General features: G+C 43.1%; 89 protein-coding genes, 3 tRNA genes, 1 rRNA gene, 3 pseudogenes and 1 riboswitch (1 of these 97 running past the window's edge). Of the genes and pseudogenes, 33 read left to right on the forward strand and 63 right to left on the reverse strand.

Annotated elements, in window-relative coordinates:
* Positions 1 to 89: ribosomal RNA gene (locus tag ACGF5R_RS01100) — 16S ribosomal RNA — on the reverse strand; the annotation flags it as partial.
* A 499-nt stretch (positions 90 to 588) separates the two neighbouring features.
* Positions 589 to 1,155 (reverse strand): D-glycero-beta-D-manno-heptose 1,7-bisphosphate 7-phosphatase, encoded by a 567-nt coding sequence (gene gmhB, locus ACGF5R_RS01105; protein WP_112879168.1) that lies wholly within the window; start codon positions 1,153 to 1,155, stop codon positions 589 to 591.
* 195 nt (positions 1,156 to 1,350) lie between these two features.
* On the opposite strand from gmhB, the gene metN reads away from it, so the two are divergent.
* The 6 genes from metN to proS all read left to right on the forward strand — a co-directional run bounded on the left by metN (position 1,351) and on the right by proS (position 6,998).
* Positions 1,351 to 2,382, forward strand: coding sequence for a methionine ABC transporter ATP-binding protein MetN (metN, locus tag ACGF5R_RS01110; RefSeq protein ID WP_262981335.1), 1,032 nt, complete (start codon positions 1,351 to 1,353; stop codon positions 2,380 to 2,382).
* Entirely contained in the window at positions 2,375 to 3,028 is a 654-nt protein-coding gene (locus ACGF5R_RS01115) for a methionine ABC transporter permease MetI (protein ID WP_112879164.1), read from the forward strand. The genes metN and ACGF5R_RS01115 overlap by 8 nt, the downstream gene beginning before the upstream one ends.
* A 65-nt stretch (positions 3,029 to 3,093) precedes the next feature.
* A complete protein-coding gene (locus ACGF5R_RS01120) occupies positions 3,094 to 3,909 on the forward strand; it encodes a MetQ/NlpA family lipoprotein (RefSeq protein ID WP_262981336.1) in 816 nt (271 codons plus the stop codon).
* Positions 3,910 to 4,051: 142 nt separating this feature from the next.
* Positions 4,052 to 4,450, forward strand: coding sequence for an Rcs stress response system protein RcsF (rcsF, locus tag ACGF5R_RS01125; RefSeq protein ID WP_112879162.1), 399 nt, complete (start codon positions 4,052 to 4,054; stop codon positions 4,448 to 4,450).
* Positions 4,447 to 5,154: a tRNA (N6-threonylcarbamoyladenosine(37)-N6)-methyltransferase TrmO gene (gene tsaA, locus ACGF5R_RS01130; RefSeq protein WP_112879161.1), complete on the forward strand. Its 708-nt coding sequence runs from the start codon at positions 4,447 to 4,449 to the stop codon at positions 5,152 to 5,154. Before rcsF ends, tsaA begins: the two co-directional genes overlap by 4 nt.
* Positions 5,155 to 5,279: 125 nt before the next feature.
* Entirely contained in the window at positions 5,280 to 6,998 is a 1,719-nt protein-coding gene (gene proS / locus ACGF5R_RS01135) for a proline--tRNA ligase (protein WP_387689309.1), read from the forward strand.
* Between the two features lie 107 nt (positions 6,999 to 7,105).
* Here the strand turns inward: proS and nlpE are convergent, their stop codons facing one another.
* Positions 7,106 to 7,771, reverse strand: coding sequence for an envelope stress response activation lipoprotein NlpE (nlpE, locus tag ACGF5R_RS01140; RefSeq protein WP_112879159.1), 666 nt, complete (start codon positions 7,769 to 7,771; stop codon positions 7,106 to 7,108).
* A 334-nt stretch (positions 7,772 to 8,105) separates the two neighbouring features.
* Between nlpE and rof the strand changes: the two genes are divergently transcribed.
* On the forward strand, positions 8,106 to 8,372 hold the full coding sequence (rof, locus tag ACGF5R_RS01145; RefSeq protein ID WP_112879158.1) for a Rho-binding antiterminator: 267 nt from the start codon (positions 8,106 to 8,108) through the stop codon (positions 8,370 to 8,372).
* A 32-nt stretch (positions 8,373 to 8,404) separates the two neighbouring features.
* On the opposite strand, the gene tilS is transcribed toward rof, so the two are convergent.
* From tilS to rpsB, 18 genes are all read right to left on the reverse strand, one after another.
* Positions 8,405 to 9,733 carry a tRNA lysidine(34) synthetase TilS gene (tilS, locus tag ACGF5R_RS01150; RefSeq protein WP_387689312.1) on the reverse strand — a complete coding sequence of 443 codons (1,329 nt, stop codon included), beginning with the start codon at positions 9,731 to 9,733 and terminating at the stop codon, positions 8,405 to 8,407.
* Positions 9,734 to 9,947: 214 nt separating this feature from the next.
* On the reverse strand, positions 9,948 to 10,907 hold the full coding sequence (accA, locus tag ACGF5R_RS01155; RefSeq protein ID WP_387689315.1) for an acetyl-CoA carboxylase carboxyl transferase subunit alpha: 960 nt from the start codon (positions 10,905 to 10,907) through the stop codon (positions 9,948 to 9,950).
* 13 nt (positions 10,908 to 10,920) lie between these two features.
* Positions 10,921 to 14,403 (reverse strand): DNA polymerase III subunit alpha, encoded by a 3,483-nt coding sequence (gene dnaE, locus ACGF5R_RS01160; protein ID WP_112879155.1) that lies wholly within the window; start codon positions 14,401 to 14,403, stop codon positions 10,921 to 10,923.
* A 53-nt stretch (positions 14,404 to 14,456) separates the two neighbouring features.
* Positions 14,457 to 15,050, reverse strand: a complete 594-nt coding sequence (gene rnhB / locus ACGF5R_RS01165) for a ribonuclease HII (protein ID WP_112879154.1) — start codon at positions 15,048 to 15,050, stop codon at positions 14,457 to 14,459.
* Positions 15,047 to 16,231, reverse strand: coding sequence for a lipid-A-disaccharide synthase (lpxB, locus tag ACGF5R_RS01170; RefSeq protein ID WP_112879153.1), 1,185 nt, complete (start codon positions 16,229 to 16,231; stop codon positions 15,047 to 15,049). Before lpxB ends, rnhB begins: the two co-directional genes overlap by 4 nt.
* A 4-nt stretch (positions 16,232 to 16,235) precedes the next feature.
* Positions 16,236 to 17,024 carry an acyl-ACP--UDP-N-acetylglucosamine O-acyltransferase gene (lpxA, locus tag ACGF5R_RS01175; protein ID WP_112879152.1) on the reverse strand — a complete coding sequence of 263 codons (789 nt, stop codon included), beginning with the start codon at positions 17,022 to 17,024 and terminating at the stop codon, positions 16,236 to 16,238.
* Between the two features lie 3 nt (positions 17,025 to 17,027).
* On the reverse strand, positions 17,028 to 17,480 hold the full coding sequence (fabZ, locus tag ACGF5R_RS01180; RefSeq protein ID WP_011145059.1) for a 3-hydroxyacyl-ACP dehydratase FabZ: 453 nt from the start codon (positions 17,478 to 17,480) through the stop codon (positions 17,028 to 17,030).
* A gap of 148 nt (positions 17,481 to 17,628) precedes the next feature.
* On the reverse strand, positions 17,629 to 18,657 hold the full coding sequence (gene lpxD / locus ACGF5R_RS01185; protein ID WP_112879151.1) for a UDP-3-O-(3-hydroxymyristoyl)glucosamine N-acyltransferase: 1,029 nt from the start codon (positions 18,655 to 18,657) through the stop codon (positions 17,629 to 17,631).
* Between the two features lie 3 nt (positions 18,658 to 18,660).
* Positions 18,661 to 19,158 carry a molecular chaperone Skp gene (gene skp / locus ACGF5R_RS01190; protein ID WP_112879150.1) on the reverse strand — a complete coding sequence of 166 codons (498 nt, stop codon included), beginning with the start codon at positions 19,156 to 19,158 and terminating at the stop codon, positions 18,661 to 18,663.
* 111 nt (positions 19,159 to 19,269) lie between these two features.
* The gene (gene bamA / locus ACGF5R_RS01195) at positions 19,270 to 21,663 is read right to left on the reverse strand and encodes an outer membrane protein assembly factor BamA (RefSeq protein WP_262981339.1); all 2,394 of its coding nucleotides are present in this window, start codon (positions 21,661 to 21,663) and stop codon (positions 19,270 to 19,272) included.
* A 34-nt stretch (positions 21,664 to 21,697) separates the two neighbouring features.
* Complete coding sequence (gene rseP / locus ACGF5R_RS01200; RefSeq protein WP_387689320.1) at positions 21,698 to 23,053, reverse strand: sigma E protease regulator RseP; 1,356 nt, start codon at positions 23,051 to 23,053, stop codon at positions 21,698 to 21,700.
* 28 nt (positions 23,054 to 23,081) lie between these two features.
* Positions 23,082 to 23,930 carry a phosphatidate cytidylyltransferase gene (cdsA, locus tag ACGF5R_RS01205; protein WP_387689323.1) on the reverse strand — a complete coding sequence of 283 codons (849 nt, stop codon included), beginning with the start codon at positions 23,928 to 23,930 and terminating at the stop codon, positions 23,082 to 23,084.
* Positions 23,931 to 23,939: 9 nt separating this feature from the next.
* On the reverse strand, positions 23,940 to 24,635 hold the full coding sequence (ispU, locus tag ACGF5R_RS01210; RefSeq protein ID WP_228900898.1) for a (2E,6E)-farnesyl-diphosphate-specific ditrans,polycis-undecaprenyl-diphosphate synthase: 696 nt from the start codon (positions 24,633 to 24,635) through the stop codon (positions 23,940 to 23,942).
* A gap of 283 nt (positions 24,636 to 24,918) precedes the next feature.
* Complete coding sequence (gene ispC / locus ACGF5R_RS01215; protein ID WP_112879146.1) at positions 24,919 to 26,115, reverse strand: 1-deoxy-D-xylulose-5-phosphate reductoisomerase; 1,197 nt, start codon at positions 26,113 to 26,115, stop codon at positions 24,919 to 24,921.
* 142 nt (positions 26,116 to 26,257) lie between these two features.
* Positions 26,258 to 26,815, reverse strand: a complete 558-nt coding sequence (gene frr / locus ACGF5R_RS01220) for a ribosome recycling factor (RefSeq protein ID WP_112879145.1) — start codon at positions 26,813 to 26,815, stop codon at positions 26,258 to 26,260.
* A gap of 118 nt (positions 26,816 to 26,933) precedes the next feature.
* Positions 26,934 to 27,662: a UMP kinase gene (gene pyrH / locus ACGF5R_RS01225; RefSeq protein ID WP_112879144.1), complete on the reverse strand. Its 729-nt coding sequence runs from the start codon at positions 27,660 to 27,662 to the stop codon at positions 26,934 to 26,936.
* 153 nt (positions 27,663 to 27,815) lie between these two features.
* Complete coding sequence (tsf, locus tag ACGF5R_RS01230; RefSeq protein ID WP_387689326.1) at positions 27,816 to 28,673, reverse strand: translation elongation factor Ts; 858 nt, start codon at positions 28,671 to 28,673, stop codon at positions 27,816 to 27,818.
* A 150-nt stretch (positions 28,674 to 28,823) separates the two neighbouring features.
* Positions 28,824 to 29,549 (reverse strand): 30S ribosomal protein S2, encoded by a 726-nt coding sequence (gene rpsB / locus ACGF5R_RS01235; RefSeq protein ID WP_112879142.1) that lies wholly within the window; start codon positions 29,547 to 29,549, stop codon positions 28,824 to 28,826.
* Positions 29,550 to 29,980: 431 nt separating this feature from the next.
* On the opposite strand from rpsB, the gene map reads away from it, so the two are divergent.
* From map to ACGF5R_RS01255, 4 genes are all read left to right on the forward strand, one after another.
* Positions 29,981 to 30,778 (forward strand): type I methionyl aminopeptidase, encoded by a 798-nt coding sequence (gene map, locus ACGF5R_RS01240; RefSeq protein WP_387689329.1) that lies wholly within the window; start codon positions 29,981 to 29,983, stop codon positions 30,776 to 30,778.
* A gap of 135 nt (positions 30,779 to 30,913) precedes the next feature.
* Positions 30,914 to 33,562: a bifunctional uridylyltransferase/uridylyl-removing protein GlnD gene (glnD, locus tag ACGF5R_RS01245; protein WP_387689332.1), complete on the forward strand. Its 2,649-nt coding sequence runs from the start codon at positions 30,914 to 30,916 to the stop codon at positions 33,560 to 33,562.
* A gap of 47 nt (positions 33,563 to 33,609) precedes the next feature.
* Positions 33,610 to 34,434, forward strand: coding sequence for a 2,3,4,5-tetrahydropyridine-2,6-dicarboxylate N-succinyltransferase (dapD, locus tag ACGF5R_RS01250; protein ID WP_387689335.1), 825 nt, complete (start codon positions 33,610 to 33,612; stop codon positions 34,432 to 34,434).
* Positions 34,435 to 34,648: 214 nt separating this feature from the next.
* Positions 34,649 to 35,035: a DUF3461 family protein gene (locus ACGF5R_RS01255; RefSeq protein WP_011145044.1), complete on the forward strand. Its 387-nt coding sequence runs from the start codon at positions 34,649 to 34,651 to the stop codon at positions 35,033 to 35,035.
* 57 nt (positions 35,036 to 35,092) lie between these two features.
* Here ACGF5R_RS01255 and ACGF5R_RS01260 read toward each other — a convergent pair whose 3' ends face one another.
* Positions 35,093 to 35,542: a flavodoxin gene (locus tag ACGF5R_RS01260; protein ID WP_112879138.1), complete on the reverse strand. Its 450-nt coding sequence runs from the start codon at positions 35,540 to 35,542 to the stop codon at positions 35,093 to 35,095.
* Positions 35,543 to 36,086: 544 nt separating this feature from the next.
* Here ACGF5R_RS01260 and ACGF5R_RS01265 point away from each other — a divergent pair.
* Entirely contained in the window at positions 36,087 to 37,283 is a 1,197-nt protein-coding gene (locus ACGF5R_RS01265; RefSeq protein WP_387689338.1) for a hypothetical protein, read from the forward strand.
* Between the two features lie 486 nt (positions 37,284 to 37,769).
* On the opposite strand, the gene ACGF5R_RS01270 is transcribed toward ACGF5R_RS01265, so the two are convergent.
* From ACGF5R_RS01270 to syd, 6 genes are all read right to left on the reverse strand, one after another.
* Entirely contained in the window at positions 37,770 to 38,981 is a 1,212-nt protein-coding gene (locus tag ACGF5R_RS01270; protein ID WP_205068667.1) for an MFS transporter, read from the reverse strand.
* A 23-nt stretch (positions 38,982 to 39,004) separates the two neighbouring features.
* Complete coding sequence (murI, locus tag ACGF5R_RS01275; RefSeq protein WP_387689341.1) at positions 39,005 to 39,865, reverse strand: glutamate racemase; 861 nt, start codon at positions 39,863 to 39,865, stop codon at positions 39,005 to 39,007.
* Positions 39,866 to 39,874: 9 nt separating this feature from the next.
* Complete coding sequence (locus ACGF5R_RS01280; RefSeq protein ID WP_387689344.1) at positions 39,875 to 40,846, reverse strand: hypothetical protein; 972 nt, start codon at positions 40,844 to 40,846, stop codon at positions 39,875 to 39,877.
* A 782-nt stretch (positions 40,847 to 41,628) separates the two neighbouring features.
* The gene (gene truC, locus ACGF5R_RS01285) at positions 41,629 to 42,375 is read right to left on the reverse strand and encodes a tRNA pseudouridine(65) synthase TruC (protein WP_387689347.1); all 747 of its coding nucleotides are present in this window, start codon (positions 42,373 to 42,375) and stop codon (positions 41,629 to 41,631) included.
* Position 42,376: 1 nt separating this feature from the next.
* Positions 42,377 to 42,709: a YqcC family protein gene (locus ACGF5R_RS01290; protein ID WP_112876506.1), complete on the reverse strand. Its 333-nt coding sequence runs from the start codon at positions 42,707 to 42,709 to the stop codon at positions 42,377 to 42,379.
* Between the two features lie 522 nt (positions 42,710 to 43,231).
* Complete coding sequence (gene syd, locus ACGF5R_RS01295) at positions 43,232 to 43,786, reverse strand: SecY-interacting protein (RefSeq protein WP_387689349.1); 555 nt, start codon at positions 43,784 to 43,786, stop codon at positions 43,232 to 43,234.
* A gap of 163 nt (positions 43,787 to 43,949) precedes the next feature.
* Here syd and queF point away from each other — a divergent pair, with 163 nt between their 5' ends.
* The 3 genes from queF to xni all read left to right on the forward strand — a co-directional run bounded on the left by queF (position 43,950) and on the right by xni (position 47,110).
* Positions 43,950 to 44,798, forward strand: a complete 849-nt coding sequence (gene queF, locus ACGF5R_RS01300; protein WP_387689352.1) for an NADPH-dependent 7-cyano-7-deazaguanine reductase QueF — start codon at positions 43,950 to 43,952, stop codon at positions 44,796 to 44,798.
* A 122-nt stretch (positions 44,799 to 44,920) separates the two neighbouring features.
* Positions 44,921 to 46,288: a nucleotide 5'-monophosphate nucleosidase PpnN gene (gene ppnN / locus ACGF5R_RS01305; protein ID WP_387689355.1), complete on the forward strand. Its 1,368-nt coding sequence runs from the start codon at positions 44,921 to 44,923 to the stop codon at positions 46,286 to 46,288.
* A gap of 63 nt (positions 46,289 to 46,351) precedes the next feature.
* Positions 46,352 to 47,110 (forward strand): flap endonuclease Xni, encoded by a 759-nt coding sequence (gene xni, locus ACGF5R_RS01310; RefSeq protein ID WP_262981353.1) that lies wholly within the window; start codon positions 46,352 to 46,354, stop codon positions 47,108 to 47,110.
* On the opposite strand, the gene ACGF5R_RS01315 is transcribed toward xni, so the two are convergent.
* The 8 genes from ACGF5R_RS01315 to ACGF5R_RS01350 form a co-directional block, all read right to left on the reverse strand.
* Positions 47,107 to 48,480 (reverse strand): TolC family outer membrane protein, encoded by a 1,374-nt coding sequence (locus tag ACGF5R_RS01315; RefSeq protein ID WP_112876501.1) that lies wholly within the window; start codon positions 48,478 to 48,480, stop codon positions 47,107 to 47,109. The genes xni and ACGF5R_RS01315 overlap by 4 nt on opposite strands.
* Before the next feature lie 2 nt (positions 48,481 to 48,482).
* Positions 48,483 to 49,811, reverse strand: coding sequence for an HlyD family type I secretion periplasmic adaptor subunit (locus tag ACGF5R_RS01320; RefSeq protein WP_387689359.1), 1,329 nt, complete (start codon positions 49,809 to 49,811; stop codon positions 48,483 to 48,485).
* A 66-nt stretch (positions 49,812 to 49,877) separates the two neighbouring features.
* Entirely contained in the window at positions 49,878 to 51,608 is a 1,731-nt protein-coding gene (locus ACGF5R_RS01325; protein WP_112876499.1) for a type I secretion system permease/ATPase, read from the reverse strand.
* 60 nt (positions 51,609 to 51,668) lie between these two features.
* A complete protein-coding gene (locus ACGF5R_RS01330; RefSeq protein WP_192880980.1) occupies positions 51,669 to 52,073 on the reverse strand; it encodes a protease inhibitor Inh/omp19 family protein in 405 nt (134 codons plus the stop codon).
* A gap of 53 nt (positions 52,074 to 52,126) precedes the next feature.
* Positions 52,127 to 53,581 (reverse strand): serralysin, encoded by a 1,455-nt coding sequence (prtA, locus tag ACGF5R_RS01335; protein ID WP_275658140.1) that lies wholly within the window; start codon positions 53,579 to 53,581, stop codon positions 52,127 to 52,129.
* Positions 53,582 to 54,857: 1,276 nt separating this feature from the next.
* Positions 54,858 to 55,958 carry a 23S rRNA (cytidine(2498)-2'-O)-methyltransferase RlmM gene (gene rlmM / locus ACGF5R_RS01340; protein WP_112876497.1) on the reverse strand — a complete coding sequence of 367 codons (1,101 nt, stop codon included), beginning with the start codon at positions 55,956 to 55,958 and terminating at the stop codon, positions 54,858 to 54,860.
* The gene (locus ACGF5R_RS01345) at positions 55,951 to 56,346 is read right to left on the reverse strand and encodes a DUF423 domain-containing protein (protein WP_112876496.1); all 396 of its coding nucleotides are present in this window, start codon (positions 56,344 to 56,346) and stop codon (positions 55,951 to 55,953) included. The genes rlmM and ACGF5R_RS01345 overlap by 8 nt, the downstream gene beginning before the upstream one ends.
* 175 nt (positions 56,347 to 56,521) lie before the next feature.
* A complete protein-coding gene (locus ACGF5R_RS01350) occupies positions 56,522 to 57,442 on the reverse strand; it encodes a transcriptional regulator GcvA (RefSeq protein WP_112876495.1) in 921 nt (306 codons plus the stop codon).
* A gap of 427 nt (positions 57,443 to 57,869) precedes the next feature.
* Here ACGF5R_RS01350 and csdA point away from each other — a divergent pair, with 427 nt between their 5' ends.
* Together csdA and csdE are read left to right on the forward strand one after the other, a co-directional pair.
* Complete coding sequence (gene csdA, locus ACGF5R_RS01355) at positions 57,870 to 59,108, forward strand: cysteine desulfurase CsdA (RefSeq protein ID WP_387689362.1); 1,239 nt, start codon at positions 57,870 to 57,872, stop codon at positions 59,106 to 59,108.
* A gap of 19 nt (positions 59,109 to 59,127) precedes the next feature.
* Entirely contained in the window at positions 59,128 to 59,637 is a 510-nt protein-coding gene (gene csdE / locus ACGF5R_RS01360) for a cysteine desulfurase sulfur acceptor subunit CsdE (protein ID WP_112876519.1), read from the forward strand.
* Positions 59,638 to 59,703: 66 nt separating this feature from the next.
* Here the strand turns inward: csdE and tcdA are convergent, their stop codons facing one another.
* Complete coding sequence (gene tcdA, locus ACGF5R_RS01365) at positions 59,704 to 60,516, reverse strand: tRNA cyclic N6-threonylcarbamoyladenosine(37) synthase TcdA (RefSeq protein WP_112876494.1); 813 nt, start codon at positions 60,514 to 60,516, stop codon at positions 59,704 to 59,706.
* A gap of 48 nt (positions 60,517 to 60,564) precedes the next feature.
* Positions 60,565 to 61,662, reverse strand: coding sequence for a murein transglycosylase A (gene mltA / locus ACGF5R_RS01370; protein ID WP_387689365.1), 1,098 nt, complete (start codon positions 61,660 to 61,662; stop codon positions 60,565 to 60,567).
* A 223-nt stretch (positions 61,663 to 61,885) separates the two neighbouring features.
* On the opposite strand from mltA, the gene ACGF5R_RS01375 reads away from it, so the two are divergent.
* From ACGF5R_RS01375 to ACGF5R_RS01390, 4 genes are all read left to right on the forward strand, one after another.
* Positions 61,886 to 61,962: transfer RNA gene (locus ACGF5R_RS01375), tRNA-Met, on the forward strand.
* 90 nt (positions 61,963 to 62,052) lie between these two features.
* Positions 62,053 to 62,129 (forward strand) — tRNA-Met (locus ACGF5R_RS01380).
* A gap of 29 nt (positions 62,130 to 62,158) precedes the next feature.
* Positions 62,159 to 62,235, forward strand: a tRNA-Met gene (locus tag ACGF5R_RS01385).
* Positions 62,236 to 62,393: 158 nt separating this feature from the next.
* Positions 62,394 to 62,621 (forward strand): hypothetical protein, encoded by a 228-nt coding sequence (locus tag ACGF5R_RS01390; protein ID WP_370446040.1) that lies wholly within the window; start codon positions 62,394 to 62,396, stop codon positions 62,619 to 62,621.
* 145 nt (positions 62,622 to 62,766) lie between these two features.
* On the opposite strand, the gene amiC is transcribed toward ACGF5R_RS01390, so the two are convergent.
* Positions 62,767 to 64,011, reverse strand: a complete 1,245-nt coding sequence (gene amiC / locus ACGF5R_RS01395) for an N-acetylmuramoyl-L-alanine amidase AmiC (RefSeq protein ID WP_112876492.1) — start codon at positions 64,009 to 64,011, stop codon at positions 62,767 to 62,769.
* A gap of 243 nt (positions 64,012 to 64,254) precedes the next feature.
* On the opposite strand from amiC, the gene argA reads away from it, so the two are divergent.
* Entirely contained in the window at positions 64,255 to 65,589 is a 1,335-nt protein-coding gene (gene argA, locus ACGF5R_RS01400) for an amino-acid N-acetyltransferase (RefSeq protein ID WP_262981348.1), read from the forward strand.
* Between the two features lie 27 nt (positions 65,590 to 65,616).
* Positions 65,617 to 65,766: pseudogene (locus ACGF5R_RS01405) on the forward strand (IS200/IS605 family transposase); the annotation flags it as partial.
* 161 nt (positions 65,767 to 65,927) lie between these two features.
* Here the strand turns inward: ACGF5R_RS01405 and ACGF5R_RS01410 are convergent.
* From ACGF5R_RS01410 to rppH, 23 genes and pseudogenes are all read right to left on the reverse strand, one after another.
* A pseudogene (locus tag ACGF5R_RS01410) lies at positions 65,928 to 72,178 on the reverse strand (S8 family serine peptidase).
* A 25-nt stretch (positions 72,179 to 72,203) separates the two neighbouring features.
* Positions 72,204 to 72,734: a DUF5625 family protein gene (locus ACGF5R_RS01415; protein ID WP_262981486.1), complete on the reverse strand. Its 531-nt coding sequence runs from the start codon at positions 72,732 to 72,734 to the stop codon at positions 72,204 to 72,206.
* 58 nt (positions 72,735 to 72,792) lie between these two features.
* Positions 72,793 to 73,314, reverse strand: a pseudogene (locus tag ACGF5R_RS01420) (DUF5625 family protein).
* 58 nt (positions 73,315 to 73,372) lie between these two features.
* Positions 73,373 to 73,894 (reverse strand): DUF5625 family protein, encoded by a 522-nt coding sequence (locus ACGF5R_RS01425; RefSeq protein ID WP_387689369.1) that lies wholly within the window; start codon positions 73,892 to 73,894, stop codon positions 73,373 to 73,375.
* Between the two features lie 58 nt (positions 73,895 to 73,952).
* The gene (locus ACGF5R_RS01430) at positions 73,953 to 74,261 is read right to left on the reverse strand and encodes a DUF5625 family protein (protein WP_315903398.1); all 309 of its coding nucleotides are present in this window, start codon (positions 74,259 to 74,261) and stop codon (positions 73,953 to 73,955) included.
* Positions 74,158 to 74,472, reverse strand: coding sequence for a DUF5625 family protein (locus ACGF5R_RS01435; protein ID WP_387689372.1), 315 nt, complete (start codon positions 74,470 to 74,472; stop codon positions 74,158 to 74,160). The genes ACGF5R_RS01430 and ACGF5R_RS01435 overlap by 104 nt, the downstream gene beginning before the upstream one ends.
* A 151-nt stretch (positions 74,473 to 74,623) precedes the next feature.
* On the reverse strand, positions 74,624 to 75,142 hold the full coding sequence (locus ACGF5R_RS01440; protein ID WP_112876485.1) for a DUF5625 family protein: 519 nt from the start codon (positions 75,140 to 75,142) through the stop codon (positions 74,624 to 74,626).
* A 48-nt stretch (positions 75,143 to 75,190) separates the two neighbouring features.
* Positions 75,191 to 75,712, reverse strand: coding sequence for a DUF5625 family protein (locus ACGF5R_RS01445; protein ID WP_112876484.1), 522 nt, complete (start codon positions 75,710 to 75,712; stop codon positions 75,191 to 75,193).
* Between the two features lie 131 nt (positions 75,713 to 75,843).
* Entirely contained in the window at positions 75,844 to 77,259 is a 1,416-nt protein-coding gene (locus tag ACGF5R_RS01450; RefSeq protein WP_387689375.1) for an HlyD family type I secretion periplasmic adaptor subunit, read from the reverse strand.
* Positions 77,260 to 77,400: 141 nt separating this feature from the next.
* Entirely contained in the window at positions 77,401 to 79,551 is a 2,151-nt protein-coding gene (locus ACGF5R_RS01455; protein ID WP_387689378.1) for a type I secretion system permease/ATPase, read from the reverse strand.
* 714 nt (positions 79,552 to 80,265) lie between these two features.
* Entirely contained in the window at positions 80,266 to 82,119 is a 1,854-nt protein-coding gene (gene recD, locus ACGF5R_RS01460; RefSeq protein ID WP_387689381.1) for an exodeoxyribonuclease V subunit alpha, read from the reverse strand.
* Positions 82,119 to 85,724, reverse strand: a complete 3,606-nt coding sequence (gene recB / locus ACGF5R_RS01465; protein WP_387689537.1) for an exodeoxyribonuclease V subunit beta — start codon at positions 85,722 to 85,724, stop codon at positions 82,119 to 82,121. Before recB ends, recD begins: the two co-directional genes overlap by 1 nt.
* Entirely contained in the window at positions 85,724 to 88,627 is a 2,904-nt protein-coding gene (ptrA, locus tag ACGF5R_RS01470; RefSeq protein ID WP_387689383.1) for a pitrilysin, read from the reverse strand. Before ptrA ends, recB begins: the two co-directional genes overlap by 1 nt.
* 15 nt (positions 88,628 to 88,642) lie before the next feature.
* Positions 88,643 to 92,032, reverse strand: coding sequence for an exodeoxyribonuclease V subunit gamma (gene recC / locus ACGF5R_RS01475; RefSeq protein ID WP_262981493.1), 3,390 nt, complete (start codon positions 92,030 to 92,032; stop codon positions 88,643 to 88,645).
* Positions 92,025 to 92,396: a prepilin-type N-terminal cleavage/methylation domain-containing protein gene (locus ACGF5R_RS01480; protein WP_112876477.1), complete on the reverse strand. Its 372-nt coding sequence runs from the start codon at positions 92,394 to 92,396 to the stop codon at positions 92,025 to 92,027. The genes recC and ACGF5R_RS01480 overlap by 8 nt, the downstream gene beginning before the upstream one ends.
* On the reverse strand, positions 92,393 to 92,860 hold the full coding sequence (locus tag ACGF5R_RS01485; RefSeq protein ID WP_112876476.1) for a YgdB family protein: 468 nt from the start codon (positions 92,858 to 92,860) through the stop codon (positions 92,393 to 92,395). The genes ACGF5R_RS01480 and ACGF5R_RS01485 overlap by 4 nt, the downstream gene beginning before the upstream one ends.
* Before the next feature lie 5 nt (positions 92,861 to 92,865).
* The gene (locus ACGF5R_RS01490) at positions 92,866 to 93,453 is read right to left on the reverse strand and encodes a prepilin peptidase-dependent protein (protein WP_112876475.1); all 588 of its coding nucleotides are present in this window, start codon (positions 93,451 to 93,453) and stop codon (positions 92,866 to 92,868) included.
* 42 nt (positions 93,454 to 93,495) lie between these two features.
* Positions 93,496 to 94,011 carry a prepilin peptidase-dependent protein gene (locus tag ACGF5R_RS01495; RefSeq protein WP_112876474.1) on the reverse strand — a complete coding sequence of 172 codons (516 nt, stop codon included), beginning with the start codon at positions 94,009 to 94,011 and terminating at the stop codon, positions 93,496 to 93,498.
* Positions 94,012 to 94,369: 358 nt separating this feature from the next.
* Positions 94,370 to 94,492, reverse strand: a complete 123-nt coding sequence (locus ACGF5R_RS01500; protein WP_255566856.1) for a hypothetical protein — start codon at positions 94,490 to 94,492, stop codon at positions 94,370 to 94,372.
* Between the two features lie 196 nt (positions 94,493 to 94,688).
* Entirely contained in the window at positions 94,689 to 95,483 is a 795-nt protein-coding gene (thyA, locus tag ACGF5R_RS01505; RefSeq protein ID WP_112876473.1) for a thymidylate synthase, read from the reverse strand.
* A complete protein-coding gene (gene lgt / locus ACGF5R_RS01510) occupies positions 95,480 to 96,355 on the reverse strand; it encodes a prolipoprotein diacylglyceryl transferase (RefSeq protein WP_112876472.1) in 876 nt (291 codons plus the stop codon). The genes thyA and lgt overlap by 4 nt, the downstream gene beginning before the upstream one ends.
* Before the next feature lie 75 nt (positions 96,356 to 96,430).
* Positions 96,431 to 98,677, reverse strand: a complete 2,247-nt coding sequence (gene ptsP / locus ACGF5R_RS01515) for a phosphoenolpyruvate--protein phosphotransferase (protein WP_112876471.1) — start codon at positions 98,675 to 98,677, stop codon at positions 96,431 to 96,433.
* Between the two features lie 9 nt (positions 98,678 to 98,686).
* Complete coding sequence (rppH, locus tag ACGF5R_RS01520; RefSeq protein ID WP_112876470.1) at positions 98,687 to 99,217, reverse strand: RNA pyrophosphohydrolase; 531 nt, start codon at positions 99,215 to 99,217, stop codon at positions 98,687 to 98,689.
* 113 nt (positions 99,218 to 99,330) lie between these two features.
* Positions 99,331 to 99,435: riboswitch (TPP riboswitch) on the forward strand.
* A 72-nt stretch (positions 99,436 to 99,507) separates the two neighbouring features.
* Here rppH and thiB point away from each other — a divergent pair.
* The 7 genes from thiB to rluA all read left to right on the forward strand — a co-directional run bounded on the left by thiB (position 99,508) and on the right by rluA (position 110,194).
* The gene (thiB, locus tag ACGF5R_RS01525) at positions 99,508 to 100,521 is read left to right on the forward strand and encodes a thiamine ABC transporter substrate binding subunit (RefSeq protein ID WP_387689388.1); all 1,014 of its coding nucleotides are present in this window, start codon (positions 99,508 to 99,510) and stop codon (positions 100,519 to 100,521) included.
* Positions 100,497 to 102,107, forward strand: coding sequence for a thiamine/thiamine pyrophosphate ABC transporter permease ThiP (gene thiP / locus ACGF5R_RS01530; RefSeq protein WP_387689390.1), 1,611 nt, complete (start codon positions 100,497 to 100,499; stop codon positions 102,105 to 102,107). The genes thiB and thiP overlap by 25 nt, the downstream gene beginning before the upstream one ends.
* The gene (gene thiQ / locus ACGF5R_RS01535) at positions 102,094 to 102,801 is read left to right on the forward strand and encodes a thiamine ABC transporter ATP-binding protein ThiQ (RefSeq protein ID WP_112876467.1); all 708 of its coding nucleotides are present in this window, start codon (positions 102,094 to 102,096) and stop codon (positions 102,799 to 102,801) included. The genes thiP and thiQ overlap by 14 nt, the downstream gene beginning before the upstream one ends.
* 43 nt (positions 102,802 to 102,844) lie before the next feature.
* The gene (locus ACGF5R_RS01540; RefSeq protein WP_112876466.1) at positions 102,845 to 103,315 is read left to right on the forward strand and encodes a hypothetical protein; all 471 of its coding nucleotides are present in this window, start codon (positions 102,845 to 102,847) and stop codon (positions 103,313 to 103,315) included.
* Positions 103,316 to 103,992: 677 nt separating this feature from the next.
* The gene (locus tag ACGF5R_RS01545; protein WP_387689393.1) at positions 103,993 to 106,341 is read left to right on the forward strand and encodes a DNA polymerase II; all 2,349 of its coding nucleotides are present in this window, start codon (positions 103,993 to 103,995) and stop codon (positions 106,339 to 106,341) included.
* A 195-nt stretch (positions 106,342 to 106,536) separates the two neighbouring features.
* Positions 106,537 to 109,449 carry an RNA polymerase-associated protein RapA gene (rapA, locus tag ACGF5R_RS01550; protein WP_262980986.1) on the forward strand — a complete coding sequence of 971 codons (2,913 nt, stop codon included), beginning with the start codon at positions 106,537 to 106,539 and terminating at the stop codon, positions 109,447 to 109,449.
* A 94-nt stretch (positions 109,450 to 109,543) separates the two neighbouring features.
* The gene (gene rluA / locus ACGF5R_RS01555; RefSeq protein ID WP_112876462.1) at positions 109,544 to 110,194 is read left to right on the forward strand and encodes a bifunctional tRNA pseudouridine(32) synthase/23S rRNA pseudouridine(746) synthase RluA; all 651 of its coding nucleotides are present in this window, start codon (positions 109,544 to 109,546) and stop codon (positions 110,192 to 110,194) included.
* A 236-nt stretch (positions 110,195 to 110,430) separates the two neighbouring features.
* Here rluA and djlA read toward each other — a convergent pair whose 3' ends face one another.
* Positions 110,431 to 111,252 carry a co-chaperone DjlA gene (djlA, locus tag ACGF5R_RS01560; protein WP_112876460.1) on the reverse strand — a complete coding sequence of 274 codons (822 nt, stop codon included), beginning with the start codon at positions 111,250 to 111,252 and terminating at the stop codon, positions 110,431 to 110,433.
* A 184-nt stretch (positions 111,253 to 111,436) separates the two neighbouring features.
* On the opposite strand from djlA, the gene lptD reads away from it, so the two are divergent.
* The 3 genes from lptD to pdxA form a co-directional block, all read left to right on the forward strand.
* The gene (gene lptD, locus ACGF5R_RS01565) at positions 111,437 to 113,761 is read left to right on the forward strand and encodes an LPS assembly protein LptD (protein ID WP_112876459.1); all 2,325 of its coding nucleotides are present in this window, start codon (positions 111,437 to 111,439) and stop codon (positions 113,759 to 113,761) included.
* Positions 113,762 to 113,840: 79 nt separating this feature from the next.
* Positions 113,841 to 115,142, forward strand: a complete 1,302-nt coding sequence (gene surA, locus ACGF5R_RS01570; protein WP_112876517.1) for a peptidylprolyl isomerase SurA — start codon at positions 113,841 to 113,843, stop codon at positions 115,140 to 115,142.
* Positions 115,120 to 115,343: the start of a 4-hydroxythreonine-4-phosphate dehydrogenase PdxA gene (gene pdxA / locus ACGF5R_RS01575; RefSeq protein WP_112876458.1), read on the forward strand. 796 nt of this gene lie beyond the right edge of the window; only the first 224 of its 1,020 coding nucleotides appear in the window; the start codon lies at positions 115,120 to 115,122; the stop codon falls past the right edge of the window. The genes surA and pdxA overlap by 23 nt, the downstream gene beginning before the upstream one ends.

Raw genomic sequence — 115,343 nt, forward strand, 5'->3', positions numbered from 1 at the left:
GCGCAAGCGCTTTCCTGTTACCGCCCGACTTGCATGTGTTAGGCCTGCCGCCAGCGTTCAATCTGAGCCATGATCAAACTCTTCAATTCAAAGCTTGATGCTCAAAGAATTCACTGCGTAACGCTCTTTTGTTTGGCTAACTTTGTCGGCTTCACTGCGCTACACCTCGCCGTACTGAAGTACTGTCTCGGTGTTGCTCGCTGGCCTTCGCGTTATCCTGCCAAAATAACGTTACTAAATTATTTCGTAATGAATTAACTGTTGTTCACTCTTCAAGACTTTAAAACGTATTTTTTTGTGATACGGTCTTGTGAGTGCCCACACAGATTGTCTGATTAATTGTTAAAGAGCAGGCTGAATTAAAAAATGATATTCTCGTTCAGCCGGGCTGCGTATACTACGCTTTTCGCCCGCAGAGTCAAGCGCTTATTATCGCTTCCTCTGCCCGACCTCACAATGTTTATCAGCGTTGTGTCGGTCAGTGGTGGCGCATTATAGGGCGTTCTTTGGCGCTGGCAAGCGTTTATTTGAAAAAAACTTTTATTTGCGGATTTTTTCAACAAAATGATGATATAAAGAACAAAAAACCTATTTTTTGATGCCTTTAATTGCTTTAGGTAAGTCTGCAAGACTATTTATTATCAAATTAGCCGCTTGTTCAGCTTCAGTGTTAACGGGTTTACCTGTACGAACTAATACCTTAGTGCCAATTTTTGCCAGCGTCGCGACTTGCATATCTTCGAGTTTGTCACCAATCATAAAAGAAGCTGTCATATCGATACCAAGCTCCCTCTGCGCATCCAGCAACATACCCGGCTGCGGTTTACGGCAGTCACAACTCTTCTTATATTGCTCTTCAGTTGCATCTGGGTGATGAGGGCAATAATAGATGCCATCCAAATCCACACCACGGTCTGCTAGCGACCAATCCATCCATTCCGTCAGTTGCAAAAACTGCTCTTCATCGAAAATTCCACGGGCAATACCTGACTGGTTTGTGACTAACACCAGTGCATACCCCATCTTTTTCAATTCAATCATGGCTTCAATGACACCATCGATAAATTGAAAATCATCTATTTCATGTACATAACCATGATCGATATTTATTGTTCCGTCACGATCTAAAAATACGGCAGGAATACCTTGTGTCACCCGATTGCTCCAAAAATGCAAGAAGCCCCCAGTATCGCACGATTTAGCCATGAATGAGAATGCAGCAATTAATTTATTCATAGTTGACTTAGACGTCTAGACACCTTAACATCCGATTTAACAGGTGGTTTGCTTTCTCAAAAATGTTCAAGCTATCAATTTTCAAAATTTTTATAAAAATAAATAAGAATAAAAATGATAAAACTGTTACATATCAATAAAATATTCCAGCAGGGTGCCCGTTCTATTAACGCGCTTTCAGATATCAGCCTGCATGTTCCGCAAGGGCAAATTTACGGTGTTATTGGCTCATCCGGCGCAGGTAAAAGTACACTAATTCGCTGTGTAAATATGCTTGAGCGTCCAACTTCCGGGCAAGTATTGGTTAATGGTCAGGATTTAACTATCTTGTCTGATAGTGATTTAACTCGTGCACGTCGTCGTATCGGCATGATTTTCCAGCACTTCAATTTGCTGTCTTCAAGAACAGTGTTTGGCAACATAGCTTTACCTTTGGAATTGGATAACATTCCAAAGGCCGAAATCAAAAAACGGGTAGACGAGTTATTAGAGCTTGTTGGTCTTAAAGATAAGCATGATGCCTATCCAGCAAATCTCTCTGGCGGACAGAAGCAACGTGTTGCTATTGCCCGTGCCCTAGCTAATTCACCTAAAGTACTTTTATGTGATGAAGCAACCAGCGCTCTAGATCCTGCAACAACTCGTTCTATTCTAGAATTATTGAAAGATATTAATCGCCGTTTGGGGCTAACTATTCTGTTAATTACACATGAAATGGATGTCGTCAAACGTATTTGTGACCAAGTAGCCGTTATCAGTGGCGGACAACTGATTGAACAAGACATTGTTAGTGAAGTATTCTCTCATCCCAAGACACCTATCGCTCAGGCATTTATTCAGTCAACTTTGCATCTGGATGTCCCCGAAGATTATGTACAAAAAATGCAAAGCCACCCAGCACCAAATCTTAGTCCATTATTGAAATTAGAGTTCACCGGTCAATCTGTAGATGCCCCACTGATTTCAATGGCGGTACGTCGTTTTGATATTGATATGAATATATTAAGTTCTCAAATCGACTATGCCGGTGGCGTAAAATTTGGTGTGATGTTAGCAGAATTACACGGTGAAAATGGTGGCGTTGAGTCAACGATTAAATTTTTACAAGATCATCATGTGAAAGTAGAGGTTCTTGGTTATGTCTGAAGGAATGATTTTATTACTGGCTAAAGGCGTCTGGGAAACTCTAGTAATGACTTTTGTTTCTGGTTTCTTTGGCTTCATTATCGGGCTGCCGATAGGTGTATTGCTATATGTCACCCGTCCCGATCAAATTATGGAAAATAGTAAACTCTATCGTTTTCTTTCAGCGGTAGTTAATATTTTCCGTTCTATCCCATTTATTATTTTACTGGTGTGGATGATTCCTTTTACCAGGCTAATTGTGGGAACATCGATCGGTTTACAGGCTGCCATTGTCCCATTAACCATAGGTGCTGCACCATTTATTGCTCGTATGGTGGAAAATGCTTTATTAGAAATTCCATCGGGACTAATTGAAGCTGCTAGAGCCATGGGAGCAACCCCATTCCAGATTATAAAGAAAATTCTGTTACCTGAAGCATTACCTGGTTTGCTCAATGCAGCCACAATTACCCTCATAACTTTAGTCGGTTATTCTGCAATGGGAGGTGCTGTAGGTGCAGGCGGATTAGGCCAGATTGGTTACCAATACGGATATATCGGCTATAATGCAACAGTAATGAATACCGTATTAGTGTTACTGGTTATTTTAGTTTATTTAATTCAATTAAGTGGTGACCATTTAGTTAAGGCCACAACACGTAAATAACAAGATTATTTTAATAGCAGTACCTGTGTCGGTGCTAATAAATCAGTATTCTATAGGGGTAAAGTATGTCTGTTAAATTAAAAACCATCGCAACTATCAGCGCTCTTTTAGGCTCATTAATTCTGTCTGGCTGCGGGCAAGAAAAACAAGATCCAAACCATATTAAAGTAGGCGTTATCGTTGGTGCAGAACAGGAAGTGGCTGAAATTGCAAAAAAAGTCGCTAAAGATAAATATGGTCTTGATGTAGAACTGGTAACCTTTAATGATTTTGTATTGCCAAACGAAGCACTGAGCAAAGGCGATATTGATCTGAATGCATACCAGCACAAACCCTATATGGATCAGCAAATCAAAGATCGTGGTTATAAGATGGTCACAGTTGGCAACTCTTTTGTTTATCCAATTGCGGGTTATTCCAAAAAAATTAAATCTCTGGATGAATTGCAGGATGGTTCCCAAATTGCGTTACCAAACGATCCAACGAACTTAGGCCGCTCTTTATTACTGTTGCAGAAACAAGGTTTAATTAAATTGAAAGATGGCATAGGCTTATTACCAACGGTTCTAGACGTTGTTGAAAATCCTAAGAATTTAAAACTAGTCGAATTGGAAGCACCACAATTGCCACGTTCACTGGATGATCAAAAAATTGCTCTGGCAATCATTAATACAACCTATGCAAGCCAGATTGGTCTGACTCCAGCAAAAGATGGTTTATTTGTTGAAGATAAAGATTCTCCCTATGTAAACCTACTGGTTAGTAGAGAAGATAATAAAGATGCTGAAAATGTTAAGAAATTCGTTAAGGCATATCAATCAGACGAAGTTGATGAAGCTGCCAATAAGATCTTTAATGGTGGCGCAGTGAAAGGTTGGTAATCTTTCATATTACGTTCATCGATATTAGAATAATCAGGCGGACAGGTTGTCCGCCTGATTTATTATGGCATCATGTTTTCGGTATTTTTTGTTAACCTGATCGATTCGCTTAACTCTAACAGTAAAAATTCGAGGATCTATCATGCGTAGGCTACTTGCCTCTTTACTAGCACTGTCCATAACTGGATGTTCAGTACAACAAACAACATTTCCTGACTCTTCCCAGTTATCAGATATGAGGCACACAAAACTATCAACCGGAGAGAAAAAACATTTCTCTTCATCCGTAAAGTTATATACCAAGAGTGAAGAATTATTAGGTGTCTTATTTAAAGATTTAGGGATTGTTTCTGGTCAATCGTGTCGTAGTTCCTTACAGGATCCACCAGCAAATATCACCGTGGCTCGCAACCAGATGATAACCAAAGCAGCTTATTTGAATGCTAACGCTGTTTTATTGCATCAATGCGAAATATTATCAGGCCAAGGATGCTACCAGATAGCAATATGTGAAGGCTCAGCCCTGCTTATCACCCAATGACCGATTTCCATTTCACGCAGATAGGGGTTATCCACTCCCCTTATAAAGAAAAATTTGCCGTTCCCCGCCAACCAGGTCTTATTGAAGATGGTGGAGGGAAACTGGTACTTCTTCCTCCCTATAATCAACCGGATGCAGTTCGTGGTCTGGAACAATTTAGTCATCTGTGGGTTATTTTCATCTTCCATCAAACAATAGAAGGCGGCTGGAAGCCAATGGTGCGTCCTCCTCGTTTAGGTGGCAATGCAAAAATGGGCGTATTCGCAACCCGCTCGACTTTTCGGCCTAATCCAATTGGCATGTCTCTGATTGAACTTAGAGGGATCGAATACAGGAAAGGTCGAGTTACTCTGGAACTGGGTAGCCTGGATTTAATTGATGGTACGCCTGTTATCGATATTAAGCCTTATCTACCTTTCGCTGAATGTCAGCCTCATGCAATGGCGGGTTTTGCGCAGCAAGCCCCTTCTACCGATATGGAAGTGGTATTTTCGCCTACCGCTGAGCAACAGCTAATCTCAATTCAAAATATTTATCCAAATTTACGCCGTTTTATCAGTCAAGTTTTAGCCCAGGATCCTCGTCCTGCTTACCGGAGAAGAGAACAGGAAAATCGGGAGTATGCTGCTCATTTACTGGATTTTAATGTGCGCTGGAAAATATGTGGCACATTGACCGAAGTGGTCTCTATAGATCCCCATTAAAAATCAGCATATACCCTTTTGGCATCTTAAACTCACTGGTAGACTAAAGGCTTATTTTCGTTTTTTTATTGGCTGGCAAATTTCTGCCAGTCAGAAGCAATTTGCTGCTCTAATGGAACCTAACAATGCGTACTAGCCAATATCTGCTCTCTACATTAAAAGAGACTCCTGCCGATGCGGAGGTTGTCAGCCATAAGCTGATGCTTCGTGCGGGCATGATCCGTAAGCTCGCTTCAGGTCTGTACAATTGGATGCCTACAGGTATCCGTGTACTCAAAAAAGTCGAAAAAATTGTTCGAGAAGAGATGAACAATACCGGAGCGATTGAAATATCTATGCCTGTCGTACAACCGGCAGATCTATGGCAAGAAAGTGGCCGCTGGGAACAATATGGTCCAGAGTTACTGCGTTTTGTTGACCGAGGTGATCGTCCTTTTGTACTAGGTCCAACTCATGAAGAGGTCATCACTGATCTGATCCGCAATGAAGTCAGCTCATATAAGCAGTTACCCCTGACTCTATTCCAGATCCAGACTAAATTTCGCGATGAAGTTCGCCCTCGTTTTGGCGTGATGCGCTCCCGTGAATTCCTAATGAAAGATGCTTACTCTTTCCATGCTACCCAAGCATCATTACAAGAAACTTATGACAACATGTATGAAGCCTACAGCAAAATTTTTACCCGTATAGGTTTGGATTTTCGTGCTGTTCTGGCTGATACCGGTTCCATCGGTGGTAGTGCTTCTCATGAATTTCAGGTTCTGGCAGCCAGTGGAGAAGATGATATCGTCTTCTCCACTGAATCCAATTACGCAGCCAATATTGAATTAGCTGAAGCTGTTGCCCCCGCTCATGATCGCGCAGTACCAACAAAAGAGATGCATCTGGTAGATACTCCAAACGTAAAAACAATTGCTGAACTGGTTGAGCAATTCAATCTGCCAATTGAGAAAACAGTTAAAACCCTGATGGTTCACGCAGCAGAAGGAACGAGTCATAAATTGATCGCCTTACTGGTTCGCGGCGACCATGAACTTAATGAAATCAAAGCAGAGAAATTATCTCTAGTTGCCAGCCCACTGGCTTTTGCCACCGAAGAAGAAATTCGCTCAATTGTTGGTGCAGGCCCAGGTTCATTGGGACCTGTCAATCTGCCAATACCCGTTATTATTGATCGCAGTGTGGCAGTGATGAGTGATTTTGGCGCAGGTGCCAATATCGATGACAAACACTATTTCGGTATCAACTGGGAACGCGATCTACCGGTACCAGAAGTTGCTGATATCCGTAATGTTGTTGAAGGTGATGCCAGCCCGGATGGTAAAGGTACATTACTCATCAAACGTGGTATTGAAGTGGGCCATATCTTCCAGCTTGGCACCAAATATTCTGATGCCATGAAAGCGACTGTTCAAGGCGAAGACGGCCACAATCAGATAGTCACTATGGGCTGTTATGGTATTGGCGTCACTCGTATTGTCGCCGCAGCGATTGAACAAAATCACGATGACAGCGGTATCATCTGGCCTGATGCAATTGCACCATTCCAAGTTGCTATTTTGCCAATGAATATGCACAAGTCATACCGTGTTAAAGAAGTTGCAGAGAAACTGTATGCCGATCTACGCGCTAGCGGTATTGATGTTATTTTTGATGATCGCAAGGAACGCCCAGGCGTGATGTTTGCCGATATGGAGCTTATCGGTGTACCACACACTGTCGTTATTGGTGACCGTAATCTTGATAATGGCGAAGTAGAATATAAACATCGCCGCGATGATGAAAAACAGATGCTGAAACTAGACGATGTTGTTGATTACCTGAAGCAACAACTTGGTTGTTAATTAGGATTTTTCAGTCACTTATTGAATAGTATGGTGATAATGGTCATGTCGCAACAGAGGATTTTACGCTTCTTAGCCCATTATCACCATTCATACTGAAGCTAAAATTATTTCTTCATATTACAAGATTTCGATTTATCGAAATGGATTTTACCCGTCTGAATCAGGGCAGGATCAAATTGCCCATCTTCCATTGAAGGACGGACGCTGTAATAGCCTTCAACTTCAACATAAACCGGCGTTCCACCTTCCACACCGACTTGATGATAGCCTTGCTCCAAATCCAGACTTTCCGTTACAGCATACCGCTTACCTGTACTACAATCTGTAAACAAAGCAGCATCAGCCATATAACTGTATTCACCCGCCAGTTTCTTCGGTTTTACCCGTTGCAGTTCATAATTGAATGATGATTCAATTTTATTGCCTTCAATATCCAGCATTACCAAGTTTTCACCTTTCAACAGATAATAAGATTTCTGGTCGTCTGATTTTGTCAGGCGAATTTTCTCTCCATCTTTAGCCCATAGACCGGATTCAAAGAACGACTGGTCACCATCACGAGCGCCAATATAAGTTTGTTCCAGAATATAAGTACCGTCATTATCCAATAACAGTGTGGTATCAATACCAGAACAATCAGCGCAAGGAAGAGCACCATGAAAAGTCTGATCTACTGGCTGTGAACTCATTTGCTGTGCTGAGTTACCTTTACATCCCATCAAAGCAGATACGCCCACAGCAACTAACGCTGTCAAAAGTTTTTTATTCACATTTATCTCCACACAGTATAGTGAGTTCTATAATTCTCATCTTATAAGTAACACAAGGAACATAGCGATTATTCAAGCTTAATAGCGTAAATACTGTCCTTCTTAAGGATGTTACTCAATAATAGCAAAATAATGTGGGCCGATTTTAATACTTCTGTCAGGAACTTGCTGTGAAATAAGACTTTTATTTACTTACTGTTCAGAATGAATAACCAAAGTTATTCATTAATCACGATTGATTTCCTGTGCTATAGTCATTAATAGTGCTTTTGAGTTACAATTTTTAACAACCACGGGCGGCAATAACCGCCACTAACCATAGTGGTGAGCGAATATGTCTATAAATACTGAATATCAACCAATTAACTGTGACGACTACGACAATCTTGAGTCAACTTGCCAACATCAGCTCCACCTCCACATAAAGTTGCGGGGTGGGGAAGTTATTGAAGGAAAAGCCTGTGATTTGGTTTTAAGAAAAAAAGTTGAATACTTGATAATTGAAACAGAAGGTAAACCCCGTGAATTGCGGTTAGATCATATTGCTAGTTTCAGTCACCCTAAAATTGGCACTATTATTATTGAACACTCTGAATCTTGATAGAAAACAGCCGCCTTTGGCGGCTTAACTTTTTATTTTAACAGCGTTTTATGCCAGTTAATTGTTAACATCTCTCTTCCTTCTACCGCTTCACTTTCCTTGGTAACAAAAATACCTAACGCCGCTATCAATTGTTCGTTGTAATAAAGCAATGGAATTCGCTCTCTAAGCCACGGAGCAACCCCAAGCTCTTGCCACAATTTTTTACTATGCCGGGAGTGTTGACGCCCCACAATACTTATCATTCCCTGGACACCAAAGCGAATAGTCACTCGTTCATTATCAGCCGGGACCCTTACTTGAATACCGCAATCAGAAATATTCAATTCTCCTAAGCGATCAGGTAATACCAAAGTATTGCAAATATCCCACTCAAGAATAGTCTCTCTCAAAGATTGCCACTGAGGAACCAACCAGAGTTTTTGCTTATAACGGCGTACATCATATTTACCAAATTGTAGCCGAGGCTCAGCATCAGTACGAGCCAGAGCCACCTCATACCAAAGCCGGTTAAGCTGCTCTCGTGAAGGCATTTTCATTTCATGGTAACCAAACCAACGGCGTAACAAAGCATTTCGTTTGGCTTCTGAACATACAGCCAAAGACGAAATACCCAAAGCACCATCTTGGGTTATCAGCTCTTTCAAAGACTCATTCAGTAATTCATCTAGAAGCTGTTCTTGTTCACCACATAAACTTGCACTACGAGCAGCAACTTGAGGGAAATGCGGCCAACGTTGATTTAGTAACGGCATAATATGTAAGCGCAGAAAATTTCTGTCATAACGATCATCTTGATTACTGTCGTCTTCAATCCAATCCAGACGATGTTTACTGGCATACATTTCCAATTCATTCCGGCTATAGTCAAGTAATGGACGTAACAATAATGTATCAGCAAATACAGCGATTGAAGGCATAGAAGCAAGACCTGCCGGACCACTACCTCGCTTTAATGCCAGTAAAAAAGTTTCCGCCTGATCATCAAGATGTTGAGCTGTTACCAAAACTTCGTCTTTTTGTAATTCGCGCTTGAATACCTGATATCGAGCATCACGAGCAGCAGCCTCAATCCCCTTTTGACGAGCATCTATCGTTACTCTTGCAGAATGAAACTCCACTTGCCAGTCATCACAGATCAGCTGACAATGTTCAATCCACTGATCTGCTTTTAGGTTTAAACCGTGGTGAATATGTATTGCCCTTAGTTGAATTTCCTGATTATGTTGATTACGCCAATTAACCAACAAATGAAGCAAAACCGAGGAATCTAACCCACCACTGAATCCAACCAGGATTTTCTTATATTCACCAAGCTGTTTAGCCAAAGTGACAAATAGTCTCTCATTAATGTTTGTCATTACAGATTCAAGCGTTCTCTAATGTGCAATAATATGAATTTGTTATCGCCTATTTTATTCAGTTTAAGATCACTACCCGTTAATAAGGTTTTCCGTCACTTTCATTAAAAATACAAAATAAATAAAGAAAGCAGAAACAGTAGGGGATGGAAGTAGCTGAAATTTATCAGTTACAATCATTTCCATCCCTCCATTCAAACAATGAGTTCAGATATCAACAATAACCATATTGCATCAAACGCTGATATCGGCGATTGATTAACTCTTCAGATGTCAAATGATCAAGCTCTGCCAGGTCAATCAACAACTGAGCTTTCAACGACGTGGATATTGCTTCATAGTCACGATGAGCGCCACCTAATGGCTCTAAAATCACAGAATCGATCAATTCCAGTTCTTTCAAACGAGGTGCAGTTATCCCCATTGCTTCTGCCGCCAAAGGTGCTTTTTCCGCGCTTTTCCACAAAATTGAGGCACAACCTTCTGGGGAGATAACAGAATAAGTACTATATTGCAACATATTCACTTTATCACCAACACCAATCGCCAGTGCTCCACCAGAGCCACCTTCACCAATCACAGTACAAATAACAGGCACAGACAGACGGGACATTTCACGCAAGTTGCGAGCTATCGCCTCAGATTGACCACGCTCTTCTGCACCAACCCCTGGATATGCACCAGGAGTATCAATGAAAGTAATAATTGGCAGTTTAAAACGCTCGGCCATTTCCATCAGGCGCAAAGCCTTACGATAACCTTCTGGCGCTGGCATACCGAAATTACGGCGAATTTTTTCTTTGGTTTCACGGCCTTTTTGGTGACCAATCACCATCACTGGACGTCCATCAATACGAGCCAGCCCACCTACAATTGCTTTGTCATCAGCATAAGCACGATCACCAGCAAGCTCGTCAAAATCAGTAAAAATATGCTGAACATAGTCCAACGTATAAGGACGACGTGGGTGACGAGCAAGCTGAGCAATTTGCCAGGCACCTAAATCTGAAAAAATTTTGCGAGTCAATTCCAGACTTTTTTCCCGCAAACGTTGTATTTCTTCATCCAGATTTATATCTAATTTTTCACCTTGACGGCTAACTGCGGTTAGCGAATCAATTTTCGCTTCCAGCTCGGCAATCGGCTGTTCAAATTCAAGAAAATTCAGACTCATAACATTCCTAATTTTAGTCAAATTCTAATTCTACCTGCTCATTACCCAGCAGAGTTCGCAAATCTGTCAGAAGGTTATCCGTTGGCGTTACCCTCCACGTCGCGCCAAATCTTAAACGGGCGCGGGCGTCTTCCCTCTGGTAATAAAGATGAACCGGTATCGTTCCCGAACGATGTGGTTCCAATGCACTACGAAGACGGCTCAACAATTGATCATCAATTTGCCTGTCTGACAGCGAGATAGCAAGCCCACGCGCATATTTTTCACGCGCTTCACTAATATCCATTAATTCACGGGCTGTCATTTTAAGACCGCCATTGAAATCATCAAAGCTGACCTGACCTGTAACGATTAATATCCGGTCTTGTTCTAGCAAATGCCGATATTTCTCCAAGGCATCGGAAAATAACATAACTTCTAGACGTCCTGAACGATCATCTAAAGTACAAATACCAATCCGGTTACCTCGTTTGGTTATAATCACTTTGGATGCTAACACCAAACCTATCACAGTCGTTACTTGACCGCGCGGGGTTGGATTCACATCTTTTAACCTCAATCCACTAGTATAGCGCTCAATTTCTTTTAAATAACGGGTGATAGGATGCCCAGTTAAATAGAGACCCAGTGTTTCCCGTTCACCATCAAGAACAATCTGTTCCGGCCATTGAGAAATATTGGCATAAGAGCGTTCCACTTCTTCTGGCGCTTCAGCTAATACACCAAACATATCAGTCTGACCAGTAGCTTCTGCTTTAGCATGTTGATCTGCCGCTTTTAGCGCATCTTCCAACGAGGACATCAGTGCTGCACGGTGCGGCCCTAAACGGTCAAATGCCCCTGACATGATCAGTTTTTCCATCACTCGGCGATTTAACTTCTTGGTGTCAACGCGGGCACATAAATCAAACAGTTCTCTAAAATAACCATCTTTCTGACGAGCTTCGATGATCGCTTCAATCGGCCCTTCACCTACCCCTTTAATTGCGCCGATTCCATATACGATCTCCCCATCATCATTAACGTGGAAATGATACAAACCACTATTAATATCAGGTGGTAAGATTTTCAGCCCCATGCGCCAGCATTCATCAATCAACCCAACGACTTTTTCTGTATTATCCATATCAGCAGTCATCACCGCAGCCATGAATTCAGCCGGGTAATGCGCTTTCAACCATAAAGTCTGGTAAGAAACCAAGGCATACGCAGCAGAGTGAGATTTGTTAAATCCATAACCGGCAAACTTCTCTACTAGGTCAAAGATTTTCATTGCCAGTTCGCCATTAACACCCAGTTTCTTTGCACCTTCTTCAAAGACAGAACGCTGCTTAGCCATCTCCTCCGGCTTTTTCTTACCCATCGCCCGTCGGAGCATATCTGCACCACCGAGAGTATATCCCGCCAGCACCTGAGCAATCTGCATCACTTGTTCTTGATAAAGGATGATGCCGTAAGTTGGCTCCAACACAGGCTGTAAAGATTCGTGCTGCCACTGTATATCTGGGTATGAGAGCTCTTCCCGGCCATGTTTGCGATCAATGAAATTATCCACCATGCCTGATTGCAAGGGACCTGGACGGAATAAAGCGACAAGTGCGATCATATCTTCGAAGCAGTCGGGACGCAGACGTTTAATCAGATCCTTCATACCACGGGATTCAAGCTGAAATACCGCTGTTGTTTCAGCGCGTTGCAACATATCAAAGCTTTTAGCATCGTTCAGCGGAATCGCTGCAATATCAATCGGCTCTAGACCTTTCTTCGCTCTACGCGCGTTGATCATCTCCAATGCCCAGTTGATAATGGTCAGTGTCCTCAGTCCGAGGAAGTCAAATTTCACCAACCCTGCATATTCCACATCGTTTTTATCAAACTGAGTAACCGGGTTCAAACCTTCCGGGTCACAATAGAGAGGCGAAAAATCGGTGATCTTAGTTGGGGCGATAACTACCCCACCCGCATGTTTCCCTGCATTACGAGTGACACCTTCCAATTTACGCGCCATATCTATCAGTGCTTTAACTTCCTCATCCGCTTCATAGATTTCAGGAAGTTGTGGCTCCGCGGCAAATGCTTTCTCCAACGTCATACCGGGATCAAGCGGTATCAATTTGGAAATCCTATCAACAAATCCGTATGGATGCCCTAGCACACGGCCAACATCCCGAATTACCGCTTTCGCTGCCATTGTACCGAATGTAATGATCTGAGATACGGCATTACGACCATACATATCAGCCACATGATCAATCACTAGATCGCGTTTTTCCATACAAAAATCGACGTCAAAATCGGGCATGGAAACACGTTCAGGGTTAAGGAATCGTTCAAATAGCAGATCAAATTCCAAAGGATCGAGATCGGTTATTTTTAGGGCATAAGCCACCAGAGAACCTGCTCCCGAACCACGCCCTGGACCAACAGGAACACCGTTGTCTTTCGACCACTGAATGAATTCCATCACGATCAGGAAGTAGCCCGGGAATCCCATCTGGTTGATAACCCGAAGTTCAATATCGAGTCTCTCATCATATTCAGGACGTTTTTCTGCGCGTACTTTAGGATCCGGATAGAGAAATGCTAAACGTTCTTCCAACCCTTGTTTAGATCTATCTATCAGATAATCTTCAGTACTCATTTCTCCCGTAGGGAATTGCGGCAGGAAATATTCACCAAGGCGAATAGTGACATTACAGCGCTTAGCAATTTCTACACTGTTTTCCAGCGCTTCAGGAATATCAGCGAATAGCTCACACATTTCCTGTTCACTACGCAGATATTGCTGAGGACTGTAATTTTTCGGACGTTTAGGGTCAGCCAAGGTATAGCCATCATGAATCGCTACGCGAATCTCATGAGCATCGAAATCTTCGCTATCAATGAAACAAACCTCATTAGTTGCAACAACAGGCAGGCTTTTTTCCGTTGCCAATGCAACCGCCGCATGAAGATAACTTTCTTCATCTGCACGGCCAGTACGAATCAGCTCCAAATAATAACAGCCGGGAAAATGTTCCTGATAAAACTCAAGGCATTGGTCCACCATAGCCTGATTACCACGTAACAGGAATTTACCCACATCCCCCATACGACCACCGGAGAGCAGAATTAGCCCTTCTTTATGGTTTATCAGCCATTCCTGTTTAATTGTCGGACCAATCGCACCATATCCCTTCTGATAAGCCTCTGATATCAGCAATGTCAGGTTATGGTAACCCGTATTATTGCGCGCAAGAATGGTCAGGCTAGCGTGCTCATCACCAAGCAGTTCACTTTCTACATAAAAATCAGCACCAATAATCGGTTTTATTCCTGCTCCATGAGCACTGCCGTAAAATCTCACCAGTCCACACAAATTAGTAAAATCAGTGATCGCAAAAGCCGGCATACCTAATTGCGCAACCTTTTTCACTAAAGGGCTGGTTTTGGCTAAGCCATCAATCATTGAATAGTCGCTGTGAACACGTAAGTGCACAAAACGGGGTTCGGCCATATATTTATCCAGATGATATTAATTTGAAGAATAGCTATATTCAGTCAACAAGTTTATTTAAGGCCAATTGCTCTCTTAACCGGCGCAAAACTTTTACGATGATGTTCTGTCGCTCCCAACCGAACCAACTTTTCTAAATGAAATGCCGTCGGGTAGCCTTTATGCTTAGCAAATCCATATTCGGGAAACAGTTGATCAAGTTCAGCCATTTCCCGATCTCTGGTAACTTTCGCCACAATAGAAGCGGCACTGATTTCAGCAACCAGTCCATCGCCTTTTATCACCGCTTGTGCCGGCATAGGCAATTTAGGGCAACGGTTACCATCAATCAGCACATATTCAGGAGAAATAGGCAAATTAGCCACAGCCCTTTGCATCGCAAGCATAGTTGCATGCAGGATATTCAATTGATCAATTTCTGCCGGCTCTGCACGCCCCAAGCTCCAGCACAATGCTTTTTCTGTGATCTCCAGATACAGTGCCTCGCGGCGTTTTTCACTAAGTTTTTTAGAATCAGCCAAACCAACTATCGGCTGTAATGGATCTAAAATAACAGCCGCAGTCACAACCGCCCCCACTAATGGACCTCGACCAACTTCATCAACTCCAGCAATCAAACTTGCCTGAGGATATATAAATTCCATCATTTTCCTGCCAATTCCAACACGGCTTGTGCTGCCTGTTCATCAGCATTACAACGAATGCTTTCATGCAAATGTAAAAATGTCTGTTTCAATACTTCAACTTTTTCACTGCCTTGTAGTAACGGCAACAACTCATCTGCCAGTTTTTGCGGCTGACATTTTTCCTGCAATAATTCTTTAACTAACTCTTCACCGGATAATAAGTTAGGCAATGAAACATAAGGCGTTTTTACCAGGCGTTTTGCCAACCAGAAAGTCAATGGCTTCATCCGATAACCAACTACCATTGGACATTTTGCCAACATACATTCCAGAGCAGCAGTACCTGAGGCCAAAAGTGCAGCATCACTTGCGATCATGATTTCTCTCGCTTTGCCATCCACAAGATGAACATTCAGCTCTGGCGCAACTTCTTGCTTAATGCGCTCAAATTGTTCACGCCGTTTAGCATTCACCAACGGCACAAATACATGCAGATCAGGTATGTTTCGCTTCAATAACTGAGCAGTTTTAAGAAAATCCGCACTCAGCATCTCAACCTCAGAATGGCGACTCCCCGGCAATAAAGCCAAGCAAATAGACTCTGGCAGAATACCTAATAGCTCACGTGCCGTCACTTTATTGGGTTGCAATGGCATAGCATCCGCCATGGTATGTCCAATAAACCGGCACGGAACATTAAACTTATCGTAAAACGCTTTTTCAAAAGGTAAAAAAGCCAGAACCATATCTGTGGCTTTACCAATTTTGAAAACACGTTTCTGCCGCCAAGCCCATACCGACGGACTAACATAATGAATGGTGCGGATGCCCCGCTGTTTTAACCGACCTTCTAGAGTAATATTGAAATCCGGCGCATCAATGCCCACAAACACATCAGGTTTTAGTTCCGTGAAACGGGTTGTCAGATCCTTACGTATTTTCAGTAAACGAGGCAAACGTTCGAGAACTTCGACAACCCCCATTACTGCTAGCTCTTCCATCTCATACCAAGCTTCACAACCTTCAGCCTGCATAAGAGGGCCTGCCACACCAACAAAACGGGCATTAGGTACTTTAGCTTTTAATGCACGAATTAAACCTGCTCCAAGGATATCACCGGAGGTTTCTCCGGCGATTAATCCAATAGTCAACGGACGCAGACTATCAATAGAAGAAATGGTAGCCAAAGGGGTATCCTTCATCTACTTAACGGACAATGCCACGGGTAGAATTTGCCAGAAAATCGCTGAAGATTTTTACATGCTGATTATTTTCAGCCAGCTCAGCAATTTCTTGTTGTGCTTCTTCTAACGTTTTTCCGTTACGATACAAAATCTTGTACGCATTTCTAATTGCATTCAATGAATCTTTATCAAAACCACGGCGTTTCAGGCCTTCAACATTAGTGCCAAAAGGTGTTGCATGATTCCCCTGAGCAATAACGTATGGCGGAATATCCTGTACCACGCCGGAACACCCGCCCACCATAGCATGAGAGCCAATCTGACAAAACTGATGAATCGCACTCATACCACCAATGATGACATAATCACCCAGGATAACATGCCCCCCCAAAGTACCATTATTAGCAATGACACAACGATCACCGACAATACAGTCATGAGCAATATGGGCATTAATCATCAACAAATTATCATTACCGATTTTCGTTACACCGCCACCCTGCACAGTGCCACGATGAATGGTGACACTTTCGCGGATACGGTTACGATCACCAATTTCAACTCGGGTTGGTTCACCGTGATATTTCAGGTCCTGATTCATTTCGCCAATAGAAGCAAACTGAAAAATCTGGTTATCACGGCCGATTTTGGTTATTCCATTGACAACAACATGAGACTTCAGCTCTGTACTTTCGCCAATTTCAACCTGAGAACCAATACAACAAAACGGCCCAATACGAACATTGGCACCAATAACCGCACCATCTTCTACAATAGCGCTAGGATGTATATAAGCGGTTTCATCAATCATGGGCTAAACCTCACGACGGCGAGCACACATCATTTCTGCTTCGCAAGCTATTTCTCCATCGACTTTCGCTACGCCTCTACAACGCGCAACCCCTCGACGCTCCTTAATAAATTCTACTTCTAATATCATTTGATCCCCAGGCACTACCGGGCGTTTAAAGCGGGCACCATCGATAGCGGCAAAATAATAGAGCTCATTTGGCTCTAGCTTGCCCACACTCCTAAATGCCAGAATTCCGGTAGCCTGTGCCATAGCTTCAAGGATCAGAACGCCTGGGAAAATAGGTTTGCCGGGAAAATGCCCCTGAAAGAAGGGTTCGTTAAAAGATACGTTTTTTACTGCACGTAAGAATTTACCTTCCTCAAAATCAAGCACGCGATCCACTAATAAAAACGGATAACGATGTGGAAGTAGATCTAAAATTTCTTCAATGTGCAGAGTATGATTATCACTCATCTAAATACTCTTCCTGTCAAAAGGACTAATTGTATTAACGACACGGCCCGCTTAAACCCCAAATCCAGAGTTCCCAGGCAGGCCGCAAAAATAAGACACAACCAAAAATATAGTGCAATTAAATATAGTACAATTAAATATAGTGCAATTACTCGTTTTCGTCTTCCAGCTTACTCTCCATTGACTTAAGACGTTTATTCATTTCATTGATATTCATGACTAAAGCTGCCGTCTTACGCCAAACTTTATTTGGTTGTGCCGGAATTCCAGAGGAGTATACACCAGGTTTAGTGATAGGACGCATCACCATACTCATCCCAGTGACTGTTACCTTATCACAGATTTCCATATGTCCATTAATGACACTGGCGCCACCAATCATACAGTAACAACCAATTTTCAGACTACCGGCCATGATCACACCGCCAGCAACCGCCGTATTATCACCAATGATAACATTATGAGCAATCTGACACTGGTTATCGATAATGACTCCATTGCCAATAATGGTATTATCCAAAGCGCCTCGATCGATAGTTGTACAGGCGCCAATCTCAACCCGGTCACCAATAATGACTGAACCTAATTGAGGGATTTTAACCCATTTACCACGATCATTCGCATAGCCAAAACCATCAGATCCGATCACTGTTCCTGACTGAATCAAACACTGTTCACCCATTTCAACATTATGATAAACAGAGACATTCGCCCAGAGACGAGTTCCCGCGCCAATACGCACATTTTTACCAATAAAGCAGCCTGCACCGATAACAACATTATCGCCAAGAACAACACCAGATTCGATAACCGCATTAGCTCCGACAGCAACGTTTTTACCCAAAGTTGCCTGAGGTGAAATCACCGCAGAAGGGTGAATATCCTGTGCGGGAACCGGTGTTGTATCCATAATCTGAGCCATATAGGCATATGCCAGATAAGGATTGGCAACGACCAATGCCGGAATATTGCAATAAGGAAGATCTGACGCCTGGAGAACAACAGCGGCAGCCTGACATTCACCTAAACGCTCACGGTAACGACTGTCAGACAAAAAAGTGATCTGTTCGCTATTGGCCGAATGCATTGGTGCAATACTGGTGATAACAATATCGCCATCACCATGTAATTGTGCATTCAACTGCTGAGCTAAATCAGCCAATCGAATTGAAGACATCTATTATTTAACCTGTTTCAATACACTTGCAGTAATATTTTTGCCAGATACTGAATAAGCAACAGCGTTCGCATCAATAACGACATCATAGCCTTCTTTGCCAGCAACCACTTTGATTGCATCCTGAATACGACTTAGAATTTTGTTGCGTTCTTCCATCTCGCGACGACGGTGATCTTGTTCAAAAGCTTGGGCTTTTTTGCCAAATTCTTCACGCTTAGCCATCACTTCTTTTTCCAGATTAGTGCGCTCACTGGATTTCATAGTGGAGCCATCACGCTGTAATTTCTGGATCTTGGATTGTAAATCAGATTCCATCCGTTGCAATTCAGATGCGCGGTTTTTAAACTCATTTTCCAACTGCTTCACAACAGCTTCGCGGGCTGGCAACTGCTGGAAAATCTCACCAACATTTACAACGGCAATTTTGTTTGCTGCCTGAGCACCAGCAGAGAAAGCTAATGCAATACCAAAACTTGCTGCACACAACCATTTTTTCACTATAAACTCCTTAAACCACGCTATCTGTAACCTATTGGAAAAACTTAGTTAATGCTCTGAAACCTACGATTTCAGAGCTTGCTCTATCAATAATAAGATAAAAATGCATTATCACCAGGTTTTGCCAATATTAAATTGGAATTGCTCTGATCTATCACCTTCGTAATCTTTAATCGGCTTAGCATAAGAGAACACCAGCGGACCTAAAGGAGACATCCATTGCAATGCAATACCCGCCGAAACACGGATATTACCTGGTTTACTGTAATCAGGTATACCTTTGCTCTTCATCGCAGCAGAATCATTCCAATCGGTATCCCAAACCGTACCTGAATCAATAAAGAATGAAGTTCGGACAGAATTCGAATACTTACTATCAAGGAATGGTGTTGGAGTAATCAACTCAAGGCTGGCTACCGCCATTGCGTTACCCCCTACAGCATCACGAGATGGACTCTCTTTCTTAGGCAATCCGTCCTTATTCAGGTAAATAGCTTTAGGACCAATATTGTTAGAACGGAAACCACGAACCGTACTGGAACCACCTGCATAAAAGTTTTCATAGAATGGTAACTCTTTACCACCTAATCCATCCCCATAACCTAAACGACCACGCCCCAAAATCACCCAAGTATGATCATCATTAATTGGATAATACGCAGAGGTATCAAAAGTCACTTTATAGAATTCGTTATCCGAACCAGGAATAGTCACTTTACCATTCAGAGTCGATTTCACACCAGATGTTGGGAAGAAGCCACGATCAAGGTTGTTATATGTCCAACCTACATTCAAAGCGAAGTCGTCCGCTTTGAACTCAGCTTTACTTTTATAATCTGGTTTCTCTCCCATGGAATTCAGATAGCGCCACATTGCTGCCTGAGGAAGCATATTAGACAGCGAGTTATGAACATAATTTAATCCAAAACGCAGAGAGTTATTTTCATTAACCGGGAAACCGAGGAAACCATCTATACCGTAACTTTGGTTAGTATAACTGGATAATTCAGCATCATCGGCCCTGAAATCGTTGTAGAATACCCGGCCACCAAGACTCACACCATTAACTGTGAAGTATGGATCAGTGAAGGAGAGCTCAGCATAAGTTGAATAATCGTTCTTACTGGCATTAATCCCCACAGAATTACCTGTACCCAACCAGTTATCCTGCTGAGCACCGATCTGGAAACTGACACCACTTTCTGTACCAAAACCAACACCAAAGTTCAAAGAGCCGGTATTACGCTCTTTAACTTTATAAACAATATCTACCTGATCAGGGCTGCTTGGTACACGCTGAGTTTCAACATCTACCGTTTCGAAATAACCCAAACGGTTAAGACGCTCTTTACCCAGTTCAACCAGATCACTTCCTAACCATGCCCTTTCCATCTGACGCATTTCACGACGCAGAACGGAATCTTTAGTGGTGTCATTACCAGAGAAACGAATTTTACGAACATAGAAACGGTTACCTGCATCAATATTGACATGCAGTTTTACTGTCTTGTCCTGATCATTGATCTCAGGTTGCGTCATCACTCGTGGGTAAGCATAACCATAGCGACCAAGCAAGTTCTTGATGTCATTTTCCATTTTAGTCACCTGAGTCCCGTTATACAGAGAACCAGGCTCAATGGTAGCCAGTTTAGTAATTTCTGACTGATAACCCGCCATATTACCGTTCAGGTCAATACCTGATATTTTGTATTGATCACCTTCAGTTATATTTATCGTGACATAAATACCTTTTTTATCTGGCGTCAAACTGACCTGAGTCGAATCAATGTTAAAACGGGCATAACCGCGATCAAGGTAAAAACTGCGCAATGTTTCAAGGTCACCAGTCAGTTTTTGTTTCTGATATTTCTGATCGGCAGTCAGATTCCACCACGGTACATCATCTCTAAGTTGGAAACGATTCAATAACTCATCAGAAGAAAATGATTTATTACCAACAATGTTAATTTGCTGGATTTTTGCCGAAACACCTTCAGCGAAAACCAGTTTCAAATCGACACGGTTACGTGGAAGTGGCGTAACAACCGCTTTTACACTGGCGTTGTATTTACCCACACTATAATAGAAATCCTCCAACCCTCTTTCGATATTGGACAACATCGTACGGTCAAGGGCTTCTCCGATCCGAACATGAGATGCCTCAAGGTTTTGTTTCAACATGTCATCTTTCACCGATTTATTGCCAGAGAAAGTGATGCTGGCAATAGTCGGCCGTTCTTTTACCTGAACAATAAGTGTATTGCCATCACGCAGGACACGAACGTCTTCAAAGTTACCAGTAGCAAATAGTGCATGAATGGTACGACCGATATCTTCATCGCTGACCGTATCACCTACGCGAACTGGCATATTCAGTAATGCTGCACCTACGGCGACGCGTTGAAGACCTTCAAAGTGAATATCCTGAACTACGAATCCGTCTGCGCCGTATGCAGTGGCGCTGCCAAACAGCAGCGACGCTATGAGTAACTTTTTCATCGCCATCGTTGTAATGCGTCTTCCTAACTAGTCTTCCGCTTTAAAAACGGGAGAAATCATTGAAAAGTGCAAGCCCCATCAATAACACCAGTACTATGGCACCGATGCGATAGCTGAAGTCTTGTACACGCTCGGAAACTGGCCCACCTTTTATCTTTTCGATAAACAAGAAGAGCAAGTGTCCACCATCTAACACAGGTAATGGGATCAGATTAATAACCCCAAGATTGACACTTATTAGCGCCAAAAACATCAAATAATACACCAAGCCGGAATCAGCCGACACCCCCGCCCCTTTAGCGATAGAGATAGGCCCACTCAGGTTGTTAATTTTCACATCACCAACGATCAGCTTACCAATCATACTGACAGTTAATCGCATCAGTTGCCAAGTCTTATCTCCTGCCTGATACATGGCAGAGAAAGGCCCGTATTGCTGAACGATTCTATATTCATCGGCTAATGGCACAACTCGCAGTTCCACACCGGCAAAACCAACTTTCCTGCCACCAGACTGTTGTCTTGCTTCCGGCGTCATAGAGAGAGAAATAATATGACCAGCCCGATCCACGGAAAGTTCCAGCGGGACATTCGGATTATTGCTGACAAAGGATGTAAAAGTATGCCAAGTATCTATTTCCTGGTCACCGACTTTAACTATCCTATCCCCCTTTTGCAAACCCGCTTTTTCTGCTGCGGAGCCAAGGATAACTTTTTCCACCAGAGAATCCAAACGAGGACCGACAGGCATAATCCCTAGTGACAATACAGGATCCTGCTTATCCGGATCAAAGCTCCATTGCTGCAAATCCAGAGTTTTCTCCACCGGATATGATGAGCCTGGAGAGATAACCTGAACAGTCATATTATCGTCACCTATCTTACCTATCAGAGCAAAACGAACTGAATTCCAATCAGGCGTTTCGATACCATCTACGGATTTTAGTTCCATTCCCGATGAAATATTTGCTTGCGCAGCGATAGAATCTGGTTTGATATCCGCAACAACAGGACGTATTGCCGGCACACCAATAATAAACACCAACCAATAAACCACAGCCGCCAATAAAAAGTTAGCAATTGGCCCAGCACTGACTACCGCAGCACGCTGACCAAGTGTTTTATTATTGAATGCCATATGACGGTGTTCAGGAGAAACAGGTGAAACACGCTCATCAAGCATTTTCACATATCCCCCCAGTGGAATAAGGGCTATAACATATTCAGTTCCTTGACGATCTGTACGCCGCCATAGAGCTTTACCAAAACCAATGGAGAAACGTTCAACGTGAATACCACACTTTCTGGCCACCCAAAAATGGCCAAACTCATGCACAGTGATCAATATCCCTAGCGCAATAATAAAAGCCGCCAGATTCCAGAGAATTCCCATCATATTCTTCAAACACCGTCAAACATAGAGATCAAAATACCAGCAACATTAGGCCAGTAAAAACAGGGATCGCAGCCGTCAGGCTATCAATACGATCCATAACACCGCCATGTCCCGGAATTAGCTGGCTGCTATCCTTAATACCCGATTCACGTTTGAACATACTCTCAGTCAAATCACCAAATACAGAAGCGATAACAACAATAGCAGAACACAACATGAGTTTTTCAGGCATTGCAGGTACTGGAGCATATTTCCCAAACAACCATGAAATAATGGCCGCTGTCATTAACCCCCCCATTAATCCTTCCAGCGTTTTTCCTGGAGAAACTTTCGGTGCCATTTTACGTTTACCTAAAGTACGTCCGAAGAGATAAGCACCGGAATCCGCTCCCCACACTAGCAACATGACATACAATAACCACCATGCACCATAATATGAATTATCATCATATCCCTGAGTCCGTAACACCATCATTCCACAGTAAAACGGCACTAATGTCAGGACACCAAACAAAAGGCGCAATAAAATGGAGCTCTTCCAAATTACAGCGGAAGAAGGATAGGTAACAACCAGAAGCGTCGCGACAATCCACCAAATCATTCCCCCCCATAGGATAAAAGTGATTTGTGGTTGTCCAATCAAATCAGTGAAATCTGGCAGAGTATATTGTAAGGCCAATAAACCAATAGCAAACAGAACTGCCAAAATAGCCCGTTTCTTTTGGTTAAATAAGCCAGCGAATTGCCCCCATTCCCATGCAGCAAGGGCTGAAACAGCAATAATCACCATCCCAAACGCTACTGGTGGCAGCAAAAATAGAGCGGCAATCACAAGAGGGATTAATATCACAGCCGTTATAAGGCGGTACTTCAGCAAGAGTTCCTCCTATGATCCCACATCGGCATCGTCTGGTATTGTTCCGCCAAACCGGCGTTCTCTTTTGGCAAAGGCATTAATTGCACCTTCAAAAACGTTTTCATCAAAATCAGGCCAGAGTATATCGGTAAAATAGAATTCTGCATAAGCTATCTGCCATAACAAAAAATTACTGATACGATGTTCACCTCCGGTTCTGATGACCAAATCAACCTGAGGCTGCTGGCTTAGATTCATATAATTATTAACTAATTCTTCAGTAATATCCTGTGGCTCAAGGGAATTATCCTTAATCTGCTGAGCAATTTTCTGAACACTTTGAACAATATCCCAACGACCACCATAATTTGCAGCAATATTAAGTTGCAGACCCGTATTATTAGCGGTCAACTTAACTGAGCGATGGATTCGATCCTGTAAACGCTCACTGAACCGGCTGATATCACCAATAACAGATAATCTAATATTATGCTTATGTAAACTTTTGATTTCGCTATCTAGTGCAAAAATAAATAATTCCATTAAAGAGCTGACTTCTTGTTCCGGCCGATTCCAGTTTTCACTACTGAAAGCATACAACGTCAGTGACTCAATTTTATGTTTAGCCGAGAAACTCACCGCACTACGTACCGCTTTAATCCCTGCACGATGACCAAAGGCTCTTAATTTCCCTCGTTTCTTTGCCCAACGGCCGTTACCATCCATAATAATAGCAACATGCTTAGGTAATAATGACAATAAATCGTTCTGATGATGATCGCTGGATAATATCACTCAATTAATCCTTTGCTGGTCAGGGTAATTCTCTTACAAGTTCAGGCATCCAAACATAAAAAAGCCGTGTCTGGTATCCACAGCTTGGGTAAAAGCCTAATTATCTGGAAGAGAACTTCCAAAATCTGAACCGTTAATTATATCAACCAACAGTTATACGCAAACTATACCATCAGGTAAAAATGCGGACAAATACCCATTTGCCAATCAAAGACTATCTGATAAATGAACGAATAGTCTTTATAGCTAAATCTCTTGCGAGATTATCAATCTGTAAGACTTCCTCAATGCTCTGAGGTTCCGGCAAATTTAGTTTTTCTACAACCTGCCGGTTTATAATTGCAATATCTGTGAAAGAGATTCCATTTTGTAAAAAAATCTTAACGATTTCTTCATTCGCTGCATTCAACGCCGTCGTTGCAGCCTGACCTGCGTGGCAAGCTTCAATAGCCAGTTTCAAACATGGATACCGTTCATAATCCGGTTTCGAGAACGTCAGTGTACCTAAAGAATAAAAATCAAGAGGTTCAACACCAGAAGCAATACGATTTGGGTATGCCATTGCATAGGCAATTGGTGTACACATATCCGGTGTTCCTAATTGAGCAATAACGCTACCATCCTGATAACGGACCATAGAGTGAATGACTGACTGAGGATGGACTACCACTTCCATTTCCGCAGCAGATGCATTGAACAGACAACACGCCTCAATATATTCCAGGCCCTTATTCATCATTGTCGCAGAATCTACCGAAATCTTACGCCCCATCGACCAATTCGGATGAGCACAAGCCTGGTCCGGTGTTACAAAAGCTAATTGCTCCAAAGGGGTATGACGAAAAGGCCCGCCAGATCCTGTCAGAATGATATTAGCAATTCCATATTGTTTTAGATCTCCGCGCCCAAGGTTTCGTTGTATTACCTCTGGTAAGCTCTGAAAAATAGCATTATGCTCACTATCAATGGGTAATAATTGAGCATTATGTTTCGCTACAGCATCCATAAAAAACCGACCGCTGGTGATCAGCGACTCTTTATTAGCAAGTAAAATCTGTTTACCCGCCCGGATGGCAGCCAGCGTTGGCAATAAACCAGCCACACCAACAATCCCAGACATAACCTGATCAACATCATTCAAAGCAGCCAAATCACACGCAGCCTGTTCCCCGAAAAATACCTCGGTTTTACAACCTTGTTCAATAAGCAGCTGACGCAACTCTTTTGCGGAAACTTCATCCGCCATTGCAGCATATTGAGGCCGAAACTCCAGACATTGCTCAGCCATAACCTGGATATTTTTTCCAGCGGCAAGCGCTGTTACTTTGAATTTATCAGGATTATTGCGAACTACAGTAAGTGTACTTTTGCCTACGGAACCTGTGGAACCAAGGATGGTCAACCTTTTCATACTGATGCTCTGAATTGTTTTATTTGATGTGTATTGATACTTGTCTGATTTGCCTGGCTATGAACGCTCATGACTTCAGAGAAATGCCGAATAAAAAATAGCGCCGCACGATAGCAGCGCTTGATGTATCTCATAAAAGAGATTAGAACTCCATCAGTTCTTCTTCTTTCTTCGTTAAAGCTTCATCAACTTTTTTGATGAAATTATCCGTCAGCTTTTGAATATCATCCTGCGCACGACGCTCATCATCTTCACTGATCTCTTTGTCTTTCAGCAGTGCTTTGATTTTGTCGTTAGCGTCACGACGAATATTACGCACAGAGACACGCCCCTGCTCAGCTTCGCCACGAACCACCTTAATCAGATCCTTACGGCGCTCTTCTGTCAATGGTGGCAAAGGAACACGGATTGTTGTTCCCGCAGAAGATGGATTCAGCCCTAAATCAGAAGCCATGATTGCCTTTTCAATCGCCGGCGTCATAGTACGATCAAATACCGTGATAGCTAGGGTACGTGCATCCTCAGCGACGACGTTAGCAAGCTGACGCAAAGGCGTTGGTGTACCATAATACTCAACAGTGATACCATCCAGCAGACTAGGAGAAGCCCGGCCAGTACGAACCTTGCTGATTTGGTTTTTAAGTGCTTCGACGCTCTTTTCCATACGGTCTTGTGCGTCTTTTTTGATTTCATTAATCACGTTACAAACCCTTGGGAACTGGTTGTTTTAAAGCCATAAGCTATTATGACCATGTTTGTTAAATTTGGCGTATCAGGCGACTCATCATACCGCTAAACATCTCTGGTGTCTTTGAACATTACTCGTGAGAAATCAGGGTGCCTTCATTTTCCCCCATTACCACACGACGCAACGCTCCCGGCTTATTCATGTTAAATACGCGAATAGGTAAGCTGTGATCACGAGCCAGCGTGAATGCCGCCAAATCCATAACTTTCAATTCACGCTCTAATACCTGCTGGTAAGAGAGCTTATCGAACAATACCGCTTCCGAATCTTTAGCCGGATCAGCCGAGTAAACACCATCTACTTTAGTTGCTTTTAGCACAACATCTGCTTCAATCTCAATACCACGCAAACACGCTGCCGAATCTGTAGTAAAGAACGGATTGCCGGTACCCGCAGAGAAAATAACAACACGGCCATGACGTAATAAACTAATCGCTTCTGCCCAACTATAGTTATCGCAAACGCCATTTAAAGGAATTGCAGACATTAGACGGGCGTTCACATAGGCGCGATGTAATGCGTCCCGCATTGCCAGACCATTCATCACTGTTGCCAACATGCCCATGTGGTCGCCGACTACACGGTTCATCCCTGCTTCTGCCAAGCCAGCACCACGAAACAGATTACCACCGCCAATGACGACACCGACTTGTACGCCTAACTCAACCAGTTCTTTGACCTCCTGAGCCATGCGATCTAACACGCTGGCATCTATACCAAAACCTTCTGCACCTTGCAGGGCTTCTCCACTGAGTTTAAGCAGGATACGCTGGTATACGGGTTTTGCATTGGTTGCCATGATGTTCTGTCCTAAGCAGAAAAGTATATTGGGGATTTACATACATCCGAGCCATTCTGACCAGATGCAAAAACTCAACACCTACTGGGATAGGCGATTTAGATTAGATAAAACAGAACCGCCATTTGGCGGCCCTGTTTGTAAAAATTAAGACTATTTACTCATTGCAGCAACTTCTGCTGCGAAATCAGCCTCAACTTTCTCAATACCTTCACCCACTTCATAACGGATGAAGCTAGTCACTGTAGCAGTGTTTTCTTTCAACAGATCGCCAACTGTTTTGCTTGGATCCATCACGAAATTCTGACCTGTCAGAGAAATCTCACCGGTGAATTTATTCATACGGCCAGAAACCATTTTCTCTGCGATTTCGCGTGGCTTACCAGACTGCATTGCGATATCCAGTTGGATTTGGTGCTCACGATCAACAACATCAGCTGGTACATCACTTGAGTTAACATATTCTGGCTTGCTCGCAGCGATATGCATAGCAACATGCTTAATCAGCTCTTCATTAGCGCCAGCGCCTTCAGCCGCAACCAGAACACCGATACGAGCACCATGCAGGTAAGTACCCAGTTGTTCACCTTCTAATACAGAAACGCGACGAATGTTAATGTTTTCACCGATTTTAGCAACCAGTGCAGTACGTTGTTCTTCAAACTTAGCTTTCAGAGTTTCAATATCAGAGATTTTATCAGCCAATACTGTTGCCATAACTTCTTTACCGAAAGCGATGAAACCTGCATCTTTGGCAACAAAATCAGTTTCACAGTTCAGCTCAACCAGAGCGCCGAATTTGCTATCAGCAGCCACTTCCGCCAGGATGATACCTTCAGCAGCAACACGGCCAGCTTTCTTAGCCGCTTTCGCTTGACCTGATTTACGCATGTTGTCAATCGCTAATTCGATATCGCCATTAGCTTCAACCAGCGCTTTTTTACATTCCATCATACCTGCGCCAGTACGCTCACGCAGTTCTTTTACCAAAGCAGCGGTAATTCCAGACATTTGTTTTATTCCTCGATGTATCCCGCAGGAAGAGAGTATTCCGCATGGATAGTTCTTATATCAGATACGTAAAAGGGGGCCATAACAGGCCCCCCTAACCAATATATTTCAATACCTGGTTAATAAGGGCTCAATAATGAGCTTGCCTTATTATTCAGCTTCTACAAAGCTTTCTTCTGCCTGAACAGCCAGATCTTGAGAACGACCTTCACGAACAGCAGTAGCAACAGCACCTAGATACAGTTTTACTGCACGGATTGCATCATCATTACCAGGGATGATGAAATCAACACCATCTGGATCAGAGTTAGTATCAACAACAGCGAATACTGGGATACCCAGGTTGTTTGCTTCTTTGATAGCAATGTGTTCATGTTCAGCATCGATAACAAACAGAGCATCAGGTAAGCCGCCCATATCTTTGATACCGCCCAGACTATTTTCTAACTTACCAAGTTCACGAGAACGAATTAACGCTTCTTTCTTGGTCAGTTTGTCAAAAGTACCGTCCTGAGACTGTGCTTCTAAATCTTTCAAACGTTTGATGGATTGACGAACGGTTTTCCAGTTAGTCAACATACCGCCTAACCAACGGTGATTAACGAAGTATTGATCACAGTTCTGAGCTGCTTCTTTAACCGCTTCGCTCGCAGCACGCTTAGTACCAACAAACAGAATTTTGCCTTTGCGTGAAGCAATTTTGTTCAGTTCAGCTAACGCATCGTTGAACATTGGAACAGTTTTTTCCAGATTGATGATATGCACTTTGTTACGAGCACCAAAGATGAATGGTTTCATTTTTGGGTTCCAGTAACGAGTCTGGTGACCGAAGTGAACGCCCGCTTGCAGCATATCGCGCATGGAAACAGTTGCCATTGTAAACCTCTGTAAAATATTAAGTTGGGGTTATGCCTCCACGAGTCCCATAACACCGACTCTTTAGCTGCATGTTCTGCATGAGAGCACCCCGGTGTATGTGCCGACCCGTGTGTGTTATTTACACAGTGAGTATGTTTAACGCCACCCTGTTTTGCCTCAGTGGCAAATACACAGAACGCCGGTGCGCTTTATATCATAAACAAGCCTAAGACACCAACTTTTGTTGCCATTCTCTGATAGCTCAATGTGGAAAGAAAAGCCCGATTACGAACGGTATTCTTGATGAGTAAATAAAGGTAACGAGGGAAATAGGGCTGCCAACTGTTATTGGCAGATATTCTGTAGGCTGATACCATTAGTTCAATAATTTTTTCCTTGTTGAAAAACAGACAACCAGCAGATTCGCTGGCTTTGAATGGACAAGTTTCATGGCAATCTCAATTAAAACCTCTAAAGATATTGAAAAAATGCGCGTCGCTGGTCGACTGGCGGCAGAAGTGTTGGAAATTATTGAACCTTACGTCAAACCCGGTGTAACAACAGGTGAATTAGATCGTATCTGTCACGATCACATTACCAATAAACAACAGGCTGTCTCTGCCTGCCTTGGCTATCACGGCTTCCCAAAATCTGTTTGTATCTCTGTTAATGATGTCGTGTGTCATGGTATCCCAAGTGATGGTAAATCATTGAAAGATGGTGACATTGTTAATATCGATGTAACCGTTATCAAAGGGGGCTTCCACGGTGATACATCAAAAATGTTCATAGTTGGTAAACCAACCATTCAGGGTGAGCGCCTGTGCCGCATCACTCAGGAAAGCCTCTATCTAGCCTTGAAAATGGTGAAACCCGGTATTCGCCTGCGCACTCTTGGTAGAGCTATCCAACAATTTGTTGAAGCCAACGATTTTTCTGTGGTCCGTGAATATTGCGGTCACGGCATCGGCGAAGGTTTCCATGAGGAACCACAAGTACTGCACTATGACGCCGATGATGGTGGTGTTGTACTGCAAAAAGGTATGGCTTTCACTATCGAACCAATGGTTAACACCGGTGACTATCGCATCCGTACCATGAAAGATGGCTGGACAGTCAAAACGAAGGACCGCAGCCTGTCCGCTCAGTATGAACATACCATCGTTGTTACTGATAACGGCTGCGAAATCATGACATTGCGTAAAGAAGAAGAGCCAACCCTTTCCGCAGTCTTGGTAAATGAATAATTAAAATAGCAAACTACGAAGCCTTGTTGAAATCATACAAGGCTTCTGTCTCTTCTCTGCAATATCCCTTGTTTAGCCCCCTACTTTCTCAGTAATCTGGCCGTTATGATTCGCCTTTCTCATAGGTTTATACTTATGTCAGCAGATATCGCCACAATTCAAGCCCCTATCCCGCCACTTTCTCCCGCTGATTTTTCCAGTGAAGATCTTCGCTACCCTGTGTTGAAACAGCACCTCGAAGAATTTCAGCTTTGGCTGGAACATGCATTTAAAGCGGGTATTTCCGCAGAAGCCTTGATTTCTGCACGCAGTGATTACATAGACCAGTTGTTACAACAATTGTGGTATGCCTATGGATTTGATAAAATTTCATCACTTTCATTGATTGCCGTCGGCGGATATGGCCGGCGAGAACTGCATCCGCTATCTGATATCGACGTGCTGATACTCAGTGAACAACCACTCACACCGCCTCAAGCTCAGAATGTCGGACAATTTATCACTTTACTATGGGATATCCGACTGGAAGTCGGCCACAGTGTCCGCACACTTGAAGAGTGTTTGCTGGAAGGGTTATCAGATCTGACTATTGCGACGAATTTAATCGAATCACGGTTAATTTGTGGCGATCCATCCATTTTTCTTCGATTACAGCGACATACCTTCAGTGATGGTTTTTGGCCTTCCACTGAATTCTTTGATGCCAAAATTGTCGAACAACACGAACGCCATCAGCGCTATCACAGCACCAGTTATAACCTGGAACCTGATATCAAAAGCAGCCCCGGAGGATTGCGAGACATTCATACCCTACTGTGGGTTGCCCGCCGCCATTTTGGTGCAACCTCCATAGATGAAATGGTCGACTTTGGTTTCCTGACAGCAGAAGAACGTAATGAATTAAATGAATGCCAAAGTTTCCTCTGGCGTATCCGCTTTGCTCTTCATCTGATAGTCAATCGTTATGATAATCGTCTATTATTTGATCGCCAGTTCAGTATTGCTCAATTACTAGGCTATCACGGAGAGCGTAATCAACCGGTAGAACGAATGATGAAAGATTTCTACCGGATGACACGCCGCGTTAGCGAACTCAACAATATGCTACTGCAACTGTTTGATGAAGCCATTCTGGCATTGGAAACCCATGAAAAGTCCCGCTCGTTGGATAGTGAATTCCAACTACGGGGGCAACTTATTGATCTCATCGATGAAACCCTGTTTATCAAAGAACCCGCCGCTATTATGCGAATGTTTTATCGCATGGCGGAACATGAAGAAGTTCAAGGTATTTATTCTACTACGTTACGCCACCTCCGTTATGCACGCCGCAACCTGTCTCAGCCATTGTGTGAATTACCGGAAGCTCGCCAAATCTTTATGGATATCCTACGTCACCCAAGGGCGGTTGAAAGCGCATTTGTGCCCATGCATCGTCACAGTGTCCTTGGCGCTTACACACCGCTTTGGGGCAATATCGTCGGTCAGATGCAGTTTGATCTGTTTCACGCCTATACCGTCGATGAACATACCATCCGCGTACTGAGAAAACTGGAAAGTTTTGCCGATGAGAATAATCGTCCAGCCCATCCACTCTGTGTTGAGCTATACCCTCGTCTGCCTCAACCAGAGCTTCTACATCTTGCTGCACTATTTCATGATATCGCCAAAGGGCGTACCGGCGACCATTCTGAACTTGGCGCTGACGATGCGCTAGCGTTTTCACTGCAACATGGGCTTAACTCACGAGAAGCTGATTTGGTAGCCTGGCTGGTTCGTCATCATCTGTTAATGTCAGTCACAGCTCAAAGGCGAGATATTCAGGACCCAGAAATCATCAAGCAATTTACCCATCAAATCCTCAATGAAACCCGGTTACGCTACCTGATATGCCTGACAGTCGCTGATATCTGCGCCACCAATATCAACCTATGGAATAGTTGGAAGCAGAGCTTGTTACGGGAACTCTATTTCTCTACAGAGAATCAATTGCGCCAGGGAAATACGCCAGATTTTCGGGAACGCATCCGTCATAACCGTTTCCAGGCACTTGCTCTGTTGCGCCAGGATAATATTAACGAACAGAAACTTCATCAGCTTTGGAGTCGTTGTCATGCAGATTATTTTCTTCGCCATACGCCAAAACAACTTGCCTGGCACGCCCGTCATTTAGTGCAACATGATTCTCAAGAGTCACTAATACTGATAAGTACCAAGCCAACCCGTGGCGGTACAGAAATTTTTATCTGGAGCGTAGATCGTCCTTCCCTGTTTGCGGCGGTTGTCGGCGAACTGGATAGACGTAACCTGAGCGTTCATAATGCTCAGATCTTTACCAATCGTGATGGTATGACAATGGACACTTTCGTGGTACTGGAACCCAATGGTCATCCTTTAGCATCGGATCGCCATGAAATAATACGTAACGCACTTTTACAAGTTGTTCTGGCTCCCCATACCAAAACACCGAAAACACGAAAATTGCCAACCAAACTGCGTCACTTCAACGTACCAACAAAAGTAACCTTCTTACCTACCCATAACGAACGACGAACCTATATGGAACTATTTGCCCTGGATCAACCGGGATTGCTGGCAAGGGTCGGTAATATTTTCGCCGAAATGGAGGTTTCACTGCATGGTGCACACATCACCACCATCGGTGAACGTGTCGAAGATTTTTTTGTGCTGGCAGATAAAGACCACAAGGCATTAAATAAAAAAGTCAGAGAAGAATTGTCAGAAAGGTTGACAGCAACCCTAAATCCAAAGGATAAAATATAACTCAATATAAGCCCATGATTCGGACGATAACCAAGGAACCCGATGCAATGCAGCAATTACAATCCATTATCGAAAATGCTTTTGAAAACCGTGCAACGCTTACTCCAGCAACCGTCAACCATGAAACACGTGATGCAGTTACTCAAGTCATCAACCTGCTGGATAGTGGAAAACTGCGCGTTGCAGAGAAAATTGACGGTCAGTGGGTCACTCATCAATGGCTAAAAATGGCTGTACTGCTCTCTTTCCGTATTAATGAAAATCAGATCATTGATGGCACAGAAAGCCGTTATTTCGATAAAGTTCCGATGAAATTCTCTGACTATGATCAGGCAAGATTTGAAAAAGAGGGCTTTCGTGTAGTGCCTCCTGCGGCAGCACGTCAAGGGGCCTTTATTGCCCGTAACTGCGTACTGATGCCTTCCTATGTCAACATCGGCGCTTATGTCGATGAGGGAACAATGGTAGATACCTGGACAACAGTCGGCTCCTGTGCCCAAATTGGTAAAAATGTCCATTTATCCGGCGGTGTCGGTATCGGTGGTGTATTGGAACCATTACAAGCGACCCCAACCATCATTGAAGACAACTGCTTTATTGGCGCCCGTTCTGAAATTGTAGAAGGTGTGATTGTCGAAGAGGGCTCAGTGATTTCAATGGGGGTCTATATTGGTCAAAGCACCAAAATCTATGATCGTGAAACAGGAGAAATTCATTATGGTCGTGTCCCTGCGGGTTCTGTTGTTGTCTCTGGCAACCTCCCATCAAAAGATGGTAGTTACAGCCTGTATTGTGCTGTCATTGTCAAAAAAGTGGATGCCAAAACACGAGGAAAAGTGGGCATTAATGAACTCCTCAGATCGATAGATTAAACTTTAAAATAGCGGATAATAAATAAGTCCGCTATTTTTTTGCTTTTTATCATCATTACCAACCTCAGTTAGTGTTATTAATATAGGCAGTTTGAATACGGACAACATGCACGCTCCGAAACGTACACAGAGTCCGTAAGGTATTCGGAGACGATCCGGATTCAAAATGACGCATAGAATAACCTACTGGGAAAAATACCCTTAAGGTGGTGCCATGTACGATAACTTAAAGAGTCTGGGGATCACATATCCCGAAGAAATTGACCGCTATAGTCTGCGTCAAGAAGCTAACAACGATATTCTGAAAATCTATTTTCGTAAAGATAAAGGTGAATTCTTTGCTAAAAGCGTGAAATTCAAATATCCGCGTCAGCGCAAGACTGTGACTGCAAACAATGCAGAGCAAGGATACAAAGAGATCAACGAAATCAATACCAACCTGCGTTATGTGATTGAAGAGTTGGATCAGATTTGCAAACGTGACCAAGTAGAAATCGATTTGAAACACAAAATCCTTGATGACCTGCGTCATCTTGAACACGTTGTTGCCAACAAGATTGCCGAGATTGAAGCCGATCTGGAAAAATTAACCCGTAAATAAAACGGTTCTATTAATTACACCGCCTATATCCTATTCGATATAAGCGGTGTATTGTAATTATTCAATTAATTCTCCCCATTGCCTGATCCAAGGCTGAGCAAAAACTTCCGGTTCAGCTTCTTCCACTGCATCCACCATCAAAACTTCACCGATTCTTATTGATCCTTGTTCTTGTAGTAATTCATCAAAAGTGCGGCCACCACCACAAAAATTCTCGTAACTGCTATCACCCAAGGCGATCACACCATAGCGTAATTCTGGCTGATAACCCAGTTCATCTCGCAAGGCATAATAAAGAGGTTGAATATTATCGGGCAAATCCCCTTGTCCAGTCGTTGAAGTGATAACTAAAACCATTTGATCGAGATAGGATTGCCACTGTTCCAGCTCCCCCTCTTCAAAGACTTCTACATCGTGACCTTGTTGTTCAAAGATCTGCTGTGCTTCTTCTGCAACAGCGAGCGCGTTACCATAAACAGTACCAACAAAAATACCTATCTTTGCCATAACCTATTTATCTCTTTTTAAAGGAATTATTAGTTATCCTCGCTGGCAACAGCAGAAAACTCAACCCTTCCCAAATCAGGGATAATTACCTTACCAGCTAAGTCGTCGCGTCAAATCAAATATTGCCACTATCAAGTTGACTCTGTCATGTAAACAGTATCCTAAAACGGTAACAAATAATCATCAACAGCATCGTTTTCTATAACAACCAAGATAAAGTAACAGAAGTGACGTCGTCTTAAATCAAGTTATTTAATCAATAATAATTCAGTGTTAAAATCACTTTTTTAAACAACTTTAGTTGATAATATTGATATTAATATGAAAAATGACTATACCCTATGGATTTCAAGTTGCATCGCGACGGCAAGGGAATGAATCCCCGGGAGCATAGATAACTATGTGACCGGGGTGAGTGAGTGCAGCCAACAAAGAGGCAGCTTGAAAGATGACGGGTATATATCCTTTTCTTCAAGATCAACAATAGCATAATGAGATTAATAGAATGGCACAAATAAGCACTAAATAAAGGAAAACCCTCACCATGTTTAACAATAGAGCTGTTGTGCTGAGTATACTATTAAGTGCCGCAAATATTACCGGCTCATCGGGTCTAATGATTTGGGTAGATACCGTGCTTAAAAACGGAGGCATGATTTTAAACGCTTATATTCCTGTTTTTTCCTATTTATTGGGGTTATCTCTGGGATGTATGACCATATCTTTTTTTATTCGAAAAATGAATATTGCTTTGTTTGAAAAACATATTTTTGGCTTCTTCTTATTAATAGCAACGATAAACTGCATTCTCTTTGCAAAAGAAATAATACTTATTCCAGTTTGGCTGGATGCTCTGCATAGAATATTATGGGGAGTAATAAGTGGATTTATTGTCATAATGGGAAGAAATATTCTTATAACTACAGGAAATGAAAAGAAAACGAATAGTAATTTTTCTATTTTAAGCTTGGCGTTATTAAGTCTACCATTTTTAATTCCTGTTATTTTCTCTCTTTTAGGTTTAAATTCCCGTACATCAGCAGACTTTTTTTCTGCTTTTATTTACTCTATTGCTTCAATTATTTATTTCACTGACTTTAAAAGCCATAATTTAAAAAATAACAATTTAAAAAGCAATAACTTAAAAAAACAAAAACACAATATTAAATATCCTGTAGAAACAACCAATAAATTAGTTGTTTTCTTTGCCTTTTCCAGTTTAGTTATCATCAATGTTTGCTTTTTCCTATCCTTAATGATTATGCCAGCAATGCGAACAAAATATTTTGAACATATTGATATAATTCAAATGTATATCATATTACTGATTATATGGTTCCCCTGTGCAATTTGGATCATGAAAATCATTAAATCTGCACTTTTAACCAAAATAATCATGATAGGTAATATCATGCAATTATTCTCTCTCGGATTCTGCTTACTTAGCATTATAACAAATTCTGGCATACTCTATTTGCTATTCACAATTATGGTATTTTTAGCTAATAGCATTATGCAACCTATTTTTTTCTCTTATTTGGGATTATATTCAAAAAACTCTCTTTATACTTTGGGTATGCAATCAGGGATTTATGTCTTTATTACTATGATCATTCTTTTTTATACTATTTATTTAGATGTTGGCGTTGAAGAAATCATTGCTGGATTTACAATATTACTAATTTCTTCAATAATTATCTCGCCTATTTTTCGCTTTGCCGTTGACTCTAAAAAGCAATAAAGCCAGCGTAATTATTATATTAAAAAATTTATTGCGCAATGAAGAAACATAATAATGACGGGCATTTCACACGAACAAAAATCAACCGCACTGACTAATAATACAGCCAAATTTCCTTTTCTCAATAGAAGAAACATTCATATTCTTCAATTATATCATCTAAAAAATTCAAATACTTATATACCCGTCATCTTTCAAGTTGCCTCTTTGTTGGCTGCACTCACTCACCCCGGTCACATAGTTATCTATGCTCCCGGGGATTCGCTCCCTTGCCGTCGCGATCCATCTTGAAATCCATAGGGTACATACTTACAGGAAATATTTATTTTATGCCAAGTGATGAGGATGATATAGATACCACACAATTGAAAGATACGCTATTACAAATGATTAGTTTGGTAATTATGAAGGATAAAAAGCACCCTAAAGTGCTTTTTATACAACCATTGATGATAAGCAGTAAAGGTACAATAATCATACCCTACATTAGCTTGCTAATACCTTTTTATTTCTAAAGTAAGTACTTAGTAAAGCAAAGAAAGTAAAAAGTATCAGTAATATCCAACTTAAGTTATAACTACCTGTAATATCTCTTAATATCCCTACTAATGGCGCAATAACAATTACAGATACTTGATTAGCAGTCATAGCCAAACCTAAAGCAAATCCCATCCTATCCTTAGGGGCTGTGTCTGCTATATAAGCTACCCAAGGGCCATACCAACCTACTCCAAAGAAACCAAGTAAGATCATTAATGGGAATAAAAAATAATAACTATCAGTTTTAATAAAAAATAAAATAGTGATTCCAATTAAAGAGAAAAATAAGCAACATAATACTTGAAAATATCTATTTGTTTTTGTTCTGTCACTCCAGGCAGCTAAGGCTATTCTTCCTACAACCCCAGAGACAAGAGCTGAGAATAATAAAGTTGCACCTATAGATGGAGAAATTTTTAGCTCTTCATAAAAATAAGAAATTAGATAAATAACCACACTATATTGAATGGCTGTTAAACAAGCCCCAGACAACATAATATTAAACATAGCAGGTTCTTTAACCATTAACATTTTATTTCGGATAGTCGATATAATATTAATGTGCCGTATTTGCTTTGCTCTAGGATCTTTATCTTTATAAAATATAAAAAAAAGTGTAGCCCCAAAAATAGCAATGCATCCACTGGCAAAGAAAGCGAAATGCCAATTAAAACGTATTGCCAAAAATGGTAAGATTAAACTTGCTAAAGCCCCTCCTAGAGGTAATCCTGCTTGTCTAATCCCCATAGCAAAACCTAACTGACTTTTTGAAAACCAATTAGAAACAGACTTGGCCCCACCTGGTTGCGCAGAGCTATACCCAATCCCAAGAATAAATAAGAGTATGAGAATCGCATAATAGTTATCAAAAAATAGGGTAAAACATAGAGTCATTCCAACTAAAAAAACACCTATACTTACCACGTACTTTTCATTAAACCTATCAAGTAATTCTCCAGCTATTAGTAAACCAACTAATGGTGCAAGTTGAGCAGACGATACTAGTAACCCAATTTGGAATGCAGATAACGACATCTGTTGTTGCAATAGTGGAGCGATAGAACCTATCCCTTGAACAAAAAAACACGCACATGCCTGCGTTATCGTAGCTATAAATAACACTATCCATTTATAATTTTCAATATTTTGATTTATCACGAATTAATTATCCTAGAAGATCTTTATAAAAAACCACTATAAGAATATGGATAAGTAAAGTTATCGGCCTTACTTTGTTCTGTTAAGAATAAAAATTTCTGAATTCCCTTTTGAGAGTTAATTTGGTTAATCGCTTGATAAAGGGAGTTAACGGCATCATAGGCAGGATCCACCCATTCCTTAACATTTTTAAAAATATACTTTAATTCATCTTTAATATTAGGAAAGTGAGTACATCCTAAAATCACTACATCTACATTATCAATCTCTTCTTTTGTCATTGATTTTAGTATTAAACTTTCTATGTCATTGGTTTTTAATAGTATTCCTCTTGATTTCATCTCTGAAAAGTTAACCAGCTCTGTTAAACCTAACTTTTTAAAGATGAACTTATCATCAATTAACTTTTCACATATATTATTAACATATTCACTGTTAATTGTATTAGGTGTAGCAATCAGAAGAACATTTTTTTTTGAAGAGATCTGAAAAGCTTCTAAAATAGGAGGGAGCACTTTAATACAAGGCAATTTTAGTTTTTCTATAAAATTGTTACTCAATAAAGTTGATGCTGTATTACAGGCAATAATTAAACCAATTGGCTTAAATACTTGTACTGCTTGCTCTAACAGATCTTCTATTCTTTCTAGTAGTAAATTTCTATCCTTATTTCCATAAGGATAGAACTTATTATCAGCAATATAAACGACGTCAGTACCTAAAAAAAAATTCTCTACATATTTAGATACTGATAAACCACCAACTCCCGAATCAAAAATCAATATTCTAGGGGTATCAGTATTTATTTTTTCTACAGAATCACCATTAGAATTGTAAAATTTTATATTTTTTTTTTCTAAAATAATCGTATCTTCAACTAACATAAAAACCTCTTACGCAATGATAGCTCGACTTTGAACAGATCCTCGCATTCCTCGAGATTTCTTTAAATCAGTTGTAAAGACAACTCTTGCTAACCAACGTGCTTTTTCTCCAAAGAAAGGTTCATATGCATCCCTGGCGTGTACACATCTAAAGTTATCAACAAATATGCAATCTGAAGTATTTAAAACAATTGATTCCTTATTTTTATTAAAAAAATCAATTACCTTATTGACTGCTTTTATTTCATCTAACGAATTGTTATCTAGGTTCAAAGCAGCAGCATTAATTCTTACATAAGGCTCTTCTTTTGCACCAAATAATATTGCTTGACCTTCTTCATCAACAATATTTGAAGTTGAATGAATTGGATTATGAGAAATATAAAACCTGTCCTGAAAAAGCAGTTCTTTTTCCTTGTCAGTAAGTTCAATACCGTCAATACAAGAAATTGTTGTTGGTGCTCTTTCTTCATTTCGCATACAGACAAGTCCCAAGAATTCAGCTCTTGCTGGATGAAAGGCATCTTCTACATGAAACCAAAAATCTTTATTTGAACCACTGCTTGAATTAGGGACATTTTGTAATTCTTCGAAAGGGATAATATTATTGTATATACTACCATTTCGTTGGGAAGTAAATCCCATTCCTTCTCCCAATAAAGATCCATATATACCTAATAATATTTTTGCATCATTAATTTTATATCCATCTTCTAATTCTATTAATTTTCTCGGAGTTGGTTGAACACCATTAAGTAAAACAGGGTTATCTTTAACATGAATAGCAGCATATTTCTCATGCCTCTTAAAATGATAAAACTCTTCTCTAATACTACGAGGCAACTCTTGTGCGAAAATTGAGGCTCTTTCTAGAAAGTCATATTGATTATCTAATTTCTCATCAAAAACAATATGATCTATTAAATCTTTAATCACTTTACTTTCATTTTGATCAGGTTTAATTTCCTTAATATATGTCATCTTCCTACTCTAATATAGTTAATATAATAAAGACCAATTTGGTTCAGGGAATTTATATTTTTTTAGTTTAAAACAAAATTTCATTTACATTTATTTACATTTTTATTATTTCCAAAATTTCATTTTATTCACAAATTTCAAAAATTTACATTATCATTGTAGAAAAAACATCTTTTTTCAAATCGAACAAAATATTTACGAAAATAATATTTAAATCCATTTTTTCAAAAAATCATGCATTTTTTATTTAAATACTAACGTAATATTACACTAGGAAACTTTTAATCTAAACAAGGTAGAAACTGAGTGTTTGTTTATTACTCATCGTATTAAAACCAACTATCAGTACTTTATCCATATAGGCTCTATTCATGTTGGCCTGTTTTCGTTTGCCACGAATACTGGTTTTTTTATTGTTTCCGCACGAAACATATTCAAAGTCAGATCATATACAAGCCAGAATTTCAGCAGTATCACCAGACTGGTTCTTAAATTTACGCCTAACTCAACGCAATAATACTTTGAGCAGATCGTTTCTCTTGTAGCTTTACTAAGCCTCGACTGAAAAGGTATATCCAAGGAAGTCGAAACGGGTGTGTTCATACCCGTCCTTTTGTTTCCCGTCTTTGCGCTTTGCAATAAGTAATTCGGGTTTTGTCAGGGTGAAACATTCCATCTACTACGCCAGCAACATACCTACAAAGCAAGACTGGGTTACTGTCGTAGAGAGCTTGCTTTGCTTGTAGTACTGGCGGGGTGGCGAGAGTCGACGACAGCTTTCGCTAATTACTATCATATTCCAAATCGGAGATAATACCTTGCCAGCCAAATTGTTGTATTAAATGCTGCCATGATGCATCCCATTTTGCCGTAAGCGATAATTTATCCCCCGTAACAGGGTGATCCAACTCAAGACAACTGGCATGAAGCATCAACCGACTGGTTTGATAATGCGCGGTAACCCCTCTGTTTTGCCGTAAATCGCCATGTGCTGTATCACCAATAATTGGGTGACGAATATGTGCCATATGGCGTCTTAATTGATGTTTTCGGCCTGTTTTCGGTGTCAATTCCAACAAACTAAAACGTGATGTAGGATAACGACCTATTTCTACCGGACACTCCACCGTTGCCAGTGGTCGGTAATAAGTCACGCAGGGCTGAGCCTCTTTATCACCCTCGGCAAATTTATCCGCGATTTTATCCAGCTCCTCAACCAGAGCGTAATCAATAATAGCTGATTCCAACACATAACCGCGCACGACGGCGTGATAAGTTTTTTGTAACTGATGATGTTCAAACTGTTGAGAGAGCTGACGGGCAACATCGCTGGAAAGCGCCATCAGCAATACGCCTGACGTCGGTCTATCCAGACGGTGTACAGGGAAAACATGCTGACCAATCTGATCACGCAATGTCTGCATAACAAAGACAGTTTCGTGACGCGCCAACCAGCTACGATGAACTAACCACCCCACTGGCTTGTTAACTGCCACAATATGATCATCCTGATATAACACTTCCAACATATCAGACGTTATCCTGCATAAATAAGCGATCCAACGCACGAAGATGTTTAAACAGTTGCTGGTAACGCCCGGTAGTATCTTCTTTATAAGACTCCTCAAAATAAGGCGCGATAGCAAATGCCGTAGGCAACGCCAATCCCTGCTCCAACAATGCATACATTCTCGGAATTAATACCCACTGCAACCACTCTTCAGCTAACATCCTATCAATGGAAAACGGCTCAACACTTTCGAAAGCTTCCGGTTTAGGCGGATGACTCTGCCACAAGTCAATTTCCCTCATGGCTTCTTCAATTAACTGTAATTTATACAGAATTTGTTTTGCAGTACTCATATTTTCAGCCTGACTCAGTTTTTATTCAAAACAACCAAGTTAGCAAGAATACCATCGATACCCTTTAGCTGAAAATTTGCTTGCTCCACCAAATAAGAGAAGGGAGCGCACAAGCGCTCCCCTTAAGTTAAATTCTATAGCAGTCCCGCTAATAACACGCTCCCTGCTCACTCCTTGACAAATTGTCCCTAGTTGGTTATCCCTTACCCATCATTTTATTTGTTGCATATCATCCTGTTATGCATTGTGTCATCCTGACCATCATCACTCATCTGTCCTTGAGAAATTGTGCGCAATGATTCCTTTCCTGCTGAGGACAGAATGAATTAATTCTTTCGATGAAACAAGCTACACATAATGGAACCAGTAAGTCAGGGCAGAGAATAAAATCTGTGATTATTTATAGGCTATTGAAATAAAATGAAAATAATAAACTAATGTGAAACTCACAAAAGTAAACTATGATATCTCTTACATGAAGTGTAAGAGATATCTCACAAAGGCAGCGTTAAAAATCGGGGTCTAACGCATAGAGACAGGTTCAATTGCGCCAAGAAACCTAATTAAGTCGGTAAATAAGCGCTTTCGTTTATGACTGCCAAACTGTTCCAAGATCACTTCACCGGTCAAATTACACAGAGAAATGATACCCATATCATCTGATTCCATCGTCGCAATAAACGCCGTTGGCGACAGTTTCAGCCGTTTCTGTGTCACCAAATGCCCTATCAAGTTTTCCTGTAAACGGATAAAGTCATCCTCACTCCAAACCTGAATCAAACTAAGCCGTTGACCTTCAAACGTTACCGTCATATCACCGGCCAATTGTGATGTATAAAAATCATGAATTGCTGGCTGCAATTGTATATCCAGTGCAACTTCGACGCTATTCAGCTTATCCTCTAAAGGAAAAGGCTGAGGAAGCCAATAAACTTCGTTGTCACCAGTTTGGGTAATACAAGGTGATGGTACACCATAAAGTTCACGGCTTGCAGGAGGGGCTCCGGTTTCCTTCTGCCACAAATCAACATAACAACGGGTAAAATTAGACAACGCTTCTGTAACATTAGAAATCATATTATTTTCAACCGGTAACTGTTAGGGTGTACTTATGTTAAGGTGTACTTGGCAATTTCATAGTAAACCAAAGATAGTAAAATGAGCGAACAAATAAAATTCAGACAAACGCGTTAACTTGCTAAACTTAAGCAACCACTATTATCAGATTTTGAGGAATAACATGTCGTTATATCGGGATCACCAAGCTCTTGAGCAACTTACTCTGGGTAAAACCACTTTATATCGTGACCAATATGATGCCAGCTTATTGCAAGCTGTACCCCGCAATATGAACCGTGAACCGCTGGAAATTTTCCCTGATAATTTGCCATTTCATGGCGCTGATATCTGGACACTGTATGAACTGTCATGGCTGAATAGCCGCGGTTTGCCACAAGTTGCTGTCGGGCACGTTAGTTTAAATGCAGAAAGTAAAAACCTGATTGAATCTAAAAGTTTTAAGCTCTATCTGAACAGCTTTAACCAGACTCGTTTTGAAAATTGGCAGGCCGTTGAAGAAACACTACAGCGCGATCTGGCTGCTTGTGCTGAAGGTGAGGTAGAAGTGACACTTCATCATTTAGATCATTTCAATAACCAACCAATCGCCGCTTTTACCGGTGAATGTATTGATGATCAAGATATTGAAGTAACTGAATATAATTTCAACCGTCATTATCTGCAAGATGCAGCACAAGGCCCACAAGTGGAAGAAGTTTTAGTTAGCCATCTGCTGAAATCTAATTGCTTGATCACTCATCAACCTGACTGGGGATCTGTCCAGATTCACTACAAAGGGTTAAAAATCAATCGGGAAGCATTGTTACGTTACTTGATATCATTCCGGCATCACAATGAGTTTCACGAACAATGTGTCGAGCGTATCTTCAGCGATTTACAACAATTATGTGCACCAGAAAAGCTCTCAGTCTACGCTCGTTATACCCGTCGTGGGGGATTAGATATCAATCCGTGGCGTACAAATAGTGAAGGCTTGGTTCCAGCAACAGGCAGATTGGCACGTCAATAAATCCGTTTTAAATCTGCTTTCCTAAACGCAATTCGTGAAAAATAAGCTGAAATAGGGCATGTAATACATTCAGTTTAGTGATATTGATATGTAATCCATACACGGTATACAAGGAGTCATTCTTGATCACACATATCAACCCACTCGGCTCGATGGATTTATTATCTCAACTTGAAGTAGATATGCTAAAGAGTACCGCAAAAAGTGATCTGTATCGCCTGTTCCGTAATTGCTCACTGGCCGTACTCAATTCAGGTAGCCAAACCGATAATAGCAAAGAGCTGCTCTCTAAATACACCGATTTTGAGATTAACGTATTGCGCCGTGAGCGCGGGGTAAAACTGGAACTGGTGGATCCACCAGAAGATGCATTCGTTGATGGAAAAATTATTCATTCACTACAAGCTAACCTGTTCGCAGTGCTGCGGGATATCTTGTTTGTCCATACTCAGATTACCGAACCAGGACAACAAGATTATTCCGATTCAGAGAATAGCGCGCATATCACCAATAGAATATTCTCTATTCTGCGCCATGCCAGAGCGCTGCATACCGATGAAGATCTCAACATGATCGTCTGTTGGGGAGGCCATTCAATTAGTAAGCAAGAGTATCAGTATGGCCGTAAAGTCGGTAATCAGCTTGGGTTACGTGGATTGAATATCTGTACCGGCTGTGGCCCTGGAGCAATGGAAGCACCGATGAAAGGCGCGGCTGTCGGCCATGCTCAACAGAATTACAAAAATAGCCGTTTTATTGGTATTACCGAGCCATCAATCATTGCGGCTGAACCCCCAAATCCATTAGTGAACGAGTTGATTATCATGCCAGACATCGAAAAACGTCTGGAAGCTTTTGTTCGTATCGCTCATGGTATCGTTATTTTCCCAGGTGGTGTCGGTACAGCAGAAGAATTGCTTTATTTACTAGGTATTCTGATGAATCCAGAAAACCAAGAGCAAGTACTGCCATTAATTCTTACCGGACCAAAGGAGAGTGAAGACTATTTCCAGGTTCTGGACGAATTTATTGTTCATACATTGGGCGAAGATATACGACGCTACTATCACATCATCATTGATAATGCGCCTGAAGTTGCCAGAATAATGAAAGAAGCGATGCCATTAGTGAGAGATAGCCGCCACAGTACCGGTGATGCATATAGTTTTAATTGGTCAATGAAGATCAATTATGATTTGCAACAGCCGTTTGAACCATCCCATAAAAACATGGCTGATCTTAATCTCCATCCTGATCAACCATCTGAAAAACTGGCAGCGTCACTGCGCCGTGCTTTTTCCGGAATTGTTGCAGGTAATGTGAAAGAGGTGGGTATTCAAGCGATTGAAAAACAGGGTCCATTCAAAATCCACGGGGATGCTAAAATAATGCGCCATATGGATAATCTACTGAAAGACTTTGTGGAACAGCATCGAATGAAGCTACCGGGAGGCACCGCCTATGAGCCTTGCTACGAAATTATCAAATAAAATTACCTGAAAAAATATCTGCGCTCCACGGATGGAGCATTATGCTATTTAAAGTGATCCCATATGATACACCTTCTTATTGTTGATGCTCTTAACCTTATCCGACGCATTCATGCTGTACAGGGCAGTCCATGTATTCCTGCTTGTGAACATGCGCTCCGGCAGCTTATCCAACATACTCATCCCACGCATGCCGTCGCAGTATTCGATGAAGAGAATCGCAGTCACAGTTGGCGTCACCAGATATTACCTGACTACAAAGCCGGCCGTTCGCCCATGCCTGACAATCTGCAACAAGAAATGCCGCAAATCAGAATATCATTTGAGCAACAAGGAGTCGCCTGCTGGCACGCAGAAGGGCATGAAGCTGACGATCTGGCGGCGACACTAGCCGTAAAAGTGACTTCTGCTGGTCACAACGTGACGATTGTTTCTACTGATAAAGGATATTGCCAGTTACTTTCACCCAATATCCGTATCCGTGACTACTTTCAAAAACGCTGGCTGGATATGCCATTTGTTCAACAAGAGTTTGGCGTCTTACCAGAACAATTACCTGATTATTGGGGACTGGCTGGGATAAGTAGCAGTAAAATTCCGGGGATTCAGGGGATCGGGCCGAAAACCGCTGCCACTTTATTGCAACAGGCCGGCACACTAGATAACCTCTTTCAGAACCTCGACCAACAACCCGATAAATGGCGCAATAAACTAGAATCTAATCAAGAAATGGCATTTATCAGCCGGGAAGTTGCGTCATTACGTACCGATCTGGCTTTAAATGGTAATCTGCAACAACTCCGGCTGACAACAGTAACCTAACGAAAATACTTCGCTATCTTATCCAGATGTTCGCCTCTTAATTCTCCGGCCTCACTAAGCAGGCCGATCCAAGCCTTAATATAATTATATTTTGCTTGTGAGAGATCGCGTCGAGCAGTATATAACTGCTGTTCAGCATTCAAGACATCCACATTAACCCGCTGCCCAAGCGCAACACTTTTACTGGTCGCGTCTACCTGCAAGCTAGCTGATTCAACCGCCATTTCATAAGCACTAATCCGTTTTTCACTATTTAAGTACTGATTATAATTGCGGCGTAATGCATTGAGGATTTCTCCAGCCTGAGCATCAAGATCATATTTAGTCCTGCCATAGTGGGCCGCCGCCTGACGTACAGAGGCAGACGTAGCACCACCATTATAGATATTCATGCTCATCCGTAAGCCAATGGTATCGGTTCGATATTTTTGATCTACAGTATTATCGCTACTGGATTCGTTTTCAGAATGGGATGCATAGAACTCCAGCTTAGGTAAATAGCCTGCCCGGTTGCGCTGCACTTCATGGTACGCGGCTTGCACTTCCTGACGAGAGGCAGATAAAACCGGGTTGTTAGCCAATGCCAATTTTTCCCACGCCTCATAACGCTCAGGCGACAATCTCAATACATGGAAACGCTTTTTATCTGATAGCCGTTGCACAGGCAAATCTACAGGGAGAGGAACGCCCACAATTAGCTGTAAACTTCGGATTGCCGCATCTAAATCGTCTTTGGCTGCTATCTCATCGGCAATCGCCTGACTGTAACGAGATTGCGTTTCCACCACATCAGTACGTGTCCCTTCACCAGAAGTAAATAATTTCTTATTCAGTTCCAGTTGCTTTTCATAAGCCATTTTCTGCCGTATGACTAAATCAATCTGATCCTGCGCATAAGCCACATCCACGTAAGCATTCACAACCCGAACAGCCAGTTGCTGAAAATCTGCCCGAAAACGTTCATTGCTCATCAAAGTGTGAGCCTGACTGGCTTTATAACGAGCCCATATTTCAAAATCGATCAACGGCTGAGTCAATACAACAGCCGCGTTATAACTGCTATATTGGCGATCCCGGCTGCTAGTTGTCTTCCTGCCCCAAAAGTCATACCCAACAGATTCCATATGTTGCCAATTCCGTGGTGAATTCTGGTAAGACATCATTACTTTAGGTAACAACTCTGCCCTGCCGAGCTTTTCATACTCTGCCCCCCCTTCCCGCTCTTTCACTGCGGCGAGAAAAGTAGGATCATTTTCTAATGCCAGCGCATAGGCTTCAGTCAAACTCAACGCCCATGTAGGAAAAGAGAACAGACTGACGCTGAAAAGAATCAGCAAACCAATTGATAAAGAAACATTATTCAGTTTCATAATCACTCCTCTATCAACGATGTTGAAGCCCGATCCCACAATGGCTTAAATAGATAGCTCAACAAAGAGCGGGAACCCGTTTTGACAAAGACCTCAACCGGCATTCCTGGCCTGATATCCAACCCTTTCAGTTTTTCCATTCCCTCAGGAGCGACAACTACTCTCATCTGATAATAAGGTTGACTGGTTGTTGGATCGACCAACCTATCCGCGGAAATCACGGCAACTTTTCCTTCAACTTTTGGCGTCCGATTCTGGTTAAAAGCGGTGAACATCAGATCCACATTCAACCCTTTACTAATCTTATCTGCCAAATTAACCGCAACACGCGTTTCTACTTCAAGCGCCATCTGGTCCGGCAGAATTTCCATTAACTTCTCGCCAGGAGCAACAACCCCACCTTGGGTAAAAATATTTAATCCCACAACCGTGCCGTCAACCGGCGCCACAATTGAGGTATGAGTCAGTTCAAACTGTGCTGTATCCAGCTTATTTCTATATTCACTGGCAGAGACCTGCACCTCCGCTAATTGCGTGCGCACTTCCCGCTGATAGTCAGCTGTGCGTTGAATAATACGCTGCTGTGTTTCCTGTAACTGTTTTTCAAGCTGACCTGCTCGCCCTGCCATTTCCGCTATGCTGCTGTTGAGTTCAGCCTGTTCACGCAGAAGTTCCAGATAACGATTACGCGGAAAATAGCCCTCATCCGCTAAAGATTTCAGATTAGTTATCTGCTCCTTAAGCGCCGCCTGCTGCATACGCTTACTGAGAAGAGAAGATTTCAGCCCTTTAATTTGAAAATTTGTTCCTTCGACAGACTGTTCAAGCCCTCGCAAATCGCTTCTCAGCACTTCACGGCGTGATACAAAAAGTTGTTTTTGCAGTTCGATAATCTCATATACCCGCGGTTCAGATTGTAATTGCTGTAATATGTCGGGAAAAATTAACGCTTCATCACCATGCTGCTCGGCTAATAAACGGGCTTCCGTTGCCAGCGTGGTATACAGTTGATCTTGAAGTGCATCGACCTGTGCCTTTGCCTGCACCTGACTGAGCTGGACGAGTGTCTGACCCGCTTTTATTGTTTCTCCTTCAACAACCTTAATCTGGCTGATAATACCGCTTGCCGGGGCCTGAACTGTTTTACGATTACCATCCACAACCACTACACCAGAAGACGCGACTCCTTTATCCAACGGTGCTAACGCGGCCCAAATGAGAAATCCTAGGATCCCCACACCAATCACTAACCATCCTAGTCGCAAAAAATGCCTTTCTTCCAAAGGCAACAATCCTTTTTCATCTCTTACCGGCGTAATCTGATCAGACATATCCACTCCCGGACAGAAATCTCCGTCTCAGCTATTTGATATTATTATAATTAAATGCACATTTACTTATGATGCCTGCGCGACTGCCTTGGTCGCAGAATGTTCCTGACTATTATTTCTTTGTGATAAAGCGGCCATCACCTGTTGAGATGAACCGAACATCTTCATTTTCCCCTGAACCAGCAGCAATATTTTGTTTGTCTGTGATAGCAATGAGGTGCGGTGAGTAATCACAATCACAGTCTTTCCTTGTGCCTTTAACTGAGAAATCGCCTCATTTAATGCTCTTTCCCCTGCCTCATCCAGGCTGGAATTAGGCTCATCCAACACGACCAATGACGGCTCGTCATATAACGCACGAGCAAGGCCAATTCGCTGTTTCTGCCCACCAGATAATCCAACTCCGCCAGCACCAATCACGGTGTCATAGCCCTTATCAAGTGCTAATATCAGCTCATGAACGCCCGCTTTCTTTGCCGCCCGTACCACTTTCTCTGGCTCCACTTCATTAAAACGAGCAATATTTTCAGCGATAGTGCCACCAAACAACTCAATATCTTGCGGTAAATAACCGATTGAGGAGCCCAGTTCATCTTTATTCCACTGATAAATATCTGCATTATCCAGACGAACAACGCCTTCCTGTGCCGGCCATATTCCGACCAGTAACCGGGCAAGAGTCGATTTCCCAGACGCACTGGGACCAATTAATCCCATCACATCACCGGCATCCAACGAAAAGCTAATATCCTGTAAAACAACCTTACTGTTTCTTCCCGGCGGCGCTGCGGAAACTTTATCCACGGCTAAACTTCCTTTTGGCGCCGGCAATGACATCCCCGGTTTGCGTTCCGGTTGTTGTTCCAACAGGTTGGTTAACCGTTGCCATGACAAACGAGCACCACTCCAGCCTTTCCAGGCTTGAATCAGTTGTTCAATCGGTGAAAGTGCCCGTCCCATCAAAATTGAAGCCGCAATCATCATACCCGGCGTAATATGCCCACCAATCGCTAACCAGCCCCCTAATCCAAGGATCAGTGACTGCAAGGCCAAACGCACTGTTTTAGTGACTGAATTAATCACTGAAGCCCGCTCACTCGCAATGCGCTGGAAATCCAGGAAACGCTCATGTAATCCAAACCATCTCCGACGTAGCACCGGCAACATACCTAACGCCTCTATGACTTCGGCATTACGTAAATTAGTGCTGGCAAGACTTGCTGAACGTAGAGAGAGTTTACTGGCTTCGGATAACGGCTGACTTGATAACCACTGATTCAACACAGCCAAGGCAATCAATACCAGCGCGCCTCCCAGTGACAATAGACCAAGCCAGGGGTTAAAAAGAAAAATAACGAGCAGATAGATTGGAAACCAAGGGGCATCAAAGAAGGCAAACAAGGCATTACCCGTCAAAAACTGGCGGATATTGGCCAAGTCATTGAGCATCTGACCGGCATCAGTAGTGCCATTTTTCAGATTCGATTCATAAGATGCGGTATAAACCCGGTTATTCAGCTTCATATCAAGCTGGCTGCCAATACGGATAACAATCATGCTACGGATATATTCCAGCATTCCCATCATGGCAAACATGCCGAGAGTAATCAGAGTCAACATCAGCAAAGTGATTTCATTGCCCGACGGCAATACTCTGTCATAAACCTGCAACATATAAACAGACGGAACTAACATCAGCAGGTTAATAAAAGCAGTGAACAACCCGATAGCCCAGAATACCCGGCTACGAGCACGAATGACATCAGTAATTTCATCCTTCGGGAGCAGTAGTTTCACATTATTTCCTTATTTTTATTTTTTTAAAAATATAACTATCTGATGTTAATGTTTCCTTTCTTATTCATTTTTCTTATTAGTCTTATTGGGCTTTATCATTAATTCCCGACCATCGGCAAAGCGGGCAAACCAACCATCTGGCTCATGAGCAAAAAAAGCCAAACCACTCCCCTGTTCATCAGTAATTGTGAGCCCATCTGGAGTTGGCCGCCAACCGGCAGGCACTTCACCAAACATATACGCTAAACAATCGTTATCACCATTAAGTGACCAAATTGATCCCTCTGGTAAGGGATGGTCAGTCAATAACACATCGCATTGTTGATGTTTATCCGACAATTGCCACACGCCTTTCAATTCACTCGCGTGTGGGAGATCAAGACTACTAGCCATACTTCCTCCGATAATGCTGAATGTCAGAGCAACAAAGAATGCAAATTTCAGATACCAAGCCGCAAAAACCATGCCGCCTCCAAACAAATAACCGCATCTAAGTCAGATGCGGTTGTGTTGTTGTGTTACGAAAGGATGAAATCAGACTCTAATATGGGTTCTCCAACAATCTTCACCCAAAAATCATCGTAGGAAAATTTACCGCCCAAATTAATGGCGAAATCATTCACCTTATCAACAGTGTTATAACGAAGCACAGCTTCTCCAACTTCACCAGTGAATTCCTCTACAAATTTAACGCCACCCTTCCCGGCTTCACCCAGATCAAACAGTGACACATCAATCTTGTCTTCACCGGAAACAAAGTCATGGATCCAATCACGCTCAAGAGGAGGTGATTCCTTGGCACTCAGGTAGACAAAGGTATCTTTGCCTTCCCCACCCCAAAGATTATCTGCCCCTAAGCCACCGTAAATAATGTCATCACCAGCTCCCCCTTTCAAAGTATTGGCGGCATCATTCCCGATTAAAACGTCATTACCACTGCCACCAATCGCATTTTCAATTGTGACGCCACGGGCAATAGAGACGTTTCCTTTTAGTCCACCGACATCAGAGAAAGAGGCTTCATTCAGATTGATACGTTGATCTTGAGTAAAACCAGAGAAATCAAACGTATCATTGCCACCGGTATCCCAAGCGGTGAACAACAGTTTGCTGTTCTCATCTTTTGCGGTATAGAAGTCACGATCTGTGTTGGAATTAAAACCATATACGGTGTCATCGGCACGGATGGTATTATTCGCGCCATATACCGCCTGAATGGCAGAAATATCATTAAGTAATGGTGCGGAAGAATAAATACCTTTAAAGTCCTGCCCGGTATTTTTTTCACTAAAATAACTCATAACAGTATAAGCACGGCTGTCTTCAAAATAAGTCGCGCTGTTCTTATAAGTCGGGCTTACCTCATCAGACGCATTATAATCAGCCGGATGTTGCAACCCCAGAGTATGACCAATTTCATGAGTAAGCGTTTGACGGCCATAACCATTCACGTCAATATCGTTGTTTAAGAAAGTACGGCTTTTTGCATTATACCAAGTTCCTAACTGTGTCTTCTCTGGTCTTGGCAGATAAGCAAACGCATAGCTCCCTGTCAAACTAACATCAAAGAACCCAAAGGTGACATTTGCCTCTTTAACATCAGTGGTTTCAACGAAATTAATATTAGCAACATCAGCCCAAGATTGTATTGACAGTTTTGCAGCAGCTTTTTGTTCATCATTAAATGCTGAAAATTCAGAAATATGCCACGGCATATTATCCGGTTTACTCTCCAGGAAAGTATACTTTAATTGGAAAGCTTTAGATTTATCGTCGTCCTGATGCCCCCAACGATAATCACCCCGGATTAATTCTTTAGCAGCATCTTTACTGGGCTCATGCTCAACGACAATATTAGAATCCTTACCTGGTATATAAGCCTGTAACCATTTCAGCAACTCATTTGCCTTTTCTGAACCGCTAACGTCTTCCGAGTATGAAATTTTCTTCTTTAAAGACATATATTTCTCCATAAATTCAGGACTTAGATATAAAATTCTTTTTATTTAATTAAATACAAGTCAATAAAACCTGAAAACAACAGACCGCCCCTGGTCATACAAATTAACAACTAAAATCCCTTTCACATAAACGTAACACTAAAGTTAATTATGTAAAAAGCAATTAACATATTTTTTTAATATAAACGTGATAAAAATAACATAAAACAAATAAGCGATTGTTTTATATAACATAACTATTTAAGGCGAAAAAAATACCGCTAATTTCTTAGCGGTATTTTCTTATGCATTAATTATCGATTATTTGACTATCTATAAAGTAAACTTTAAAAAATTTATAGAATTATTGTTGATAATTTTAATAAGTAATTATCCCAATCCGTTATATAAATAGAAGAGTCTAGAATAAAAAACTTCCTTCAACGCAATACTGCGGGGCATAAGTATATATAAGAGGTTTAAATCAAGTAATACCTATATATTATTATTTAATAAAGCAATAACAACTTGATTAAATCAATAAAAAACATATATCACAGAGTAGTTAATACTTTCCTTATTCTAAATCATTTTTTACCAATATAATTAAATTATGGTTTTGAAGAATTAAATAAGAAGATCCATATATCTGATTAAATACCCTTAAAGACAAGGTATAAAAACCAATAAATCAATGCATTCAAAAAGATATCAAATTTAAAATAGCAAACTTAACCTATATAATATAGACATTGCCCTTACTTAATATTAAAATTAATTTTCATATCTAACCATTAATTAAATAAATTGTAAAAAACAATCCCTTCCATTATTTCCCAGATTATAATGTTAATTTATATAATTATTCCAGACTAAACTAACGATTAATTAAATAATTATAAAAACATATTTATTTTGTTATTTCATTTAAGTCAAGTGAAAAAATCAACATTTTCCCGACAAAAACCATACAATATCAATCATTATATTAAGTCACAACAGAATATTATGTAGCCTTTTCTTACTAATTAAGTGGATTAAATCATCTTAATACACTCATTCTATTCCGTAACAGAATGAAAAATAAAATACACCCGTTATCTTTCAAGTTGCCTCTTTGTTGGCTGCACTCGCTCACCCCGGTTACATAGTTTGCTATGCTCCCGGGGATTCACTCCCTTGCCGTCGCGATGCATCTTGAAATAATAATGTCATCCAATATCGAAAAAAACGCCTCAGGATATAGCTGAGACGATTTAGAAAATCTTATTTTATGAGTTATTCCAGAATGATGATGAACAACAGTGAATCAGTAATCATTCCGGCTAGCTGCATAAGCAGACCAAATACGACGAACATGAACCGTTATTTCTTCCCTGTCATGATAAAGGTGCTTTGCCTGAATTTGTGCATTTATACCCCCCTCTTTTAATTGCAAGTTCATTTTCTGCAAATTATGAGCAACTTCTTCATAACGCTTTTTCATGGGTAATTTAAGATTAAAAATAGCTTCCCGGCACCAGCCATTAACTAACCAATCTGCCATTAACTGCGTCACTTTTGCTGGTTTTTCCACCATGTCGCATACCAGCCAATAAATGTTTTTTGTCGAAGGCTCAAACTTAAAACCATCAACTTTGTGATGTTTAACTTGCCCCGTATCCATCAAACTTTTCGACATCGTGCCATTATCTACCGCATGAACCATCATACTACGTTTCACCAGTTGGTAAGTCCAACCACCAGGGCATGCACCTAAATCAACCGCATACAAACCGCTAGCCAACCGCTCTTCCCATTCATCATGTGGGATAAAAACATGAAAGGCTTCTTCCAGTTTTAATGTTGAACGACTTGGTGCATCCGAAGGAAATTTCAACCGAGGAATACCCATATAAAATGGCGAATTATTGTTACTGTAAGAATAACCAACATAACAGCAACCCGGAGCGATAAAGAAAACGTGTATCACCGGGCGATTAACGTTTTCCCGAATCTGCAAGATCTTTTCCTGACGCATAGCATTACGCAACGGAACAGTAAATTTTCGACAGAATTTTAATAACTCTTTACTTTCATTAGTATCAGGCACCTCAACCCGTAACTCACCGGCACGCTCAATGACACCATGCAGCATACCTACAATCGGGCTTATCCGATCTTCAGGAGGTAAATCTCGCAATAATTCACCCACGACCAGCATCTGGCGGGCAAAAATCAGCTCCCGAAATGGGATCTCACGAATCAGCCGATCGGCATCTTCATATTGATAACACTCAAACAGGACATAACCACTGTTGTCTTTCACCCGGGCAAAACCGTAAATCTCTTTTTGACCCGCCTTATCAGTGATTTCTGCTGCACACTCTTTTTCAAAACCAGGGCGGCAATATAAAGCAATTTTATTCATGGCGAAGCGCCGATTTCCTTAGACGCAAAGCGCCAATTAATACTAAAAACCAGCCGATAAGAAAGCTAAATCCTCCAACTGGCGTAATATAAGCGAAAAATTTAACCTGCAATAAAGCCATACAATAGAGACTGCCACTAAACAACAAAATACCTACTGCAAAAAAAACGCCACTCCAGTAAAACCAGAGCACAACTTTACGCATTAGCATGGCAGACATCGCCATCATTGCCAGAGTGTGAATACCCTGATATTGCAGACCGAGATCAATCCAACTTATCTGATATTTTTCCATCATCGGAGATAATAAATGTGACCCTACAGCACCAAACGCCACATAGAAAAACCCACTGAAGCCAGCAAAGATAAGCATTAAGCGACTATTCACTGTTATCTTCCTTTTTCATATTCTATACCCGTCATCTTTCAAGTTGCCTCTTTGTTGGCTGCACTCGCTCACCCCGGTCACATAGTTACCTATGCTCCCGGGGATTCGCTCCCTTGCCGTCGCGATGCATCTTGAAATCCATAGGGTATATCTGCTCGAATGCCTTATTCCGCTCTTACTCATTGGTAATAAAGCCCAATTTCTCCTGCTCACTGGCTGCCTGAGCCAAAACCCATTGTCTGAATGCGGCAATTTTCCCCAATTCAGCCTGATTGTCATGACAAACAAGGTAAAATGCATTCTTACTCACTAACACATCATTAAATGGGCAAACTAAGCGCCCCGCATCAATTTCAGTCCGAGCCATGACATTATTAGCCAGTGCAATACCTTGCCCATGAACAGCGGCTTGGATCACCATTGCACTATGGCTAAATATCGGTCCTTGCTGAACATTTATCTGCTGCTGCATATCAAGCTGGCGCACATACGCTTGCCAGTCACGACGAGAAGAATCGTGTAACAACGTATGACGCGCCAAATCTGCGGGGGTCTTCAAAGGATTTTCTCCAGTCAGTAACGAAGGAGAACAAACGGGAAGCAAATATTCTGCGTAAAGGCGATCGGTGCGTAACCCCGGCCAATTTCCACGACCATAAAATATGGCAACATCAACATCATCAGCAAGCTTATCTTCTTCTCTGTCTACCGCCTGTATTCTGACATCAATGCCGGGATAAGCTAAATTAAAGCTGGACAGCCTTGGAACCAACCACTGGATAGCAAAGCTAGGTGAAAGGCTAACCGTCAAAGCACCTTTGGCACTTCGAGCTTGAAGTTTACGTGTTGCTTCATTTATCGCCGTGAATATTTCTTTAATGTCCAGATAGTAGCTTTGACCTTCTTCAGTCAACAATAGTGATCGATTGCGACGACGAAACAACTTCAACCCAAGAAAATCCTCCAGACTTTTCATCTGGTGGCTAACTGCGGCCTGCGTCACAAATAACTCTTCAGCCGCCTTAGTAAAACTTAAATGGCGCGCTGCGGCATCAAAAACCCGCAACGCATTAAGTGGAGGTAAACGTTTGGACATGTGAGCCCTTATGTAATGTTGACGATACCGGTAACTCTTTATATTTAGTTATTAGTTTTTGTAATCCGAATCATTATAAATTGTCCATTGAGGATACACCAGTAAATCCCTATAGTGGCGCCACTTCCTAAGCCGGAACGAAAAGTGAATCAGCTTAACGCTATGAAACTTTTGGCTTTGTGGTTGTGATGTTGTGTTTGCAAGTTGTCTGGGAAACCGGACCCTGTAGCTCAAGCTACTGTTTTTTCACTTCCTGTACATTTACCCTGTCTGTCCATAGTGATTTTTTAATGCACCGCAGTTGCGGTGCTTTTTTTTGGCATAAGGCGTGGAACATGGCAATATTATTCCATGTAATAACCTATCCATTTTCAGCCAGAAATAAATGGTTAAGCACCATCACCACCAAAACAAAATTAATACATCTATGAAAAAGTTCGAACCAGAACAGTTCCGCCAGCAATTTCCAGCGCTACAACAATTTCCATCACAACAATTTTCATCACAACAACAGACGGTATTTCTGGATAGTGCAGCCACTGCACTCAAACCACAAGCCATGATAAAGGCAACTCAAGACTATTATCAAAACAGTGGCGCTACTGTACATCGTAGCCAACACAAAGCAGCACTGGAAATTACATCCCGCTATGAACAGGCCCGGCAACGAGTTGCTGAATTCATCAACGCCCCTAAAGCTGAAAATATTATCTGGACAAAAGGAACAACAGAATCCCTCAATCTAGTTGTTCAAAGTTATTTCCGCCCTCATCTCCAGCCCGATGATGAAATTATCGTTAGTGAGCAGGAACACCATTCCAATCTGATACCGTGGTTAATGTTGGCAGAGCAAATCGGCGCCAAGGTTATTAAATGGCCTTTAGGCAATGGTAAATTGCCTGATATCAACATTTTGCCTGAACTGCTAAACAAACACACCCGATTGATAGCCATCAGCCAGATGTCCAATGTGACTGGCGGAGCAGTTGATCTCGCTGCAATAACTGCAATAGCACACCAACATGGTTGCCTGGTTGTTGTGGATGGTGCCCAAGGCATTGTTCATAATCCCATTGATGTTCAACAATCAGATATCGATTTCTACGCATTCTCTGCTCATAAACTCTATAGTTCGAACGGCGTTGGTATACTTTACGGCAAAAGTGAGCTTCTTAATGCTATGTCTCCTTGGCAAGGTGGCGGGAAAATGCTCTCTCACACTTCATTCAGCGGTTTTATACCCGAAGCAGTACCTTTCCGGTTTGAAGCGGGCACACCAAATGTTGCAGGTATTATTGGTTTTTCTGCCACACTGGAATGGTTGAAAGATATTGATATTGCCAAAGCCGAAACCCATGCAGTCGCACTTGCTGATTATACCGAAGCACAACTCTCCGCTTTACCCGGATTTATCAGCTATCGCATTGCCGGTTCCAGCTTATTGGCTTTTAATTTTACCGACATTCATCACAGTGATTTGGCAGCCATTCTGGCAGAACAAAATATTGCTTTACGTTCCGGTCAGCATTGCGCTCAACCCTTGATCGAAGCGTTAGGCATCAGCGGCTGTTTGCGCGCCTCCTTTATGCCTTACAACAACCAACAGGATGCCGATGCTTTAATTCAGGCAGTAAAATTTGGCCTTTCTTTCTTACGGGATGAATGAATACAAGATGAATGACATTATGACTCAAACCGCTGAAAACCGGATTGCACCACACCCATTTGGCCAGGAAATCAGCCAACAACAGCTCATTGCAACCTTTGACCAATGCCGCCAATGGGAAGATCGTTATCGCCAGTTAATCTTACTGGCAAAGAAACTGCCCGCATTACCAGAGAACTTGAAACAGCAAGACACTGAAATGTCCGGCTGTGAAAACCGGGTTTGGTTAGGGCATCAATTACTGCCAGATGGCTATTTACATTTTTATGGTGACAGCGAAGGCCGCATTGTAAAAGGCCTGCTGGCGGTAATCTTAACTGCCGTAGAAGGCAAAACACCGGAACAAGTTTTAGCAACTAACCTATTGGCACTGTTCCACCAACTAGGGCTGGAACAACAGATAAGTGGCTCACGGTTGAACGGAGTCAAATCGCTAATCAATACTGTGCAGAACGCCGCAACATCTTATATACCCTATGGATTTCAAGATGCATCGCGACGGCAAGGGAGTGAATCCCCCGGAGCATAGATAACTATGTGACCGGGGTGAGCGAGTGCAGCCAACAAAGAGGTAACTTGAAAGATAACGGGTATATCAAAGATCACCCTGACGTTGCGCTTTAGCCACCATTTTTTTCAAGGCATGGGAAACCGCCACAAATCCAAATGTCGCCGTGACCATCGTTGCGGCACCAAAACCAGAAGCGCAATCCATACGCTTAGTTCCCTCTGCGGTACTTTTCGCGGCACAAGCAGAACCATCACTCTGCGGATAAACTAACTGCTCGGTTGAAAACACACAATCGATGCCCAATTTACCTTTGCCATTCTTCACAACACAATAATCAGATTTCAGCCTTTCTCGCAGTTTAGCCGCTAAAGGGTCCTGAACCGTTTTTGCCAAATCAACAACCTGAATCTGTGTAGGATCAAGTTGCCCTCCTGCTCCACCGGTTGTCACCAGCGGAATTTTATGGCGGCGGCAATAAGCCAACAGCGCCGCTTTCGGCCTGACACTATCGATAGCATCAATCACATAACTAAATCCAACCGCCATCATCTCTTCAACATTATCGGGTGTGAGAAAATCATCAACACAAGTCACTTTGCACTCTGGATTAATTGCCAGAATACGCTCGGCAATCACCTCAGTCTTTGGTTGCCCAATATGCTGTTTTAAAGCATGTAATTGGCGATTGGTATTGGTGATACAAACATCATCCATATCAATCAAGGTGATCGCACCGATTCCTGTACGAGCCAAAGCCTCAGCCGCCCAGGAGCCAACACCACCGATACCCACAACACAAACATGAGAATGGCAAAACAAAGAAAGCGCTTTTTGACCATATAAACGGGCAGTCCCCGCAAAGCGCTGCATATATGCATCAGAAAGAGAAGTTTGCATTACTGAATATCAATCCTGAAAACCTGTTATAAAATTTATGAAAAGCAATCACTGATTTACCGTCAACATGGTAGGCGGCGCTTTTTTTAACACCCAAACCCGACCGTAGTGGTTATAGAAACCTGCCGCTATACCCGCCGCCCCACCAATACCATGATAGATATCGAAATGATGTCCCTTTATCGCCCCACCAACATCCAATGCAACCATCAGCCGCATCTGGTACTGACCGGTAAATTTACCCTCTCTATCCAACAGAGGTATCTCTGCTAACAGGGTTGTTCCTGGTGGAATAAGCATTTTATCAGCGGCCACAGAAGCTTTTGCAATTAAAGGAACACTACTCGCACCTCGTACCGGCGCATAGTTTTCAGGTTTAAAGAAAACAAATGATGGGTTCTGCTCCAACAGCTCACGGACTTCTGCCTCACTGTGAGATTCTGTCCATTTACGAATCGCCAGTATAGAGATATCTTCCTGCGCAATTTCTCCGCGCTCAATCAGCAACTTGCCAATGCTCCGGTAAATATGCCCATTTTTACCGGCATAACCCAAAAAAGTCAGTGGCCTACCATCACCAAAATCAACATACCCACTGCCCTGCACCTCCATAATATAATTATCAATCAGTGAACGACTATAACCAATAATCAGACTGGGGCTAAGAGCGCCGTTGTCTATTTCAGTTCGGCTTGGTAAACGGTATTTACTCTTAGGCGGCATCCGGTACAGAGGATACTTAAATTCCCCCTGTTTAACACGACGAGCTTGTAACACTGGCGTATAGTAGCCGGTAAATTGGACGTTACCGTAATTATCCACACCTTCCATCTGGTAAGCGCGTAAATTAAACAGATTCAACTTACTGGTTTCACCACCCGCTAACATCCAGTTTTGAACAGCGTCAAAAGTTAAGCTATTACAATTATACAGACGAGGAGCAGACTGACTAATTAGCGCAACCTGCTCTGAAAAATCCTTTGCATTAACTGGCTTACCCTGCGCATTAGGTTGATTAACCAGCCGTAAATCCTGCTCGATATGACCATCTCTATATTGTTGGCCCTGTGCCGTTGGGCGAGAATGACATCCAACCAACAGTGAAATCACGGCTCCACACAGCAGATACTTACCCCAGTATTTCATTGTTGTTTTCTCTCTTACCAACATAACTCTGTGGCGAACAAAATGCTAAACCAATAGAAACGATGCAACTTACCATAAAAAAAATAACTTAACAAAACAACGACACAAACGAATAGAAAAACATCAATACGCAGAGTAACTAATCAAAAACGTAACGAAACAAACAATAATTAATAAAAAAACTTGCAACAGATCTTATCCTGAGTATAGTGCCCGCATCGGACGCGGGATGGAGCAGCCTGGTAGCTCGTCGGGCTCATAACCCGAAGGTCGTCGGTTCAAATCCGGCTCCCGCAACCAACACTATAAAGTAGTTCAATATTTGCGAATGGAACCGATTCCAGCAGGCGTTAGTGATGCAGGAAAGTACAAAGTAGGTTCTAATACGGACGCGGGATGGAGCAGCTTGGTAGCTCGTCGGGCTCATAACCCGAAGGTCGTCGGTTCAAATCCGGCTCCCGCAACCAATTTTCGCTACTCAAAATATCTATACGGACGCGGGGTGGAGCAGCTTGGTAGCTCGTCGGGCTCATAACCCGAAGGTCGTCGGTTCAAATCCGGCCCCCGCAACCAATTCTCTATGCATTTCAGCATACAAACTCCAAAAGCAACTTGTGAATGACTTTTCGATAATTTTTTCGCCATCGTATCTGCGTTCAGTTTAATGACAAACATCCACCTGTGGTCATTTCTGGCTTGACAGATTATCGTTTACAAACGACAACAAAACCATGAACGAGATACGATACTATATCGACAATACCGGACGTGACGTCTTTGAAGAATGGCGAGAACAAGTAATGAAGGATAGATCATACGACGAAGCAATGACCGAGGTGTTCCGCAAAGACCCAGCTTACGTGATCGAGTTACTAAACAGCATCCTTGAAGATAGCGAACAAGCCGAATTACTGATTGCTCTATCGCACCTTGTCGGCCAAGGGCAACCCGGAAGTTAGGAGTCTAAGTGCGATTCTGCGTGTCATGGGCTTGCGCCTGGCAGTTCAACTCATCACTACCCACTAAAATAGGGGGAGGGAGTATAGGCTAAAGGAAAATAGCCCCTTCCCTTTTTAACAGCAAAAATTACCCATAGCAGCGGGTTCAAATCGCCAAATTACCACCATTCTTGAAATAAGCTTTGATACCCGCAAAAATTGACTCTGCGACTTGCTGCTGGAAACGTGCGGTTTTCAGTTTCCGCTCCTCTTCCAAATTGCTAATAAACGCAGTCTCTACCAGAATCGAAGGGATGTCTGGTGCTTTCAGTACCGCAAATCCAGCTTGATCCACCCGATTTTTATGCAATTTATTCACTTTGCCCATACGCTTAAGCACTTCGCTACCAAATTTAAGGCTGTCATTGATTGTCGCAGTTTGTAACAAATCAAACATCGTATGATCCAGATACTTATCACCGCTTTTACTCACTCCGCCAATTTGGTCAGCTTCGTTTTGCGTCTGGGCTAGAAAACGTGCGGTATTACTGGTTGCACCTTTAGTCGAGAGTGCAAAAACCGAAGAACCACGGGCAACTCGGTTAGTAACGGCATCAGCATGAATAGAAACAAAGAGATCAGCTCGCATTTTACGCGCTTTTGCCACCCGGACTTTTAGCGGGATAAACACATCTTCATTACGGGTCATATAAACTTTCATACCCGGTTCACGCTGAATAAGCGCTTTTAATCGACGGGCAATTTGCAAAACAACGTCTTTTTCACGAGTTTTATATTTGCCAATAGCGCCAGGATCTTCCCCGCCATGTCCAGGATCAAGCATGATAATGATCGGCCTGTCTTTACCTGCTTTACCTGACTTTGGCCTTTCCACTGGCAAATCTTCTGCTAAATGACCTTTATTGTACTCTTCAAGTAGAGCAAGTAATGGATCATCATCCGTATTAACCCTCGCTGCCGGATAAATATCCAATACCAAACGATGTTTAAATTTCGCCACTGGTTTCAAAGTAAACATATGTGGGTTGACCGATTGCTTAACTTCGAACACCAAGCGAACAGTTTTAGGATTAAACTGCCCTACCCTCACCAGTTTAAGATAAGGATCACGGGATTGAATCTGCTCCCCCATCCCGCTTAGAGTATGATTCAGTTGTACACCTTCAAGATCAACCACAATTCTATTTGGATTTTTTAACACAAACTGGCGATATTTGAGTGGAATATTGGATTCAAGAGTCACACGGGTATAACTGGATGCTGGCCAAATACGTACCGCTATAACTTTTGCTGACGCTGCGTAACCCACCTGGCTAACACTAAGTAACCACATCGCTGCGGCTCCCTGCAACAAACGACGTCGTGACAGATTATGATCTGAATGACTCATCTACTTAATATTCCATTCATAAAATACAAACACTCAGGTGATATTCACCAAAGAAACGATCAAATGAAAAACTTTAACCAATCGGCATTATGCTGTCATCAATAAACAGCATTTTATATTTTGCAAATTATTAACGTCTACAGGTATATGAAAATGTTTTTATCTGAATTGCCTCTTGCCATTTTCTCTCAAAAGGAATAAAAAAGCATAAATTACGAATAAAAATTCAATCGAGAGTCTGTTATGAAAGAACGCAGCACCGAATTAGTTGAAGGATTTCGTCATTCTGTTCCGTACATCAATGCACATCGTGGTAAAACCTTTGTTATTATGCTTGGTGGAGAGGCTATTGCCCATGAAAATTTTACCAATATTATCAACGATATAGGATTATTGCATAGTTTGGGTATCCGCCTGGTCGTCGTTTATGGCGCCAGACCTCAAATTGAACAAAATCTTGCAGACCATCATTACAAACCGATTTACCACAAACATACCCGTGTAACCGATAATAAAACATTAGAATTAGTCAAACAATCTGCTGGTTTGCTGCAACTGGATATTACCGCACGTCTTTCTATGAACCTAAATAATACCCCGTTACAAGGAGCCAATATTAATGTTGTCAGCGGTAACTTCATTATTGCTCAACCGCTTGGCGTTGATGATGGTGTGGATTATTGCCACAGTGGAAAAATTCGCCGTATCGATGAACATGCCATAAATCGCCAATTAGACAGTGGAGCAATCGTGCTAATTGGTCCTGTTGCAGTTTCTGTTACCGGAGAGAGTTTTAATCTGGCATTTGAAGATGTTGCTACGCAGTTAGCTATCACACTACAGGCTGAAAAACTGATTGGTTTCTGCTCTACTCAAGGTGTACAAGATGAAGACGGAAAAATTCTATCGGAAGTTTTTCTTAATCAAGCACCGGAGTTAATTAAAAAACTAGAAGTTAAAGGTGATTACTATTCAGGCACAGTCCGTTTTTTACGGAGTGCAGTAAAAGCTTGCCGTCGTGGTGTTCGCCGCAGCCATTTATTAAGTTATCAGGCAGATGGTTCTCTACTTCAAGAATTATTCTCCCGAGATGGCATTGGCACTCAAATAGTGATGGAAAGTGCAGAACAAATACGCCGGGCTAATATCAATGATATTGGTGGTATTCTCGAACTTATTCGCCCACTGGAACAACAAGGCATTTTGGTTCGCCGTTCAAGAGAACAACTTGAAAGAGAAATTGATAAATTCATCATTATCGAACGCGATAACCTGACTATCGCCTGTGCTGCGCTCTATCCTTATCCTGATGAGAAAATTGGCGAAATGGCTTGTTTAGCCGTTCATCCTAAATACCGCAGCTCTTTAAGAGGGGAAGTATTACTGAATCGCATTGCGGAGCACGCCAAACAGTTCGGACTGGAAAAACTGTTTGTTCTGACTACCCGCAGCATTCATTGGTTCCAGGAACGGGGTTTTGAGCCCGCAGAACTCTCAATGCTACCGATTCAGAAACAAGTGTTATACAACTATCAACGCCGTTCTAAAATCCTTATGTTAAGTTTGGAACCACAGTAATAAACGCATTCATGCCGAAAAAGCCGACTTTTACGAAAAGAGTATGCTGAATATATCAGCCGCTTTTACTGGAAACTGGGACTTTGGACTCGTGCATATTGTATGATTACCGCAGACGGCGCTCCGATTAAGAGACTAAAAATAGATATCCAGAAGCAAGAAAACCCAACGAAATAACAGCTCTTCGAGCTATTTATTCTCCATCTCCCCCTAATGCTAAAAGCGCGTTTTACTCACAATGAGCATTCAGGAGGGAGAATTCCGCAGGTTTTGTTAAACGACGCAATTCACCTATTTATGGAAGACCCGCGATAACCATCGCGGGCCTTGTTACCGAGTTAGTGCCAGTTAGCTGCCAGCACAGGTTGCAGCCGCTGTTGCTCGACATCGCCGAGCATTGCGGTCGCAGGCGCTGGCGGCGCGAATGCAGCCATAGCCTGGACAAGGTGTTCGACATCACTGTCCATCAACCGATGACCATCACCGGCCATGATGTTACTTGGTCGTTCGGGGTGACTGGAATACCAATTATGCAGCGTTACCTCCTGCTTGCTGCCAATGACTGAAATTTGCAGATCCTGCCCTTCATGCTGGAACCACAGACGCTCAGGGCTGATATCCTTTCCGAACACCAACCGCCCCATATTACCGCTAAATTCCAAATCATTGTCCCCATGCCCGACTTCCACCGTCGACATAGTGCCACTGGTCACAATATTGTTATTACCATCCCCGACTTTCACTTTCGACATAATACCGCTGGTCACGATATGGTTATCACCATTCCCTACTTCTACCGTCGACATCTCACCGCTGGTCACAATATGGTTATGACCATCCCCTACTTTTACTTTCGTGAAGGTTCCCGACGCTTTAATGGTGTTGTTGCCATGTCCGACTGTTAGTCTGTCGACATTACCGACAATAACGTTGTTACCATTACCTAACGTGATATCGGCAGAACGGCCCATCACATTCACCTTATTGTCACCGTTGCCGGCAACCACATTGCCACCCATAGCTTCCACATTGATAGTCTTGCTCTCGTCCCCCAAAGTAACCTTGGCAAAGGGAATTTCGACCGTAATGGAATTAGGATCAGTAGTCACTGGTGTAGGTTCCACCGCTGGCTCAATTTTCGGAACGCTGGGCATTAGGTGTAGTTCAAAAGGAGGGATACTGATCGCTTCCCGCTCAGGGGTAACAGTCAGTTCAAACTTAGACATATCAATCGGTTCAACTTTAGGAAAAGTGAACGGTTCAAACTTAATCGGTTCCCACTCAATAGGAGGAATAGTCACCGGTTCCCACTTAGGAATAGTGATCTGTGTTAATGCGTCCGGAACAGTAACCGTCGGTTTATCGGGAGATTGCGTCACCACTGGCCCGACCATTGGCACCAAATCCGGCGAAGGCTCCGCAAAGAGGAAGTCGGCCGCATCGACCTGCGAAATATCCAGGGTATCGAGATACAGCAGCTTCACGTTTGAATCAGTACCGCTGGCCCCATTAAAGATAACTTCAACGCCATGAATTTGTGACAGGCCGTTGATCGTGCCACGATTACTCTTAGTGATGGTTAGTTGGCTGAAATCAGTGATTCCGGTTTGACGCAAATCAATTTTATCAATGCCATGACGGAATCCACGTAATGCATTCTTGTAGTCCTTGGCGCCCGGTTGGGCTGCCACCACAAAAACATCTGACGCCGCACTGTCATGACTATAGATCGTTCCATTCAAGCTAAATTTCATCTGCCCCTGAGCATCGCTAGTGAGCATGACGCCCCTGCCGCCGCCCTTAAGGATCACGGTTCCCAAGCCTTCTTGTGGCTGGAGTGTTGAAGCGTCGCTACTCGTGTAAGCCACCGGGGCGATAAAGGTGTCTTGGAACTCGAAGTTCGTCGCACCGATCCCGGCGAGTGTCTGATTTTTCAGAACAATACTCTGCCCCTTACCCAGATCGACCTTAACATCCGCCCCCTGCTGCGTCAGCAACAGATCGGCAAATTTTTTGCCACCAAATCCTACCAGATCGATAATTTCGCCACGAGCAGCCTCGAAGTTGCTGATAATATCGCTGCCCGCCTCACGACGGTGGACCACAAAGAAGTCCTTACCCGCGCCTCCTGCCAGTGTGTTGTTTCCACGCCCGCCATCAAGCAATGCATCGGCATTACCAGCGACCAGCGTATCGTTGCCATCTCCGGTGATAATGTTCTGAATGCCCGACGGATTCTTTATCGTCAACGCTGCGCCGCCAATACTGGCAACACCGGTCAGCAAGTTAACTGAGGTATCCCGTGAAACAGCCGCCGCATTGAGGGTATTACGCCCTCCCGCCACGCCATTGACCGCATCATCCAGCACCGCGCGGTTGGCCTGCTTGACCACCGACTGGATATATTCATCAGTGTAAAAGTAAGTGTCATCCGGGGTGCTCTTGCTGCCGTACAAACGTAACGACCAGGCATTTAATGTGACCGGCAGGCCGGAATTCGCATCGGTCACCTGTAGGGTCCAGTTGCCAGCCGAGCGTTCGCCAAAATCATGGGTCGACATAAAGCTGTACTTGAACGTCCCCGACTGGCTACTACCCAGATCGGTCGCACTCGCGCCCGGCATGCCGTCTGGAACCTTACCCTGACGATTGAGCAATATGCTTTGAGTGCCATCGGGAGAGATCAGTTTGAGCGTCAGATCGCCAAGACGGCCTACTTGGGCGTCAAAATCGATCTCGACATGCTCAACATTCAGACCGGCATTCATGGCGATGGACGACGTTAGCGTCTCACCCGCGGCCAAGGTTTTCCCCAGAGGGCCGCTGGATGCGCTATAGACGTACTCGTTAGCAGCGGTGCTTTGAGTCATCCAAGACTCGGCCAAACGAACAGCGGCTCGCGCATCGACTTGACCAAAACCGTAATCGTTGCTGGTATGCATACCGCCGCCATTCCAGCTATGGCTGTTATTATCGTTCCATTTGGTAGATGGGTCATTGATCTTGCGAGCAGATAGAGCAAGGATCTGCTGCACATCCCGATAACCTAAGTTCGGGTTGGCCTCAAGCATCAGCGCAACAACACCGGAAATTATCGGAGCGGCAAAGCTGGTGCCTTGCATGCTGGTGTAGTCATTGCCGAAAGTTGAGCCACGTTCGGTTTTCAGCATATGGCTGGTAGACACGACATTGCTGCCCGGTGCCGAAACTAACAGGCTAGCTCCCGGATTGGAGAATGGTGAGGAACCAATCTGCAAAGTCGATAAATCGCCCTGTGCGTTAATTGCACCGACTTCCACCGAAAAGCGGTTGTTATTGGTCAGTGACCCTTGTGCATTGCCGCCTTCTGCACGATTGTTGCCGCCCGCCGCTACGATAACGGTACCCAATCCGCCACGACCATTAGCCGCCGCGTACTGCGCATTCATACTCAGCGACGCGGCGGTATTTTTATAGAGCCGTCCTGAAAGCTGCTGAGTGCGAAATCGTTGGTAAATCCCCAGCTATTGTTGGCAACGTCAAAACTGACCATATGCCCCAGTCCCGCAAGATCGGCACCGTCATTGGCCAGATAATAGCCGCCCAACGTAGCATCATGGGCAACCCCGACGCCACCTGCATTATTTTTCGCCGCGACCATCACACCCGCCACCATTGTCGCGTGGTTGGAGACCACGTCCGGCAAGGCGCCATTGGTTTGTTGAGTCTGCAACCAAGCTTTGTCGACATTCGCCGCAAGGTCGGGGTGATTGATATCAAATATTTCAGGCGCGGTGGCAAACTTACCTCCCGGCTCGAACTGACCAATGCGTACTCCCTTGCCGGTGTAGTCCTTCCAGACCGGCAGAATATTGGCATCGCTCAGATACCACTGCTGAGCAGCCAATGGATCGAGAGGAACTTCCGGGGTCAGTAACGTGACAGGAGCACGCATCGGCGCAGTCTCCCCGCTGTTCAGGTCTACTACCGATGCCGAAGGATTACCAGCAGCATCGGTAACACCGTATTTGAAGCTGATCAAGCCAGTGTAATTCGGGTCCGGCGTAAACAAGACATCGCCTTGGTTTGTGAGGCTGACCGTACCGCCTATCGCATCCCCAACATTGGCAATGCGCAAGGCTCCCTGGCTGTTAAGGTGTTGATCGTTAGACAACAGACTTTCTGCGGAAATCAGATGTGGCTGAGTACGATCAAAAACCTTGCCGTCCTTGTCGTGGGTGAGGACATCCTCGACAGGCATAGCATCAGGTATTTGTAAATCAACAGCTGAAATATCCGCGAAATTGAGTTTTTGGATATTTTTCAGCGTTACCGTGCCGTCACGTCCAGCGACCTTGTCGGCCACGATATATCCGCTGTCGGTACGGTTGATTCGATAGTCGCCGTGGTTGCCGTGCAGGCTGACGATGTTGATCCCACCATCCCCATCAATCGTTGCATTGCCGTGACCCACTTCGATTACGTCGTCACCCAAACCGCCGAAAATCTTATCGGCGCCGCCGCCAGCGTGAATAATGCTGCCGCCTTCGGAAGCATAGATTGTGTCGCCCTGAGGACCGGCATAGATAACCGACTTGCCACTGCCGCCAATGATGGTGTTATGTCCGCTGCCGCCGACCAGGACATCGTTACCCATGCCACCTATCAGAGTTGAATTGCCGGAACCCCCCTTGATAAAGACACCGTTGACACTACCGCTTATGATCGTATCGTTACCGCTCCCACCTTCAGCAATGGTTAAACTGGCTTGCCCCATGTTCAGCTCCACGCCTTGGTTACCGACAATAATCGCCGTATCGTGCCCTCCATTGCCGTGAATGTTTTTCGTATCGTCAGAAGCACTGATAACAAAAACATCATCACCGGTACCGCCAACATAGGTGTTGCTCCCTGCGCCCCCGACCAGCCAACTGCCGGTTTTTGCCGCAATCAACGTATCATTGCCGCTGCCACCATACAGATTGCTTACCCCCAGTTGCTCGGCATTTAGGGTTTCATCTGTTTCACTCTGGCTGGCGTAAGCTGTGGTAGTGATGCCTTTGGTGGTGGAAGTCACTTTCGTGCCAGCTCCCTGAGTGCTCAGGGTGTTGCTAACGGTATCACCAAGAAAATCGACGGCCAGCACTTCCTGAGTTTTACCATTAATAGTAAACGATCCGCTGGCAACGACCCTGTTCCCATCACGAACTTCTGTTTTATTCGAAGCCCGGACGTTTATCTGGGTAATACCCAATTCCGCCAGTGTTTTGAGTTCGCCCGCATCGACTTTTGCATCGTGGGTGCTGTCGACCCAAACCCGCAGCTTGCTCCAGATCGGGTCATTCTGATCAATTACCCCGTCCTTGTTCACATCTTCACTAGCCAGAGCCCCGAAACCATCTTTGAATTTTTTTTCGCCAGCGGTTCCATTTATTCCGGCCTTACCACTGTAGTACTCGGAGAACATCTGGCTGACATCTTTTATCTGACCACTACCATCATCGATCACCAGTATTCCGGTATTGCGATCGGCCCAGCCGCTGCGCTTAAGCGTGCCACTGTTATCCATGTCGAACAACACGCCGTCACGGATATCAGTCATGTGCACACCATTGCCACTCAGATCCAATAACAGCGGGTCAACATACGTGTTGAACGTCGTCATCGCCGATAAACCGTTCAACGTCACGGCGTTGCGCAGGCCGAAGTCCAGCTTGCTAGTGTCCCCGGGTTGGTAGAAAGGCTTGTAGAACTCTGACAGATAGGTGTTAGGTCGGACATTGGGATCGAGCTGCATTTCACCGGGACGAATACCACCTGTGGCAAGGCTGGCCATCTGTGTTGAAGTGAAGTCTGTTTTATTGAGAATATCTCCAAGAGCAGATATTTTATGTGTCGCCGCATTTTGTATAAACCCGTTGGCGACATCCTGCTGAGCTTTGCTTTCACCCTGAATATACCGCAGAGGTTTTGGCATAGGCACGATATCAATGTTAATAAATGGCTTCATCGGTAGGGTAATTTTCGTATCCTCTGGCCTAAGCCATAAACATGCTCGACCACTTTCATCGTCCAGATAATAAAAATCACTATAACGAATATAACGACTCAGGTTGTCACGAATAATTTTACGTCCATTATTTTGTAACATATCACGCAAATGCACAGGATTATGATTGGGGAACAATTCTCCCTCGAAACCTTTTTTGCTATAGCCAATGGCTTTTAATGATGCAAATACGAAATCCACGCAACTGTTTTCGGCCACATTGTAACGCTCAGCATCAAATCCAACTAACGATGGGTCTTTTGAAAAAACTTTTAACCTGTTGTACTGAAATTCAGTCAACTCTACGGTGGTTTCGTAAGAGGTCTTTTGGTAAGCGGCATCATCATGAACGGTTATGTTCCCTTCACCAAACATTTGGTCATGCTTTGACTCGAAACCAAAACTCTCTTTATTCCCGTCGCCGTCATTTAAAACATACCACATATGACCGCCGAATGAAGAATGTACGTCTCCCGCTTTGTGCTCGTTCTTATCGACCTGATAAATATATTTCGCCCCCATCGGAGCAACTTTATATGTTACGGTATATTTCTTTGCCATCGTTGATATTTCCTTTATTTACATTTTAAATCTTCGGATTGAAATAAGTGAGCTCTACAAAACTCTCAATGTCATTAAAAGCAGGCACATCCTCCAAGGTAGTAATTATCGCAGAGTAACGTCCCGGGGGTAACTCTAGTATTTTAATATTGCGCGCCGCCGTATTTATCCTTCTCTCTTCGTAATGGAAAGCACGTATCCAACCGTACCCCACCGCGTTTATTTTCTTGTCAAAAAAAACCTTGCCGTCTTTAACCAGACGAAGCGAAACGGGGATGGCAATCCCATCACGTTCAAGATTTCCGAACAATTTAAATCGCTTTTCCATTTCATCAAAACCACTCCCAGTAGCAAACAGCAGGGCAAACTGATAATCTCCAGCCTCGCTCTTGCTGAGTTCAAAATTAATCTCGACGGATTGACCAGAATGCGACACATCAATCGGTTTGCGTATAGTCTCAATGTGCTTAGAGCATGCCATTAATAAGGTGCAACTCATGAAAATAATCATGTTGCGCCAGTTTTTGAACCTTTCATGTATACGTAATATTTTCATTTCGTCACTCCAAATTTTAATATTTTCTTTGTTTATACCGATACCATTTTAAACCTTCTTAAATCTTCGGATCGTAATGGTTGAATTCAACAAAACTCTCAATACCATTAAAAATAGGTACATCCTCTAGGGTGGTAATTACCGCAGAGTAGAGTCCGGGAGGTAATGAAAATGTTTTAATTTCTCTCACAGCCGTATTTATACTTCTCTCTTCGTAATTGAAGACACGCCCTCCTTCGGATCCCGCGGCATTTATTTTCTTGTCAAAAAAAATCTCTCCATCTTTAACGATATGGAGTGAAACAGGGATTATTACTCCATCTTTATCAGCTCTCCCAAACAACTTAAACCGCCTTTCCATTTCATCATAACCCTCCCCAGTTTCAAACAGCAGGGCAAACTGATAATTGCCTTCCTTGCTGATTTCAAAATCAATTTTGACTGATTGACCAGACTTCGATACGTCAATCGGTCTGTATATATCAATGTGCTTAGAGCAGGCCATTAATCATGTACAGCTCATAAAAACAATAATATTTAGCCAATTTTTAAATCTTTCATATACCTGTAATATTTTCATTTCATCACTCCAAACTTTAATATTTTCTTTGTTTATACTGATACCATTTTAAACCTTATTAAATCTTCGGATCGTAATAGGCGAATTCAACAAAACTCTCGATGTCATTAAAGGCAGGGATATCCTCCAGTGTGGTAATTACCGCGGAGTAACGTCCTGGGGGTAACTCCAGTATTTTAATGTTTCGCACAGCCATATTTATTCTTCTCCCTTCGTAATCGAAAGACTGTCCCCAACCACGTCCTCCTGCATTTATTTTTTTGTCAAAAAAAATCTTGCTATCTTTAACCAGACGAAGCGAAACAGGGGTTATTACCCCATCCTTATCAACATTCCCGAACAATTCAAGCCGCCTTTTCATTTCTTCATAGTCATCCCCTTTATCAAACAGCAGGGCAAACTGATAATTTCCAGCCTTGCTGATTTCAAAATCAATTTTAACTGATTGACCAGACTTCGATACGTCAATCGGTCTGTATATATCAATGTGCTTAGAGCAGGCCATTAATAATGTACAGCTCATAAAAATAATAATATTTAGCCAATTTTTAAATCTTTCATATACCTGTAATATTTTCATTTCATCACTCCAAATTTTAATATTTTCTTTGTTTATACTGATACCATTTTAAATCTTATTAAATCTTCGGATTGTAATAAGTGAACTCGACAAAACTCTCAATCCCATGAAAAGCAGGCACATCCTCCAAGGTGGTAATTACCGCAGAGTAACTCCCCGGGGGTAACTCAAGTATTTTAATATTGCGCACTGCCGTATTTATACTTCTTGCTTTATCATAGACGGTACTCCCCCAACCGGTTCCCACGGCGTTTATTTTCCCGTCAAAAAAACTCGCCGTTTTTAACCAAGCGAAGCGAAACGGGAATAGCAGCCCCATCATGATTAAGATCCCCGAATAACTTAAATCGTCTTTCCATTTCACCATGACCACGCCCAGTAGCAAACAACAGGGCAAACTGATAATCTCCAATCTTGCTGATTTCAAAATCAATCTTGACTGATTGGTCAGATTGCGTCACATCAATCGGCCTGTATATATCAATGGGCTCAGAGCAGGCCGCCAACCAAGCACAACTTAAAAAAATAATCATCTTGTACCATTTTTTGAACATTTCATAAACCTGTAAAACTTTCATTATGTCATTCCAAATTTTGATATTTTATTTACTTATGCTTGTCGTACTTCAATATGTATTTATTACCTCTCCATAGTATGGGGGAGATAATAAGTTGCTTTCATCTTGCGAACCTCAACTTAAAATTTGTAAAGTATACGCTGATACTATTTTAAATACTCGGAAAATACGTGAGCTGAACAAAACTCTCAATGCCATGAAAAGCAGGGGCATCTTCCAAGGTGGTAATTACCGCAGAGTAACTTCCAGGAGGTAATTTAAATATTTCAATATTACGCCCCGCCGTATTTATTTTTTTCTTTTTATAATGAATGGCGTGCTCCCAGCCGGTCCCCAGCGTGTTTATTTCTCCATCAAAAAGAACCTGACCGTCTTTAACCAAACGAAGCGAAACTGGAATAATAATCCCATCGTTACCAAGATCTCCGAACAACTTAAATCGCCTTTCCATTTCATCATGATCATCCCCAGTAGCAAACAGCAGGGCAAACTGATAGTCTCTTTCGTTTATAATTTCAAAATCAATCTTGACGGATTGGCCAAGCTTCGTTATATCTATCGGTTTGTATATATCAATGTATATATAGCTGGCCAATAACCAAGCGCCACTTAAAAAAATAATAATATTGCGCCAGTTTTTGAACCTTTCATATATACGTAATACTTTCATTTCATCACTCCAAAATTTGATATTTCCTTTGTTTATACTGATACCATTTTAAATCTTCGGATCGTAATAGGTGAATCCAACAAAACTCTCGATTCCACTAAAAGCGGGAACATCCCCCAGGGTGGTAATAACCGCAGAGTAACGCCCGGGGGGTAACAAAAATGTTTTAATTTCTCGCACCGCCGTATTTACATATTTCTCTTCGTAATAGAAGGCTTGTCCCCCATCGTATCCCCTAGCATTTATTTTCTTGTCAAAAAAAATCTCTCCATCTTTAACGATATGGAGTGAAACAGGGATTATTACTCCATCTTTATCAGTTCTCCCAAACAACTTAAACCTCCTTTCCATTTCATCATAACCCTCCCCAGTTTCAAACAGCAGGACAAACTGATAATTACCTTCCTTGCTGATTTCAAAATCAATTTTTACTGATTGACCAGACTTCGATACATCAATCGGTCTGTATATATCAATGTACTTAGAGCATGCCATTAATAAGGTGCAGCTCATAAAAATAATAATATTTCGCCAATTTTTGAATCTTTCATGTACCCGTAATATTTTCATCACGTCACTCCAAACAAAGTAAAACTGTGAAAAACCATCTTTGACCATTAACAATAAGTTATCTCAAACGCGGAAAACGGTGAGTATAGCGAGCCGGGTTCACAGAGCTGCCCCCACGAGCCGCCGTTCTCTTATCGTTCTCTCAGGCTTTCATCCAGATGCTGCTGCAACGGGCTTAGGAAGTAATCGATCACTCGACGTTGATCGGTTTTTATTTCTGCCGTGATCGACATGCCCGGAGACAGCGCGACTCGCTGACCATTGACCAGCACGTGATCAGACTTCAAGCGAATACGGCTGCTATAGATAAGCCCACGTTTTTCATCCTCGATAGCGTCGTTCGATACGTTGAGCACTTCGCCGTCAACGGTGCCGTACTTAGTGAAAGTGAAGGTTTCCACTTTGACAGTGACCGGTTGACCAACGTGGACGAAACCCACATCCTTGTTTTCCAGCATGGCTTCTACTTCTACCGGTTGGTCTGCGGGGACGATGACCATCAGCGGCTGAGCCGGTGTCACCACTCCACCGACGGTATGGATAGCAAGTTGTTGAACTGTGCCAGCCACCGGGGCTTTGAGGCTGGTCAGGGTTTCATGGTAACGGGCCTTCGCCAGCTCCTGAACCAAGGTTGCTGCTTTTTTGTTGGCTTCCTGTTGCAGGTCGAGCATGGCGCGGCGATTTTGCGCAACAACAGCCTCACGCCGACGTCGCGCTTCGTCCCGAGCGGCGGTGTGCTGCAAGACACTGGCCTGCTGTACGCTTAACTGGCGTTGCAGATCCAATCGCGTCTGCTCTTTTTCCAGATATGCATGCCGCGACACATACTGTTTTGTTAATAACCGTTGGTAATCCTCGGCCAATCGCGTAGCAATCGGTAACGTTTTTTGCAGGCTAGCCACCTGAGACTGGGCAGACTGGATTTCGGCACTGCGTTGGAGGATTTCTGCGTCCACCAACTCTAGATTGCTGCGGTATTCCTGGTATTGTCCTTGAAGCCAGCGCTGAGCACTGAGCACCTGCTCAGGGTTGGCGTTGGCAATCGTCCCTACCAGCGACGCCGGCGACTGTTGCTGATTGATAGCATCAAGCATAGCGGCACTCCGCGCACTGTCGATACGAGCAGCCAGCAGCTCGCTCTGAATCCGGCTGACGTCGGCATTCGCCGCCGTCGGGTCGAGTTCGACCAACAATTCGCCGACTTTCACCGTCTGACCATCATTGACGTGGATCGCTCTGACCACCGCCGTTTCGCTAGATTGAATCAACTTGGTCTTGCCATTGGGAACAACCTTTCCCGGAGCGATAGCCACTACCTCGATTTTGCCGATGTAGGCCCAGAGCAACGCCAATACAGCGAAACCCATAATGCCCCAGGTGAAAATCCTCGGTGCTGGGTGAACAGGTGTTTCCTGCAACTCCAAAGCCGTCGGTAAAAACTGTAATTCATGAGCAAGTCGCGGCGACACGTCCATGCTTTTACGTTGGCGCCAAGACTGACGCCACGCGTGACGATAACGCTGCAATAAGGGAAGGGTGGCGCTCATTCGAAGTTATTTTCCTTGAATCGGAGTATGTTTATCTTGGTCACATCTACCTCTGACTGTGTTATTAACCATTGCTTGTGTTATTAACCATTGATTACGTTATTAGCCGCTTTCATCGTACGTTCGGGAAATGGAAGCCTTTCAGCCCTGCTGCATTCGATACAGCCGTGCATAGTGGCCGTCCTGACGCGCCAGTAACTCGGCGTGGTCTCCCTGTTCAACGATCTGCCCGCGATCCATCACGAGGATACGATGCGCGTCGCGTACAGCGGACAACCGATGAGCGATAATGATGACCGTACGCCCCTTGCAAATGCTTTGCATGTTCTGCTGGACAACCCGTTCAGACTCGTAGTCCAGCGCACTGGTCGCCTCGTCAAAAATCAAAATGCGAGGATTGCCGATCAAGGCTCGGGCAATGGCTACCCGTTGCCGTTGACCACCCGAAAGTGACGCTCCGTGCTCACCCACAATGGTGTCGTAACCTTCGGGCAGTTCAAGGATGAATTCATGGACTCCAGCCATACGGGCGGCATGCATGACCACTTCGAGCGGCGCCCCCGGATCGCTCAAGGCAATGTTTTCACGAATGCTGCGGTTGAATAGCATATTGTCCTGCAACACCACACCAATCTGCCGACGCAGCGAGGACACATCAGCCAATGCCAAGTCCATGCCATCGACCATGACCCGTCCACGCTCAGGAACATAGAGCCGCTGCAACAAGCGGGTCAGGGTGCTTTTACCGGAACCGGAGCGACCCACCACACCAATGATTTCTCCCGCGCCAATGACCAAGTTGACTCCGCGCAGCACCTCAGAACCATCAGCCCGATAACGAAAATGTACCTGTTCGAACGCTACCTGCCCCTTGAGCGGCGGTACTGTACTACGTGTAGCCTGAGACAATTCAGTACGGGAATTAAGGATGTCTCCCAGACGCTGCACTGAGACCCCGGTCTGCTGGAAGCTGGTCCACAGTTGCGCCAGACGCATGATAGGGCCGCTGACACGGCCAGCCAGCATATTGAATGCGATCAGTTCCCCCACTGACAGCTGCCCGTCTATCACGAGGCGGGCGCCGAGCCAGAGTGTGGCGACCGTCACTAACTTGCCAATAAGCGAGACGCTTTCATTGGCGATAGTGGATAAGGTCTGTGTTTTGAAACCTGCGGCAACATAAGCCGCCAGTTGGTTGTCCCACTTGCGGATGGCCTGCGGTTCAACCGCCATTGACTTTAGGGTATCGATGCCATTTACCGTTTCGACAAGGAATGCCTGATTCTCGGCGTTACGTGTAAAGCTATCCTGTAATCGCTTACGCAAGAGAGGTGTAACCAACCCCGAGACGAGTGCATAGAGCGGCAATGATAACACCACAACGAGAGTCAGCCAGCCGCTGTAATAGAACATCACAAGGATGAACACCAGAGAAAAAAGCACGTCGAGCATCAGGGTAATGGCGTTGCCGGTAAGGAAGCTGCGGATGTTTTCCAGTTCGCGTACACGAGCCACAGAATCACCGACTCTCCTGGCTTGGAAGTAAGCCAGCGGCAGATTAATCAAGTGCCGAAAAAGACTCGATCCCAACTGCACATCAATACGGCTGGTCGTATGAGCAAACACGTAGCTACGCAAACCGCTCAAGGCCGACTCGAACAGCATGATGCCCAGCAATCCCGCCGCGACAACATCCAGTGTGGTTAGGCCGTGGTGCACCAGTACTTTGTCCATAACCACCTGAAAGAACAACGGCGTCACCAAGGCAAACAGCTGCAAGGCAAAAGACCCTAGCAAAACTTCCCCCAACAACTTGCGATATTTGACGATAGCCGGGATAAACCAAGTGAAGTCAAAGCGAGAAGTCTCTCCGGACAGACTGTTACTGGAACGCACAAGCACCAGTTGCCCTGTCCAACGCTGCTCAAGCTGCTCGAAGCTGATAACTTCGGGACGCGCCGAACGTGGGTCCTGAATCAGAGCCTGTTCTTTGTCCAGTTTAGCCAAAATAAAAAACTGCCCATCTCGGTCAATGGCAATGGCGGGCAAGGGAGTATGTTCAAGTCTGGCAAGTGTTGTGTGTACAGCCTTGGCTTTCAGCCCTGAATGACGAGCAGCCAGCAGCAGCTCCTTCAGGGTAAGACCTTGGTTGGAAGTGGAAAATTCGTGTGAAAGTTGTTCAGTCGATATAGCAATGTTGTGAAACCTAGCCAACATAGCCAAGCAAATCAGGCCGGTGTCCAGCTCCGGGGAAGAATGGGGTGGCTCAGTACTTATTTCATTATCTTGCATCAGACAACTTAATCCTTAAATCAAAAATCTGGATATTCATCTCACCCCTAGCAAGCTATCCAGACATATCCGCAATCCGTTTAGTAAACAAATCACAATTCATATAATTAGGCGTTTATATCATCAAATAATAATAAATTTCATTTAATATATTCACAAACTGTGATATTAACCACACAATAATATTAAAATTTATTAAATTTATAATTTTTTTGTTTACATTGATAACAAAATACAAACATCAACAATTTGATTCAGTCATTGCAACGACTCTTGAATCGGTGAAATTAAGATATCGATCAGTTATCGCCATCACAATGAAACTAATCGGTATTACCGACTGAACATTACGAGCAATAATCACTCAACTCAAAAAACGAATAAAGGATATTTTAGTTAGAAATTAGCCAAAATTTGGCATATAGGCAGGTTTAAGATACATTTGTCTTGCATAGGTCAATATAATCTATAGATCACTGCGCGAGGGTTTTGCAATCACCCAATCGAGAACTTTTTACAAAAATAAAAGGCATATTTACCGAAGTTAGTACGGCAAATCAGAAAATTCATTAAAACAATTAATGATATACTTGTCAGGCTTAAAAAGCCCAATCCAACAGCTGCGCAAATAGCGATCAAAAAACGTCAGGGAAGATATGACCGCATCATTAATATATAAATTTTTTTGCACAAATTAGTCTATCTGGGCAAGCGCTAATCCACCTGTAAGCTAAGACGCTCTGCTAATCCACTTCGCCTTTGAGTTGGCGTCTGGATTGCCTGACGCAATACCGCTTCATGTGCATAAAGAGTTAGTTTTTCTCTGGCACGGGTTATCGCTGTATAAACCAGTTCACGGCTGACAACCGGCACAAACTGCGTTGGCAATACTAAAGCTGTATGGTCAAATTCTGAGCCCTGCGATTTATGTACGGTCATCACATACGCAGTTTCATGTTGTGGTAAACGACTTGGCTGGATTCCTTTAATCTGTCCATCAGGCAGCTGAAAATAAGCGCGCAGTTCATGATTTTCGTCTCTGAGCATAATACCGATATCACCATTAAACAGGCCCAGTGTGCTGTCATTACGCGATATCATGATGGGGCGGCCTGCATAACCACGGCTGAAAGTCCCGACTGGGCGACGAATAAGCCCCTGACGATGCAATAGCTGTTCTATACGCTCGTTAAGCCCAACGACACCAAATGGCCCTTCTCTAAGTGCACACAACAAACGATAGCGGTTAAATTCATCTAAAATCTCTTTGACAGGTGCCTGCTTTGCCACCAGACACAAGTAAGCGTGATAACCCGATACCGTTTCTGTCAGCAACCGCTGATAATCTTCATCGTCGGACAATGGGTAAAAACAGATATCCTTCAACAGTTGCTGCAAAATAGAGAGAGCTTGCCGACTCTTTCCCTGATTAACAGCCGCAGCCAACTGACCAATTCCAGAATCTACATTAAAGCGGTAACTTTTGCGTAAAAGACATAAATGTTCACGAACCTCTGGAATATTTTGCTGATCACCCGCAACTAACCGACATCCTGTCAATCTGCTTAGTTGTTGTGCCCTCGTTATGCTGTATCCCAGTTCAGCAAAACGGCAAATATCACCCAACACCGCGCCTGCTTCCACTGATGCCAATTGATCTCGGTCACCCAGCAGAACAATTTTCGCTTTCGGTGGCAATGCATCAATCAACCTAGCCATCATGGGTAAATCCACCATTGAAGCTTCATCCACCACCAGCACATCCAGATTCAATGGGTTATCCCGGTCATAGCGCAATCGCTGGCTATCAGGTTGAGCTCCCAACAACCGATGAATCGTCTGCGCCTGATCTGGCATATATGCAAACTGTTTCTCCGTCAGAGGCAATTTTCTGACCGCACTATTAAGAGATTCGGTCAATCTGGCAGCTGCCTTTCCAGTCGGCGCTGCCAGTTGGATAACCTGCTTTTTATCAGGATTAAGTTTGATTAAGGCAGCCAATAACTTAGCAACTGTCGTTGTTTTTCCGGTTCCCGGTCCGCCAGAAATAACCGAAATTCTGCTAGTCACCGCGACAGCCGCAGCCACCTTTTGCCAATCCACCGTTTCCTCAGGCAATATGAATAATTCATCTAAAACAGTTCTCAGTTGCTGTTCCTGAATATTATCGGTTGGTTGGTTGCCGGAAAAGAAAGCCGCCACCTGACATTCACTTTGCCACATTCTCTGCAAATAAAGCCGGTCATGGGAAAGCACCACAGGCGTTGGTTGAAATCCATCACTAACAGCAGCACAATTTTCCAGTGCTATCAGCAAACTCTGCTCATCAGGTTTTCCCGCAGCTCGCCATAATTGCTCTGCAAATTCACGATGTCGCCCATCAAAAAAATATTCTGGCGTTATCCGATTAACCAGCAGGCAAACATGCCCGGTACCAGTTTCGGCGCTCAACAACGCCATCACCAACAACAAAACAGGATCTTTATCCTCAATCAATGCATGAGCAAACTGTAAGTCCAATGAACGCAAAAGTCTGAGGTTTACTGCCTGTTGTAATAACGAAATCATCAATTTTTCTCTTTTTCAGACTGTTCATTACCACTGAAAAGCAGATCCAAAGCATCAACAAATTCAGCCGATAGCCGACAATTGAAAATACCATTCCCCGGCTGTTGCTTATCTATCCCCCTCAGAAACAGATAAATCACGCCGCCGAAATGTTGTTGATAATCATAATTAGCCAGCCTGTGACGTAAGTAACGATGCAATGCCAGTGTATAAAGCTGATATTGCAGGTCATAACGATGCTCAATCATGGCAATTTCCATTGCTTGACGGGTATAAGCCTGACTCTCCTCTCCCAACCAGTTTGATTTGTAATCAAGCACGTAGAATTTGCCTTGCCAACAGAAAACCAAATCAATAAACCCTTTCAGCATCCCTTTCACCTGTTGAAATTCCAGTTGGGGACAACGAGCAGAAATCGGATCATAACGACGCATCAGTGTATCCAACGTCTGAGATCGCAAAAGTTGCTCAACCGGCAAATAAAACTGCATTTCATCCTGTTGATGATGCAGCGGAATTTTTGCCAACTGCACTCCTTCATCATTCAATGGAATGGTAAAAATATCGGCCATCCATTGCTGTAATGTCCCACTCCAGCGTTCATCAAATCCGGCTGATTGCAATTGTTCTACCAACCATTTCTCATCAGGTAATTGGCTGAAATTAAGTTCTTCTAAAATAGCGTGTAAAAAAGTCCCCGCGGAAGCTCCCCGAGGGAATGTGTGGGGTGTCATTTCAGGTTGCTCTGCTAACTGCTTTTCACCACTAGCATCAACATCAAGCTTTGGCGCAATCGACTGGACAATTACGTCAATAGATTCTTCTCCAGCAAAATAAGCGGAAGCATTGCCACGATGAACCATAGAGTTTCGTAAACCAGAATAACTGGTAATACGCCACTCATCCTGAACTCTGCGTTTAAATTGCCTGGCCGACAGGACTAAATCATTTTTACTTTGCAATTGCCAAGGATGACCATCAGTATCATTAATTGATGATACAACGATGCCATCCCCACTTAATTCTTTAAGCGATGTTGCCAGAAAATCAGCATCCCCTTTTACTCCCTTTTGCAACAGGTAGCCTAGAGCACACTGATGCAGATCAGTATCGCCGATCTTTTTCTTATTGCCTTTTATCAGCGGAGCCACGCCGACACTGCAATGGTAAACAGAACGCGTCAATGCGACATAGAGTAAACGTAAATCCTCTGCCAATCGCTCTTGTTCCGCCAGCTCAATCGTCTCGTCGTCAGGAAAGATATCGAGGCAAGCATTAAAGCTTGTACGATCATGATATATCGCCCGCTTCTGCTCCCTGAAATTACAGACAAATGGCAGCCATACTAGCGGATATTCCAGACCTTTAGATTTATGGATAGTACAAATTTGTACCAAATGACGATCGCTTTCCAGCCGCATCTGCTGATTTTCAGATTGTGGATCAGGATGAGAGATTTGCTGAGCCAACCAGCGGGTGACTACATGTTCACTATCAAGTTGTAAAGATATCTCCTGCAACAACTCACCAATATGCATCACATCTGTCAAACGCCGTTCACCGTCATAACTGGCAAGCAGGTTCTCAGCAATATGATGGTTGGCGATTACCGCTCGTAACATAGGTAACACGCCACGGCGTTGCCACAGACGAAAGTAGCCATCAAACTCATCAACTAACTGGTCCCACACCTTCTCATCATGATTTAGTTTGTCTATCTGTCGAGCGGTCAAACCAAACAAACCACTGGCAAGCGCACTTCTCAAAACCCGCTCTTTCTCTGGTGATAACACCGCTTGTAATAACCAGAGAATATCCTTGGCTTCCGCGGTAGCAAATACACTTTCTCGGTTAGAAAGAAATACAGAAGGAATAGATAACAGGTTAAGTGCATTACGGATCAGTGTAGCTTCCTTTCTGCTACGCACCAAAACCGTAATATCAGCAGCCGTCACAGGTCGAGAACCTTCACTTTTATGTAATAAAGCCCGCCCTTCACTACCTGCCTGCAACCAATCACGAATTTGCGCAGCACAGAGCCGTGACATCGTTTGCTCATAATCTCCAGTAGAAACACCTTCTCCTGGTTGTAACCAGAAATTTAATGCAGCCTGTCCTTCGCCGTCATAACGAAAAGAAAGTGCTCGATTTTTCTCTGCCGCGGAAACCTCAATAAAAGGGATCTGCTCAAACAAAAATGGGTTTTCCGAACGCATAAATAGCTTATTTACTGCCTGTACCATTGAATAGGCTGAGCGCCAGTTTGTTTCCAGAGTATAGTGAGCACTTACCTGAGAACGGGCACGAATATAAGTGAAAATATCTGCGCCACGAAATGCATAAATAGCTTGTTTAGGATCGCCGATAAACAGCAACCCATTTTCAGACTGACTGCCATAGATGGTATGAAAAATCCGGTATTGCTGTGGGTCGGTATCCTGAAATTCGTCGATCAACGCAATCGGATAGCGCCGACGGATAGTCTCAGCAAGCAAATCGCTGCCAGGGCCTTTCAGAGCATCATCAAGACGGGTAAGTAAATCATCAAACCCCATCTGACCACGTGTTAATTTTTCCTGACGGATTGACTGGCGAATCTCAGTAATAGCTCTGGAGATAATCAAATCACGTAAAGTGAGTGGTTGCTGGTATAAATCATCTATCGCCACAAAAAGTGAATGTTCAGGCACCTCACCTTTTTTTGTCTTTTCTGCCAATACCGACTGTCGGAATTTCTCCAATGCTTTTGGCAACAGATAATCCTCTGTAGGCGCTTGAGCCCAATCCGAGACACTATTCAACCAATTTGGTAAGTGCTTACTACTGTAACTTCTTTTATCAACACCAGAGCCCGCAATTAAATCGTGCAATTCTCCAGCAACTTCATTCCATTGGTATTTAACATCGCTGATCAACTGGATAATTTTTTCATGGCGACTTAACAACGTTTCATCACTGTCCGGCGCATTAACAATATATGGCATATCCCCTTGTAAATAAGGATGTAATTCAGCCATCAGAGCTTCAGGCCCACTCCACTCCTGACTGATTACCTGTGCCATTGATAACGGCAATGGATAACAATGGCGCCGCCAGAAATCGGCACACCCCTGCCGTTCTAATGGCTGTTGATCCTGAATTAATGTCTGTTCAAACAAGATCCCAGATTCAAAAGCATTATGTGCCAACATTCTCTGACAAAAACCATGAATAGTATAAATCGCCGCTTCATCCATTTGCCGCTCTGCAGCCAGTAACCAGATAGCCGCCCTCCCTTTATCTGGGATTTCATCCAATAGCTGTTGATAGGCTGGTTCTGCATCTTCCACTTCGTTTCGAATACAAGCGAGGCGAAGTTTATGAATATTTTCACGGATACGCCCACGTAACTCATTTGTTGCTGCCTCAGTAAAAGTAACCACCAGAATCTCTTCCACACTCAAAGGTCGTGAAAAAGCAGCATCTTTTCCCAGTCCAAGTAAAAGACGCAAATATAAGATACCGATAGTGTAAGTTTTACCCGTCCCGGCCGATGCCTCGATCAGCCGCTGACCATTCAGCGGCAGAGTTAATACATTAAGCCTGTGAACAGATATCTCTGTGATCACTGCTCTCTTACCTCAACAGGTAACCGTTTCTGAAATTCAGTCACATTCTGATAGATTTTCCAACCTTTCAATTTCGCATATCCATCCAAGTTTCCTGATTTACCAATCACTTGTGAAATTAATGACAGCCCCCGATGTTCGATTACCGCATTCCGATAGAAATTAATCAGTTGCTGTTGTGTAGTTTTCTTTAGAATCTCAAGCATTTTATCTCTGCTATCAAAATTAAAGTTATTGCGGCTGAAATCACCAGAGAAGCGGGCAACTTCGGCATAGAAAGTTTGTGGCGGTTGCTGCTTTTCATTAATCAGCGCACTCTTGTACTGTTCAAAATCAGCTTGAGACATTGCTTTCAATTTATTACCGGCGTTCTGATAGAAATCTTGATAACGCTGATTCAAATATTTTGGTTGCCTACTATTACTTTGTAACAGGAACCCCAACCCCCACTGTTCCCCCACACTGGTATTGAAAGCAAACACCGCATACCCCAGTTGCTCTGTTGTTCTTAATTGATCATAGAACCACGGTTGGAGCATATTGCTCAACAAACTGGAATAAACATAACTTTCTATACGGTTATAACCTGTCGGAATATAAACCTCTGCCAAAGCACCATCTGTGCTACTGCCAACGCGCTGGAAATTGACCGGGTAATTTTTATCAATCACCACCTTATCCCCAATCCACCAGTCATTTCCTTGATTTGCTAGTTGGTTATGAGCAGATTCGGCAATCACTTTGCTCTGTTGTTCGGTCAAGTTTCCAATGATCATCATCTGCAAAGCAGCATTTTTTATCATTTCATGACGATACGTAACAATATCCTGAATAGTGATAGTTTCCAGCACCTTCAGACGAGTAGACTGTTCCGTATATGGCACCACAGAAAGGCGCTTCAACGGCTGCATAGTCATTTCATAAGCTTTAGCGTTATTGGAAACTTCTATCTGTTCACGATACCAAGACTTAGCTTGCTCCAGTTGACTCTCAGTTGGCGTAAATGCTATGTAATTACTGATTAAAGAGGTTAAAAGTTCCGGCAAATTTTGAGTGTAACCACTTACTCCTAGTTGCACTCCCTGTGATGAACTCGTAAAAATATTCATTCCAGCAACAGAAGCCTGATAACTAAGCTGGTCAAGGGAAAGCCCTGCCAAATAATCAAGTAAAGAGGAAGTGACCTGCTCACGGGCGCTATCCAAACTTTTTGCGTTACGTAAATCTAACGTAATGCTAGCCTTAGGCTCATCAGCAAAATATTGGCTCGGCATGTAGAACAGGCGAACGCTTTGTTGTTCAAGAATCATCTCTGGATGTTTTTGACTCTTGTCTGCTTTTATCAGCTTCAAATCATCAGCAATATAAGGATTTGGTGCTGGCAGAGAAAAGCTCATCTGTGCCTCTAATTGCTGCCATTTAACTCGCTGCTGAGATGTAATTCGATCAACCTGATAAGGTGCCTGAACAAAATAAGCCTGTTTATTATGCGGCTCTTTTGGGCTGATATACCAGATACGCGCATTTTCAGAAGTCAATTCATCAAGTCGGTTGGCGATTGCTTCCGGGTCATAGTCATCAGCCAAATAACCGGCATTAAGTACATTGGAAACAGGAACCCGCAACATAGTATCCGATAACCATTCGATATAATGCATATCACGAACAATGGAGCCATATCGGAAAGACAGATTCAAAACCTTTGCGATCTCATCAAAATAACTTTTCTGGATGCCTTTTTGTTTTAATAAATTAATATAAGCAAAAATAGCCGCAACAACCTGATCCCGTTGCGCAAGCCCTTTGTCTGTCAACGTCACATAAATAAAAAAGATACCTTTGTTACGATCAACCATAGGTTCCGCACCAGCACTGATACTTTCTGCTAACCCTTGAGTTTGCAGCCAGTCTGACAATGTATTCAGGCTACGGTTGCCTATCACATAACCAAGATATTCATCAGTTTTACTGCGGAAATCAGCACTGTTATTGTCAATGCTGAACTCCAGTTGCAATGCCTTTTGCGGTTGAGCAGGAACATAATGGATGATAATGCCTTTCTCTTTTTCCGTGACTGCCGGAACAGTAATCAGCGGCACACTCGCTTTTCTGTCAGGTATCCGACCAAAAGTATCAACAGCAATTTGAGTCAGTTTATCGATAGGCTGGTTACCGTAAATGACACCTTTCATCAGATTGGCTGAATAATAACGCTGATAGAAATCCACCAGTTCTGTCTGTAATTGACTCCCTGGTTTATCTTTCAATGTTTCTAGATTACCACCAGAAAAACGGGCATTGGGATGCTTAGGATTCAGCGTTTCTGCTCGTATTTGAGCAACCCGCATCCCATCACGCGAACGCGCCATTGTCAGCTCTGCATTAACCGCGTTTCGCTCCCGATCTGCATTCACTGGGTCAAGTAACGGCTCAGCCAGTGCATCAGCCAGACGATCTGTGGCTTGAGCTAACGCTTCATTTTCTACTTCAAGATAAAAAGCCGTGCGGTAAGAAGCCGTGCTGGCATTATAGCTACCACCATGTTTTTGCAAAAATTCAGATAAATCACCTGATTGTGGATAATGTTCAGATCCCATCAGAACCATATGTTCCAGATAATGTGCAAGCCCGAGCTGGCTGTCAGGGTTTTCCATACTACCAACCGGAATTGCTACCGCTGCCAGAGATTTGGTTGCCTTCTCATCAGATACCAGCAAGACCGTCATATTGTTTGCCAATCTGATTCCCTGATACTGACGATGATCATTTTCGCTTTTATAAATTGTCTCTTGCAGTAGCTGCCACTGTAGTTGTGGTGATTGTGGTGTTTGCGCATAACTCTCCGTTCCCCAAAAAAGCAGGAACATCACAGTTATCATGCGAACAAAATGTTTATGCATTATTTGATATTCTCCCTATGTATTCTGATATCGCGCTATCGGTAACAAATAACTGAGCGCTTCCTGTTTAAGTTTTGCCAAAAATGATTTATCCACTTGCCTGAAAGCCCTCTGAATATAAGGATCATCCCCTTCGCCTCTGCGTCCTTGATCTCCAAGCCATGCTTTCAATAACTGGCTTTCAGCTTTTGATTGAATTTCATCACTATCATCAATCTCACCAGTCTCTTTATTCATACATGCTGAAAGCCACGCCCAACCACTTTTACAAAACAGCGGTAAAGGCTCGGATATTCCTCGCTGATAGCCTTCAATCAATTGATTCAGATAATCTTTAGCTTGCTCTGAAGGTACAGGAGCAAAACGCCATTCGTTGCCATCACGCCCATAGCTGCGACTTTCACCCTCACCACCTGTCAGACAATAAGCCAGATGCTCAATCCACAATTGCATACCATCATTGGCTGTCAAACTGGCAGGCCGCCAACGTAGCAAACCATCCGGTTGTACCTTATTAATACGCCCCGTCAGAATCACCTGGCCTAAATCATGATGTAAATCGACAGATAAAGTTTCCATTTGTTGTTCACGAATTTTATCCGCCAAAGGCTGCATCTCTTTTTGCTGTCTTAACCAATAAACCTCACCAAAAGCACCAAAAGGTAATCCTCCAGCAGCACGCAGCCGATCGAAAAGTGGTTCAGGCGATTGCTGTTCAATTAACGCACTCAACAATAGCTGATTAAACTGATAACGTTGAAGATTATCTAAAACGAAAGGTTCTTCCTCTGGTAATTCCGTTTCTTCAATAACGAAATTTACTTTCAAGCAACGTTGGAAAAAAAACCGAACGGGATGGCGGTAAAAACTGCTCAAATTATCAAGTGTAATTTCTTGAATTTGCACCATTTCAATAGATTGGCAAAATTCAGCGTATGCTGCACCTTGCTCAGTTGCCGCTGGTAACCACTCCCCGGCATAGCTTTGCTGATAACTGCCCGGTATAAAATTTTCCGGTGCAAATGGAACGCGGGCATGAAGATACAACAGATGTTTTCTAACATGGGTAGCACTTTCATCAACATTCAGTTTTTCATTTCCCGGTAAACAAAAACTTTGGCAAACATAATCCAGTAATTCATTCACCAACACGGAAGGATTACATTCCGTATCATCACGAATAGACTTACCAATATAGCTGATATAGAGAAACCGTTCGGCAGATATCAAGGCTTCGAGGAATAGATAACGGTCATCATCCCGCCGTTTTCTGTCTCCCCTCTGACCTTTTTCCGCCATCAGATCAAATCCAAGCGGTGGAATTGAACGGGGGTAGATACCATCATTCATTCCCAATAAACAGACAACCTTAAAGGGAATAGAACGCATCGGCATTAGAGTACAAAAATTGACAGATCCGGCGAGAAAACGCTGACTGATTTTTTCATTATCAAACTGAAGTGCCAATTCATCTCGCAATAAAACTAATGGCACACTTTCCTGATAACGGGCATTCAAGCCATTGACTATGACTTTTTGCCATTGCTGTTCTATCATTGCCAGTACTAATTCAGTCTCATTATCTGATACAAAAAATGTTTCCAGCAACTGCTGGCAGACAGGTAACCAACCTGTTAATGCTCGGCTCTCAGCAAGAATTTTGCGCCAATAGCTTAATTGCATTAAAAATTCAGCCAATTGGCCGGCAAGCTCCGCAGCTAAACCACTGGATTCATCATAAGGCAATACCTCTTTCCAAGGGCCCGACCGGCTATCCATTGCATAACCCAATAACATTCGGGTCAGTCCAAAACGCCATGTATGCTGGCCTGTCACCGGTAAAGATAGCTCTTCGACATTATCGTCATCCAGCCCCCAACGAACGCCTGATTCTTCAACCCAACGTCTTAATAAACGCAAACCATCTTCATGTACGTCAAATTTATTCGCCAGCGCGGGTACTTCCAACAATGCTAAAACCTGTTCTGTTGTAAAACGGCTTTGAGGTAAATCAAGCAGTGTAATAAATGCCTGTAAAATCGAATGTGCCTGACGGGCTTTACGATCAGAAATAGCAAATGGAATATAGCGTTCAACAGAGACATTACCAAATACTGCCTGAACATAGGGAGTATAACTGTCAATATCTGCGACCATCACAATAATATCCCTTGGCGTCAGCGATGGATTATCTTCCAATAATCTCAATAGCTGATCCTGTAAAACTTCCACTTCACGTTGAGGGCTATGGCAAACATGGAAAGATAAAGAACGATCCAACGGATCAAGTACTCTTTTTTTCAAACTGTTTTCAAATGTTTCTTTTGTTGAACCAATTTGGGCATGATCTTCCAGATAGAGAATATCCCTTTGCAATTGATGTAATAGATTATCCTGTTCTAATTCAACAAAAGCGTGAATATCCGAACTCTGCTCAAGCTGCGACAATAAATAGAGATTATCACGGCCCAACCGTCCCCACGATGCCAACAAGGGATTACTTACATCTTGTTCACCGTCATCGTTAAACAATGATTGAGCATTACCAGGATCTTTAAAATATTCCAGCTCCTGTTCGCTCTTATAATGACGTGGTTTACGGCTACTCAGTTTTGCCAAAAAAGCATAATTCTGAATATCTCCCCAATAATATTTACATGGATTAGTAAACATCAGGTGAATATCAATGTGCCGTGCCAATGCCTGTAAAGCTTGTAAATAGACCGGTGGTAAGGCAGAAATACCACAGATAAATACCCGCTTCGGTAAACAAGCTGAAAAGTCAGTACTATTTTCCAGTTCAGTATTATTTTCCAGCATCGAAATAAAACGCTGATACAAATTAGCACGATGCCATTGGGGTTGTTGTAACTGGTGAGTATATTTCGTCAGTTCCAGCCATAATCTTTTCTGCCACAACTGATTATCACTCAAGCCATCAATAAGCTGACCTTGCTGCCAACTTTCCAACCATTGCGGACGATAAACGAGATATTGGTCAAACAGATCAGCAACCCGTCCAGCTAATTGATGAATCTTCCGTTTATCAAAATCTTGATCAAGGTAGTGCCTGAGTGCGACAAACTCCGCTTCCGGCAGCAATTGAGGCAATAACGCCATCAATTTCCATGTCATAGCATCTTTACTAAAAGCACTCTCTTTAGGAATATCAGGCAATACTTTGGTAAACATATCCCAAATAAACGTAGCGGGAAGCGGAAATGAAATATTAGCTGATATGCCTATTCTTTCGGCCAGTTGGATTTGCATCCACTGTGACATACCTGGGCTTTGTACCAAAATGACTTCCTGCGCAAATGGATCAGTCAGTGGGTTACCCCCGATCAATATTGCTATCAATTCCTTAAGAAGATCTAATTGGTTAGAATGATAAACCTTAAACATCAGAACTCCCATTTGAACAAATCAATCGGCTTGCTTTACTTTGCTGATTATAAGGCGTTGTCACTATAACTGTAAGCTGATAGCAGCCAGACAACGGATAGGCTGTCTGAAATTCAGCATGCCATCCCGGTGGCAATGTTATTTCTGGTAAAACATTTTGACCTGCAATTAATTCATATTGTTCCAGATATCCATAAGATAATTTATCCGCCTTTGATTGCTGCCAATGTTGCTGAAACCCAAATAATAACGCCTGATGATAACGCATTAATCCCAATAAAGAGACCGAAAAGACCATAACAGCAATCATCACTTCGGGCAAACTCATGCCTGCTTGATGCTCATAAAAAAGCTCTGACTTCATGAACAAAATCCCACATCTACCTCAGGACAAAAATCCAGCCAACCACTCTCTACCGGAATAAGGGAATCACTTCCACCAGATGAGTGTAATTTCATCCATTGATATAATCCAACAGATTGCCCGGATGCCACATCAGCCATACCTTTCAGTAGAAAAAAATGACTCGATTGCCTTTTTAAACAACTGGTCAAATGAAATTCTTGTTGTTGCTGGCAATACCACTCTTCTGTTTTATTACTATCAAGTGACCATGACTGAGCAATTCCCCATGCCAATGAAGATTCTGCTTGCTGAAAAGCTTTTAGATATCTGCGTTCATCGACCATCATGATTAAAGCGTTATCCAGATGATGATGCAAAGCCTTTAACATCATCAGGCTAACGGCCAGTAATATCAGCACTGAAATGAGCAATACATTACCTTGCTGATATTGAAAACAGACATGTGGAGAATGCTCAGCCACGGTACTTATCCCCTGATATTGCGCAAACGTATTACTGACTGATATTGGTAGTTTATCGATGGATGTTTAAACCAATGTGCAATAAGCACCAATTTGATAAAAACTAAGCCATCTTTTGCCGGTAATTTTTCAGCTTTAAAGGAATCTACCACTATTTCATTTGGATCAAACAGCCTTTCCCAGCCATTTTCCTGACAGTTACCCGCCCCCCTTTTCCACTCTACTGACTTATTGCTAAGACGATAGCCAAAGAATTCTGATTCACTGTGTTCTGGCGGCTCCCATTGGTTATTGATGTTAAGATCGTATGCAATAATCAGGCATGAATCCTCACTCTCATCACTTTTATTATCGATGAATATTGGCTTTCCATCACAATAATGCTGACAATATCCAGCACGGCGAATATCCTTTTCTATAATATGTAATGTTTGTTTAACAAAATAACCTAAACGATATCTCTGATATAACTCCATTATTTGTTTAGTTAAAATAGGATAACTTTTAGCAATCGCTAGTAAGATAATACTACCAATAGCCATCGCTACAATAACCTCTAATAATGTCATTCCAGATTGATTTTTATTTTTCATTATTCCAATAAAGTATCAATTATTTTAGTAGAAAAATTATAATTAATCACAAGCTGGAATTTGATTAAACTTATTATTACTACATGATCTCATCCTACCTCGTGAAGAAAAAATAATGGATATTTCACCTGCGGAATTCGCCAAAGTAAAACTCGCAGGTATCATGGTGTTTCTTATTCCATGAAACTCTATCTGATCCTTAGTTGCTGAATTAATAATAACATCCTGATAGGGGGAACTTATTCCCTCAACATTTTCTAAATCACAATTAGCCAATACCGAATTAGAGAGCGCTATGCACCAGTTTTTTCCAGTTTTCAACCACAATATCACCCTTTTGTTCAAATAATTTGCCAAAGATTGTTGCCTGGATATAAATGTCAATATCTTCTGTGCTGATTCCTGTAACCTGGCTCTTTCCTGGTGATCGCCCCATTCCTGCACACCCCATAAGGAAAATATTGAAACCAAAACAATAACGATCATCAATTCCAATAAAGAAAAACCTGATTGATTATCAATATTATAATGATCGATTATATTCATATTACTTACCATTGATAATTCCTTATTTCCTTTCGTAAAACATTTTATTCATTTTAAACACAGAATAAATACATAATTGAATTTTATGCGAGAGTGCGTCAATAAAAAAAATAATAGTTTATCATTGTTACATTTAAATTGCGTAGAGCTTCGCAAAAACCAATAAGAATAGCGATTTTTATTTATTATTATTGTCATGCATTGTAAGCTTATATGGCTATGAGGAAGAAGTTTCATGAATATAATAAAGAAAAGATTGAGTGCTTGACATAAGGATGTTATTACTATTAATTTATTCTATAAAAATAAATAATATCAGACCAGAAAATAATTAATTGAGAATATTTTATTAAGTATAGCGTTCAATGTTTTAAATATATACCCTATGGATTTCAAGATGCATGGCGATTTTAAGCAACGCTATCGCCTGCTGTTCTGCGTTTATATCGGCTTGATCTTTCTCACGTTTCAATTCAGATATCTCATTTTTCATGATAAACATCCTACGCTCCAAATACTCTGAGTTGCCAAGCAGATCTCTGACGTTCTTCTGAGAAATTTTCTTTTGAAAAATAGTTGATGGCCTTTTTTCTCTACTTCTGCATGTCTGTGTTTATATCATCAAAATTAAAAGAGAGACAATTTATACTCAATAGTCTCCCTCCAGATTATTGCTAATAACCAAACAACTAAATAGCAACCGGAGCCTTTATTCCTGGATGCGGGTCATAATCGACTATTTCAAAGTCGTCAAATTTATAATCAAAAAGTGATTCCGGTTTACGCTTTATCACCAATTTTGGCAGTGAACGCGGCTCACGGCTGAGTTGTAACTTTGTCTGCTCCATATGGTTGCTATAAAGATGGGTATCACCACCAGTCCAGACAAAATCACCCACTTCTAGATCACACTGTTGCGCCATCATATAAACCAGCAATGCATAGCTGGCAATATTGAACGGTAAGCCAAGGAATACGTCACAGGAACGCTGATAAAGCTGGCAGGAAAGTTTGCCATCCGCGACATAAAACTGGAAGAAAGCGTGGCATGGCGCTAATGCCATGTTATCTAGTTCACCAACGTTCCAAGCTGAAACAATGATCCTACGTGAATCTGGATCGCTTTTAAGTTGTTCCAGTACGGTTTTTAGTTGGTCAATCTGGCGACCATCCGCAGCCCCCCATGCGCGCCATTGCTTACCATATACCGGCCCTAAATCACCATTTTCATCCGCCCATTCATCCCAAATAGTCACTCCATTTTCATGCAGATATTTAATATTGGTATCACCATGCAGGAACCAGAGAAGTTCATGAATAATTGAGCGGATATGGCAACGTTTAGTTGTGACCAGCGGAAAACCATCCTGTAAATTGAAACGCATTTGATGCCCGAAAATCGAGAGTGTCCCCGTCCCAGTGCGGTCTGCTTTCGGAGTGCCCTCTGCAAGCACTCTTTTCATTAAGTCCAGATACTGTTTCATTTTACCTCTTGTACCTTATTACCTTGGTGTTTGTATGCCCATATCATCATTAATATTCCCGCCAGAATCATTGGTATAGAAAGAATTTGCCCCATACTGATCCCGTCGAATAAGCCCAGTTGCGCATCTGGTTGGCGGAAGAGCTCGACTATCACTCGGAAAATACCGTAGCCAATTAAGAATAAACCGGAAACACTGCCCATCGGCCGAGGTTTACGGATATATAAATTCAAAATAATGAACAGAACGATCCCTTCCAACACCATTTCATAAAGCTGTGAAGGATGACGAGGCAGAACACCATATTGTTCAAGTACTGATAACAGTGAGGGATCTGTTGCAGCCAGTGCAATATCTTCACCACGGGAGCTTGGGAATAACATCGCCCACGGCGTATCCAATGTGACACGTCCCCACAACTCGCCATTAATAAAATTACCGATTCTCCCCATGCCTAAACCAAAAGGGACTAACGGGGCAATGAAGTCAGCAACTTGTAAGAAATGGCGTTTCGTTCTGCGGCCAAACCACCACATTGCGCAGATAACCCCCACTAAACCACCGTGGAAAGACATCCCACCATCCCAAACTTTAAACAAATAAAGGGGGTTATCGAGAAATGCCGGGAAATTATAAAACAGGACGTAACCTAGACGGCCACCGACAAATACGCCAGCAAACCCTGCATAAAGCAAGTTCTCTACTTCGTTTTTTGTCCAACCACTATTGGGTTTCGCTGCCCTGCGTGTCGCTAGCCACATGGCGAATACAAACCCAACCAGGTACATGAAACCATACCAATGGAGGGCTATTGGACCTATTGAAAAAATGACCGGGTCAATATTAGGAAATGCCAGGTAGCTGTTACTCATCTTTCCCCACTTAATATTTAGCGTTAATGCCCTAAGGCAATTGATTGAGAATCATAGCACAGGCCGTTAAACGGATTAAATGCCACCTCTGACCAAACCGCCCACCCCATGCTGCTCCATAAACGTTGCTGACAGCTCCTTTACTCTTAGGCTGGTTTCAGCTTGTAGTATTTCGGTCATTAATTTTTCAACCTGAGCCAGCTCCAGATGACGTAATAAATACTTAATTCTTGGCACACTACAACCACTCATACTCAAACTGCGATAGCCAAGACCAATCAATAACAGCGCTCCCATAGGGAAACTTGCCATTTCACCACAAATGCTGATCGTAAGACCTGCCCGCTGGCTATTTTCAAATACCAGTTTTAATGCCCGAATCACCGCCGGATGTAAGCAATCATAAAGAGAAGCGACGTGAGTGTTATTCCGATCCACTGCCAATAGATATTGTGTTAGGTCATTGGTGCCAATAGACACAAAATCGACTCTGTTTTTGAGTTGTGGCAACAGAAAAATCATCGAAGGAACCTCAATCATGACACCGAGCTGAGGCATAGATATTTGGCGCGCCAGCATTTGCTCGACTTCCTCTTTCGCTCTGTCTACCAATCGCTTAGCTTCATCAATTTCTTCTACACTCGTCACCATTGGCAGCAGGATTTTCAAGTTACCCATATCAGCGTTAGCTCTGAGCATTGCCCGCAGTTGGATAAGAAAAATCTCCGGTTGATCCAGCGTCACTCGTATACCACGCCATCCCAAACAAGGGTTCTCTTCGCTGATCGGCATATAGGGCAGTTGTTTATCCGCACCAATATCAAGTGTACGCAATACCACTGGCTTATCGGGAAATAATTGTAACATCTCCTGATAACGCGCTTTTTGTTCATCTTCTGATGGGAAACCACAGTGCAGCATAAAGGGTATTTCGGTGCGATAGAGTCCAACACCATCAATACTATTACTGATCTGCAACTCATATTTCAGGCTCAAACCCGCATTAAGCTGAACCAAAATGCGCTCGCCACTTTTTAACCGTGCTTCCTGCTCAACATCTCCCTCAGCCAGTCTGCTAAGTGCTTTTTCTTCTTCGATAATCTGTTTATATTCCTGCGAAATCAGTGGCTCAGGTTCAATGAAAACTTCCCCACGGAAACCATCAAGAATTAGCATACGATTGTTCAGGAGTTCCGGCTGGACATCCGCCCCCATAATGGCCGGAATACCCATTGCTCGAACCAATATGGCAGAGTGTGAATGAGTAGCGCCATCACGAACAATAACCCCTGCTAACCTTTCCTGCGGCATTTCTGCCAATAGGTTAGCACTCAGTTCATCTGCAACCAGAATGAACCATTCAGGCCATTGATGGCTGGCAGTAAGTGAATCATCCAGATGAAATAATAATCGCTGTCCAAGTGCCCGTAAATCTGATGCTCTTTCCCGCATATAAGCATCCTGCAAGCAGGAAAATTGTTCTGCGTATTTCTCAATAACTTGTTTAACAGCCCATTGCGCAACAGAGCCCTGTTCAACACAGGAGAACAGATCTTGTTTCAACTGGGGATCATTCAAAAGGTAGGAATAAAGATCAAAAATCGCGGCGCTCTCTTTTTGAGAACCCGCGGTAAAACGTTTACTGAGCCGACGACATTCTGCTGTTGCATCTTCCAGTGCCTGAATTAAACGAGAACGTTCTGCTGCATGATCAAGGGTTGAGGCTTCAAAAATTTGGTCAAGTGAGGGTTGGGAGCAATCTTGCCATCCCTGAGCCATCACGATGCCATTGGAAATTGCCAATGCTTTAATTCTGGTCTGCCGATATCGACCAAACAAGCCTTTAGTCTGAGCTTGAGCAAGGATCACCGCGAGTTGTGTCGCAAGCGTCACCATAAAGGACTCTTCGGTTTCATTAAACAAGCGTTGTTCCTGCTGCTGAACGACCAAAACACCTTGCAACTGACGGTGGTAAACCACGGGAACGCCCAAAAAGGCGCGAAAGCTATCCTCTTTAACTTGAGGCAAATATTTGAAACTTGGATGGCTGCGGACATCCGCCAGATTAATCAGTTCAGACAATTGGCCAACTTGCCCGACAACTCCTTCACCAAAAGCCAAACTGATAGTCCTTCCTCGGGGTTTCCTCAACCCTCGGGTTGCCATCAGGTAATAACACCGCCGTTGATGATCAGCAAGATAGATAGAACAGACATCCGTGCTCATTGCCAGACAGGTCTCGTTCACCAATAGCTCAAGCGCTTCGGCCAGATTGGTTGCCATAGCAACTTTTTCAACAATTTCCCGTAAACGCATGAGCATGGAACTCACCTAACTTCTTTTGCGGCGGTAAAAATACGAAGAACGTGGCAGAGATACGCTTTCCTGCATTGGCATTACAACCGAAGCAAACTCTTTCATCACGCGCCGATAAACATCACGCTTAAAAGAGACTACCTGCCGAACAGGATACCAATAGCTGACCCAACGCCAACCATCGAACTCCGGGGTATTACTGTGTTGCACATTAATATCTTCTTCATTACAGAGCAGTTGTAATAAAAACCATCGCTGCTTTTGACCAATACAGACAGGTCGTGTATCCCAACGCACCAAACGCTTGGGTAATTTGTAACGTAACCAATTACGAGTAGAGGCCAGAATGCGTACATCTTTCCGACCTAGCCCCACTTCTTCATACAGTTCCCGGTACATAGCCTGTTCTGGTGATTCCCCCGGATTAATTCCCCCTTGAGGAAATTGCCAGGAATGCTGCCCATAACGCCGGGCCCACAAAACCTGGCCTTGCCGATTACAAATTACAATTCCTACATTCGGGCGGTAGCCATCATCATCGATCACCAGACTACCTCGATAAACTAAATTTGAAAGATGACTAATTGTTTCACACTACCCTCAAGTGGTAAACCTCTATCATTGGACTTTGCAGTCGCTAGCTAAATCTCTACAATAGCGCCATCTCAACGGGGTGCTGGCTGTTTAAAACAGCCTTGCTGAGAGTAAACCCGCCGAACCTGATCCGGCTAATACCGGCGTAGGGATTTGAGCTGCTAACTATTTCACAGACGTTATCTTGCCGTTTAGCGCTTCCTCAAATCCTTTGCCAATCCTCTTAATTTAAGGAGAGCAAAGTGTTTAAGACGTTATTTTCCAAATTAATCGTACTGACAGCCCTATCAGCTCCTGCGTTGCTATTAAGTCAAGTTGTACAGGCCAAGCCAGTATTAACGGTCTATACCTATGATTCTTTTGCCACTGAATGGGGACCCGGGTCCGCAATTAAAAAAGCGTTTGAAGCTGAATGTCACTGTGAGCTGAAACTGGTTGCTCTGGAAGACGGTGTTTCCTTGCTCAATCGCCTAAGAATGGAGGGCAAGCGTACTGCTGCCGATATTATTCTTGGGTTGGATAACAACTTGATTCAAGCAGCCCAACAAACGGGGCTGTTTACTGAAAGTCAAGTAGATACCAGCAAACTGACACTGCCGGTGTCATGGAATAACAAGGTATTCATTCCTTATGACTATGGCTATTTTGCCTTCATTTACAACAAAAAGACTTTACCAAACCCGCCAAAAAGCATGGATGAGCTAATTAACAGCCACAATAACTGGAAAGTGATTTATCAAGATCCTCGCACCAGCACACCGGGGCAAGGTTTGCTGTTATGGATGCAGAAAATTTACGGTGATGATGCCCCACAAGCCTGGCAAAAACTGGCAAAGAAAACGCTGACCGTTACCAAGGGCTGGAGCGAAGCTTATGGTCTGTTCCTCAAAGGAGAAGGCGATCTGGTGCTGAGTTACACCACTTCACCGGGTTACCACCTGTTATCTGAGAAGAATGACAATTACGCTGCGGCTACATTCAGTGAAGGTCATTACCTTCAAATCGAAGTGGCCGCACAACTGGCCTCCAGCAAGCAACCGGAACTTGCTCAGAAATTTATGCAGTTTATGCTGACTCCAACTTTCCAACAGGAAATTCCAACCACTAACTGGATGTATCCGGTCATTGATATCCCACTCCCGGAAGTATATTTGCAGCTTTCCATACCCGCAAAATCTCTACAATATCGCGCGGAAGAAGTCGCAAAATACCGTAACCAATGGATTCGTACATGGCAAAGCGCTGTCAGCCGCTGATAGCCGGATGGCTGTTACCGGGGGCGATTGCCGCCGGTTTTTTACTGTTGGTCGCCTTACTGGCATTCGGAACGCTCTGGTTTAATTCACCTGCAAGTGACTGGTATTTATTGATAGAAGATCGCTATTTGTGGCACGTGGTACGCTTCACATTCTGGCAAGCCTTTTTATCAGCGCTATTTTCTGTTATTCCGGCTATTTTTCTTTCCAGAGCACTCTATCGCCGTCATTTTCCAGGCCGAACCCTCTTTCTGCGCCTGTGCGCTATGACGCTGGTTTTGCCCGTGCTAGTCGCTCTATTCGGCATTCTGACGGTTTATGGCAGAGCCGGCTGGCTGGCTCAGTTCTGCAAATGGATCGGCATCGATTACCACTTCACCCCTTACGGTTTACCAGGCATTTTGCTGGCACATATTTTCTTTAATATGCCACTGGCAACACGGCTTTTACTGCAATCGCTGGAAAACATTGCGGTGGAACAACGGCAATTAGCGGCGCAGCTAGGTATGAATGAATGGCAACATTTCCGTTTTGTTGAATGGCCTTATCTACGCCGCCAGATCCTGCCCACTGGCGCACTGATTTTTATGCTCTGTTTCGCCAGTTTTGCTACTGTGCTGGCGTTAGGTGGCGGACCTGCTGCAACAACTGTCGAACTGGCAATCTATCAAGCGTTAAGCTATGACTACGATCTTAACCGTGCCGCGTTACTGGCGTTAATTCAGATTACCTGCTGCCTTGGCCTTGTGCTCCTCAGTCAGAAACTTAACAGTGCTCTATCTGTCGGCTACAGCAACCAACAGCAATGGCGTAATCCACAGGATACTTTGTTGAGAAAAATCTGCGACAGTCTGTTAATTATCGCAGCATTATTACTACTCGTGCCACCATTGCTGGCGGTTGTCGTGGATGGCCTTAACAGCGGGTTGCTTAACGTATTACGCCAGCCTGCATTGTGGCAAGCATTTATCACCTCAGCGGTGATTGCTTTAGGCGCGGGATTATTATGTGTTTTATTCACTATGATGCTGCTGTGGAGCAGCCGTGAGCTGTACCTGCGTTATTCTCCTCACTGGGGACAAGCAATGGAGATGAGTGGTTTGTTGATCCTCTCTACGCCAGGCATTGTATTGGCAACAGGATTCTTTCTGTTGCTCAACGATACCGTCGGCCTGCCCCGTTCACCCTACGGTCTGGTGATTTTAACCAACGCACTGATGGCAATTCCCTATGCACTGAAAGTTCTGGATAATCCAATGAAAGATCTGGCGGCTCGCTATAATCCACTGTGTCGCTCCCTGAATATTCAAGGTATTAACCGACTACGCTGGATTGAACTAAAAGCACTAAAAGTTCCGCTGGTACAAGCGCTGGCCTTTGCTTGTGTCCTTTCCGTTGGAGATTTTGGCATTGTCGCGCTGTTTGGTAATGAAGATTTCCGTACCCTGCCCTTCTACCTCTATCAGCAAATTGGGGCTTATCGTAGTCAGGATGGCGCGATCACTGCCTTATTGCTGTTATTGTTATGCTTTATGCTGTTTAGTTTACTTGAACGCTTACCGAGACCACGTAATGCTCAAACTTGAAAATCTGACTTACCGCAATGAACATCTGGCGATGCGCTTTGACTTGCAAATTCAGGCCGGAGAACGTATCGCAATCCTAGGCCCTAGTGGGGCGGGTAAAAGTACACTCCTGAACTTAATCGCCGGCTTCCAAACAGCAGAAAAAGGCTCCCTATGGCTGAACGGGGAAAATCATACCAGTACGTCACCTGCTCAACGCCCGGTTTCTATGTTGTTTCAAGAAAATAATCTCTTCTCTCATTTGACAATTGAGCAGAATATCGGGCTAGGTTTACATCCCGGATTACGCCTTAATAGCATGCAGAAACAGACATTACAGCAAATAGTCTCTCAAGTTTCGTTGGAAAATTGTCTAACCCGTCTGCCAGCTCAACTTTCTGGTGGACAACGACAGCGAGCAGCATTAGCTCGTTGCCTAGTACGCCAGCAACCAATTTTATTACTTGACGAGCCTTTTTCAGCCCTAGATCCGGCACTGCGTAATGAAATGCTGGTATTACTGGAACAAGTTTGCCATGAACGCCAGCTTACATTATTGATGGTTTCCCATAATCTGGATGATGCCGCTCGTATAGCTGATCGCGCTCTATTAATTGTTGATGGCAATATTCATTATGACGGTTCAACAAATGCACTGGTTGCCGGTACTGTTTCTGAAGCTGCTATTTTGGGGAGGAAGGTCGCTTCTATTTAGGCGTTATTAATGTCATCGCTATCAAAATAAACGGGAACAGGATATGTGGAAATTAAATACTATTGCAATGAGGCAATGGAACGAGCAGGCTTTTAATATTAATAAAACTCGCCATAAAGGTTCAAATGAAACCTCTACTGGTATAGTTGCAATGCAGATAAGACATGTAGCCGATATGATGGGGTTTGATTCAAACACATTAACCACTAGGGATCAGTTAGAAATTGCAACTTGCCTACAACTTGATGAATTTAATATTAAAATGGTCGCTCGACATTTAAAGGATTTAATTCTCTATGATTATCCTAATGCAGATACTAGCAACTTAACAAAAGAACAGTATATTATGGTGGGTTCTAGATATAATCGAGGAATAACAAGAAAAAAAGACAATTTTATTAAAGCAATTTACAAATCAAAAGGGCAAAGGACATTAGCTGAAGATGAATGGGTCTCATACGGAGAAGCTGTATATAATCGACTAGATCATATAGATAATTTATTGAATAGATAAAAATGAAAATAAAATTTACAGATATTATAACATTCGTAGTATTGTCATTCTTATCTTTCCTTATTATTAACGGATTTGCCTTTAATATTAAGGAACCTTATTTCGATTTTGGTTATGTTGATTGTGAACTTTGGCAATATAAAGAAGGCGGCATTGATATAATAACTCCTTTATTTATTTTAACTCCGCTTATCCCTTTTTATATTGCATGTTTCTACAAATCATTCGTTTTATTTAAAAAAAACAAAGTCAGATCTGTGATTTACTTCGTTTTTTCCGCTGTCTTTGCTCTTTATTGGTTCTATACTTACTACGCTAGATTTATGCTTTATTGCTAGACGGGATAAGCGTAATGATGTCTAACCTAGCGGTTTTATAAGTTTAACCCGCCTTTTAACTTTATTATAACCCCCATAAATAACTTAAACTTACAAGAACAAAAATAATATCTATACCCAATGGATTTCAAGATGCAGCGCGACGGCAAGGGAGCGAATCCCGGGAGCATAGATAACTATGTGACCGGGGTGAGTGAGTGCAGCCAACAAAGAGGCAACTTGAAAGATAACGGGTATACATCACATCACGATATAGCGAGTTCAAACAACTGTACAAATAACCATTATCTAATGCTATATTTGTGGTCATTTTCAACAAATATAAGCGCCTGCCTCTATATGCAACAGAATCATGCTGAACAAGGTTTTATACTGACACGCCATTGGCGGGATACTCCCTCGGGTATTGAGGTGGAATACTGGCTGGTGACAGATCAGGGGCCACGTCATATAAAAATTCTTCACCAACAAGCTGTTGCTTTTATCTTGCAAGTTAATATGCCGCAGGTGGAAAAAGTTCTGGCGCAAGAGCGCAACTACCATCTCCGCCCACTTTCATTGAAGGATTTCAATCGCCAGCCTGTTGCCGCGCTTTATTGCCAGCAATATCGCCAATTACAACGAATTGAGAAAGTGCTACAGCAACAGGAAATTCAGGTTTATGAAGCAGATATCCGTCCACCAGACAGGTTTATGATGGAACGTTTTATCACTGCTCCCATCTGGTTCAGTCAGGCGCCTAATGGTAGCTATCAGATGAAACCTAACCCGGCTTATCGCCCAACATTGAAATGGGTATCCTTGGATATTGAAACCAGCCAACATGGAGAACTTTATTCCATTGGATTAGCAGGATGTGATCAGCAAAAAGTATTTATGCTTGGCCCTGCTAACGGTAATGAGCACCCGGTAAATTTTGACTTGGAATATGTAGCAAGTCGTCCGCAAATGCTGGAAAGACTCAACGAGTGGCTGGAAAAATATGACCCTGACGCCATTATTGGCTGGAACCTGATTCAGTTCGATCTGCGGATTTTACAAAAACATGCTGAACGTTACAGTGTTCCACTGAAATTTGGACGGGCCGGAGGGTTACTGGAGTGGCGGGAGCACGGCTTTAAACCGGGGCACTTTTTCGTTTCCACGGCCGGTCGGTTGATTATTGATGGTATTGAAGCACTGAAAACCGCTACCTGGAATTTTCCTTCTTTCAGTCTGGAATATGTCTCGCAAGAACTATTGGGCGAAGGCAAAGCCATTGATACACCCTATCAGCGTATGGATGAGATTGACCGCCGTTTCCAGCAAGATAAGCCCGCACTGGCACAATATAATCTGCAAGACTGTATTCTGGTAAACCAGATTTTCGATAAAACCCACTTAATGAAGTTCCTGTTGGAAAGGGCAACAGTTACCGGTCTCGCCGTAGATCGCAGTGGCGGTTCAGTCACCGCTTTCACCCATCTTTACATGCCAAAAATGCACCGCATCGGTTATGTTGCCCCAAATCCAGGCGGGAAGCCTGAAGATAACAGCCCCGGTGGTTTCGTGATGGATTCTCGCCCCGGCTTGTATGATTCAGTGCTAGTGCTGGATTATAAAAGTCTATATCCCTCGATTATCCGCACTTTTCTTATCGATCCTGTCGGTATGGTGGAAGGTCTGGCACAGCCGGACAGCGAGCATGCGGTTCCCGGTTTTCGCAATGCCTTCTTTTCCCGTATTCAGCACTGTCTGCCTGATATCGTGACGCAAATCTGGCATGAACGTGACGCAGCAAAAAAACAGCATAACGCCCCATTGTCACAAGCATTGAAGATCATCATGAACGCTTTCTACGGCGTTCTTGGGGCGGAGGGCTGTCGTTTCTTCGACCCACGCCTGACGTCTTCCATTACTATGCGCGGCCACGAAATTATGCTCCAGACCAGAAAGCTGATTGAATCTCAAAACTATCAAGTTATCTACGGTGATACAGATTCTATCTTTATATGGCTGAAACAGGCGCATGAAGAAGAACTGGCTCTCAGTATCGGCAAAGAACTTGCGCGATTCGTTAACCAATGGTGGCAAAAACACCTGCAAGAACATTTTGGGCTTAAAAGCACCCTTGAGTTGGAATTTGAAACTCACTATCGCCGTTTTCTGATGCCAACCATCCGTGGAGCTGAACAAGGCAGTAAAAAGCGTTATGCCGGTCTCAGTGATGACCGCATGGTCTATAAAGGTCTGGAAACAGTACGCACTGACTGGACACCTCTGGCGCAAAATTTCCAGAAGCAACTGTATTCACTGATTTTTCATGAACAACCTTATCAAGAGTTTATCCGTAGTTATGTTACCAGTACCCTAAAAGGAAAATTTGATGATAAACTAATCTACCGTAAAAGGTTGGGCCGTAAGTTGTCTGACTATCAGCGCAATGTACCACCCCATGTGAGGGCAGCAAGGCTGGCAGATGAATACAATCTGCAACATAACCGGCCCTTGCAGTACCAAAATGGGGGGTGGATAAGCTATGTCATGACACAATCCGGGCCGGAACCACTGGAAAATCTGCATTCATCACCAGACTATGATCACTATATCAATAAGCAACTTCAGCCTATCGCTGATGCTATCCTGCCGTTTTTACAGGATGATTTTATAACTTTACTCACCGGACAGATGGTAATGCCTTTTGGCTAATTACTATTTGGCTGATTACTATTTTTTGCAGGTGACGACCGGCTTTGCTTCCATTAACATATCGCCCCTTTGACGAGTGATAAGGGGATTGACGGGGTGTCTTGCTGTCTACCCATTATCTCCGTTAGATCAAATAAAAAGCTGTCGTCCTCCACCTATGAATAACATTATCTAACAGAAACTGAGTTAAAATTTATGCCATTTACCCTCGGTCAACGCTGGATCAGCGATACAGAAAGCGAACTTGGATTAGGAACCGTTGTTGCACTGGACGCACGAATGGTCACTTTGCTCTTTCCTGCCAGCGGTGAAAACCGCCTCTATGCACGCAATGATTCTCCTATTACCCGTGTTATGTTTAACTCGGGGGATGTTGTCACCAGCCATGAAGGCTGGCAACTCAAAGTAGATGAAATCCAACAAGAAAATGGCCTGCTGATTTATACAGGCACACGACTTGATACTCTGGAAGAAAATATCAGTCTGCGCGAAGTGTTACTTGACAGTAAACTTACCTTCAACAAACCACAGGATCGCCTGTTTGCTGGTCAGATTGACCGTATGGACCGCTTTGCCTTACGTTTTCGCGCCCGTAAATACCAAAGCGAACAATTTAAACTGGCTGAAAGTGGTTTGCGGGGTATCCGCGCAAGCTTGATCCCTCATCAACTTCACATCGCAAATGAAGTCGGCAAGCGCTACGCACCAAGAGTTCTATTGGCCGATGAAGTCGGTTTGGGTAAAACCATCGAAGCCGGGATGATCATCCACCAGCAATTGCTGGCCGGTCGTGCTGAACGTGTTCTGGTGATTGTGCCGGATAGCCTTCAACATCAATGGCTGGTAGAAATGCTGCGCCGTTTCAATCTGCGCTTTGCCCTGTTTGACGATAGCCGCTATATCGAAGCACGGCACGACAGTGACAATCCATTTGAAACAGAACAATTGGTACTCTGTTCACTGGATTTTGCCCGCCGTAATAAACAGCGTTTTGAGCATATGCTTGAAGCCAGCTGGGATTTGATGGTGGTGGACGAAGCTCACCATCTGGCCTGGAGCGAGGATACACCTAGCCGTGAATATCAGGTTGTCGAACAATTAGCTGAACAGATCCCAAGTGTACTGCTATTGACTGCAACACCAGAGCAGCTAGGACAGGAAAGTCATTTTGCCCGTCTACGCCTACTTGATCCAAACCGTTTCCACGATTATCAGACTTTTATCGACGAACAACAAAAATATCGTCCAGTTGCCGATGCTGTCACACTGCTGTTATCAGGTGAACAACTTAATAATAATCAATTAAACCTAATGGGTGAGTTGATTAGTGAGCAGGATATTGAGCCTCTGTTGAAAGCCGCCAATAGTAATAGCGATGAAAGTGAAACTGCACGACGTGAACTGATTTCCATGCTGATGGATCGCCACGGCACCAGTCGTATTCTGTTCCGTAATACCCGTAATGGTGTGAAAGGCTTCCCCCACCGGGAATTGCACCAGATAAAGTTGCCTCTGCCATCCCAATATCAGACCGCCATTAAAGTCTCCGATATTATGGGCGCTAAAAAATCGCTGGAAGCACGCGCATGGGATATGCTCTACCCAGAACAAATTTATCAAGAGTTTGAAGGCGAAAACGCTACCTGGTGGAACTTTGATCCCCGCGTAGAATGGCTACTCGGTTTTTTGATGGCAAATCGCCATGAAAAAGTGCTGGTAATTTGTGCGAAAGCAACCACCGCTCTGCAATTGGAACAGGTACTACGTGAGCGAGAAGGGATTCGTGGTGCTGTTTTCCATGAAGGTTTATCACTGATTGAACGTGATCGCGCCGCAGCCTATTTTGCTTCCGAAGAAGAAGGAGCTCAGGTATTACTATGCTCCGAAATTGGCTCAGAAGGCCGCAACTTCCAGTTCGCCAACCAATTAGTGATGTTCGATTTACCATTCAACCCGGATTTACTGGAACAGCGTATCGGACGTCTGGATCGTATCGGCCAAAGCCGTGATATCCAAATTAGTGTGCCTTATCTGGAAAATACCGCCCAAGCAGTCCTGATTCGCTGGTATCACGAAGGTTTGGATGCATTCGAGCATACCTGCCCAACGGGTCGTACTATTTACGATCACTATTATGAAACTCTGCTGAACTATCTTGCCAAACCCAATAACCAGGAGCAGGAAAAATTTGGTGAATTTATTGATCAGTGCCGTCAGCAACATGAGCAACTCAAACAGCAACTGGAGCAAGGCCGTGACCGGCTGCTGGAAATGAACTCCAATGGCGGCGAGCATGGTTTGCGGCTGGCAGAGAAAATTTCAGAGTATGACAATGATACTGATTTAGTGAACTTCTCTCTCAATCTATTTGATATCGTTGGTATCAATCAGGAAGATCGCAATGACAATATGATAGTGCTGACACCATCCGATCATATGCTGGTCCCAGATTTTCCTGGATTACCAAAAGATGGTTGTACTATCACTTTTGATCGTGAACAGTCATTGTCCCGTGAAGATGCCCAGTTTATCAGTTGGGAGCACCCAATTATCCGTAATGGGTTGGATCTGATCCTTTCCGGTGATACAGGTAGCTGTGCGGTATCCCTTTTGAAAAATAAAGCATTACCTGTTGGAACTCTGCTGGTAGAACTGATCTATGTAGTTGAAGCACAAGCCCCTAAACGCCTGCAATTGACCCGCTTCCTTCCACCAACTCCATTGCGGATACTAATGGACCTAAAAGGCAATAATCTGGCGGGTCAAGTGGAGTTTGAAAGCTTTAACCGCCAGCTTAATGCAGTGAATCGTCATACTGCAAGTAAACTGGTCAATGCGGTACAAAAAGAAGTTCACGCTATTTTGCAACAGGCCGAAGGTTTAGTAGAAACTCAGGCAAAATCATTGATTGAACAAGCAAAACAGGAAGCAGATGAAAATCTTGCTGCTGAACTTTCCCGTTTGGAAGCATTGAAGGCAGTCAATCCAAATATTCGTGATGATGAATTGGAAGCTATTGAAACCAATCGCCAACAGTCACTGCTTAACTTAAATCAGGCAAGTTGGCGTCTGGATGCTATTCGCCTTGTCGTCGTTACACACCAGTAAATATTAGCAATACCTGGAGGCTGGTCCGGGATAGGGTAACCTTCACTAAGGACCCTATTCCCGCGCCTCCTGATATTCAGCTACCGGAGCCTCAATGGAAGCTTATAATCCTCCTACCGATCCCTGGTTACATGTGCTCTATCAGGATCAATATATCATTGTGGTCAATAAACCCAGTGGGCTACTTTCTGTTCCCGGTCGGGCAGAAGAACATAAAGACAGCATTATGACGCGGATACAACAGCAGTTTCCAGCGGCAGAATCTGTTCACCGGCTGGATATGGCAACCAGCGGCGTAATGGTAGTTGCACTGACCAAAGATGCAGAGCGTGAACTGAAACGTCAGTTCCGTGAACGAGAACCGGAAAAAACCTATATTGCGCGGGTTTGGGGACGTCTGGAACCAGAAACGGGTCTTGTCGATTTACCGCTGATTTGTGACTGGCCGAACCGGCCAAAGCAGAAAGTGTGTTTTGAAACCGGAAAATCAGCCCAGACTGAATACGAAGTACTCGCTTACGAAGATGAGGCAACTCGAATAAAACTCTCACCGATAACTGGTCGTTCACATCAGCTCAGGGTGCATATGCTAGCACTTGAACACCCAATTTTGGGAGACCGGTTTTACGCTCATCAGCAGGCAAGAGCAATGGCACCTCGCCTGCAATTACATGCACAAGAGTTATATATCACACATCCGGTCTATGGAACGCCAATGCATTTTCAGTGTAAAGCCGATTTTTGATTAATAGACAAATACGGTAACCGAATCTAATGAAGCCAATATCAGACATAAGGCCAAGCCACAACAAGCCAAAAGAACACGGATATTTGCCATTTTTTTGCATTCCTCCTCAATTAAAACAAACAAAAATATAAAATATTCTAATATTTTAGAGGAATAAAAAATAAACTCAACAGCCATAGGGGATGTTATTCCCCTATACATTTAGTAACATGTTTTTAAAAATAAAAAATGAGCTATTTAAAACCCTTCTCTTTTTTAATGAGATCATAAGCTGCCTGAATTGACTGGGCCTTTTGTTTAGCAATCTCCATCATTTCCGGTGGTAAACCTTTTGCTACCAGCTTATCCGGATGGTGTTCGCTCATCAATCTACGATAGGCTCGTTTAATTGTCGTCGCATCATCCTTTTCACGCACCCCCAACACCTTACAGGCGTCCGCGAATGTTGGCCCCTGCGCAGCCCTCTGATAACCGCCATACTGCCGTTGCTGCCACTCTCCTCCTTCACCGAAATTGCGACCACCTTCCATCATGGCAAGGAATTGTTCGAATTGGTTACGAGAGATCCCAAGTTCATCAGCAATAATAAACAGTACCATCCTCTCGTTCGGATGCAATTGACCATCAGAAAATGCCGCCTGTAACTGGATCTCCAAAAACATGCGAATTAAGTCAGACCGGCCAAAACAGGCACGACGCAATTGTCTTAGTGTCTCACGCAAAGGAAAATTAGGCTCTTTACCTTCACGAAAAGCCTGCTGTGCTGCAATCCTGGCTTGTCCGTGAAGTTGCATTCGTTCCATTAACTGGCTCGCAAGCCGGATATCTGTTTCAGTCACCCGCCCTTTTGATTTAGTAATATGGCCCATCACCTGAAAAGTACTGCTGAAAAATAGCAGTTGGCGAGACTGATTATTTGCAAAAAAACCTTGGTTTCTCCGTACACTGGCCCTATCAAGCATATGGCCAATAAATAGACCAATGACAATACCCCAGAAGCCTGTTCCAGACACAACACCAAAGATCAGCCCAAGCAATTTTCCCCAATAATGCATATACTCCTCAATTCACCAATGCTCTGAGTGTAGTTTTGCATTATCATACTATTCATTCAGCTCTGTGCCTAACGGCAAGATAAGTAAAGGTATGACTTTACACTGGCGTATATTCATCGAGTACGCTAGTCTCTTGAGGTTTGCCCGGCATAATGCCACTGATGACGGAACCGCATAAATATCTATGAAGAAATGTTATCCAACTTTGCTGGCCACAACGGTATGGGCCGCACTTTATGGTCAGCATGCACATGCTGATCTCGCAGCGCAGTGTATGCTGGGGATACCTGTTTATGATCAGCCAATCATTAATGGCGATTTAAATCAACTTCCTATCAATATTCTGGCAGATGATTCACGCGCAGATTATCCGCGTTCTGCTAAATTTATCGGTAATGTTAATATTAAACAGGGTAATAAAACCCTGACCGCCGATCAGGTACAACTTGATCAAACAGAAGATAAAGTTCCATTAAGAACCGTAACTGCAACGGGCAATGTCCATTATGATGATCCCCTGATTATTCTGAAAGGTCCACACGCTTGGTCTAATTTAAATAATAAAGATACCGATATGTATCAAGGTGATTATCAGATGGTCGGGCGTCAAGGACGCGGCACCGCAGACAAAATGAAACTGCGTGGTGAAAACCGTTATGCCATTCTGGATAACGGTACTTTTACTTCCTGCCTGCCGGGTAATGATAGCTGGAGCGTTGTCGGCTCCGAAGTCATTCTCGATCGCGAAGAAGAAGTGGCAGAAATATGGAATGCTCGTTTCAGAGTGGCTAACGTTCCCGTATTTTACAGTCCGTATCTTCAATTACCGATCGGTAATAAACGCCGTTCCGGTTTTCTTATTCCTAACGCCAGCTATTCCAAAAATGACGGCTTTGAATTTCTGCTGCCTTATTATTGGAATATCGCACCAAATTATGATGCCACGATTACACCGCACTATATCAGTAAACGTGGTTTAAAACTGGATAATGAATTCCGTTATTTAACCAAAGCAGGCACAGGAACCCTTGCTCTCGACTGGCTGAATAACGACGAACAGTATGTCAAAGACAAAAAGACAAACACACGTACCGCCAGAGAAAGTGATAATCGCTGGTTATTTTATTGGAGACACAGTGGTGTGATGGATAGGGTATGGCGTTTTAATATCGACTATACCAAAGTCAGTGATCCCGAATATTTTTCTGATTTCAGCTCTCAATATGGTTCCACCACCGATGGCTATGCCACACAAAAATTCAGTCTGGGCTATGCTCAACAAAACTGGAATGCCACGCTATCAACTAAACAATTCCAAATTTTTTCTAAAGATACCAGTAGAAAAGCTTACAGAGCAGAACCTCAGTTAGATTTGAATTATTACAAAAATGATCTGGGGCCATTTGACCTTAAAGTTTATGGTCAAGCGGCGAAATTTACCAGTGTAGGTAAAAATAACCCGGAAGCGACCCGCTGGCATCTGGAACCCTCCATTAACCTGCCACTCTCCAATGGCTGGGCCAGTATGAATAATGAAGTTAAGCTGATGGCGACTCACTATCAGCAGGATATTCCCAAAGCTACCGAGAATGCTGAATATAAAGAATCCGTTAACCGGGTTCTGCCACAGTTCAAAAGCGAAGCCAAAATGGTATTTGAGCGTTCAACGTACCTGAACAACAATTACACCCAAACGCTAGAACCGCAGGTTCAGTATCTGTATGTGCCATACAAAGACCAAGATAATATCAATAACTTCGACTCATCTTTACTGCAAACTGACTACAACGGCCTGTTCCGTGACCGCTTTTATGGTGGCCTGGACCGTATTTCATCGGCCAATCAAGTGACTACCGGTCTCACTACCCGTATTTATGATGAAGGTTTGGTTGAACGTTTTAACCTGTCATTAGGTCAAATCTATTACTTTGAACGTCCACGCACCGGTAAAGAAACCATCATCAACAGTAAAGATAGTACCGGCATGATGACCTGGGCAGGTGATACTTACTGGAAAATTAATGATTCCTGGGGCTTGAAAGGTGGTATGCAGTACGATACTCGCCTGAGCAGCGTAACGATGGGGAATGCAGTACTAGAATATCGCCGTGATGAAGACCGACTTGTACAGTTGAACTATCGTTTTGTTGACAGAGATTATATCCAAGCTACAGCTAAGAGTGCTCCGGCTTTCCAGCAAGGGATTTCTCAAGTTGGTCTGGTTGCAAGTTGGCCGTTAAGTGATCGCTGGGGCTTAGTAGGTGCTTACTATTACGATACTAAAGAACAGCAACCAGCAAGTCAGTTAGTGGGTTTGCAGTACAACACTTGTTGCTGGGCAATTAACGTTGGCTATGAACGTAAGATCGTTGGTTGGAAAAACAACAATAGCGAATATGACAACAAATGGTCATTTAACTTTGAACTTCGTGGCTTAAGTAACAATCATAGTTTGGGTAGCAAAAAAATGTTGCAGTCTGGCATCATGCCATACCAACGTGCATTCTGATGCTATACCCTATGGATTTCATTTTGATATTAAACATGATAAATCCGCTATTGCGGAACCTACATATGATGGGAAAAGTATGAAGAACTGGAGAACTCTCATTTTCGGATTGATGTTTTCAGTGAGTACTGCCTTCGCTGCGCCTCAGCAAATGGATAAAATTGCTGCGGTCGTTAATAACGGGGTGGTACTGGAGAGCGACATCAACAACCGCTTACAATCTGTCAAACTGGATGCGCAACATGCCGGCCAGCAAATACCGGATGAACAAACGCTACGTCATCAGATCCTTGAGCGTCTGATTATAGATAATATCCTGCTACAAATGGCAAAACAGATGGGGATCACCATTCCTGATCAAGCATTGGATTCTACAATTGCCAATATTGCAGCCCAGAACCACATCACAGTGGATCAAATGAAACATCGCATTGCTGCTGACGGAATGAGTTTCGATACTTACCGTGATCAGATCCGTAAAGAGATGCTGATAGCAGAAGTGCGCAATAATGAAGTCCGCCGTCGTGTCACCATTTTGCCTCAAGAGATCGATGCCTTAGTTAAACAAATTAGCAACCAGAATACTAACGATACTGAATTGAATATCAGCCACATTCTGATCCCATTGCCAGAAAATCCTGATCAGGCACAAATGGAAAAAGCCATGACGGTAGTGCAGAAAATTATGTCTGAACTTAAACATGGTGTTGATTTCGGTAAATTGGCTATCGCCTATTCTGCCGATCCACAAGCGCTGAAAGGCGGTAATATGGGTTGGAGTAGGCTTCAGGAGTTACCAACTCTGTTTGCTGAACAACTGCAATTAGCTCAGAAAGGTGCCGTTGTTGGCCCAATTCGTTCCGGTGTTGGTTTCCATATTCTCAAAGTTAATGACATCCGTGGCGGTAATCCAACCATCGCCATCACTGAAGTTCATGCCCGCCATATTCTATTAAGAACTTCTCCTGTCATGACCGATGATCAAGCGCGTACCAAGTTGCAGCAAATCGCCAGTGATATTCGCAGTGGAAAAACTGATTTTGCCGATGCCGCCAAAGAGTTTTCAGACGATCCAGGCTCCGCCCTGCGTGGTGGTGATCTCGGCTGGACTACCCCTGATATCTACGATCCTGCTTTCCGTGACGCATTAATGCGACTGAACAAAGGTGAAATCAGCCAGCCAGTTCACTCATCTTTTGGTTGGCATCTGATCCAACTGCTGGACACTCACAAAGTTGATAAAACAGATGTCGCTCAGAAAGATCGTGCTTACCGTATGTTATTCAACCGTAAATTCACCGAAGAAGCACAAAGTTGGATGCAGGAACAACGCGCCTCAGCTTATGTGAAAATTTTAGATGGCAGCGATGCACAACAATAAACCAATTGTTATTAATAAACCGATCGTTATTACCCCCGGCGAGCCTGCCGGGGTTGGGCCTGATTTAACAGTGGCTCTTGCTCAACAAAGTTGGCCAAGGCAATTGGTCGCTTGCGCAGACCCCAACCTGCTTCTCGACAGAGCCAGACAACTTAATTTACCTTTGCAACTACAAGAATATTCTGCTGACAAGCCCCACGA

It is taken from the genome of Photorhabdus sp. RM71S (assembly GCF_042879355.1).
Lineage (GTDB): Bacteria > Pseudomonadota > Gammaproteobacteria > Enterobacterales > Enterobacteriaceae > Photorhabdus > Photorhabdus kayaii.

What these genes read in the sequence shown, in the direction of transcription:
- dapD (WP_387689335.1), top strand. Translation starts at nt 33,610, where the DNA reads ATGCAGCAATTACAATCCATTATCGAAAATGCTTTTGAAAACCGTGCA.
- lpxB (WP_112879153.1), bottom strand. Translation starts at nt 16,231, where the DNA reads ATGAAGGATACCCCTTTGGCTACCATTTCTTCTATTGATAGTCTGCGT.
- ACGF5R_RS01435 (WP_387689372.1), bottom strand. Translation starts at nt 74,472, where the DNA reads ATGAAAGTTTTACAGGTTTATGAAATGTTCAAAAAATGGTACAAGATG.
- tcdA (WP_112876494.1), bottom strand. Translation starts at nt 60,516, where the DNA reads ATGCAAACTTCTCTTTCTGATGCATATATGCAGCGCTTTGCGGGGACT.
- tsf (WP_387689326.1), bottom strand. Translation starts at nt 28,673, where the DNA reads ATGTCTGGAATTACCGCTGCTTTGGTAAAAGAACTGCGTGAGCGTACT.
- ACGF5R_RS01455 (WP_387689378.1), bottom strand. Translation starts at nt 79,551, where the DNA reads ATGCAAGATAATGAAATAAGTACTGAGCCACCCCATTCTTCCCCGGAG.
- surA (WP_112876517.1), top strand. Translation starts at nt 113,841, where the DNA reads ATGAAGAACTGGAGAACTCTCATTTTCGGATTGATGTTTTCAGTGAGT.
- glnD (WP_387689332.1), top strand. Translation starts at nt 30,914, where the DNA reads ATGTCAGCAGATATCGCCACAATTCAAGCCCCTATCCCGCCACTTTCT.
- thiP (WP_387689390.1), top strand. Translation starts at nt 100,497, where the DNA reads ATGGCAAAGCGCTGTCAGCCGCTGATAGCCGGATGGCTGTTACCGGGG.
- argA (WP_262981348.1), top strand. Translation starts at nt 64,255, where the DNA reads ATGAAAGAACGCAGCACCGAATTAGTTGAAGGATTTCGTCATTCTGTT.
- ACGF5R_RS01320 (WP_387689359.1), bottom strand. Translation starts at nt 49,811, where the DNA reads ATGTCTGATCAGATTACGCCGGTAAGAGATGAAAAAGGATTGTTGCCT.
- rluA (WP_112876462.1), top strand. Translation starts at nt 109,544, where the DNA reads ATGGAAGCTTATAATCCTCCTACCGATCCCTGGTTACATGTGCTCTAT.
- recD (WP_387689381.1), bottom strand. Translation starts at nt 82,119, where the DNA reads ATGATTTCGTTATTACAACAGGCAGTAAACCTCAGACTTTTGCGTTCA.
- ACGF5R_RS01315 (WP_112876501.1), bottom strand. Translation starts at nt 48,480, where the DNA reads ATGAAACTGAATAATGTTTCTTTATCAATTGGTTTGCTGATTCTTTTC.
- murI (WP_387689341.1), bottom strand. Translation starts at nt 39,865, where the DNA reads ATGTTAGTTGAAGATACGATTATTTTAGAAAAAAAAAATATAAAATTT.
- map (WP_387689329.1), top strand. Translation starts at nt 29,981, where the DNA reads ATGGCAATCTCAATTAAAACCTCTAAAGATATTGAAAAAATGCGCGTC.
- lgt (WP_112876472.1), bottom strand. Translation starts at nt 96,355, where the DNA reads ATGAGTAACAGCTACCTGGCATTTCCTAATATTGACCCGGTCATTTTT.
- rseP (WP_387689320.1), bottom strand. Translation starts at nt 23,053, where the DNA reads ATGATGGGAATTCTCTGGAATCTGGCGGCTTTTATTATTGCGCTAGGG.
- xni (WP_262981353.1), top strand. Translation starts at nt 46,352, where the DNA reads ATGATACACCTTCTTATTGTTGATGCTCTTAACCTTATCCGACGCATT.
- ACGF5R_RS01390 (WP_370446040.1), top strand. Translation starts at nt 62,394, where the DNA reads ATGAACGAGATACGATACTATATCGACAATACCGGACGTGACGTCTTT.
- recC (WP_262981493.1), bottom strand. Translation starts at nt 92,032, where the DNA reads ATGTTTAAGGTTTATCATTCTAACCAATTAGATCTTCTTAAGGAATTG.
- proS (WP_387689309.1), top strand. Translation starts at nt 5,280, where the DNA reads ATGCGTACTAGCCAATATCTGCTCTCTACATTAAAAGAGACTCCTGCC.
- csdA (WP_387689362.1), top strand. Translation starts at nt 57,870, where the DNA reads ATGAAAAAGTTCGAACCAGAACAGTTCCGCCAGCAATTTCCAGCGCTA.
- rcsF (WP_112879162.1), top strand. Translation starts at nt 4,052, where the DNA reads ATGCGTAGGCTACTTGCCTCTTTACTAGCACTGTCCATAACTGGATGT.
- ACGF5R_RS01445 (WP_112876484.1), bottom strand. Translation starts at nt 75,712, where the DNA reads ATGAAAATATTACGGGTACATGAAAGATTCAAAAATTGGCGAAATATT.
- dnaE (WP_112879155.1), bottom strand. Translation starts at nt 14,403, where the DNA reads ATGGCCGAACCCCGTTTTGTGCACTTACGTGTTCACAGCGACTATTCA.
- csdE (WP_112876519.1), top strand. Translation starts at nt 59,128, where the DNA reads ATGACTCAAACCGCTGAAAACCGGATTGCACCACACCCATTTGGCCAG.
- ACGF5R_RS01350 (WP_112876495.1), bottom strand. Translation starts at nt 57,442, where the DNA reads ATGTCCAAACGTTTACCTCCACTTAATGCGTTGCGGGTTTTTGATGCC.
- ACGF5R_RS01425 (WP_387689369.1), bottom strand. Translation starts at nt 73,894, where the DNA reads ATGAAAATATTACAGGTATATGAAAGATTTAAAAATTGGCTAAATATT.
- fabZ (WP_011145059.1), bottom strand. Translation starts at nt 17,480, where the DNA reads ATGAGTGATAATCATACTCTGCACATTGAAGAAATTTTAGATCTACTT.
- tsaA (WP_112879161.1), top strand. Translation starts at nt 4,447, where the DNA reads ATGACCGATTTCCATTTCACGCAGATAGGGGTTATCCACTCCCCTTAT.
- lpxD (WP_112879151.1), bottom strand. Translation starts at nt 18,657, where the DNA reads ATGTCTTCAATTCGATTGGCTGATTTAGCTCAGCAGTTGAATGCACAA.
- rpsB (WP_112879142.1), bottom strand. Translation starts at nt 29,549, where the DNA reads ATGGCAACTGTTTCCATGCGCGATATGCTGCAAGCGGGCGTTCACTTC.
- rapA (WP_262980986.1), top strand. Translation starts at nt 106,537, where the DNA reads ATGCCATTTACCCTCGGTCAACGCTGGATCAGCGATACAGAAAGCGAA.
- ptsP (WP_112876471.1), bottom strand. Translation starts at nt 98,677, where the DNA reads ATGCTCATGCGTTTACGGGAAATTGTTGAAAAAGTTGCTATGGCAACC.
- ACGF5R_RS01440 (WP_112876485.1), bottom strand. Translation starts at nt 75,142, where the DNA reads ATGAAAGTATTACGTATATATGAAAGGTTCAAAAACTGGCGCAATATT.
- ACGF5R_RS01330 (WP_192880980.1), bottom strand. Translation starts at nt 52,073, where the DNA reads ATGGTTTTTGCGGCTTGGTATCTGAAATTTGCATTCTTTGTTGCTCTG.
- truC (WP_387689347.1), bottom strand. Translation starts at nt 42,375, where the DNA reads ATGTTGGAAGTGTTATATCAGGATGATCATATTGTGGCAGTTAACAAG.
- bamA (WP_262981339.1), bottom strand. Translation starts at nt 21,663, where the DNA reads ATGGCGATGAAAAAGTTACTCATAGCGTCGCTGCTGTTTGGCAGCGCC.
- rof (WP_112879158.1), top strand. Translation starts at nt 8,106, where the DNA reads ATGTCTATAAATACTGAATATCAACCAATTAACTGTGACGACTACGAC.
- rnhB (WP_112879154.1), bottom strand. Translation starts at nt 15,050, where the DNA reads ATGATGGAATTTATATATCCTCAGGCAAGTTTGATTGCTGGAGTTGAT.
- ACGF5R_RS01490 (WP_112876475.1), bottom strand. Translation starts at nt 93,453, where the DNA reads ATGAAAAATAAAAATCAATCTGGAATGACATTATTAGAGGTTATTGTA.
- ispU (WP_228900898.1), bottom strand. Translation starts at nt 24,635, where the DNA reads ATGGATGGTAACGGCCGTTGGGCAAAGAAACGAGGGAAATTAAGAGCC.
- ACGF5R_RS01265 (WP_387689338.1), top strand. Translation starts at nt 36,087, where the DNA reads ATGTTTAACAATAGAGCTGTTGTGCTGAGTATACTATTAAGTGCCGCA.
- ACGF5R_RS01495 (WP_112876474.1), bottom strand. Translation starts at nt 94,011, where the DNA reads ATGGTAAGTAATATGAATATAATCGATCATTATAATATTGATAATCAA.
- ACGF5R_RS01500 (WP_255566856.1), bottom strand. Translation starts at nt 94,492, where the DNA reads ATGAAAAATGAGATATCTGAATTGAAACGTGAGAAAGATCAAGCCGAT.
- queF (WP_387689352.1), top strand. Translation starts at nt 43,950, where the DNA reads ATGTCGTTATATCGGGATCACCAAGCTCTTGAGCAACTTACTCTGGGT.
- ACGF5R_RS01115 (WP_112879164.1), top strand. Translation starts at nt 2,375, where the DNA reads ATGTCTGAAGGAATGATTTTATTACTGGCTAAAGGCGTCTGGGAAACT.
- ACGF5R_RS01415 (WP_262981486.1), bottom strand. Translation starts at nt 72,734, where the DNA reads ATGAAAATATTACGTATACATGAAAGGTTCAAAAACTGGCGCAACATG.
- ACGF5R_RS01480 (WP_112876477.1), bottom strand. Translation starts at nt 92,396, where the DNA reads ATGAAGTCAGAGCTTTTTTATGAGCATCAAGCAGGCATGAGTTTGCCC.
- ACGF5R_RS01290 (WP_112876506.1), bottom strand. Translation starts at nt 42,709, where the DNA reads ATGAGTACTGCAAAACAAATTCTGTATAAATTACAGTTAATTGAAGAA.
- syd (WP_387689349.1), bottom strand. Translation starts at nt 43,786, where the DNA reads ATGATTTCTAATGTTACAGAAGCGTTGTCTAATTTTACCCGTTGTTAT.
- thyA (WP_112876473.1), bottom strand. Translation starts at nt 95,483, where the DNA reads ATGAAACAGTATCTGGACTTAATGAAAAGAGTGCTTGCAGAGGGCACT.
- ACGF5R_RS01430 (WP_315903398.1), bottom strand. Translation starts at nt 74,261, where the DNA reads ATGGTGAAATGGAAAGACGATTTAAGTTATTCGGGGATCTTAATCATG.
- pyrH (WP_112879144.1), bottom strand. Translation starts at nt 27,662, where the DNA reads ATGGCAACCAATGCAAAACCCGTATACCAGCGTATCCTGCTTAAACTC.
- ispC (WP_112879146.1), bottom strand. Translation starts at nt 26,115, where the DNA reads ATGAAAAGGTTGACCATCCTTGGTTCCACAGGTTCCGTAGGCAAAAGT.
- ACGF5R_RS01255 (WP_011145044.1), top strand. Translation starts at nt 34,649, where the DNA reads ATGTACGATAACTTAAAGAGTCTGGGGATCACATATCCCGAAGAAATT.
- metN (WP_262981335.1), top strand. Translation starts at nt 1,351, where the DNA reads ATGATAAAACTGTTACATATCAATAAAATATTCCAGCAGGGTGCCCGT.
- lptD (WP_112876459.1), top strand. Translation starts at nt 111,437, where the DNA reads ATGAAGAAATGTTATCCAACTTTGCTGGCCACAACGGTATGGGCCGCA.
- ACGF5R_RS01450 (WP_387689375.1), bottom strand. Translation starts at nt 77,259, where the DNA reads ATGAGCGCCACCCTTCCCTTATTGCAGCGTTATCGTCACGCGTGGCGT.
- ACGF5R_RS01280 (WP_387689344.1), bottom strand. Translation starts at nt 40,846, where the DNA reads ATGACATATATTAAGGAAATTAAACCTGATCAAAATGAAAGTAAAGTG.
- thiQ (WP_112876467.1), top strand. Translation starts at nt 102,094, where the DNA reads ATGCTCAAACTTGAAAATCTGACTTACCGCAATGAACATCTGGCGATG.
- ACGF5R_RS01545 (WP_387689393.1), top strand. Translation starts at nt 103,993, where the DNA reads ATGCAACAGAATCATGCTGAACAAGGTTTTATACTGACACGCCATTGG.
- amiC (WP_112876492.1), bottom strand. Translation starts at nt 64,011, where the DNA reads ATGAGTCATTCAGATCATAATCTGTCACGACGTCGTTTGTTGCAGGGA.
- prtA (WP_275658140.1), bottom strand. Translation starts at nt 53,581, where the DNA reads ATGGAGAAATATATGTCTTTAAAGAAGAAAATTTCATACTCGGAAGAC.
- rlmM (WP_112876497.1), bottom strand. Translation starts at nt 55,958, where the DNA reads ATGAATAAAATTGCTTTATATTGCCGCCCTGGTTTTGAAAAAGAGTGT.
- tilS (WP_387689312.1), bottom strand. Translation starts at nt 9,733, where the DNA reads ATGACAAACATTAATGAGAGACTATTTGTCACTTTGGCTAAACAGCTT.
- ptrA (WP_387689383.1), bottom strand. Translation starts at nt 88,627, where the DNA reads ATGCATAAACATTTTGTTCGCATGATAACTGTGATGTTCCTGCTTTTT.
- ACGF5R_RS01260 (WP_112879138.1), bottom strand. Translation starts at nt 35,542, where the DNA reads ATGGCAAAGATAGGTATTTTTGTTGGTACTGTTTATGGTAACGCGCTC.
- djlA (WP_112876460.1), bottom strand. Translation starts at nt 111,252, where the DNA reads ATGCATTATTGGGGAAAATTGCTTGGGCTGATCTTTGGTGTTGTGTCT.
- lpxA (WP_112879152.1), bottom strand. Translation starts at nt 17,024, where the DNA reads ATGATTGATGAAACCGCTTATATACATCCTAGCGCTATTGTAGAAGAT.
- ACGF5R_RS01120 (WP_262981336.1), top strand. Translation starts at nt 3,094, where the DNA reads ATGTCTGTTAAATTAAAAACCATCGCAACTATCAGCGCTCTTTTAGGC.
- mltA (WP_387689365.1), bottom strand. Translation starts at nt 61,662, where the DNA reads ATGAAATACTGGGGTAAGTATCTGCTGTGTGGAGCCGTGATTTCACTG.
- ACGF5R_RS01540 (WP_112876466.1), top strand. Translation starts at nt 102,845, where the DNA reads ATGTGGAAATTAAATACTATTGCAATGAGGCAATGGAACGAGCAGGCT.
- accA (WP_387689315.1), bottom strand. Translation starts at nt 10,907, where the DNA reads ATGAGTCTGAATTTTCTTGAATTTGAACAGCCGATTGCCGAGCTGGAA.